This window comes from Rhizobium sp. AP16 (assembly GCF_000281735.1).
Lineage (GTDB): Bacteria > Pseudomonadota > Alphaproteobacteria > Rhizobiales > Rhizobiaceae > Rhizobium > Rhizobium rhizogenes.
This window is the reverse complement of sequence record NZ_AJVM01000006.1, coordinates 57,672-143,026: the sequence shown is the minus strand read 5'-3', so window position 1 is coordinate 143,026 and position 85,355 is coordinate 57,672. Positions and strand designations below refer to the sequence as shown.

71 protein-coding genes and 4 pseudogenes (1 of these 75 only partly in view) are annotated in these 85,355 nt (G+C 59.3%); 47 read left to right on the top strand and 28 right to left on the bottom strand.

All coding sequences use genetic code 11. The features are described from left to right. The 6 genes from galE to PMI03_RS05210 all read left to right on the top strand — a co-directional run. Positions 1-951, top strand: a 951-nt coding sequence (gene galE, locus PMI03_RS05235) for a UDP-glucose 4-epimerase GalE (RefSeq protein WP_007690594.1), incomplete at its 5' end; no start/stop codon positions are given. Then, positions 948-2,783, top strand: a complete 1,836-nt coding sequence (locus PMI03_RS05230; RefSeq protein WP_007690592.1) for a glycosyltransferase family 2 protein — start codon at positions 948-950, stop codon at positions 2,781-2,783. The genes galE and PMI03_RS05230, both read left to right, overlap by 4 nt. A gap of 33 nt (positions 2,784-2,816) precedes the next feature. Beyond that, positions 2,817-4,238, top strand: a complete 1,422-nt coding sequence (locus PMI03_RS05225) for a UDP-glucose/GDP-mannose dehydrogenase family protein (protein WP_034522312.1) — start codon at positions 2,817-2,819, stop codon at positions 4,236-4,238. Next, positions 4,235-4,798 (top strand): DUF995 domain-containing protein, encoded by a 564-nt coding sequence (locus PMI03_RS05220; protein ID WP_007690589.1) that lies wholly within the window; start codon positions 4,235-4,237, stop codon positions 4,796-4,798. The genes PMI03_RS05225 and PMI03_RS05220 overlap by 4 nt, the downstream gene beginning before the upstream one ends. After that, on the top strand, positions 4,795-5,742 hold the full coding sequence (locus tag PMI03_RS05215) for a glycoside hydrolase family 26 protein (RefSeq protein ID WP_007690588.1): 948 nt from the start codon (positions 4,795-4,797) through the stop codon (positions 5,740-5,742). The genes PMI03_RS05220 and PMI03_RS05215 overlap by 4 nt, the downstream gene beginning before the upstream one ends. A gap of 33 nt (positions 5,743-5,775) precedes the next feature. Continuing rightward, positions 5,776-6,276, top strand: a complete 501-nt coding sequence (locus PMI03_RS05210; protein WP_007690587.1) for a DUF995 domain-containing protein — start codon at positions 5,776-5,778, stop codon at positions 6,274-6,276. Positions 6,277-6,409: 133 nt separating this feature from the next. Here PMI03_RS05210 and PMI03_RS31480 read toward each other — a convergent pair whose 3' ends face one another. Further along, entirely contained in the window at positions 6,410-6,730 is a 321-nt protein-coding gene (locus PMI03_RS31480) for a hypothetical protein (protein WP_007690586.1), read from the bottom strand. Between the two features lie 511 nt (positions 6,731-7,241). Between PMI03_RS31480 and PMI03_RS05200 the strand changes: the two genes are divergently transcribed. Together PMI03_RS05200 and PMI03_RS30885 are read left to right on the top strand one after the other, a co-directional pair. Then, positions 7,242-8,372: a helix-turn-helix domain-containing protein gene (locus tag PMI03_RS05200; RefSeq protein ID WP_039973629.1), complete on the top strand. Its 1,131-nt coding sequence runs from the start codon at positions 7,242-7,244 to the stop codon at positions 8,370-8,372. A gap of 249 nt (positions 8,373-8,621) precedes the next feature. Continuing rightward, positions 8,622-8,800 (top strand): annotated as a pseudogene (locus tag PMI03_RS30885) (transposase); the annotation flags it as partial. Between the two features lie 114 nt (positions 8,801-8,914). Here the strand turns inward: PMI03_RS30885 and PMI03_RS05195 are convergent. The 6 genes from PMI03_RS05195 to PMI03_RS05170 all read right to left on the bottom strand — a co-directional run bounded on the left by PMI03_RS05195 (position 8,915) and on the right by PMI03_RS05170 (position 16,934). Then, a complete protein-coding gene (locus PMI03_RS05195; protein WP_007690584.1) occupies positions 8,915-10,138 on the bottom strand; it encodes a polysaccharide biosynthesis/export family protein in 1,224 nt (407 codons plus the stop codon). Then, a complete protein-coding gene (locus PMI03_RS30695; protein WP_007690583.1) occupies positions 10,135-12,360 on the bottom strand; it encodes a family 16 glycosylhydrolase in 2,226 nt (741 codons plus the stop codon). The genes PMI03_RS05195 and PMI03_RS30695 overlap by 4 nt, the downstream gene beginning before the upstream one ends. Before the next feature lie 79 nt (positions 12,361-12,439). Continuing rightward, entirely contained in the window at positions 12,440-13,768 is a 1,329-nt protein-coding gene (locus PMI03_RS05185) for an O-antigen ligase family protein (RefSeq protein WP_309574323.1), read from the bottom strand. 101 nt (positions 13,769-13,869) lie between these two features. Continuing rightward, positions 13,870-15,333, bottom strand: a complete 1,464-nt coding sequence (locus PMI03_RS05180; protein ID WP_007690580.1) for a hypothetical protein — start codon at positions 15,331-15,333, stop codon at positions 13,870-13,872. Positions 15,334-15,360: 27 nt separating this feature from the next. Beyond that, positions 15,361-16,239 carry a glycosyltransferase gene (locus PMI03_RS05175; protein ID WP_007690578.1) on the bottom strand — a complete coding sequence of 293 codons (879 nt, stop codon included), beginning with the start codon at positions 16,237-16,239 and terminating at the stop codon, positions 15,361-15,363. A gap of 2 nt (positions 16,240-16,241) precedes the next feature. Further along, positions 16,242-16,934 (bottom strand): sugar transferase, encoded by a 693-nt coding sequence (locus tag PMI03_RS05170; protein WP_007690573.1) that lies wholly within the window; start codon positions 16,932-16,934, stop codon positions 16,242-16,244. 477 nt (positions 16,935-17,411) lie between these two features. Between PMI03_RS05170 and PMI03_RS05165 the strand changes: the two genes are divergently transcribed. Continuing rightward, positions 17,412-18,146, top strand: coding sequence for a response regulator transcription factor (locus tag PMI03_RS05165; protein ID WP_007690571.1), 735 nt, complete (start codon positions 17,412-17,414; stop codon positions 18,144-18,146). Between the two features lie 55 nt (positions 18,147-18,201). Here the strand turns inward: PMI03_RS05165 and PMI03_RS05160 are convergent, their stop codons facing one another. Further along, the gene (locus PMI03_RS05160; protein ID WP_007690569.1) at positions 18,202-18,945 is read right to left on the bottom strand and encodes a HemK/PrmC family methyltransferase; all 744 of its coding nucleotides are present in this window, start codon (positions 18,943-18,945) and stop codon (positions 18,202-18,204) included. A 278-nt stretch (positions 18,946-19,223) separates the two neighbouring features. Here PMI03_RS05160 and asnB point away from each other — a divergent pair, with 278 nt between their 5' ends. From asnB to PMI03_RS05135, 5 genes are read left to right on the top strand one after another with little or no spacing between them, the layout of a single operon-like run. Beyond that, positions 19,224-21,185, top strand: coding sequence for an asparagine synthase (glutamine-hydrolyzing) (asnB, locus tag PMI03_RS05155; protein ID WP_007690559.1), 1,962 nt, complete (start codon positions 19,224-19,226; stop codon positions 21,183-21,185). A gap of 14 nt (positions 21,186-21,199) precedes the next feature. Next, the gene (locus PMI03_RS05150) at positions 21,200-21,475 is read left to right on the top strand and encodes an acyl carrier protein (protein ID WP_007690557.1); all 276 of its coding nucleotides are present in this window, start codon (positions 21,200-21,202) and stop codon (positions 21,473-21,475) included. Between the two features lie 21 nt (positions 21,476-21,496). Next, positions 21,497-23,050 (top strand): class I adenylate-forming enzyme family protein, encoded by a 1,554-nt coding sequence (locus PMI03_RS05145; protein ID WP_007690556.1) that lies wholly within the window; start codon positions 21,497-21,499, stop codon positions 23,048-23,050. Next, positions 23,047-24,045, top strand: coding sequence for an NAD(+) synthase (gene nadE, locus PMI03_RS05140; protein ID WP_007690554.1), 999 nt, complete (start codon positions 23,047-23,049; stop codon positions 24,043-24,045). Before PMI03_RS05145 ends, nadE begins: the two co-directional genes overlap by 4 nt. A gap of 21 nt (positions 24,046-24,066) precedes the next feature. Continuing rightward, positions 24,067-25,071 carry a thioesterase domain-containing protein gene (locus PMI03_RS05135; protein WP_007690553.1) on the top strand — a complete coding sequence of 335 codons (1,005 nt, stop codon included), beginning with the start codon at positions 24,067-24,069 and terminating at the stop codon, positions 25,069-25,071. A 77-nt stretch (positions 25,072-25,148) separates the two neighbouring features. Here the strand turns inward: PMI03_RS05135 and PMI03_RS05130 are convergent, their stop codons facing one another. Then, positions 25,149-26,255, bottom strand: coding sequence for a glycosyltransferase (locus PMI03_RS05130; RefSeq protein WP_234907225.1), 1,107 nt, complete (start codon positions 26,253-26,255; stop codon positions 25,149-25,151). Positions 26,256-26,889: 634 nt separating this feature from the next. Between PMI03_RS05130 and PMI03_RS05125 the strand changes: the two genes are divergently transcribed. From PMI03_RS05125 to PMI03_RS05115, 3 genes are all read left to right on the top strand, one after another. Continuing rightward, positions 26,890-29,034, top strand: a complete 2,145-nt coding sequence (locus tag PMI03_RS05125) for an EAL domain-containing protein (RefSeq protein WP_007690551.1) — start codon at positions 26,890-26,892, stop codon at positions 29,032-29,034. Positions 29,035-29,238: 204 nt separating this feature from the next. Beyond that, positions 29,239-29,700: a DUF1801 domain-containing protein gene (locus PMI03_RS05120; RefSeq protein ID WP_007690550.1), complete on the top strand. Its 462-nt coding sequence runs from the start codon at positions 29,239-29,241 to the stop codon at positions 29,698-29,700. 254 nt (positions 29,701-29,954) lie between these two features. Continuing rightward, positions 29,955-31,490 (top strand): glycosyltransferase family 39 protein, encoded by a 1,536-nt coding sequence (locus tag PMI03_RS05115; protein ID WP_007690549.1) that lies wholly within the window; start codon positions 29,955-29,957, stop codon positions 31,488-31,490. A 67-nt stretch (positions 31,491-31,557) separates the two neighbouring features. Here the strand turns inward: PMI03_RS05115 and PMI03_RS05110 are convergent, their stop codons facing one another. The 4 genes from PMI03_RS05110 to PMI03_RS05095 form a co-directional block, all read right to left on the bottom strand. After that, positions 31,558-32,160, bottom strand: a complete 603-nt coding sequence (locus PMI03_RS05110) for a 2-hydroxychromene-2-carboxylate isomerase (RefSeq protein WP_007690548.1) — start codon at positions 32,158-32,160, stop codon at positions 31,558-31,560. Continuing rightward, positions 32,157-32,741 carry a TetR/AcrR family transcriptional regulator gene (locus tag PMI03_RS05105; RefSeq protein WP_007690547.1) on the bottom strand — a complete coding sequence of 195 codons (585 nt, stop codon included), beginning with the start codon at positions 32,739-32,741 and terminating at the stop codon, positions 32,157-32,159. Before PMI03_RS05105 ends, PMI03_RS05110 begins: the two co-directional genes overlap by 4 nt. Before the next feature lie 14 nt (positions 32,742-32,755). Continuing rightward, positions 32,756-33,943 carry an acyl-CoA dehydrogenase family protein gene (locus PMI03_RS05100; RefSeq protein ID WP_007690546.1) on the bottom strand — a complete coding sequence of 396 codons (1,188 nt, stop codon included), beginning with the start codon at positions 33,941-33,943 and terminating at the stop codon, positions 32,756-32,758. Between the two features lie 147 nt (positions 33,944-34,090). Beyond that, entirely contained in the window at positions 34,091-35,191 is a 1,101-nt protein-coding gene (locus PMI03_RS05095; RefSeq protein WP_007690545.1) for an LLM class flavin-dependent oxidoreductase, read from the bottom strand. 446 nt (positions 35,192-35,637) lie between these two features. Between PMI03_RS05095 and PMI03_RS05090 the strand changes: the two genes are divergently transcribed. The 5 genes from PMI03_RS05090 (at position 35,638) to PMI03_RS05070 (ending at position 41,621) form a co-directional block, all read left to right on the top strand. Continuing rightward, positions 35,638-36,594: an ABC transporter substrate-binding protein gene (locus PMI03_RS05090; protein WP_007690544.1), complete on the top strand. Its 957-nt coding sequence runs from the start codon at positions 35,638-35,640 to the stop codon at positions 36,592-36,594. After that, positions 36,591-37,397, top strand: a complete 807-nt coding sequence (locus PMI03_RS05085) for an ABC transporter permease (RefSeq protein ID WP_007690543.1) — start codon at positions 36,591-36,593, stop codon at positions 37,395-37,397. Before PMI03_RS05090 ends, PMI03_RS05085 begins: the two co-directional genes overlap by 4 nt. A 113-nt stretch (positions 37,398-37,510) precedes the next feature. Next, a complete protein-coding gene (locus PMI03_RS05080) occupies positions 37,511-38,350 on the top strand; it encodes an ABC transporter ATP-binding protein (protein WP_007690542.1) in 840 nt (279 codons plus the stop codon). 134 nt (positions 38,351-38,484) lie between these two features. Continuing rightward, on the top strand, positions 38,485-40,272 hold the full coding sequence (locus PMI03_RS05075; protein WP_309574322.1) for an ATP-binding protein: 1,788 nt from the start codon (positions 38,485-38,487) through the stop codon (positions 40,270-40,272). Then, complete coding sequence (locus tag PMI03_RS05070; protein WP_007690540.1) at positions 40,269-41,621, top strand: sigma-54 dependent transcriptional regulator; 1,353 nt, start codon at positions 40,269-40,271, stop codon at positions 41,619-41,621. The genes PMI03_RS05075 and PMI03_RS05070 overlap by 4 nt, the downstream gene beginning before the upstream one ends. A gap of 26 nt (positions 41,622-41,647) precedes the next feature. On the opposite strand, the gene PMI03_RS05065 is transcribed toward PMI03_RS05070, so the two are convergent. Next, complete coding sequence (locus PMI03_RS05065) at positions 41,648-42,718, bottom strand: LacI family DNA-binding transcriptional regulator (RefSeq protein WP_007690539.1); 1,071 nt, start codon at positions 42,716-42,718, stop codon at positions 41,648-41,650. Between the two features lie 172 nt (positions 42,719-42,890). Between PMI03_RS05065 and PMI03_RS05060 the strand changes: the two genes are divergently transcribed. Genes PMI03_RS05060 through PMI03_RS05050 form a run of 3 tightly spaced genes read left to right on the top strand, consistent with a single transcriptional unit; the run spans position 42,891 to position 46,212 of the window. Then, positions 42,891-44,249 (top strand): MFS transporter, encoded by a 1,359-nt coding sequence (locus PMI03_RS05060; protein WP_007690536.1) that lies wholly within the window; start codon positions 42,891-42,893, stop codon positions 44,247-44,249. A 36-nt stretch (positions 44,250-44,285) separates the two neighbouring features. Further along, positions 44,286-45,278: a phosphoglycerate dehydrogenase gene (locus PMI03_RS05055; RefSeq protein WP_007690533.1), complete on the top strand. Its 993-nt coding sequence runs from the start codon at positions 44,286-44,288 to the stop codon at positions 45,276-45,278. 4 nt (positions 45,279-45,282) lie between these two features. Further along, complete coding sequence (locus PMI03_RS05050) at positions 45,283-46,212, top strand: dihydrodipicolinate synthase family protein (protein ID WP_007690532.1); 930 nt, start codon at positions 45,283-45,285, stop codon at positions 46,210-46,212. A gap of 86 nt (positions 46,213-46,298) precedes the next feature. On the opposite strand, the gene PMI03_RS05045 is transcribed toward PMI03_RS05050, so the two are convergent. After that, a complete protein-coding gene (locus PMI03_RS05045) occupies positions 46,299-47,192 on the bottom strand; it encodes an SDR family oxidoreductase (protein WP_007690531.1) in 894 nt (297 codons plus the stop codon). A 124-nt stretch (positions 47,193-47,316) separates the two neighbouring features. Between PMI03_RS05045 and PMI03_RS05040 the strand changes: the two genes are divergently transcribed. Beyond that, entirely contained in the window at positions 47,317-48,291 is a 975-nt protein-coding gene (locus PMI03_RS05040; protein ID WP_007690530.1) for an AraC family transcriptional regulator, read from the top strand. Positions 48,292-48,296: 5 nt separating this feature from the next. Here the strand turns inward: PMI03_RS05040 and PMI03_RS05035 are convergent, their stop codons facing one another. The 4 genes from PMI03_RS05035 to PMI03_RS05020 all read right to left on the bottom strand — a co-directional run bounded on the left by PMI03_RS05035 (position 48,297) and on the right by PMI03_RS05020 (position 52,590). Beyond that, positions 48,297-48,755, bottom strand: coding sequence for a GNAT family N-acetyltransferase (locus PMI03_RS05035; RefSeq protein WP_007690529.1), 459 nt, complete (start codon positions 48,753-48,755; stop codon positions 48,297-48,299). A 125-nt stretch (positions 48,756-48,880) separates the two neighbouring features. Then, positions 48,881-50,149: a glycerate kinase gene (locus tag PMI03_RS05030; RefSeq protein WP_007690528.1), complete on the bottom strand. Its 1,269-nt coding sequence runs from the start codon at positions 50,147-50,149 to the stop codon at positions 48,881-48,883. An 11-nt stretch (positions 50,150-50,160) separates the two neighbouring features. Further along, positions 50,161-51,234 (bottom strand): tartrate dehydrogenase, encoded by a 1,074-nt coding sequence (locus PMI03_RS05025; protein ID WP_007690526.1) that lies wholly within the window; start codon positions 51,232-51,234, stop codon positions 50,161-50,163. A 24-nt stretch (positions 51,235-51,258) separates the two neighbouring features. Further along, positions 51,259-52,590 (bottom strand): MFS transporter, encoded by a 1,332-nt coding sequence (locus PMI03_RS05020; RefSeq protein WP_007690523.1) that lies wholly within the window; start codon positions 52,588-52,590, stop codon positions 51,259-51,261. A gap of 102 nt (positions 52,591-52,692) precedes the next feature. On the opposite strand from PMI03_RS05020, the gene PMI03_RS05015 reads away from it, so the two are divergent. The 6 genes from PMI03_RS05015 to PMI03_RS04985 all read left to right on the top strand — a co-directional run bounded on the left by PMI03_RS05015 (position 52,693) and on the right by PMI03_RS04985 (position 60,265). Then, the gene (locus PMI03_RS05015) at positions 52,693-53,607 is read left to right on the top strand and encodes a LysR family transcriptional regulator (protein ID WP_007690514.1); all 915 of its coding nucleotides are present in this window, start codon (positions 52,693-52,695) and stop codon (positions 53,605-53,607) included. A 229-nt stretch (positions 53,608-53,836) separates the two neighbouring features. Further along, entirely contained in the window at positions 53,837-54,340 is a 504-nt protein-coding gene (locus PMI03_RS05005; protein ID WP_007690511.1) for an RNA polymerase sigma factor, read from the top strand. A gap of 94 nt (positions 54,341-54,434) precedes the next feature. Further along, positions 54,435-55,388, top strand: coding sequence for a FecR family protein (locus PMI03_RS05000; protein ID WP_007690509.1), 954 nt, complete (start codon positions 54,435-54,437; stop codon positions 55,386-55,388). A gap of 127 nt (positions 55,389-55,515) precedes the next feature. After that, complete coding sequence (locus tag PMI03_RS04995) at positions 55,516-57,909, top strand: TonB-dependent siderophore receptor (protein ID WP_007690508.1); 2,394 nt, start codon at positions 55,516-55,518, stop codon at positions 57,907-57,909. After that, complete coding sequence (locus PMI03_RS04990) at positions 57,909-59,168, top strand: MFS transporter (RefSeq protein WP_007690506.1); 1,260 nt, start codon at positions 57,909-57,911, stop codon at positions 59,166-59,168. The genes PMI03_RS04995 and PMI03_RS04990 overlap by 1 nt, the downstream gene beginning before the upstream one ends. Before the next feature lie 20 nt (positions 59,169-59,188). Further along, positions 59,189-60,265, top strand: coding sequence for a siderophore-interacting protein (locus PMI03_RS04985; RefSeq protein WP_007690505.1), 1,077 nt, complete (start codon positions 59,189-59,191; stop codon positions 60,263-60,265). 32 nt (positions 60,266-60,297) lie between these two features. Here PMI03_RS04985 and PMI03_RS04980 read toward each other — a convergent pair whose 3' ends face one another. Further along, entirely contained in the window at positions 60,298-61,596 is a 1,299-nt protein-coding gene (locus PMI03_RS04980; RefSeq protein ID WP_007690503.1) for a DUF3422 domain-containing protein, read from the bottom strand. Positions 61,597-61,932: 336 nt separating this feature from the next. Here PMI03_RS04980 and PMI03_RS04975 point away from each other — a divergent pair, with 336 nt between their 5' ends. From PMI03_RS04975 to PMI03_RS04935, 9 genes are all read left to right on the top strand, one after another. Next, complete coding sequence (locus tag PMI03_RS04975; RefSeq protein WP_007690500.1) at positions 61,933-63,135, top strand: M20 aminoacylase family protein; 1,203 nt, start codon at positions 61,933-61,935, stop codon at positions 63,133-63,135. 196 nt (positions 63,136-63,331) lie between these two features. After that, a complete protein-coding gene (locus PMI03_RS04970; protein WP_007690498.1) occupies positions 63,332-64,966 on the top strand; it encodes a TIGR04028 family ABC transporter substrate-binding protein in 1,635 nt (544 codons plus the stop codon). Between the two features lie 60 nt (positions 64,967-65,026). Further along, positions 65,027-65,971, top strand: a complete 945-nt coding sequence (locus tag PMI03_RS04965) for an ABC transporter permease (RefSeq protein ID WP_007690496.1) — start codon at positions 65,027-65,029, stop codon at positions 65,969-65,971. Then, a complete protein-coding gene (locus tag PMI03_RS04960) occupies positions 65,968-66,882 on the top strand; it encodes an ABC transporter permease (protein WP_007690487.1) in 915 nt (304 codons plus the stop codon). The genes PMI03_RS04965 and PMI03_RS04960 overlap by 4 nt, the downstream gene beginning before the upstream one ends. Further along, complete coding sequence (locus PMI03_RS04955; RefSeq protein WP_007690485.1) at positions 66,879-68,561, top strand: ABC transporter ATP-binding protein; 1,683 nt, start codon at positions 66,879-66,881, stop codon at positions 68,559-68,561. Before PMI03_RS04960 ends, PMI03_RS04955 begins: the two co-directional genes overlap by 4 nt. 4 nt (positions 68,562-68,565) lie before the next feature. Continuing rightward, positions 68,566-69,615 carry a putative FMN-dependent luciferase-like monooxygenase gene (locus PMI03_RS04950; protein WP_007690483.1) on the top strand — a complete coding sequence of 350 codons (1,050 nt, stop codon included), beginning with the start codon at positions 68,566-68,568 and terminating at the stop codon, positions 69,613-69,615. 30 nt (positions 69,616-69,645) lie between these two features. Next, complete coding sequence (locus PMI03_RS04945) at positions 69,646-70,254, top strand: CMD domain protein (RefSeq protein ID WP_007690481.1); 609 nt, start codon at positions 69,646-69,648, stop codon at positions 70,252-70,254. A 22-nt stretch (positions 70,255-70,276) separates the two neighbouring features. After that, positions 70,277-70,879 carry an alkylhydroperoxidase domain protein gene (locus PMI03_RS04940; RefSeq protein WP_007690479.1) on the top strand — a complete coding sequence of 201 codons (603 nt, stop codon included), beginning with the start codon at positions 70,277-70,279 and terminating at the stop codon, positions 70,877-70,879. Between the two features lie 200 nt (positions 70,880-71,079). Continuing rightward, positions 71,080-72,684, top strand: a complete 1,605-nt coding sequence (locus tag PMI03_RS04935; protein WP_007690477.1) for an ABC transporter substrate-binding protein — start codon at positions 71,080-71,082, stop codon at positions 72,682-72,684. A 57-nt stretch (positions 72,685-72,741) separates the two neighbouring features. On the opposite strand, the gene PMI03_RS04930 is transcribed toward PMI03_RS04935, so the two are convergent. The 4 genes and pseudogenes from PMI03_RS04930 to PMI03_RS31475 all read right to left on the bottom strand — a co-directional run bounded on the left by PMI03_RS04930 (position 72,742) and on the right by PMI03_RS31475 (position 75,715). Further along, positions 72,742-73,965, bottom strand: a complete 1,224-nt coding sequence (locus PMI03_RS04930) for a monooxygenase (protein ID WP_007690475.1) — start codon at positions 73,963-73,965, stop codon at positions 72,742-72,744. Positions 73,966-74,010: 45 nt separating this feature from the next. Beyond that, positions 74,011-74,341, bottom strand: a pseudogene (locus tag PMI03_RS04925) (ABC transporter substrate-binding protein); the annotation flags it as partial. Between the two features lie 11 nt (positions 74,342-74,352). After that, positions 74,353-75,531 carry an LLM class flavin-dependent oxidoreductase gene (locus PMI03_RS04920; RefSeq protein ID WP_007690473.1) on the bottom strand — a complete coding sequence of 393 codons (1,179 nt, stop codon included), beginning with the start codon at positions 75,529-75,531 and terminating at the stop codon, positions 74,353-74,355. Between the two features lie 34 nt (positions 75,532-75,565). Continuing rightward, positions 75,566-75,715 (bottom strand): hypothetical protein, encoded by a 150-nt coding sequence (locus tag PMI03_RS31475; RefSeq protein ID WP_007690472.1) that lies wholly within the window; start codon positions 75,713-75,715, stop codon positions 75,566-75,568. A 289-nt stretch (positions 75,716-76,004) separates the two neighbouring features. Between PMI03_RS31475 and PMI03_RS04915 the strand changes: the two genes are divergently transcribed. The 6 genes from PMI03_RS04915 to PMI03_RS04890 all read left to right on the top strand — a co-directional run bounded on the left by PMI03_RS04915 (position 76,005) and on the right by PMI03_RS04890 (position 82,285). Beyond that, complete coding sequence (locus PMI03_RS04915; RefSeq protein ID WP_007690471.1) at positions 76,005-76,994, top strand: ABC transporter permease; 990 nt, start codon at positions 76,005-76,007, stop codon at positions 76,992-76,994. After that, on the top strand, positions 76,991-77,992 hold the full coding sequence (locus tag PMI03_RS04910; RefSeq protein ID WP_007690470.1) for an ABC transporter permease: 1,002 nt from the start codon (positions 76,991-76,993) through the stop codon (positions 77,990-77,992). The genes PMI03_RS04915 and PMI03_RS04910 overlap by 4 nt, the downstream gene beginning before the upstream one ends. Position 77,993: 1 nt before the next feature. After that, positions 77,994-78,989 (top strand): ABC transporter ATP-binding protein, encoded by a 996-nt coding sequence (locus tag PMI03_RS04905; RefSeq protein ID WP_007690469.1) that lies wholly within the window; start codon positions 77,994-77,996, stop codon positions 78,987-78,989. Continuing rightward, the gene (locus PMI03_RS04900; protein WP_007690468.1) at positions 78,967-79,902 is read left to right on the top strand and encodes an ABC transporter ATP-binding protein; all 936 of its coding nucleotides are present in this window, start codon (positions 78,967-78,969) and stop codon (positions 79,900-79,902) included. Before PMI03_RS04905 ends, PMI03_RS04900 begins: the two co-directional genes overlap by 23 nt. Positions 79,903-79,915: 13 nt before the next feature. Further along, positions 79,916-80,974 (top strand): aldo/keto reductase, encoded by a 1,059-nt coding sequence (locus tag PMI03_RS04895; protein ID WP_007690467.1) that lies wholly within the window; start codon positions 79,916-79,918, stop codon positions 80,972-80,974. 69 nt (positions 80,975-81,043) lie between these two features. Further along, positions 81,044-82,285, top strand: a complete 1,242-nt coding sequence (locus tag PMI03_RS04890) for an acyl-CoA dehydrogenase family protein (protein WP_007690466.1) — start codon at positions 81,044-81,046, stop codon at positions 82,283-82,285. Positions 82,286-82,362: 77 nt separating this feature from the next. Here the strand turns inward: PMI03_RS04890 and PMI03_RS32005 are convergent. The 4 genes and pseudogenes from PMI03_RS32005 to PMI03_RS04875 form a co-directional block, all read right to left on the bottom strand. Next, a pseudogene (locus PMI03_RS32005) lies at positions 82,363-82,491 on the bottom strand (IS5/IS1182 family transposase); the annotation flags it as partial. A gap of 35 nt (positions 82,492-82,526) precedes the next feature. Further along, a complete protein-coding gene (locus PMI03_RS31470; protein WP_007690465.1) occupies positions 82,527-82,718 on the bottom strand; it encodes a hypothetical protein in 192 nt (63 codons plus the stop codon). 252 nt (positions 82,719-82,970) lie between these two features. Further along, positions 82,971-83,350, bottom strand: a pseudogene (locus PMI03_RS04885) (DUF1515 family protein). A 768-nt stretch (positions 83,351-84,118) separates the two neighbouring features. Next, positions 84,119-85,355: the 3' portion of an ABC transporter substrate-binding protein gene (locus PMI03_RS04875; RefSeq protein ID WP_007690463.1), read on the bottom strand. Its footprint extends 374 nt past the window's final position; 1,237 of the gene's 1,611 nt are visible here — the last part of the coding sequence; the start codon falls outside the window, past its right edge; the stop codon is at positions 84,119-84,121.

The window sequence follows — 85,355 nt, the reverse complement described above, 5'->3', positions numbered from 1 at the left end:
GGCTTCATCGGCAGCCACACCGCCAAGCTTTTGCGCAAGCAAGGCTATGAGCCGATTGTTTATGACAATCTCTCGACAGGCCATGAAGAGTCGGTACGCTGGGGTCCCCTTGAAAAGGGGGATATTCTCGACACGCAACGCCTCGTCGAGGTTCTCACAAAATACAGCCCTGATGCGGTGATACATTTCGCGGCCTCGGCCTATGTGGGTGAGTCCGTTGAAGATCCAGCGAAATACTACGCCAACAATGTGAACGGCACTCATTCGTTGCTGGAAGCATGCCGCCGCACGGGTACGGACAAGCTGATCTTCTCATCGAGCTGCGCGATCTACGGCATTCCGGATCATCTACCGATCCGCGAGCACCAGATCCCGCAGCCGATAAATCCTTACGGCAGAACAAAGCTGATTGCGGAACATATGCTCGCCGATTATTCGGCGGCCTATGGGCTGCATTATGCGGCACTCCGCTATTTCAACGCGTCAGGCGCCGATCCGGAGCAAGAACTCGGCGAGTGGCATGATCCTGAGACACATCTGATCCCTCGTGCACTGCTTGCCGCAAGCGGCTCTATCGACTTTCTTCAAGTCTACGGCGACGACTACGACACGCCGGACGGCACATGCATCCGCGACTACATCCATGTCATGGATCTTGCGCGTGCTCACATACTAGCCGTTGAATATCTGATGAGAGGTGGCGCCAATCTCGCCGTCAACCTGGGTACTGGCCACGGAACATCCATTAAGGAGATTCTGACCGCGATCAGGCGAATCTCCCGATGCCCGGTGCCGGTCGAAATGCGTGCCCGTCGGGCAGGCGACCCGCCTGCGCTCTACGCAGCTTCGGGTCTTGCAGCCGAGAAACTCGGCTTTCAGCCTCTTTATTCAAACATTGAAACGATCATCCGAACTGCCGCTCCTTTCTTCGGATTGGAGGTGCACGAATGAGTATGCGCGAGATACAAGCTCAAGCAATACGAGACGAACCGCTAATGGTGCCAGTCCTGGCCGGTTATCGGCGCGCTGAATATCTTGCCGGCACCGCTTTATGGCTTGCCGCGGTTGTCTACTTCTGGCGCTGGTGGTTTGTCCCCGCGCACCATGTTTATCTTGTCGGATCCATTTTGGTGACCTCGGTGCTGGCGTGGGTCACAATCATTCCGGTCTACTTTATTGTCGTCTTCTACCGCGCGCGGAAACCAAGCGGACGGCTGCGTTTGCCTGCCGGCAGCCGCGTGGCAATGGTGGTGACGAAGGCACCATCGGAGCCTTTCGAAATCGTGGCTAAGACATTGTCCGCCATGTTGGCGCAAAAAGTGCCGCACGACACCTGGCTTGCCGATGAAGATCCTTCGCCCGCGACACTGGACTGGTGCCACAAACAAGGCGTTCATGTTTCCACTCGTAAGGGTCGTGAGGATTATCACCGCCAGACATGGCCGCGCCGTACCCGTTGCAAGGAAGGCAATCTCGCCTTCTTTTATGATCACTATGGCTATGCGCGCTATGATTTCGTTGCCCAGCTTGATGCCGATCATGTGCCGGAACCTGACTATCTTTATCAGATGCTGCGTCCCTTCGCCGATCCGGCCGTTGGCTATGTCTCCGCGCCCAGCATATGTGACCATAACGCCCATGAAAGTTGGTCAGCGCGTGGTCGTCTCTATGCCGAAGCCAGCATGCATGGATCGCTGCAGGCAGGCTTCAATGGCGGGCTGGCACCGCTTTGCATCGGCTCGCACTACGCCGTTCGAACCGCAGCCCTCAAGGATATAGGTGGGCTTGGGCCTGAACTTGCCGAGGATCACTCGACCACGTTGATGATGAACGCGCACGGTTGGCGCGGTGTTCATGCACTCGACGCCATCGCTCATGGCGATGGTCCGCGTACCTTCACAGATCTCATTACGCAAGAGTTCCAATGGTCGCGCAGCCTGATGATGATCCTGCTGCAATATTCGCCGAAGCTGGTCAGACATCTGCCATTGCGGCTGAAGATGCAGTTCCTGTTCTCACAGCTTTGGTACTGTCTCTTTTCGCTCTTCATGGCGTTGATGTTTTTCCTGCCCGTGGCCGCGCTTATAAGCGGAAGGATTTTCGTTGATGTGTCCTATCCTGACTTTCTGCTTCATTTCGTGCCACAGTCGGTGCTGCTGATCCTGCTTGCCTATCGGTGGCGCAAAACCGGCACCTTCCGGCCGGTGGATGCCAAGATTCTCAGTTGGGAAATGACATTGTTTCTGTTCGCCCGCTGGCCGTGGGCACTTGCGGGAACTCTGGCGGCGGTGCGCGACTGGGCAACGGGATCTTTCGTGGATTTTCGGGTCACGCCGAAGGGCACGTCTGATGTCGATCCGCTCCCTTCTAGAGTTCTCGCGCCTTATATCTTGCTGTCGCTGATCTCAGTTCTGCCGGTACTGTTCGTCGCCAATGCCAGAGACACCGGCGGCTTCTACATTTTCGCCACGGTGAACGCAGCCATCTATACGCTGCTCGTCTTGGTTATCGTTCTGCAGCATGCTCGCGAAAACATCGTGTGCATGGCCAGCCGCTTTTATCGTCCGGCGCTCGCCGGAAGCCTGCTCACCCTGATCGTTTTGCCATGTGTTGCCACCATCGAGCGCGGCCGTAGCGGCGTCGAGTCGCTGACCTGGGACACGAGCGGCTACACGCTGTTCGAATACCGTTTTTCGGTCGCGGGCGCCGGAATAGGCGGACATGACCTGCACAGGATCGTGTTCAATCCCCGTTGGCGCACGAGTGGCGCTGACACGAATTGATAACAGGAAAGGGCGCCATTGGCGCGAACGCAAATGAAAATAGCTGTTATCGGAACCGGATATGTAGGCTTGGTTAGCGGCACATGCTTTGCCGAATGGGGCAACACTGTTGTCTGTGTGGATAAAAATGCGCGGAAGATTGCAGACCTCCAGCAGGGCAGAATGCCGATCTACGAGCCCGAACTCGACGAATTGGTCGAGCGCAACTACGCCTCGGGACGGCTTGACTTCACCTGCAACCTGGCCGAGGCGGTAGACGGAGCCGCGGTCGTCTTCATAGCTGTCGGCACGCCGCCACGCGCCGATCATGGAGATGCGGACCTTTCCTTCGTCTATATGGCAGCGCGCGAACTTGCGCCGTTGATCGCGGACAACACGGTTGTGGTGGTCAAATCGACCGTGCCTGTCGGCACGGGGGACGTGGTGCAGAAGATCATCGGTTCTGTCCGCAAAGCCGGCACGTTCTCTGTTGCCTCCAATCCGGAATTCCTACGCGAAGGCGTTGCGGTCAGCGACTTTCTTGCGCCGGACCGCGTTGTGATCGGTGTCGAGGACGAGCGCGCGTCCAAGCGTCTTATCGAACTCTATGACGGTCCGATCGCGTCGCAGAACACGCCGGTTCTCATCACCATGCGACGCACCTCGGAACTGATCAAATATGCCGCGAACGCATTTCTGGCGACCAAGATCACCTTCATCAATGAACTGGCCGATCTTTGCGAACAGGTGGGCAGCGACGTAAACGAGCTGGCGCTCGGCATCGGGCTCGACAAGCGTATTGGGACAAGTTTTCTCACCGCCGGGCCTGGCTATGGCGGCTCCTGTTTTCCAAAGGATACGCTGGCGCTTCTGCGGACAGCGCAGGATCATGGGGTAGCTCTTCGCATTGTGGAGGAGACCGTCAGCGCCAATGAGGCACGTAAGCGACGCATGGCGCTGAAAGTGATGGAAGCACTTGGCAACGACATAGACGGCCTGACCATTGCCATCTTCGGCCTCACGTTCAAACCCGATACCGACGACATGCGCGATGCGCCCTCTGTGCCACTCATAGAAGCGTTGCAACGTTTCGGCGGCCGCATCCGCGCCTATGACCCTGTCGGCATGGAGAATGCTGCGAAAATCCTCAACGACGTCGAATTCTGTGACGACCCCTATGAGTGCGCGAGAGGCGCCGACGCCGTTGTCGTCATCACGGAATGGGAAACCATCAAGAAGATCGATCTGGCTCAACTCAAGCAGAACATGCGTCAGCCAATTCTCATAGATCTTAGAAACGCCTTGAATGCCGATGCGGCCGAACAGCTTGGGTTTCGCGTTTCATCCATCGGCCGGTCGGCCAGGACAGAGAGCGATATTCAAAACACCGCGAGGCGGAGGAACAGTACCCTACGGGCGGTCAACATAACAACGGCAAAAGCTGCCTCGGTTGCTGTGCGGGAGGAACAAAAATGACGTCATCGAACAACAAAGCCACCCACCTTGCTTGTGCGACAGCGCTGGCCTTCGCCACTGCGTTCGGGCTTACCGCGTCGAGCAATGCCGCCGCCGCCAAGGTCGATGTCAAGCTGCCGACAAGCGCCCGGCCCATGAGGGCGGGTGAACTCTATGTGCTTTATCGTGACAAGACTTGGCAGTGGTCCGATGGCGCGGGACGAATGCAGGATGCAGATCGCCGGTTTTTCGCCTGGATCGATGGAGCAGGAGGTCAGTCCTGGGCCGAGGGCCGTTGGACAGTAACCGATACGGGTCGCCTATGTTTGGTGGCGGCTTGGCATGCGACAAACGGCAAGTTCCCGGCAAAAACCTGCTTTGTCCATCAAATTAGCAATGGAACCATCTACCAAAGGCATGAGCCGGATGGGTCCTGGTTCGTATTTCGTCATGCCGTCGCCCAAAAAGCCGATGAGGCGGAGAAGCTGGTCGCTGATGACCTGGTTTCGCAGCGACTAGATGTCGTGAAAGCCACCTTGAGCGCGGGCAAAACCGAGCAGAAGAAGGAGACACTCCAATGAAAACCATATCCAAACTGACGGCAGCTATGCTTTGCACTGCCGCTATTTGCGGAGCAGCTTACACTGCCAGTGATGTTCTGGAGGCAAAGGCCGAGAACCAAAGCCTGTTCCATGACAAGAGGCCGATCATCACCCCGCAATCGCTTGCTTCGGGTGCCTATGATCCGAATGGGGATTTTGCCAACGACCATAATCCCAAGATCGAGCATCTCTTCCTAGCCTGGGAAGATGTCGATCTCGCAACTCTCAGCACGGCGGATGCTTATGCGCGTACGCGCGGGCGCGCATTGCTGATTACGATTGAGCCCTGGTCCTGGGCGCGCGACTGGCGCGTTGCGCCCGAGGATCTTTTGAGCGGGATTCTCGCCGGTCGCTACGATGCCAACATGGCAGCGGTGTGTTCGGCGGCAGCTAAGCTCCAGAGCCCCGTTACCATCCGCTGGGCCCAGGAAATGGATGAAAAGAACGGGCAATTCACTTGGGCCTACTGGAAACCAGAAGGCTATGTGAAGGCCTATCGGCATGCCATCACGGTATGCCGCCAAAGTCTACCATCCGCGAAATATATGTGGTCCCCAATGGGGAAGGAGGGACTTGAAGCCTACTACCCCGGCGATCGTTACGTTGATGTCGTCGGTCTTTCGGTCTTCGGCTACCAGCCATTCGATCAGAAAAAAATCGGACGGGACTCAACTTTTGTGGAAGCGACCAAGCCGGGCTACGACCGCGTTAAGGCCTTTGGAAAGCCGATCGTCATCGCCGAACTGGGCTATCAGGGGAATGACGCTTACAATCGCGCTTGGGCTGAAGAAGCCGCCAAGCCGCATGCCGAATTCCCAGACATGACAGCAGTCGTATATTTCAACGACCGTGAAGTCTATCCGTGGCCGGATGGCTTGGGTCGGCCGGATTGGCGTGTTGTTGCCAGCCCCCTCGTGAACTGATCACCGCAGTAAACAGCTGAAGTGGAAACAAAAATGTCTTCGTTCCGTTTCGTCATCTTGAATGCTGCGCTTGCGACGTTGCTGTTATTCGGGACAGCCAGTGCAGCAACACAACAACAGGCTGATCGGGTGATCACCCGCGCGGCCAGTAAGGCAATGCCAATGAGCGCCGCCGAAGTACGTAGGCTCTATGTTGGACGCTCGTGGGTATGGAAAAATGGTGCGGGTTTTTTCTCGAAAAACCGGCATCATTTCATCGCATGGTCGCATACAGGTGCCCAAAAGTCTTACGCAAAGGGCAGCTGGTATACGTCCAACAGGGGCAAGCTCTGCATGAATGCCCTTTGGCATAGCAGGAAATTTGCCACACAGAATGTCTCCTGCTTTATGCATCGTGAGAAAGCAGGGGTCATCTATCAGAAACGGGCATCGGGCGGAAAATGGTATGTGTTCCGGCACAATCCGCTCAAGCATGATGATGAGGTCCGCAAACTGCGGCGGGGTGACTATGTCAGCAAACACCTGCCGGGTTGAAAATCGGACGCTGGAATAGGGGCTATAGCGAAGTGCGGAAGCGAATTGTCTATCATCAATTCGTGCAACCGCTGTCTAAGATAGCAGCCCCTATTTCCGTCTCTTGAATGATCCGCAAGAACCTATATCTGCATCAAAATGTATTGCGCGCACGACAGTGCGATGTTCTTCCAAATCCGCTTGGTGTGCAAATATAGGGCGCACCCTTGAAATACTCCTCTGCGGAAACATTGACTTTCGCTGCACGGGGGTTCCCGTTGTAGAAGAACGTGTGATTTCTCTCATATTTTTTCATATATAATTCTATGGTTTTCTTTTCCGGCCGCTTCAAATCAGCTGCATTTACGCTGCTAAGTAGAGTTGTGGAAATTGCCAGCGCGCCGAAAGAAGCTAGTGCCAATTTTAATAGGCGATGATTAGGGCGCTCACTATATATGTGTCGATTCAACTTCATCAGTTACTTCCTGTGATTGTTGCTCTGTGTCATTTATGGCGAAAATTGTTTAATTTTTCGTCATAAGTTGCTTGATAATATTAAGGATTTCTGCTTAATTATTTGTTGCAATTTCAGGCCAAGGTCTGCAACAATGCCATCCTTAAGGGCGTTCATTTTGCGTAACTTGCGATCGCTGCCCAGAACCTTCGGTCGGGCGCCTTTTGCTTTCGCGAACTTGTCTGCCGTTGCGTTGCCTTTAGGCAGAACGCACTTCCCAAAATACAACACGGTAGCTTTCCACGTGTTTCTCTGCCCCTTTCTAAGGGGGCCATGCAATCAGATTCAGGCCATTTTTGGGTGTTCCTATACCGATTTAGGTATCCGGGAAAGGAACTGTTCTCTACGCCAAGATTATTTTCCGCCCTAACTGTTTGGTCTCGCTCATGTATTGGATGCTTATTCAGTACTTGGAGAACATACGGTAATTAAGACTGGACAACTTTCAGCGTACTATTGAAAGGCCGTCACAATGATGTGGAGCAAAGCTGATGTTTCTTCAGAACAGCCAACGTTTGTAGAAAGACGTCGGTGGCCGCGTATATCCCAGGTGCCGCTCTGTAGCGGAACCCAAGGCGTGCCGCAGCTCGTGTCCCTGCCGTTTTCGACTCGAGATCTGGGCTTGGATCAACAGTTTCCTGCGTGGCAGGATCGCATGGCGCCGCTCATAGATATGCGCTTGCCGGAGAATGCAAAAGTTGATGACTGTTTTCCGGTCAATCAAACCGTCTGGAATCTTGAAGGGGTGCTGCTTATCCAGCAAGCCACACCGGCTTTCAGCTACGAGCGCTCCGCCGAGAAGGTACGCTTTAGCTCCGTAGATCACTGGCAGATTACGTTCCTGCGCACCGGAAGAACATGGACCGGCGTCAATGGGCGGGTTGCGGAAAACGAGCCTGGCATGATGGAAATCCGCACACTCGGTTATCCTTTTTACGGACGTACCCTGAGCGCGGAATCGGTCACCCTGATCCTGCCTTATGATCTGTTTGCCGATCGAGGCGGACTGCCGGGCGCTAGCAACAATGTTGTTTTCAGCGGTGCGCGCGTGAAGCTTCTCTCCGATTACGTCGCCTTCCTCGAGGCGAATCTTGATCGTCTAACAAGGGATGATCTGCAGGGTGTAAGGAGCCAACTTCGGGAGATGGTGTTCCATTGCGTCGCGCCGCTTATGGATTGCCATATGGTCAACGACCAAACTTCGCAGATCGGGCTGATGACTCGAGCCCGGCGCTTTATCCAAAACAATCTGGGTTCGGAGGATCTGACACCTGAAACTTTGAGCCGTGAACTGGCGATTTCGCGCACCCGACTCTATGAGCTATTCCAAACATCGGGTGGCGTTTTGAACTATATCCGCAAAAGACGGCTTTTGGCCGCCCGCGCGGCGATTGCCGATCCTGCCGATAACCGAAAAATTATCGATATCGCCAGCAAATTTGGTTTCGATTCTGCAGCTAATTTCAGCCGCGCATTCACCCATGAATTCGGCTATAGCCCCAGCGAAGTGCGCAAGCATATGGGAGAGCTCAGGATCGAACACCCGCCACATACGGAGGAGCTGCCGACCTTCGATAGCTGGCTGAGCACACTTGGCCTTTGACGACCCACGGAGGCGATCGCCTTCTGGTTCGGGCAGTTCGCTTCGAACTCACGAATGGGTTGGGGTTGAGGGTTCGAATCCCTTCGCGTGCGTTATGTCGTTTGGCGTTCCATCAAGAGCCGGCGCGGCGTCGGGGCTAGCACCAATCGCGCGAAGATGCCGCAGCATGGTCGCCAACCACAATCCCGTTCAGCTCCGTTCGAAGTGAGGCTACGTTGGCTGCATGGCGGCTACCGCCCGTTTGCTGCCAAGAACACTGTCTCGCTGGCTTTCTGCTGGTCGCATGTTTGTCGGCGTTTTTACGAACTGGCCGCTGCCAGACCCGCCCCATTGCCACCGAGCCGCTGCGGCGCATTGCCGAGCTCTACAGAAACGAAGACAAGATACGCGGCCGGACACAAGATGATCGTCGTGCCATCAGACAGGACCATCAGTATCGCGTGCAGACGTCAGAGATAATGATCGACATCGCAACCATTCGCCTCATGCTCAATCGGCTCGTAGCAGGTTAATTCCCAAACACGCTCTAACTTCACGATGCCCTACTGGCTGTTCGGGGACATCACCATCTGTTCGGGCCGGATCGTGACTTCGAGAACATCGTCGGGCCGGAGCGGGGTGTCTTCCTGAGCGGCAATCTGCATCGTTTGCTCACCGTTCTTACGGTAGATGACAAGCGATGGGCCGCCCTCACCGCCGCGCATCTGCGCCTTGACCGCACCTGTATAGAGCAGCTTCTCACTTGAGGCGCGAATCCTGCCCGCAAGTTTCGCGATCTCGATCGAGGTATCACGCAAGGCGTCGTTCAGCTGCGTGTTGTGTTGTTCGTCCTGAATTTCGATGTTGCGGGCGAGCTCGTCCCTGTCGTGCTCGGCCTGCACAAGCCTTGCCTCGGTGTCGCCCTGCTGGCTGCGAATTTCGGCGAGCGACCGGCGTTCATCATCGACGCGGTTGGCCATGACGAGGCCCTTGGATGCGGATATATTCATCCGGTCGACGGCACCCTGTTGAAGTGTGATGCTTTCCTCGTTCCGCTCCTGCCTATCCTGAAGCGCCTTTATGGTGCCTTCAGCATTTTTCACGGAAATCTGCAGGAATGTGCGCTGTTTTGCATAATTGGCGAGACGCATCTTCAGGTCGCTTTCTTCGAAGGAAGCGATTTCGTCCAGCGTCTTGCGCTGCAGCGGCGCGGAATAAATACTGGTAAGGTCGATGTCAGGCGTCCTGTTCAGTTCTGCCCTCAAGCTGATGGCACGCGCCTTCTGCCGGGCGAGGTCGATCCAGAGGCTCTCGTTTTCACTCTTGAGATCCGGAGCGGTCATCAGGGGATTTTCGGTTCGGAAGCGCAAGGCGTCGTAGCCGCCGGCAAGCGCGATAGCATGCCTGACGGTCAATCCCGGCCGATAGGGCACGGCGCCCGGACGCGACACATCGCCTGAAATATAGAAAGGCCGGAGCTCGACTATTTCCACGGAAACGTCGGCGGACTGGATCCGCCCGTCTTTCGTCAGGCCATCGGTCAGCGCCACGCGCAGATCGTGGATCGTTAGACCTTCACCGTGTAGTTCGCCCAGAAACGGGACGGAGATGTTGCCATCGATATTGACGGTCACGCGACGCGCGAAGTCGGCGACACCGAATACGCTGAGCTGCAGAATGTCGCCGGGACCGAGCTTGTAGACATCTCGCTCGTCAGAAAAGCCTTTTTGAGGCAACAGCGAAAGCGCGGCGACAATGCTGAGCGCCGAAAGACTGATGATCTTCATTGTGTGATCCCCTTTTCTTGAACTGCGTTATCAACCTCGGGCTGTTTCACCTGTATCCAGTCGACGAGAAGATTTGCTGGCAGGTGCGTCGATGCGTCCGGCGATCCGGGCCACGAACCGCCGACAGCCAGATTGACGAGAAGGTACATCGGCTTGTGCATGTCCGGCGGTGTCGGGGTCGAGAAGATGATTTGGTCGTCCAGAGACCAGACGAGGCTATCCTTCGTCCAGGTGACACCATAGACATGGAAATTGTCGGACAGATCGGTGGTGACAAGCTCCGTGCCTTTTTGTGCCGATCGTGCACCGGCTGGAATGTGAAGGCTGCTGTGGGCGGTTACGTGCAGCCTGCGTGTATCCTGACCGAGTACCTCGAAAACGTCGATTTCCGGTGGCCATGTCTTGTCCGCGGGAAGCAGCCAGAATGCTGGCCACAAGCCTTTTCCACTTGGCATCCGGGCACGAATCTCCACTCGGCCATAGGTGAACGAAAAGCGGCCAGCCGTCGTCAGCATGCCCGAGGCATATTCAAATCCTGCCGTGTGAATACGAAGGCCTTCGGGAATTTTCGACGCGCGTATAGCCAGAATGCCGTTGTCGATCGTAAATGGCGCCAGCGCCTGCACGGCGGCATTGTCGCCATTCGGTCGCGGATCGACATAATATTGCATTTCCCTGTTGCTGGCATTGTTGCGCGCGCCCCATGGGTAGAGAGGTTTCCATGTTCCCTTGCCGCCAGCTCGAAAGTCCAGCGTTGAAAAGTCGTCCTTGAAGATCGTCTTCCAGCCGGCGACGGAGGTCTGCGCAGGCTCCTGCTTGACGGCGGCCGCCTGTGCCGAGCTGAAGAAGGCAAGAAACGCCAGCGTGGCTGCTGCTATTCCCTGTAAGCTGACGATCCGCCATGACGCAGTCACCGTCAGCATGCCCAGCCGGCACATCAACGCGACCATTGCGGCCAGCATCAGCAGACTGGCTGCGACATTGCCCCAGGCCTGTCCATCAATGCCCGCCAGACTGTTGCCGATTGTCATCGCGACCAACAGTGTGCCGAAACCGACGGCGAACAGTTTCATGGAATCCAGGCCCGGTGATTGAGACCGCACGATGATCATAGGTACGATCCAGACCATGGCGCCCAACGATACGCAGGAAACCGCGAGAGCGATCGTTGCAGGCACGGCTTCCGTATAGGCGGGGAAGATCGCGGCAATCACACGATCGCTGACGAAGACCGCGCAAAGGGCGACAAGGCTGAGCGCGAGCGTGACGACGAAGACCTCTCTCTCGACGACAGCTGAATCTTTTTGGAGCGATTGGCCACTCATGCGCGCCAGCATCTTCGGATAGCGGACCTGTGCGATGGCCGCCATGATGCCGAGCCCGATCATGGCTAGGCTCGCTCCAAAGGACAGCAGCCCGAGATCGTGCGGTGAAGACAGAACCGACGATATCCATCTGTTGGCGCTGAGATAGAAGGTCCATGACGCGTTGAAGGCGAAAAGCGGCAAGGCGGCTTGTGCCATCGAGGCAAGGGGTGGGCGTTTCTTCAGCCGCGGCAGCGGACGGGCCAGCAGCACCGCACAAAGCGTGTAATAGATCGCGACCGCGGCAAACGAACCGTCGACCCCACCCAGGACTAGACCCGCCAGACGTGGCACGGTCATGGCGATCTGCAGAATGAGCGCCAAGACGGTGAATTCCCAGACCCTCGACGCGGCGCGAAATAGAGTTGCCGGCCCATTGGCAATCATGCCCATGATGCCGCCAGTGATGGCGAAAGTTGCTCCGAGAATTGGCAGATCCACCCCAAACCCGTCGACGAGCAGCACAATGGAAATGCTGGCCGCCAGGGCGATCGCCCCAACGATCCAGAGCGTGACGAGGATCTCGAGACCGGCGTGTTCGGCAATTGCGTTCGACTTCCCCGGAATTCGCTTGTCAGCCAGTTGCGACATCCCGAGATCGGCGCGGCTGGCATAGGTAAACAGGCTGGTGAGAAGGGCGAAAGTCCCGAACTGGACAGGATCGAGCAAGCGGGCTGCCATCAGGGTTGTGCCGCTGCCGAGCATGGTCAGCAGCAGAGTACCGACAGCGTATGTAATCGGCCAACCGAACCAGGCGAGATGAGGCGACATTCGTAACCGGTGAAACACGGCCGGCACATGGCTGGTGGCGAAGCCGGAGATATCCGGCGTGGTGTCTGTGTCGAAGGCGGTCGTCATGATGCCACCGGGTTGCGTAAGGAGCCGGTTTCCACTCTGACAGCGCAAAGCAATCCACAAATACGCGCGAATACAAAAATCATGAGCTGCTGTTCTCCTGCGGAGCGGGAATATCACTGTGGACCGTGGCGGGCTGCGACGAAGAATGGAGCTCACCGGCGAGCACGATGAAAAAGGCAAGCGTCAGAAGGCCGGGAGTGGCAAACAGGCTGACTTCAGCAATGCCGATGATCATCACGAGCAGGACGACCTGATCGCGGACGGCGTCGGGCCTCGTCACCATTCGTTTGATCGCGATGCCGAGGAAGACGAATGCCGGCAGTGATCCGAGGAAGCCCATGCAGAGGAGCGTCTGAACATACATGTTGTGGGCATTGACAGGGTCGCCGGCAAAGTTGCGCCCTACGCTGCCCATCATGAGTGCTTCTGTGCCGTTGAAACCCCAACCCAACAGCGGCTTGCGCGCGATGAGATCGGATGCCACGGCCCACAGTTCCGTGCGTCCGGTGAGCGTCACAATCTCTGTCGCGGAGCCGGAGCGTGCCAGGGAGCCCAGGAATGGCGACATGCTCGGGAGCCCGCCAATCGCAATAAGCGGCAGCGCGATGGCTCCGACCACGAGAGCGATGCCGGCCATTGGCCTGAGATAGTGCCTTTCACGCAGTTCAATGATGATGCAAGCTGCCATGGCGGCGGCGGCACTTGTACGGCTTTCGGCCGCGATCAATGCCCCAAAGCCCGCGATCAGCGCCGCGATAAAAACCCAGCGGTTGAGAATTCCACGGCGATAGCAGATGATTGCGAAGGTCACCAGCACCGCTGCCTGTTCACCCAAAACGTTGGGATGTCCGGAAAGACCACGAAGACGGAAATCTGCCTCGAAAGCCGATGGCGGCAGCCAAGCCGCATCGGGAAAGACGATTGCGGCCACCAGTCCCGACACGACGAAAGCCAAAAGGGTGAACGTGGCCAAACGCAAGGTCGCCTGAAGCCCGAGGACCGAGACGCTAAGGCACGCCAGCATCAGATAGGCGACAAACCCCAACGCATTGGCCACGGTATAGGCAGGTGTCAGCGACCAGGCGCCCGAAGCGATCGCCAGCAGGCCGTAGAGGGCGCCAAGAGCGATGGTCGGCTCGCGGACATAGGGAAGCAGACGCTGAAAGTTCGCAAGGCAAACGAGCGGTATCAGCATCCAGGTGGCAAGCTTCAGCCCGTTCTGCCAATCCAGTCCCGTCTCACCCGATGCGCGCTGGCGTAGGCTGAGGCTCAGGCCGAAAATGACGAAGACGAGCAATGAGGCCACGGCCCACCGTCTGCCAAGGGCGGCGGCGATGAGAACCAGAGCGAATCCGGCGGCGCCGATGATGCCGAACGGCGCCAGAGCTGCGGCCGGATTTTGAGGCATTGTGAAGCATAAGCCGAGCCAGGTTAAGCCAATCGCAAGGGGGATGGCAAAAACCAGGCCCGGCTCAGCCCAACGGACTGCTGAACTGTGGGCGGGTACAGTCATATTTTCAACAGCCGTTTTGCATCGCGACGGATCGCGGACGCATTCATGCCGGCGCCTGCAAGAAACGCCATACCAAGAGAGCCTGCCGCATAGAGGGGCAAGATCGGGAAGACCGGCCTGACAGGAACCGTTGCCGGCGAGAGGACCTCCGCATCGGGCTTCAGAGCCTCCAGCGTCGGCGCTCGGGTCTTCAGCCGGGTTTGTGCGTCTGCCAGAACTTGGGCATCGTTGTCGGCTTCGCGACGCAATTGATCGAGGCGCAGGCCTGCCTTACGTCGCTCGACCATGTTCAGCCGGATCTTGTCGATCTCTGCGGAGAGAAGTTGTTCACGCTCAGCCCAATTGTCGGCTTCCACGCGAACGCTGGCGACGATCCGGTCGCGCTCAACCTGAGCCTGCTCCAGAATGTTGCGCGATTCCGTCGACATCACCGCAAGCCGAGACATGCTTTCAGTGAGGCTTTGGTTCAGGCGCTGTATGGTTGGCGATGCCAGAACTTCCGGTGCACTGTCCAAGGTGCCCTTGGATTTCATGACTTCGAGACTATCCGCACGGGTCCGTGAGTCGATACTGCGCGCCCGTGCAGTTGCAAGCTCCGTGCTGAGGGCGCTCAATTGAGCCTCGAGCGAGATTTCGGCGCCCTGGTCGATAAGGCCCGATTTCTCAAGGAAAGCCTCCATCTCGGAAGCCGATGTATTCGCCCGGTCGCGTGCCTGGCGCACATGGTCCTCGAGAAGCTTGTTCATGCCGTCGACGTTTTCGATCTTGCGTTTGACCTGGGCGTCAAGATAGGCGGATACGAGCGACTTGGTCAGCATGGCCGCCTTCAACGGGTCATTTGAGCGAAAGCCGACATTGACCGTGTAGGACAAACGGTTGCGATTGACGACCAGCTTGGCCCATAGATTACTTCTCAGCTTGGAGGCCTCCGGCGTATCCGCGGAGGACACGTTGCCTGCCATCACGTCCTTCGCAGAGGGTGAGGGCGTATTGCGTGCCAAGGTTTCCGGCAGAATACTGTCCAGCATGCTGATGACGGTACTATGAATCTTGCTGGCCAATCCCTGCTTCACCTTGAACTCGTCGTCCATGGCGAGTTGGTTGGCGTCGATCACGTTTTGGGCAAGGGCTACTGAATTGAAGGCGTCGAGAGCGGAGATGATGGAATTCTCGTCCAGAGGCTGCCGCATGGCCTGGGCATAGTCCGTCTGGCCTTCGTTATCGGTCGGACGCAGCACCAGGGTTGCCGTCGATTCATAGACGCGCGGCAGCATCGGCCAGGCAAACAGCGCGATTGCAATGACGGCCGTTCCTCCGAGGAGAAACCGACGAAGCGAATAACGGGGGGCCGGGTTTCCCGGCGCGTCGTGGGTCGTATCGGGGCTGAGCGCATGGTTCTCCGTCGCGGGAGCGACAAGCGTGATCGGCGAAACAGGATCGGCTGCATTTTGTTTTGTCATTGCGTTTCATTGCCTCCTTCAATTGTCTCAGTTGCGAACAAAGGCATACATTCTGCCGCGCAGGGATCCGGAGATCATGCGGAAGCCGGTGTAGAGTGTTGTGACCACTAGAAACTGGTTGAAGGACAGAAAGCCCGCCTTCAGGAAATGTAGCCTGAAGCGCACTTCGTTGGTGACATAGCGCCAACCACCACGGCGTTCGTTCAATCCCATTCCCGTTCGCGACTTGATCAGGACCTTTGGAATGACGTGAAAACGTACCCCGGCCAGCACCAATCGTATCCAGAGGTCATAATCTTCCAGAAGGCCGAATTTCGAATTGTAGCCTTCGGCGGAGCGCAGGAAGTGCGCTCTGATTGCCACAGATGGATGAACGATGATGTTGCGCCAGCGCAAAGCCTGCACGACAGCATCATGAACCGTCGGTGCCACGCGCAAGCGGGTCGATGAGGGGTTCTCGTGATAGAATTCCTCGGCCCAGCTTGCGACGAGGCCGATCTCGGGGTGGGTTTCAAGAAATTCGACCTCAACCTGGATCCGGTCGGGAAGACAGATATCGTCGCTGTCCATACGCATGATCACCGACCGGGTGCAGACGCCAAGCCCGGCATTAAGTGCACGGGCGAGCCCCCCATTTTGTTGCAGCCGCAACACCGTGAACTCCCACGGCGCATCCAACGTGGCAAAAGTCGCGATTACCTTTTCCTGAGCCTCGTCGATCGCACCGTCAATAACGAGTACGATCTGATCCGCCGGGCGCGTCTGGATGCGCAGGCTTTCAAGGCTCGCATAGAGATTGCTGGCCACTTCCCGCGCATAGGTTGCCATGAGAATCGATACGCCGGCTATTTCTGAACGGTTGCCACCATCGAAGGCAGCAGCATCGGACATAACGACGTTCTTCATGGCTATCGCGCTCCCTTGCGGGACAGAAGAACACCTACCGTCCGCATGAGAATTTTGAAGTCCATGAACAGCGTATGCTGCAGTACATACTCGCAATCGAGTTCGACCCGTCGCTCATAGCTGAGATCATTGCGCCCGCTGACCTGCCATAGGCCGGTAATGCCAGGCAGCACGCTGGCGTATTCGCTGACATGCCGGTTGTAGTGGCTGAGCTCCGCACTGGTAACCGGGCGTGGTCCGACAAGGCTCATGTCTCCCCGTAGGACATTGATCAGTTGTGGAAGTTCATCAAGGCTGGTCGCGCGCAGGAATTTCCCCGTCGGCGTGATGCGCGGATCGAATAAAAGTTTTTGATCGCGAACCCATTCAGCCTTGGCCTGCGGGTGGTACGACAAATATTCCTGCAGGCAGCCGTCTGCATCAAGCATCATCGTGCGGAACTTCAGACAATCGAACGGCGTGATGTCCTTGCCGACACGCACATGCCTATAGATGATCGGACCACCATCAAGTGCGACCAGCAGGCCGATAACGGCGAATAGCGGAGCGGTGACTAAGAGCAGGACAAGCGAGGCGCAGATATCAAATGCCCGCTTAACATATGCGTTGAACGCTCCTTGTTGCGGCAGATATCTCACTGCCGGCATTGGCCGAAGCGATCTAATGTCTTGGCTGAGTTTCGGCGGCTGGTTCACGGGATGCTCCTCTATGGGTCTGGTTACGGCAGAGATTGTCGGCCGATCCGTGTTTCCTCAGGCAGAGCACATCATTTGTGGCGCAAGGTTTGCAAGGAAACAGAGGAGGTAATCCTAATGAATATCGCTCATACGAACTAATGCGAGTTATAACGTGAATATTGTTTATCGAAAAAAGAAGTATAATTACAATATAATGACACTTTATTCGATGTCACGATGGCCATTATGAGTAGCAACGAATATTTATGTGTTACGAAAGTATTTGACAACATAAATAAAGTATTTATTAATTTATATGCGCGCCATCGTTGTAAGACGAACGCAAATAAGAACGAAAATTGGGGTTTTGCATCTTTCTCGTCGGGAAAGGGGGGTATTTCTATGCTCAGCCCGGCTTATATATTTGATTCTAGTCGGTTATTCCGAGAAGGCACTCGGCTTATTCTCGGGTCGTCGTCTTTTGAGGTAGTCGGAATGGGGGAAACCCTGGAGGATCTCCATGAATTGCCGAGGATGGAGTCTCTCGCAGTATGCGTGATTGGCACGGTTGCCAACGTGGCGATTCTGGATTTTGTGACGGCCGTGCTGTCGATCAATCCAAAAGTGCGCGTCGTCGTGCTTGCCGATACTTATAACCACGCTGAGGCGACAGCCATCCTTGACCGGGGTGCGAAAGGCTATCTCCATAAAGGCCTCTCGTCGGAGAGTTTTATAAAAGCTTTGCAGCTGATCTCTGAGGAATGTTCGGTGATCTCGGGCTGGTCCGTTTCGAGCGCGGGCGGCCGGGACGATCCGCGAACGCCCGCGTTACCGGCTGACAAGCCCGACTTGCGACTTCTGGCGCTCGACGATGCGAAATCATTTGCGCTTAAACAACTTGCGCTGGGTGACGCGATCATCTGCCCGGATGCCGGCTCGGATGTTTTCGACGTTCACGAACATGACGCGCACATGGCCGCGGCGCCAGTTCAGACAACAAGGATCGTCAACGGCGTCCGCAATCTCTCCCCAAGGGAAAAATCGATCCTAAAACTGGTCATGGGTGGAGAGTCGAACAAGCAGATCGCGCGCAGGCTGGAAATCACCGAAAGCACCGTCAAGGTCCATATCAAGACCATACTGCGCAAGATTGACGTCAGGAACCGCACTCAGGCGGCAATATGGGCAATGGCGGATCCAGATTTTCTTGAGTCCCGCCAGCACACGTAAACGGCATGCATGCCGCAATCTCTCGGCCATCCATCCGGCAGCTCTGCTGATCGCTTTAAAGTTTCATAGCAAGCGCGACGCGCGGAATATCCGATGCATCGAGAATGAACTGGACAGGCGCGTAGGCGCGTGTCCGCGCGAGCAGCGCGGCGGCCTGTCGCTCCTGTCCTTCGCCGAATTCGAAAGCCAGCCAGCCACCAGGCTTCAGAAATTCGAATGCCTCCCGGATGAGGCGTTGCTGGATCGAAATCCCGTATGGGCCGCCGTCGAAGGCTTCGCGAGGTTCATTTTCCAGGAGATGCGCGCGATCCGCCTCGAGGCGGCCGGTCGAAATATAGGGCGGGTTGCAGACGATGAGGTCGACGCGACCTTCCAGCCCGATGCTTCTGATATTTTCGAACATGTCACCCTGAACGACACTCATCCTGTCCTGTAGGCCAAACCGTATGACATTGCGCCAAGCCACATCGACCGTCTCTGGCGTCAGGTCGCACGACCAGACCTGGGCGTCAGCAATATTCATTGCGATTGCAATTCCCAGATTGCCGCAGCCGCAACACATGTCGACGACGATTGGGGTGACTGTGCCCTGACTGAGACGGTCGATGCACACCGTTCCCAGCAATTCCGTCTCCTTGCGTGGCACAAGAACGTTCGGCCCGAGCTCGAAGTCGAGGTTCATGAAGGTTACTATGGTCTCTTTCTCTGTGGGCATCGTGGGAAAGTCCTCGGTCTGTCGGGTGAAGTAAGGTTTGACGTTCGTCGTCTGCGTATCGTTCGCTCTCGCATTGTCTGTCACGATCTTGATCCCTCTTGTCCTGGCAGGCGGCTCAACGCGCCCCTTTGCCTCGCCCACATTTAGCTGAGCGGATGTTCCCATTGGAGGCTGGGTGCGTAAAGGCAATGGAGCTGGGGCATGCGGGTTACCTACCTTCGGCTGAGGGTGGGTGTGTCTACCCCTTCCAGTCGGGGTAGTCCGATTGCTCCATTGCTTCCCCCGGTCCGCACCGACAAGCTTATGGACGACGGGAACGTTGCAGAGGCGTTTCCAATGCCTTCGTCCCGCGGGGAGTTTGTATGTGCGGCATTCTGGGATATTTCGGAAATGGCATGGTACCGGCTGATGCCGTAAGCCTGCTAGAGCGGATGGCGGGATCTCTCCAGCACCGTGGTCCCGACGAAGATGGCGTATTCACCAGCGTCGGCGTTGGATTAGGACATCGTCGTCTTTCCATTGTGGGTTTGGTGGATGGCCAGCAGCCGATGTCGAATGTCGACGGCTCTATTTCAATCAGTTTCAACGGCGAGATTTTCAACCACGTCGAACTACGCCAATCCCTGGAAGCCAAGGGATACGTCTTCCGGACTACGTCCGACACCGAAGTCATCATTCATCTCTATCAGGATATAGGCCCCGATTGCGTTTATTTGCTGAACGGCGATTTCGCTTTTGCGATTTGGGACGCCACCAGGCAGCGCATGCTGATCGCGCGCGATCGTATGGGTGTACGTCCGGTTTTCTACGTCGAACATTCGCGGATGTTGTTTTTCGCCTCCGAGGTCAAGGCCCTACTGAAGGTGCCGGGGATTGATGCAGAGATTGATCCTTTCGCGTTGGATCAAGTGTTCACCATGTGGGCGCCGGTGCCTCCGCGCACCATGTTCAAAGGTGTCTCGGAATTGCCGGCGGGTCATCTCATGATCGTCGACACCAACGGCGTTTCGATACGCCAGTACTGGGATGTTTCGTTTCCGGATGCCGGCGACATGGCGGATGAGCGCGATGAAGCCGATATCGCTGAAGAACTGCTTGCCTTGCTTGACGATGCGACTGCGATTCGCATGAGAGCGGATGTTCCGGTGGGCGCCTATCTGTCTGGAGGGCTCGATTCATCGATCATTTGCGCCTTGGCCAAGCCCTATGCGACAGCGGGTCTGAGGACGTTTTCCGTAACTTTCGACACCGCTGAGCATGACGAGAGCCATTTTCAGAACGAGATGGTCCAGGCGCTTGGCACGCGGCATTCGGCCGTTGCCTGCGGGCCAGATCAGATAGCCGGCATCTTTCCTTCGGTAATCGCCCAAACGGAAAAACCTGTCATTCGCACGGCACCAGCGCCTCTCCATCTCCTGTCACGTCATGTCCGCGAGGAAGGGATGAAGGTCGTGTTGACAGGTGAAGGTGCGGATGAGGTTTTCGCAGGTTACGATATTTTCAAGGAAGCCCGCGTTCGCAGCTTCTGCGCCAGGCAACCGGCCTCGTCCCGCCGCCCGCTTCTGTTCCGGCGGCTTTATCCTTATTTACCCGGCTTGAGCCAGCAGACACCGGAAGCACTTGCCGCCTTTTTCGGCGCTGGCAATGCCAATTTAGACGATCCATTGTTCTCGCATCGTCCACGGTATCGCAGCACGGCGGCAGCGAAAATCTTCTTTTCCTGCGACCTCAAGGCAAGGCTTACCGGCTATGATGCGACCGACGAGGTTCTTTCCCGGCTACCTAGGGATTTTGCGCGTTGGCATCCGCAGCACCGGGCGCAGTACCTGGAAACGAAGTTTCTGCTCCCCGACTATATTCTGTCCAGCCAGGGTGACCGCATGTCGATGGCCCATGGCGTCGAAGGGCGGTTTCCGTTCCTGGATCATCGCCTGGTGGAGTTTGCGTCGCGGATTTCTCCGGGAATGAAGCTCAAGGGTTTCGTCGAAAAGCATATCCTGCGCAGAGCAACAGCCGGCCTTTTACCGCCATCGATCGGAAACCGGACCAAGCAGCCTTACCGCGCGCCCGACAGCCGTTCGTTCTTTGCCGGGCAGGAACCGGCCTATGTCGAACGCCTGTTTTCGCCGAGGGCGCTGCAGGAAACGGGTTTGTTCAATCCGGCGGCCGCCGAAAAGCTGCTTGCGAAATGCAGGCGGCAAACCGACGGCTTTCGGGACAATACGGCCTTCGTCGGCATCCTGTCGACGCAGCTATGGAATGAAACATTCGTAACGCGATCGGCCGGGGATAGGGGTGATCGCGAAATGACAGCCGTGATCTGAAGGGAGAAAACACTATGATTCCGCTGAAAGAGCAAATTCGGGCCTTTGTCGTCGAGAGCTTTCTGTTTGGAGACACGACAAGGACGATCGCCGACGACGCGTCGTTGATCGAGAACGACATCATCGATTCCACCGGCATTCTCGAGCTGGTCACTTTCGTCGAAGATAGCTTCGGCATCACCGTCGGCGATGCGGAAATCCTACCAGCCAACTTCGACTCGATTTCCAAGGTCGCAGCTTTCATCGCCAGCAAGAGATCGGCAACCGGTCCAATTGCAGCGGTAGCCTGAAAACACGGATGGGAGGAGACAATGCGCGTTGAGAATTTCCTGCGATACAGCGCCAGACGATGGGGAGACAAGTTGGCTCTTGTGACAAGGGACATGAGCCTGAGTTTCACCGATCTTGACGCGCTTTCGGATCATCTGGCGGCGGACCTGCAAATCAGGGGCCTGCGGCCGGGTGATCGCACGATGATCTTCATGGATAACTGCTGGGAGGCGGTTGTTTCGATCTTTGCCGTTCTGAAAGCTGGGGGTGTCTTCAGTCCGGTCAATCCTTCGACCAAGGCGGACAAGCTGGCATTTATGCTCCGCAATTGCCGCGCGCGCGCGGTGATTACGCAGGCAAGACTGGCCGGCGTTCTCGAACAGGCTCTAGCGGAAGAAACCAATGTGGAGGTGGCGATCATATCAGGAGATCCTGGATCGCTTCTGCCCGGCGCCTCGCGCTTCTCTGACAGTATTGCCGGATTGGCACGACCGGTTGGGCATGTCGGGATCGACATGGATCTGGCGATGCTGATCTACACCTCTGGTTCAACGGGACGGCCAAAGGGCGTGATGATGACGCATCGAAATATCGAGGCGGCAGCGACATCGATCACCGCCTATCTGAGAAATACCGCCGACGATGTGATCCTGAATGTTCTGCCGATCGCCTTCGACTATGGGCTTTATCAGATCCTGATGGCGATCAAGGTCGGCGCAACTATCGTTCTGGAGAAATCCTTCGCCTTCCCTCAAGCCATTTTCGATATCATGCGTCGGGAGAAGGTCACGGGATTCCCACTGGTTCCAACCATGGCCGCGTTGATTCTCAACATGCGGGATATGGTTCCCGGTTCTCTGCCGGCTCTTCGCTATATCACCAACACTGCTGCTGCGCTTCCGCCCGAGCACATCGAGCGTCTGCGGGCGCTGTTTCCGGATGTGATGATATTTTCGATGTACGGTTTGACCGAATGCAAGCGCTGCACCTGGCTGCCGCCGTCGCAACTTGATGTCCGTCCTGGTTCGGTCGGCATCGCCATACCGAATACACAGGCCTATGTGGTGGACAATCAGGGCCGAAAGGTTGCGCACGGTGTCGTAGGAGAACTCGTCATTCGTGGTCCGCACGTCATGCAGGGCTATTGGGAGAATGAGGAGGCAACCGCGAAGGTGTTGCGACGGGGGCCAAATCCGTGGGAGCGCGTCCTCTACACTGGCGACCTGTTTCGAGCCGATGCCGATGGTTTCCTCTATTTCGTCGGCCGCAAGGACGACATCATCAAGACACGCGGCGAGAAAGTAGCGCCAAAGGAAGTCGAGGCTGCCATTCACGCCTGTCCGGGTGTGGCGGAAGTCGTCGTCTTCGGCAGGCGGGATCCGATTCTGGGGCAGGCGATTCATGCCGTCGTCGTTGCCTACGATCCCTCTCTCAACGAGCAGATGGTCATTCGTCACTGCCAGAGAAATCTTGAGGATTTCATGGTGCCGCGTTCCGTCTCTTTCCGCACGGAGTTGCCCAAGACCGACACTGGAAAGGTGAGCCGCAGGCTCGCCGCAGAAGAATTCGAGCATTCAATGGAGCTGGCAGAATGAACCCAAGTCCTCTCTCCATCCATAGCGCGCTGTCCTCGGACGCTTTGCGCATAGACGCCGCGGCCGAGGTCGATCGTATCGCGCAGGCGATGCGCGATCAGGTACGCAACAAGATGCGTCGCCGAGGGCTTGTCATAGGTCTGTCCGGAGGCGTGGATTCCAGCGTCTGCGCAGCTCTTGCCGCCTATGCGCTCGGCGCACAAAACGTCTTTGCTATTTTCATGCCGGAAAACGATTCCGACCCGGAAAGTCTTTCGCTTGGGCAAGAGGTCGCCAGGGCCTTTTCACTGGAAGGAGCGATCGAGGATATCGGTTCTGCTCTTGCGGCGATGGGCTGTTACGAGCGACGCGACGACTTTATCCGGCAAGTCGAACCAGCTTATGGTTCGGGTTGGTCTTGCAAGGTGGTGATCTCCAGTCCGCTAGCCGGCGAAGGATATGCCCTCTCGACGCTCGTGCTTCAGGCACCGGATGGGTCGCAGACGCGGCACCGCATGCCGGCTTCCGTCTATCTCGGTATTGTTGCCGCCACCAATATGAAGCAGCGAACCCGCAAGCAGATGGAATACTACCACGCGGATCGCCTGAACTATGCAGTCTTGGGAACGCCGAACCGGCTCGAATACGATCAGGGCTTCTTCGTGAAGAATGGTGACGGAGCAGCCGACCTGAAGCCGATCGCGCATCTGTATAAGTCGCAGGTCTATCAGATCGCCGAATATCTTGGCGTGCCGGAAGAAGTCCGCCGCAGACCCCCGACAACCGATACATGGTCGCTCACTCAAACCCAGGAGGAGTTTTACTTCGCATTGCCCTACGATCGCATGGATCTATGCCTCCATGCTCTGAACGAGGGGCTCGGGGTGGAGGAGACAGCTAAAGCTACGCAGTTGACGACCGATCAAGTAGAGCGAGTGTGGCTGGATATTCATTCCAAGAGAAAGGCTACGCGGCCGTTGCATCTGGCGCCGCTGCTGGTGCAGCCCGTATTTTAAGGTGGGTGACGGGGGGAAGTCATGAATGACGAAAACAGGACAAGAGACGACATCAGGGGCCGTCGTCTTGAAAAGCTGAGATTCTGGCGCAGAGCGTGTGCGGAGGAAAGCGAAACGCTCAAACTCTACAATGCCGAGATGGAGGGCAATCCGCTTATCTTCCTGCATGGTGATTTCGAGATGGGCGGATTTTATGTTCGCCGTCTAGCTGCCGAGTGCGGCTATCCCATTGCGGCCCTTGCGTCGCATGGACTTGCGGATCCGGGATTGCGCCCAAGCATCGAATGGATGGCAAAGGAGCGTCTGAAAGACATTCTCGCCTTCCGTCCCGCCGGGCCCTACAGGCTTGGCGGCTATTGCAACGGCGCACTGGTCGCCTACGAATGCGCCAGATTGCTCAAGGAGCAAGGCCGCGAGGTCGAGCTCATCTTGATGATCGAGCCGCCATCGTTGAATACGTGGCCTTTCTACAGGCGTTTGCACGGGGCCACCGCCGCGACCCTTGCCACGGTGGAAAGGCGCTCGCTGGCGGTGCAGAAATCGTTCGGCCACCTGATGAACGCGTTCTGGAATATCGGCCGAACCGTCCGTCTGCCGCCCGGCGATATCGTGCGGCTCGCGCGCAATCTCGCGACACACCACTTGAAGCATGCTGCCAAGACCGAAAATTTGGTGGGAGCCGAGGAGCGTCGTATCCGAGAGACGAACGCGGCGCTGCGCAGTGTTTATCTGGCTGCAACCGCATCTTATCTGCCACTACCGACGACAACTCCGATCGTGGTTCTTTCGACGGGACTCGATCACGGTGGGCGGCGCTGCGGGCTCTATGACGGAACCCAGTGGTCGCGCCTGGCCAGCAGTTTTCTCCATATCCAGCTGTCGGGCCATCATTTGACATGTCTGTCGGAGCATGCCAGCGAATTGGCTGCAAATCTGGCTAGGGTTCTGCAGGGTCCATTGTGTGTTTCGTCACGGATACCGGCGTACAATGATAGGCTGAAGCTCGCAGTCGCTCACCGGACGTAACGGTGATCAGGGATATTGCGGCAATATTGGCACCGCGTCAGCGCCGCCATCTCCTGCTTGACGACGAATTGGCGTTCTCATTCTCTGGTAAGAGCACGGCAGACACTTTCGGCAAATTCCACCGCCGATTCGGCAATCATCAGCAAGCGATGTGAGGGAATGCCCTCGGCGCCAACGGGTGTCGTAACTGTTGGAATGCCGGCTGCGATCGTCTCGATCACCTTGATCTTGACACCGGATCCAAGCCGCAAGGGAACGACGGCAATCTCCGCCTGGGCAAACAGTTCCATGGGAGATTCGATAAACCCTGTCACATGGATCGATGGCCCTGACAGGGCCAGTACCTCCTCCGACGGATGCGCCCCAATGATCCAAAGATGGGCTTCCGGATTGCGCTGGTGAATTTGCGGCAGGATATCGCGCGCCATCCAGACGACGGCATCGATGTTTTCCTGCCGTGACATGTTTCCGAAGAAGATCATGCGTCCGGGCACGATCGTGGCCGCGGTACGCATTTGAGGGTCCAGCGCCACCGTGGTCGTTGGCGGTACACATTTTACCGGCGTCGATGGATGTGCATCGCGGATAAGTGCTGCATCGTCCTCGGAGAGAGTTTCAATCCCTGCGGCGCTGGACCACACACCACGCTCCCATGCCCGGGTCTTCGCTGCTTCCATCCAGTAGAAGAATTTCTTCAGTCCGCCGGCATTGTCGGCCTGTCGTCCATAAAGTTTTGACACCACATCATGCTGCCGAACGATGAATCGCGCCAACTGGCGGCGCGACAGCACGGCCGAGCCCTGAGAGAAATCGCTGTAAAAGTCCGTATAGGCTGGATCGGAAAGGCGCCGGGCGACTTCACGTCTTGCTGCAAGCCGACGAACCGACACGAACATCGGCAGATGCGGCATCAGCAGACCGGCTGCGATCCGCATACCCCTGGTGATGTGCATCGGGATCTTGTCGCCAACGTTGGCGGGCCAAGGGGGCAATGCGCGGCCGGCGTCAAGTTCTTCCAGCTCATTGATAAAATATAAAACATCGATCCTGGCGAAGGACTTGGAAAATTCCTCGATTTTCGCAAAGGCAATCTTTTGTCCCGAGGAGCTCGAATTAGGATGTGGCGCAAAGCCGCAAATATAAAGGAGTCGTCGCTCTTTCATAATAATACTTTCGCCCTGCAACCGTTTCTATAAATAACGATTTCGGTCGTTGCGCAATGCTCTGGTGAAAATCTTGCGAATACGAGCGGAAAAACCCTCTATGTCTCCGAAGATTTCCCGATATCACTCATATCTATTCGTAAAATCGATATTTTACACTGTTGGTAAAGAACCATAGAGGGATTTTCCCCTCACCGATCAAACTATCAAGTTGGTCCCACCGTTGTTCGCAACAAGATTGACTATCTGGAGCCCTGAGATATGAGCGGATCGCGCTCGTCGGCGGGCGTTCACATCTGAGTATTGATTGATTTATGAGAGAACTGCTTGCGGGGGCACAGCCACACCCGATTCCTGCGATTGGCCGAGCGCCAGATACCGAAGTCGGCAGCATAAGTAGTCTTTAGCGCTCTTGGCGGGATTTGAACCACCGACTGATCGTGATCCGTGAGGCGATTGAAGGAATTGCGAGGGGAGAGTACCCGGGCTCCAAACATTTGCGGACCAGATTTTCAAGATGACCTTGTTAACCACGCACCTTAATTGCGCCTACACGATCGGCGGGTAGATTGAGGATGCAGCGCATTGCGGACATGATGTCTCCTGCAGTCACGCCGACATGATCCCTCCAATTTATATCTCGCTCGGACTTTTCATGTCGCTCAACCGCGCAACTGGGCAGGCGCGTGCCCAGACGTTTTCCGTGTTCGTCGTGACCACCTGTTTCCTTTTGATCGCGCTCGTGCTGACAGGCCTTGTAGCACACGTCGTTACGACGATGACGCACTCGGCAAATGAAATGGACGATGCCCGGGCCGGCCGTGCTGCACAAGCCGGGGTCACTGCATTGATCTCGCGTCTCAGTGGAACCACAACGGACAACGCCGTATGGGACGATGCCTACAATGCGATCGGTTCCGCGGCTGCCGCAGACTGGGCCTATACGAACTGGGGCAAGACCAGCGCGAATTATCCTCTTTATGATGGCGCGATCGTGATCGGTCCGGACGGAGCCACTATCTCCGCCTATGCGAAGGGCAAACCCTTCCAGCCTCGTGATCTTTTCGGAGAAGCGTTCGATCGTCAAATCGAGGCCGCCGCCGATCCAAGGCAAGAACCCATCATAAATTTTATGAAGACGGAAAGCGGCATAGCCCTTGTGGCGTCTCAGGCGATTCAGCCTTTCACGGCAGGAGCAGCCCTCTCGAAGCTCAGTGTATTGAGCTACTATAAAGAACTGACGTCTGACGTTCTCGATACATTGTCAGATGAGCACGAACTTGAGGGATTGCATCTTGCACCTGCGCCTACGCAAGGTCTCCTCAGTACGCCCGTCAAAGATATGAACGGCGCCACGATTGCATATCTCGTCTGGCCCAGCGTCGCACCCGGCACCGCAGTGCTGCACAACGTCTATCCCTATATAGTGGCAGCCGTCGTCATCCTTCTTCTTTTCTTGGGGGGCGTCCTTTTTGCCGGCGCGTCCGAGGCACGACGCCTGCGCGCGCTTGCGGAGGCTGCCCGTTTCGAAGCCAGCCACGATAGTCTGAGTGGCTTGCTCAACCGGCATGGGCTTCTGGACGCTCTCGATCACCCGGGCAATTCCGACAATAGGTCGATGTCGCTCTACCTGATCGATCTCGACGGCTTCAAAGCAGTCAACGATGCGTGGGGACATGCTGTCGGCGATGACCTGATCCGCATCATCGCCAAAGCGTTGCCGACCTGCCATCACGAAATCATTGCTGCGGCAAGGCTCGGCGGCGACGAGTTCGCGCTGGTGCAGATTGGGTCCGCCACACGCGAAGAAGTGGAAAAAGCAATTCTCGGGCTATTTATAGAACCCTTCAAACTCGACGGGCGGACAATCGAGGCCGGAGCCAGCATCGGATCCGCAGTCGGTGCCTCAAGCATCGCACCGCTGGAGCTTCTGCGCAGGGCCGACATGGCCTTGTATCGCGCCAAGGAGGACGGAAAGGGCCATGCCGTCGAATATGACGCTGAGCTTGACCGGGATCGCCAGCGGATTGCCGAACTGGAGAGCGAATTGAGAAGTGCCATCAACAACGGCACGATCGAACCGGCGTTTCAGCCCCTGGTTTCTGCGTCGACAGGTGTGATCACCGGCCTTGAAGCCTTGGCGCGCTGGCCTAGCCCGGCAGGCAATATCAGCCCCGAGGTTTTCATACCGCTTGCCGAAAAGTCTGGCCTGATCGACGCTCTCGGGATCCACATGCTGCGGCGATCGATTGCTCACGCAAAGAACTGGAACGGCTTGACACTGTCGGTCAACGTGTCGCCAATTCAATTGTGCAATCCGGACTTTGGCGCGCAGGTGATCGCTGTTCTGAAGGATTTCGCTTTCGATCCCGCTCGCCTTACTTTGGAGATAACCGAAGGCGTCCTCATCACCAATCCCGATCAGGCTCGCCGCTCGATCGATCAACTCAAGAGTATTGGTATAAAGTTCGCGCTCGATGACTTCGGATGCGGTTATGCAAGCATCGGCGCGCTGCGGCAGTTCGGGTTCGACCGTATGAAGATCGATCGTTCACTTGTATCCGGGGTCAAGGAAGCAGGAAATGGAGCCGATGTTCTGCGTGCAACGATCTCCCTGGCTACGGCCTTGGGGATCCCCGTAACCGCCGAGGGTATTGAAACCGCTGAACAAGCAGAGGTATTGCGCAATGCCGGGTGCGATCAGCTGCAAGGATACATGGTCGGCAGACCGGTATCGGCGGATGAAATTTCGCGAAAATTGTTCCAGGTGGATTCACGATCGGAACGTGCGCGAGCGTAGGAATCCGCGGATAATTTCAACCTGCGGCAATGTTCATGTCGCCTTGTGAAAGGCATTGACAGAAGGCGACGCTACCAAACCAAGATCTTCGGGAAAGACCCGCCGCCGAATCTCTCGTCGGCACAGGGGTTGATCTGCTCGGGAGTTGATCGGCTGACTCTGCTGTGGTTCAGTCGCATGCGTCTTGGCCAGGAGAACGTAGCGATGAGGAAAGCGACAGCAGTCACGGAGAACAGTGATCCGAAGGAAGGCGAGGGCGGCACTCCCTCTCAGCTGATCGATGCGAGGATAGAGGAGCTGGGCGATTGGCAGGGCGATACGCTCGCGCGGGTCCGCGCTCTCATCAAGCAGGCCGACCCCGAAGTGGTCGAGGAGTGGAAGTGGAGAGGTGTTCCGGTGTGGTCGCACGACGGAATCATCTGCACCGGTGAAACCTACAAGAACGTGGTGAAGATGACTTTTGCCAAGGGCGCTTCGTTGGAGGATCCTTCAGGTCTCTTCAACGCCAGCCTCGAAGGCAATACCCGGCGTGCCATCGATTTCCAGGAGGGCGCCAAGATTGATGAACGGGCGTTGAAGGCGCTCATTCGCGCCGCCGTGGCGCTGAATACGTCGGTGCTAGCTGCTGCTCGCGTCCGTTCCCGAAAGACTCCGAAGAGTGCCTGACGAGCGTCGTGAGATGACGGCAATCCGTCACTCTCTATGCCCGGTGGCGATATAGCGGGCAGCTTCAGACCATGGGGATGTGCGGTCGAAAGCCGAGGGCAGACGCGGATGCTCTACGACCGCCCCGTCAGCTTTATCCCCTGCTATAGCCTTTGCCTTCGTCACGGTGACACACTATACCGCTTACCTAAATAAGGCGCGGGTGCATGCCGTCGTCATTCGCGAACGAGATTTTTCCACCAGAAGGAAAAGCGATGGATAGCGTTGAGGGCGGCGAGCGTTCCGCTAAGTCGGGTCTATTTTCCGATCTGCGATGGGTGCCGTGGGTTCTTGCCGCCTATTTCCTCGTGCAGGCCATCGTTCGCATCGCATTGCCGAACTCGTTGCGTGTCGACGAGGCGCAGCAATTCGTCGTCGCGCAATGGCTCGACTGGGGCTATGACGCGCAGCCGCCTCTCTACAACTGGATTCAGCAAGGCGTGTTCGCTGTTTTCGGCACCACATTGGCGTCGCTGGTGGTTTTGAAGAACGTACTGCTCTTCCTTGTGTACTACACCTACCATCGGGTGGCCCGATTGCTGCTTTCCGACAAGGGGCTGGCGGCGATCGCCACCCTGTCGCTGCTGACGATGCCGCAGATGTTCTGGCAGGCACAGCGGGACCTGACCCATACGGTGGGAACACTGCTGGCAATCTGCCTGTTTCTCCACAGTGTCGTCTCGACGCTGCGAAAGCCCAGCTTCATATCCTATGCCTCGATGGGGGTGTGGGTCGGCGTGGGGATGCTGACGAAATACAATTTTATCCTGATCGTCCTTGCGACCTTTGTCGCCGTCCTCAGGCATCCCGATGGGCTGAAGAGAGTTCTCGACAAACGGCTGCTGCTGACGATCCTGCTGGCGATCCTCGTCTTCCTGCCCCACGGCCTCTGGATGACCTCGCACATGAGCGCGGTCATCGATCAGACCACGCGGACCATGTCCGAACAGGGAGAGGGCGGCAAGCTTTCCGACATTGGAAACGGGCTCAAGGAGCTGTTCGGGACCGGTATCGTCATTATCTTGCCGACCGCCGTCATCTTCCTCATTTTTTTCCGCAAGGCGTTCCTGCGGAGTTTTCGTGCAAGAGGTGAATGGTCGGATTTCGTGGGCACGATACTCGTCGCGACGCTCTCCATATTACTGTTGATGATCCTCGTGGTTACGCTGACGGAATTCCGGGATCGCTGGCTGCTGCCGTTCCTTTTCCTGACGCCGCTTTATTTCTGCCTGAAGCTCGAGGCATCAGGGGTCGGATCCGCCGAGGTATTCCGGAAATTTCTTTATGTGCCGCTCACGATGATGGTGGTGCTGCCGCTCGTCATCGCGGGAAGCGTGCTCCTCCCGAAATTCTTCGGCTCTTATGAGCATCTGAACACGCCCTACACCCCGTTTCTCGAGCAGGTCGTGGCGGCCGAGGGACGAAAGCCGGCGGCGGTGGTGACAACGACGTGGCAGAAAGCCGGCAATGTCCGCATCAACATGCCGGATACGCCCGTCATCTCGATCGCCTATCCGCTGTTCGACATCGATCATGCCAGCATAGGCCATCAGCCTCTGCTGCTGGTCTGGAACGAGCGGGATGGCAAGCCGTCGACCATGCCCGTCTCGTTGACGGCGTGGCTGAAAGAGAAATACGGAGAGGCACTGTCCAATCCGGAACAGCACGACATGGCCGTGCCTTACTATTATGGCCGCGAACCTGACCGCTATCATTTCGGCTATGCCTGGGTCTATCCAAACGGGAAATAGCGGCCGGCGGTGACATTCCGGCCACTCCGTCGAGACGAAAGTGGCCGGGAACGCGGAGTTCTCCGCGTCAGGCGATCAGCTTCTCGCCGTTCAGGTGGCGCTCCAGGAAGGGCAGGCTGTCCTGTCCCCAATAGAGTTCGCCGTCATAGCGGAAGGTCGGAAAGCCGAAGACGCCGGCGGCTTTTGCTATGTTATAGTTCGAGCGCCAGAGTTCCTGCACGTCGCCTTGCTGCGCCCGTGCCTCAAGTGCCGCTCCGTCGAAGCCTGCGGTGTCGGCAATCGCCTTGCGCACGTCAGCATTGCCGATGTCCTCGGCGCGTGACCAGAAGGCTTCCTGCAGGGCCTTCGTCAGCCCGATCCAGTCCTTGCCGTCAAGCTGTGCGGCAATCACCGTCAGGCCCGCGGGCGTCGGATCGGAAAGGCCGGTCCTATTGTCCAGATCGAGGCTCTTGCCGCGCAGTGCTGCCCAACGCTTCAGGTCCTTGAACCAATAGGCACGCCGTGGCTCCGGCCGGTTGCGCGAAAAGATAGCGCCGTTTTCTTCGACCAGAGGGATGATATAGGGCCGGATGTCGGCGCCGAAGCGCGCGGCAAGCGCGGTGAAGGGTTCAAGCCCGATAAAGGCCCAGGGGGACCCGATGCCGAAGAAATAGTCGATCGTCTTTGTCATTTTCCATTCCTGCTTTGAAGTCCACGGGACACGACTGCCCCGTCAAAAACCGTCAACGCGCAATCCCTGGCAACCAGCACCGCATTCGGATCGCGATCGACGGCAACCGTGGCAAGCGCTCCTTCATAAAGAAGCGCAAGATGCGCAGCCGGTTGTTCCGATATCGCACCGGCGCGCAGCATGATCGATTTGAAAATCGCGCGCACGGCGCTCTTGTGTTCGCGGGCGACGAAAACCACGCGCTCGGAATCGCCGTGTTCGGCGACCGCCAGCGCAAAGGCGCACCCCCGGAATTCCGGGCTGTCGGCCTTTTCGAACAGCCTGTCGAAGATGGTGGCCAGCTGGTCCCTGGGCTCTCCGATTGTTCTTGTCACCTCGTCGAGCGAGCTCATCACGCGGTCGTGGCGCTGGCTCAGATAGGCGGCAACCAGATGATCCTTGGAGGGAAAGTGACGATAGAGGGTCGCCTTGGCGATGCTGGCCTCTTCGACGATCCTGTCGATGCCGACAGCGCGGATTCCCTCCTTGTAGAAGAGGGCCCCGGCAACATTCACGATCTGCTCGGATATGGACGTTGTCATGATGCTATGGTCGTTCAGCCGGTTTTGAGAATGGATCGGGAGACAAGCGTAGGAGAAAGCTCCGGCGGGCGTTGCGTCTTTGCGCCTTGTTCAAGTGCGGCGCGTCCGAGGATCGAAATGGCCGTATCCTCCTGCGGGGCGTGCACGAGGACGGACTGGATATCGCGGAAGTGTCGCTCAATGCCCACATCCGCGCTGAGGCCGGGATTGCCGAGTGCGCCGACGGCAAGCTGCACGGCCTGGCGAATTTGCCGGCCGGCCAGAAGACGGGCACGGATCAGCCTTTCCGGGCTGTCGAGGCCGTAATCCAGGGCGTCGAAGATGATCTGTCTTGCACCGGAGACCAGAAGGTCGATCTCTCCGGCAAGCGTGACGAAGCGTTCCGTGCGGGCAATCGGATAGCCGAGATTGGACGGCACGCGCTCATGGGCGAAGCGGACGAAGGCTTCCTGGGCCGCCTCTGCCGCGCCGAGGTAAATGGCGGTGAGCGCCAGGGTCATGCTGGCATGGGCGCGATTGTCCTGCGTGCCTGCGGCAATATCCGTCAGATCAAGCACATCCTCGCGTGGGATCTCGACATTGGTGAACTCCACATCATGCGAACCGCTGGCGCGCATGCCGAGGCTCCGCCAGTTCTCGATGACGTTAATTCCCGGCAAGCCGGAGGGGACCACGAAGGTGCCCACGCGCTGCGGCTCCTCGTCGGTGCGAGCCCAGACGAGAAAATGCGTCAGTCCGAGAGCGCCGGTGACGAAGCGTTTCTTGCCGGTGATGGACCAGCCATGCGGCGTGCGCCGCGCCAGCGTATCCGGCAGGCCGCCGCGCGCTGGCGATCCGAGATCGGGCTCCACACGTGCCGCATTGAGCAGGATCGGGCGCTCCTTCGCCTCATTAAGCAGACGGCGATAGAGGCCTTCCGGCCATCGGTTGCGGCTGGCCTCGCCGAGATGCGTGAAGATCGTCATCGCGCTGATCAACGCCACCGAAGGATCTCCGCGCCCCAGTGCTGCGAGAATCCGGCCGGTCTCGGCAAGAGAGGCGCCGGTGCCCCCGAAGCGCGTCCCGACTGTGCTTTCGAGGAGGCCGCTCTTGTGCACTGCCTGGATACCCACCCAGGGAAAGGCGCCCGTCGTGTCCGCGGCAGGTGCCGCGTCGGCCAGGGTGCGGGTAAGATCCGTCAAATCGATCGTGCTATGGGACACTCTGATGAGCCCTTTCCGATTGAAGAAATGCGCGATGCTTCATGCGTGCTTGCTTACCGCACGTTGAATTTGGTCTTGATGCTGGTGGTGACGAACGAAGCTGCCGCCATTCAGGGCGACAGGCTTAATCCTCTGATGTCGCCGTCCTCAGGCAACATTTCGCTGCTGCGCGGCTCGCCCGTCTATTCCGGACCTGACCAGTGGGAGGATATAGCGGCCATAGTCGATGGCATCGTTGAGGTTATCGTAGCCGCGGATCGAGATCAGATCGGCGCCAAGGTCGATATAGTCAAGGATCGAGTCGGCGATGGTCTGCGGGGATCCCACGAGCGCCGTTGAGGCACCCCGCGCATTCGTTGCCGTCACGGTCGGGTACCAGAGCGCCCGGTCATGTACCTCGCCGCGTGCCGCGATATCGAGCAGGCGCTGCGAGCCGACATTTTGCGGCGGCGGTGCCGATGCCGGGGCCTTGCCGAGACCCTTGGCGCGGTTTTCTTGTAGAGATTCCAGCACGCGATGCGCCTTGGCCCAGGCCAGTTCATCGGTTTCGGCGACGATCGGCCGGAACGTCACCCAGATGCGCGGGCGATCGGTGCGCCCTGCGCGCTTGGCCTCGGCGTTGATGCGGTCGATCTGCTCCTTGGTCTCGGCCAGAGGCTCGCCCCAAAGGCCGAAAATGTCCGCGAGAGCGCCGCCGATCCGGTAGGCTTCATCGGACGAGCCGCCGACCGAAACCGGGATCTTGCCGTTTACCGGGCGGACCTGGTTGCTGAACTGCTTGAACTGGTAGTAGCGCCCGTCGAAGTCGAAGGGCTCCGGCGATTCCCAGGCGCGCCTGAGGATGCGGATATATTCCTCGAGTCGCTCGTAGCGCTGCTCCTTGGTCAGGAAATCGCCTTCGCGCGCCTGCTCGACATCGCTGCCGCCGGCGATGAAGTGGACGACGACCCGGCCTTCGCTCAGCTGATCGAGCGTGGCCAGCGCCTTTGCCGCCACCGTCGGATAGAGTGTGTTCGGGCGCAGCGCGATGATGATCTTGATGTTCTTCGTATGGGCCGCGATGGTCGCGCCGATCGTGAACGGATCGAATGAGGAGGAGTCGTAAGGGACCAAGGTATAATTGAAGCCGTAGTCGTCAAGTGAGCGCGCATATCGCACCAGAAAGCGCGGATCTATTGCAGGCTGCGGCAGCGGATTTATTTCGGTGGAGGGGTTGGTGAACGTAACGCTTATGAATTCAGCAGACATACTTCTTCCTCGCCTGTCTCATCAATCGATCATGCTCGAAGCTTAGTCCGCGGTGATGCCGACTAGAAAGACCAGTCTTTCTGTTGTCTAGTAATTTTATAGAAATTATTTTCACATGATGCGGCGCCTGGAAATGACCTCATTGCGCATGGAATATCGGAAGGAGATGCTCGCCTTGGGCGAGCAATATCTTGCTCGACATAGATCGAAGCTGGCAATTTTTTGCCGGAAGCGCCGGTCGCCAGGATAAGAGGCAATGTCGGATCGATTTGATGCCATCTTCCCGTCTAAGGCGAAAACAAACCTGATTTCAGGATGTTAATATCCATGTAAGGTGCAAGGAGGCCATTTCTTGTTGTCGTGCAACCATCGCGGGGACAACTGGCACGCCCCTTGCTCCCAATTTACTAATCCGACTGTCGGATTGGTGTTTTTGGGAGGAAAACATGAGACATTTGAAGCGCCGGCTGCTGCTGGCCGCCGTTGCCCTTATGGTAGCAACATCCGCGATCGCCGCCGACAAGGTGCGGCTCGGCAATCTTAAATTCGCCCATTACGGCGCGATCTCCTACATGAAGGAGCTGGCTCCGAAATACGATCTGGAAATCGAGGAGCGGTTCTTCGCCAAGGGTATCGACATCCTGCCCGCCATCGTGGCCGGTGAGGTGGATGTTGCCGCAAGTGCTGTCGACGCCGCGATTGCCGGCCGCGCCAAGGGTGTGCCGATCTATGCCGTCGCCGGCTTTGCCAAGGGCGGTGCGCGCATCGTGGCGGGAACAAAATCCGGGATCACCTCGATCGCCGAGTTCAAGGGCAAGAAGGTTGGTGTTGCCCGCGGCGGCGCCCAGGAACTGGTGCTGCTTGCCGAACTCGACAAGGTCGGCCTTACCTGGTCGGAAAAGCCCGGCAAGGATGTCCAGATCCTCTATATGGCCTATGCCGACCTCAATCAGGCGCTGATGGCCGGTGATATCGACGCGATGAGCCAGTCGGAGCCGCAGGCAAGCCAAGCCATCAACAAGGCCTTCGGCATCGAGATCCTCAAGCCCTACGACACGCCGATGGGAATGCCCGTTCGCTCACTGGTCTTCTCGGAAGAGTTCTACAAGAAGAGTGACGTTGCCGAGCGCACCATGAAGCTCTTTGTTGAAGCAACCAAGACCTTCATCGACAAGCCGGACCTGGCGGAGAAATATGTCATCAACGACATGTTCAAGGGCCAGATCACGCCTGAGGACTTCAAGGACGCCATCGGGAACTCGCCCTACAGCTACGAGATCACGCCCGAACACGTCCAGATCACCACCGACCTGATGGTGAAGTACGGCGTCGGCAAGCTCGTCAATCCGCCGAGGGCGACCGATTGGGTGAAGACGGACCTTCTGGAGGACGCCCTGAAATGATCAAGCGGCTGTTGCAAAACCTCGCCGTTCCGGTCGTCTTGCTGACCATATGGCAACTGATGTCGATCTTCGGCCTGGTCAGGCCGGAGATACTGCCGTCTCCTGTAGCGATCATGGAGCGGCTGTGGCTCTATCTCATGCCCGAGGAAACCTTCCAGGAGGCCGGCAGCCTCGGTGCCTGGATCATGTCGAGCGAGCTTCTGGGCGATCTGCTGGCGAGCCTGCAGCGCGTCGTTCTGGGCTTTGCCGTCGGGGCGGGGCTTGCGCTTCCCCTCGGATTGCTGATGGGCACGGATAAGACGATCGAGCGATATCTGAACCCGGTCATCCAGTTCCTGCGGCCGATCCCGCCGATCGCCTATATTCCGCTGGCGATCCTCTGGTTCGGTCTCGGCAATCCGCCAGCGATCTTCCTGATTGCCATCGGAGCCTTCTTCCCGGTGCTGATCAACACGATCAGTGGCGTTCGCAACGTCGACAGCATCTATGTCCGCGCCGCCACCAATCTTGGCGCCGACAGGCTTACCCTGTTCCGGCGCGTCATCCTGCCGGCCGCCACGCCCTATATCCTCACCGGTATGCGGATCGGTATCGGCACGGCCTTCATCGTCGTCATCGTCGCTGAAATGATCGCGGTGAACAGCGGCCTTGGATACCGGATTCTCGAGGCCCGGGAGTATATGTGGTCGGACAAGGTGATTGCCGGGATGATCGCGATCGGGCTGCTCGGCCTTGCCATCGATATTGGCGTCAACCGGCTGAACAGCCACCTGTTGCGCTGGCATCGCGGGATCGAGTCCTAGCCGGAGCTATGAGCCTGACAGTCTTTAATCTGCCGGTCCGCCTGCCCCGATGGATGGGACGCGGACCGGCCCGATGGCATTGATCCGTCAATGTCCGCAATGGGAGGAATTTTATGTCGATCATTCCTGTAAACCTTGCTCCGCAGGCAGTGGCTGCCTCTGCGCCTCAGATTTTTGCGCGCGGCGTGAACAAGATATTCGGCAAGGAGCCAGCCGCCGTCACCGCGCTGAAGGACATTGATCTTGAGATCAATGCCGGCGAATTCGTCTGCCTTCTCGGCCCTTCCGGTTGTGGCAAGTCCACCCTGCTCAACGCCATCGCTGGCTTCTCCCTGCCGACTGCCGGGACGTTGGAAGTCTCCGGCAAAGCCGTCACGGCCCCCGGTCCCGATCGTGGCATGGTGTTTCAGGAATATGCGCTGTTTCCCTGGATGACGGTCGAGCGCAATATCGCCTTCGGACTGGAAATACGCGGGCTGGCGAAGCAACAGATCGCCGAGACCGTTACGCAGCTTCTGGACCTCTTGGGGCTGAAGGAATTCCGCCAGCGCTTCCCCAAGGATCTCTCCGGCGGCATGCGCCAGCGCGTGGCGATTGCCCGCGTTCTGGCGCTCGATCCGCCGATCATGCTGATGGATGAGCCGTTCGGCGCCCTCGATGCGCTGACACGGCGCTCGCTGCAGGATGAACTTCTGCGCATCTGGCAGGCGGTCGGCAAGACCATCGTTTTTGTCACACATTCCATTGAGGAAGCCATCTATCTCGGTTCGCGCGTCGTCATCCTCACCTATCGGCCGGGCACGATCAAAAGGGATATCCGTATCGAATTGCCCTATCCGAGGGACACCAATTCCGTCGAATTCAACGAGATCAAGCGGGAACTGGCGCAGATAGTCCACGCAGAGCAGGACCGTTTTGCATCGGACGAGCGCCAGGGTCTTACCCTGGACTGACGGATCGAAATGTCGCGCGATCAAGGGCGTACACGGATACTACTTTGCCGCGCGGCCGATCCTGCTATGATCAGGAGATCGGGGTACAGTTTGGGGGAGCATCATTGCGATGGAAATACCTGATACTCGCATTTGTGTTCGCGCTACTCGGTGTCGGCATACCGGGGCTTGTTCAGGACGCGACGCGGAAATATGGGCTGCGTGAGGCGGCGGCGCAGTCGCATGAGCGGCTCAGACTTATCTCGGCCACGCTTTCGGCCCGCATTGAGCGGTTTCGCTACCTGCCTGATGTCGTGGCACGCTCCAGCGAAATCGAGGATCTGTTCCGCGCCGGAATGGCCGAGGCCAAGCGGCCGGACATCAATCGCTTCCTGGCCCGCCTGTCGAACGCATCCGGCGCAGTGGCGCTCTACGTCACCGATACGAAGGGATTGACGATCGCCGCCAGCAACTATGATACGCCCGACAGTTTCGTTGGCCATGATTACAGCTACCGGCCGTATTTTCGCGATGCGATGGCCAATGGCAACGGTAGTTACTACGCTATCGGCACGACCACAGGGCAACCTGGCTATTTCCTCTCCGTCCCGATCAAGGTCGACGACAAGGTCGTCGGCGTCTCCATCGTCAAGATCGATCTCCTGCCCGTCGAGAAGCAGTGGCGGGATGCATCCGAGCATGTTGCCATGGCGGACAGCGAAGGCATCATCTTCCTGTCGTCGCAGCCTGATTGGCGATACACGGCCACATCACCGATTTCGCCCACGGCCCTGGCGCAGCTAAAGCAGGAACGCCGCTATGGCGACGCGGCACTCACGCCAAAGATCAGGGTTCAGCAATCATCGGGTTTCGATCTGGCGACGGTTGAAAACGACGACACATCGGAACAGCGCCTGCAGGTTACCGCACCATTCGGCGAAAAGGGCTGGACGCTGATCTATTTCGCGGATCTCACCGACATCAGGCGCCAGGAGGATATCGTCGCCATTGCCACGGCGCTTGCGGGCCTGCTGGTTCTGGCCGGCATTACCATCGCCGTGCAAAGGCGACGCGGCCGGCAGGCGGCAAGGCGCGCCTTCGAGCAACTTGAACACCGCGTTGCCGAGCGCACCCAGCAATTGAAGCTGAGCCATGACCGGCTGGAGCTGGAGATTGCTGAGCGCAAAGAGGCCGAGCGGCAGCTGAGCGTCACGCGCAGCAATCTTTCCCAAGCCGAAAAGCTTGCATTGATGGGTCAGGCCTTTGCCGGACTTGCACATGAAATCAATCAGCCGCTGGCGGCGCTGTCGACCTACATCGCCTCGACCCGTTTGCTGCTTAAACGCCGGCAATATGCGCCCATCGGGGAAAACATCGATACGATGAACGAGGTCATCGGCCGCATCTCCGATCTTACCGGTCAATTGAAACGCCTGGCGCGCCGAAGCGACGACGACTTCGCGGATGTCGACCTCGGAGCCATCATACGGCGAAATTTGAAACTGCTGAAGTTCCGCTTTTCCGATCTCGGCATCGAGGTTTCGCAGGAGATCGGCTCCGGGCTCAAGGTCCAGGGGAGCGCCGCGCAGCTTGAGCAGGTCATCCTCAACCTGCTCAGCAATGCGATCGATGCTGTCAGAGGCCGGAAAGAGCCCTGCATCCATGTCAGCGGTGCTGCGGAAGGAGCGTGCTGCGTAATTGCCGTCGACGATAATGGTCCAGGGATTGCAGCCGATACGGGTACGCAATTGTTCGAGCCGTTCTATACGACCAAATTACCCGGCGAGGGCCTCGGTCTTGGCCTGGCGACGGCCCATCGCATCGCGAGCGATCACGGCGGCACATTGTCTTTCGATCAGTCGCCGCTTGGCGGGGCCAGATTCATCTTGCGCCTCAGGCAGAACGGCAAGAGCGCATCGCGCCGGGAAGGGGAGGTAGCATGACGGATGCATTGCCGGGCGTATTGCTGATCGAGGATGATGCCGCGCTGCGGCGCTCGCTCGCCCAATGGCTGTCACTCAACGAACTCTCGGTGATAGAGGCCGCTGACGGCAATGAAGCGCTCAAGGTTCTTCGCTCCGATACGATCGATGTTGTGATTTCGGACGTGCGAATGCCTGGTATCTCCGGCCTTGAACTGCTTGCCGTCATCAGAAAAGCCTGGCCGGAGCTGCCGGTGATCATCCTGAGCGGTCATGGCGACGTTCCCATGGCGGTTGCCGCCATTCAGGCAGGGGCGTTCAATTTTCTGACGAAGCCCTACGTGCCGGAGCAGTTGATCGGCACGCTTCAGAATGCGCTCGAACAGACCCGGTTGCGCCAGCGCGTCGTCTCCCTGGAACAAAACAACGCAACCCAGGCTAGGCTCGATCGACAATTGCTGGGTACCGATCAGGCGACCACCCGCCTGAAATCCACCATCGAGCAGCTTGCTCCCTATCACGTCGACGTGCTGATCAAGGGAGAAACCGGTTCGGGCAAGGAGGTCGTGGCCCGGCTGCTGCATGAGTGCAGCCCGCGCCAGGCCAGCCCCTTTGTCGCGATCAATTGCGCCGCCCTGCCGCTCGACATTGTCGAAAGCGAGTTGTTTGGTCACGAGACCGGGGCATTTACCGGCGCTTCGGGCATCCGCATCGGCAAGTTCGAATTCGCGAAAGGCGGTACGATCTTCCTGGATGAGATCGAAAGCATGCCGCTTTCCATACAGGCGAAACTCCTGCGCGCCCTCCAGGAGCGCACGGTCACCCGCCTGGGCTCGAACCGGGACATACCAATCGACATACGGATCCTGTCCGCGACCAAGGAGGATCTTCGCGATCTCGCCTCGCGGGGCCTTTTTCGCGAGGATCTCTATTATCGGCTGGCGGCGGCGGATATCGCAATTCCTCCCTTACGGGATCGCGGTCACGATGCGCTGCTGCTGTTTGAGCACTTCATGTTGTCTATGGCGGAACGCCTCGAGCGGAAGGCGTTGCCTTTGACGGATGAGGAGACGCGCTTCCTTCTTGCCTATGCGTGGCCCGGCAATGTGCGGGAGCTCAAGCACCTGGCCGAGCGCCGCGCGCTGGGGCTGGATTGGCGCCCTGACACGGATCAGAAGGATGGTCTGACGGTTGAGAATTCCTCCCTGGCCGATCTTGTCGATCAGTTCGAGCTCAACCTCATCGAACAGGCTTTGAGGAATGCCGACGGCAGGACCAGCCTCGCCGCGGAACGGCTGCAGCTTCCCCACAGAACGCTGAATGAGAAGTTGAAAAGACTGAGCACGAAGAACAGAAGCGACCGAGCGTGATGGTCATGGCGTCCGTCGCCGTGCGTTCAGGCTGGCCCGGTACTCTCTCGGATCTTCATTTGCGGGTGCACCTCGATCGAGTGTGGTGCATCGCTCGTTCCGTCGATGACAGCCAGCAATTGGCGGGCTGCGAGTATGCCGATCTCCTGATTGTCGACCTTCATCGTCGTCAGCCGCGGGGACAGGCGTGACGAGATCGTCAGGTCGTCGAAACCGGTGATCGAGAAATCCGTGGGCGCGTTCAGTCCCATTTCGGCGGCTGCGGTCAGCGCGCCAAGCGCGATGTTGTCGTTTCCGCATATGATGGCCGTCGGTCGCGATCGTGCCGATTGCTTCATGAGGCGGGCGAAGCTCGACGCACCGAAATCCATCGTCGATGGTCCGATCATGAGATTATCGTCGTCCATCGTGACACCGGCTGCCGTAAGCGCGCTGCGCACGCCGTCCAATCTTGCCTTCACACGGTCGTTCTCCGTTTCCGGCTGGAATATCCCGGCAAACCGTTGGTGTCCGAGCGACAGGAGATGGTCGACAATTTGTTGGAACGCCGCTCCATTGTCGAAACCGATGCATGGATGCGGCGATGAGGGTCGGTAGGAATAGGTCAGGATATAGGGAACTTTTCGCTGCTGGAGCGCCGCGAACAATTCAGGGGGATGGTTCTCGCCGACAATTGCCAGCGCCTCGACGCCGCGCGCAAGCATGGCCTGGACTTGTTTTAGTCCCTCGTCCGGATCGTAGTTGGAGCAGCCAAGGAAAAGCGTAAAACCGCGTTCGGCGAAAACGCTCTGCATGCCGCTGATCTGGTGGGCGAAAATCTCATTGTCCAGGGTCGGGATGATGGCGCCGGCGATGTGCGTCCGGCTGGATGCCAGCGCCCGTCCGGCGGCATTCGGGATCCAGTTCAGTGCCCGGGCAGCCTCCAGCACGCGTTCCCGCACGCTCTGAGATACTTTTTCCGGCTCGTTGAAGGCGCGTGAAACCGTTGCCGTCGAAACGCCCGCCCTTTGGGCCACTTCCTCAAGCTTCACACGGCCGCTGCTGCCGCGCGCGCGGCGCGCACCCAATTTCTGCGAGCTTTCAATTGGTTCGTTCATCTGTGCCCCTTCGCCATCTCTCTTATGGCTGCGGAAATTCTCGATGAAAAGTCATTTCGCATGCTTGACATGCAAACATGCTTTCTGCATGTAAGCGCTTACATTTGTGGGCGTGGAAGAGCCCGCGATAAAACAGCAGGCCTTGAACCGGGCCGGTGGGATGGAGAATCGATTGAGAAAAACTGACAAAACGACCGGCCCAACCCGAGGGCAAAAGACCGATCCGGCAGTCCTCGCCCGTGCGGTGTCGCGCGCAAAATGGCGTATCCTGCCGTTCCTGATCCTAATGTACATGCTGGCCTATCTCGACCGCGTGAACATCGGTTTCGCCAAGCAGTCCTATCAGGCGACGACCGGGGTGACGGAAGCCGCTTTTGCCTTCGGCGCCGGCGTGTTCTTCCTGACCTATGCCCTGTTCGAGCTGCCCAGCAACCTGATGCTGCACCGGGTCGGCGCCCGCAAATGGCTGGCCCGCATCATGGTCACCTGGGGCCTGATCTCCGCCTTGATGATGTTTGCGTATGACGACACGACCTTCTCGCTGATCCGGGTGGTGCTCGGCGCTGCGGAAGCCGGCCTTTTCCCCGGTGCGATCATGTATCTGACGCTGTGGTTCCCGCGCGAGGCGCGCGGCAAGATCCTGGCGATCTTCTACTTCGGCTCGCCATTGGCGTTGATCTTCGGCGGCCCGATCTCCGGAATGTTTCTCGATCTCGATGGATTGTTCGGCCTGCACGGTTGGCAATTGATGTTCCTGATTGAAGGCGGCATTACCGTTCTGGTCGGAATCTGGGCTTATTTCTATCTGAGCGACAACCCGCAGGAAGCCAAGTGGATGCCGGCGGACGAGCGGCAGGCGCTGGCCGCGACGCTTGCCGCCGAACAGGCCGAGAAGGCGCGAACAGGCGAAGTGAAGTTCGGCAAGGCGATCCGCAATCCGAGGCTCTTCTATTTTGCCGCGATCTATTTCCTTATCCAGATCACCGGTCTGGGCGTGGCCTTCTACCTGCCGACGCAGGTCGCAGCCTTGCTTGGCGTCAAGGTCGGCCTGCTCGTCGGCTTCGTCTCCGCCATTCCGTGGATCTGCGCGCTGATCGCAGGCTTCTTCTATCCGGACTGGGCCGTCCGCACTGGTCGCCGCCACATATGCTTCCTGTTTTCGCTGGCCGCCATCGGCCTCGGCCTCATCGCCTCGGCTCACGCAAGCCCGGCGCTGGCGATTGTTGCCCTGTGCTTTGTCACCATGGGCATCATGACGGCGCAGCCGATCTTCTGGACCTTCCCGACGCAATATCTCGGCGGCGCGGCGGCGGCCGGCGGCTTTGCGGTGATCAACTCGCTTGGCGCTCTCGGTGGTTTCGTCGCTCCCAACGTCCGGGCCATGGCCGTCAGTTGGTCCGGCTTCGAACAGTATGGGATATACGCCATCGCTCTGGCGGCATTCCTTGCCTTCATCCTCGTCCTCTTCATCACCAAGGTCGGGGGAAAACAATTGGAAAATACGGTTTCAACCACCGCCGTCCGGACCTGATCCGGCGGCATCCCTCTGATATCGGTAAGATACGACATGACAAAAGCACGAAAGATCCTGGTCAACACCGAGCAGTTCAAGAACGGCGATGCGTTGTTCGAGCCGCTGATTGCCGCCGGCTACAGCGTCGAGGTCAACGAGACCTTCCGCTTGCCGAGCGAAGCCGAACTGATCGAAAAGCTGAAGGACGGCGTCGTCGCCACTATCGCCGGCGGCGAACCCTACACGGCGCGGGTGCTGGAAACCGCGCCGGATCTGAAGATCGTCGCTCGCTGGGGTGTCGGCTATGACAAGGTCGACGTCGCCGCCGCCACCAAGGCTGGCATTCCCGTGGCGATGGCCTTCGGCGCCAATCATGAGAGCGTCGCCGAATATGCTTATGCGCTGGCGCTGGCGCTCGCCTGCCGCATCGGTCCGCGCGACGCGATGGTCAAGAGCGGCAAATGGTTCTTCGACGGCTTCCACCCGGGTCTCTGGGGCCGCACGGCGGGCATCGTCGGTCTCGGCCGCATCGGTGGTGCCATGGCGCGCCGTTGCGTCGCGGGCGGCATGACGGTTCTCGTCTACGATCCCTTCGCCTCCGACGAGCAGCTTTCGACTCTGGGTGCTCAGCGCGCCGAACTGAATGAGGTTTTCTCGAGAGCCGACCTGATTTCGGTTCATGCGCCCTCGACGCCCGAAACGCGCCATCTCGTCAATGCGGAGCGCCTGGCCTTGATCAAGCCGACCGCGATCCTCGTCAATACGTCACGCGGGCCATTGATCGACGAAACCGCCCTGGTTGCGGCCCTCGATGCCGGCCGCATCGGCGGCGTTGGTCTCGACGTCTTCGAAATCGAGCCGCTGCCGGAAGCATCCAGGCTGCGGAGTTTCGACAACGTACTGCTCTCTCCGCATGTTTCCGGCATGGATCGCATGGCCGAACGTCTTGTCACGGAGCGCTGCGTCAGCAATATCCTCGAATATCTCGGCGGCCGCCCGCAGGCGATCGTCCCCTATGTCGTTAATCCGCAAGTACTGGCAGGCTGACACTATGCTCAAGAAGATCGAAGGTATCGTTCCCGTCATGATCACGCCGTTCACCGAGAGCGGCAAGATCGATTATCCCGGTGTTGCACGGCTGGTGGAATGGTACATCGCCAACGGCTCCGATGCGCTCTTTGCCGTCTGCCAGTCCAGCGAGATGCAGTTTCTCAGCCTCGAAGAGCGCGTCGAGCTTGCCGCTTTCGTCAAGACGGCGGCGGCCGGCCGTGTGCCGGTCATCGCCTCCGGCCATGTCAGCGAGAGCCTGGAAGACCAGCTTGCCGAGCTGAGCGCGATCGCCGCCACCGGCGTAGACGGCATGGTGCTCGTCACCAACCGTCTTGATGCCAAGAAGGAGGGCGGCACGAAATTCATCGACGATCTCAATTGGCTCCTCGAGCGCCTGCCGAAGGATTTGACGCTCGGCCTTTACGAGTGCCCGGCGCCCTATCGTCGCCTGTTGACGGACGATGAGCTGTTGTTCTGCGCCCGCAGCGGCCGGTTTGCCATCCTGAAGGACGTGTCCTGCGATCTCGAAACGGTTAAGCGCCGCGTGGCGCTGACCAAGGATACGCCGCTTGCCATCGTCAACGCCAATGCGGCAATCGCCTATGACGCCATGAAGGCGGGATCGCGCGGCTTCACCGGTGTGTTCACCAATTTCCACCCGGATCTCTACAAGTGGATGCTGACGAAAAGCGCCTCCAATCCGGCGCTGGCGGACGAGCTCTCTGTCTATCTCGCTCTCTCCGCCATGGCCGAGCCGATGGGATATCCGAAGCTCGCGAAGCTCTATCATCAGCGTCTCGGCACATTCTCTTGCGCCGATAGCCGCGTGATCAACTTCGATATCCGGGAGCGGTTCTGGGCGCTCGACGCGCTGATGGACAAGATCGTCGAGGGCACAGAGCATTTCCGTCGCCGGATCACAGCCGGCTAAAGGCCTGACCGATCTGATCGACTTGCCTCCCGGTAGCTTGTAACCTGCCGGGAGCTGTTGTGCCTTTAGTTGCCGCGCTTGGCCGTTCAGGCTTCGAAATAGGCCGGATGATCGATATCGGCGATAAGTCCAGGCTGTGTCGGCTCCCAGCCAAGCAGTTGGCGTGTTCGCGCGCTCGACGCCGGAGCGTCCCTCCCCACAAAATGCCCGATCCAGCCGAAATGATCTAGCGCTTCCTCGGCGGTCTTGCTGACAACGGGTACGTTCAGGCGCCGGCCGATCACCTCGGCGATGTCCTTGAACGGCACGTCTTCTTCGGCGGTTGCGTGATAGGGGCCGTCTGCCGCGCCGCGTTCAAGCGCAAGCCGATAGATACGGGCGGCATCCAGCCGGTGTACGCCCGGCCAACGGTTCAGCCCTTCGCCAATATAGGCCGAAACGCCTTTCTCCCTGGCCGCACGGATCAGGATCGGCACAAAACCATGATCGCCGTGACCATGAACCGATGGCGGAAGACGCACGACTGCGGTGCGAATTCCGCGCAGCGCCAGAGCGATAGCGGTCGCTTCGGAAGCGCGGGGGAAATTGTCGGATGGCTGAACAGCCGGATCGCTCTCGACCGAGGTGCGGCCCGGCGCCACCAATGCCGTTCCCGAGGTGACGATCAATGGACGGTCCGTTCCCTCCAGCGCGGCGCCAAGCGTTTCGATGGCGCGGCGATCCAGCTCGCAATTTGCCGCGAATTTTGAAAAGTCGTGATTGAAGGCGGTATGGATGACGCTGTCGGCGGCGGTGGCGCCACTGCGCAGGCTCTCCAGATCCTCGAGCGAACCATGATGGACCTCGGCGCCTGCCGTGGCGAGGGCTGTAGCTCCCGCATCCGAGCGGGTAAGACCGAGCACCTCATGCCCGGCGGCAAGCAGCTCCTTGACGACAGCAAAGCCGACCCATCCGGTGGCGCCGGTGACAAAGACACGCATGATGATTTCTCCTGATTTTGGTCGATGACCGCGTTCGCAGCCAGCACGAGCCAAGCTAGGAGATTGAAGAAGAACGATCTATGCTATAAAGTCCGTATTATCTTCGCAATCGTTCGGAAAAACCATGGATCCGCTTTCAGATGTTCTGTCGCTCCTGAAACCGCGCAGCTATATGTTCGGTGGCTTCGATGCGGGTGGCGGCTGGTCTATCCGGTTCGGCCAGCATGAAGGCATCAAATGTTATGCTGTTGTTTCCGGTCAGGGCTGGCTCGTGGTCGAAGGCGTTTCCGACCCGGTGCGGCTGACAACGGGAGACTGTTTTGTTCTGCCGCGCGGATGGCCCTTCGTTCTGACAAGCAATCCGTCTTTGTCGCCTATCGACTATCGCCAACTCTTTCCGACGCGACCGAACGGCAGCATGCGCGTCCTCAACAATGGCGGCGATTTCTCGATCGTTGGCGGGCACTTTACGCTGACCGGCGGGCATGTTGGTGTCCTCCTGGCGATGCTGCCGCCGATCGTCCATATCCGGACGGAGGCGGACAGAGAGTCTTTGCGCTGGTGCATGGAGCGCATGCGGCAGGAATTGCGTGAACCACAGCCGGGCGGATTCCTGATCGCACAACAGCTTGCCTACACGATGCTGGTGCAGGCGCTGCGGCTGCACCTGGCGGAGGGAGTGACGGGTGGCGTCGGTTGGCTCTTCGCGCTGGCGGACCGGCAGATGGCGGTGGCGATCACCGCGATGCACGAAGATCCGGCGCATCGCTGGACACTGGCGTCCCTGGCCGAGCGCGCCGGCATGTCACGAACGACTTTCACCCTGAAATTCAAGGAGACGGTCGGGACGTCGCCGATGGACTATCTGACGCGCTGGCGCATGATGGTGGCCGGCGAAAGGCTGACGCATTCCAGCGATTCCATTTCCGTAATCGCGCTCTCGCTCGGCTATGAATCCGAGAGCGCTTTCAGCACCGCTTTCAAGCGGATGATGGGCTGTTCGCCACGCCAATATGGCCGTGGTGCAGATTCTGCTGCCTCATTGCATGATCGGAGTGAGACTGTCGGTGCCGATCGCCGTGAAGCCATGGCGAGTTAAATGAACTACAGCGCAAGCTTGTAGCCGACATGGCTGCCGACAAATCCTAATTTCTCATAAAAGCGATGGGCATCCGGCCGTTCCCTGTCCGACGTCAACTGGACAAGAGTGCAGCCTCTGGCTCTGCATTGACCGATGGCCCATTCGAACATCTGCTGCCCCACGCCGGATCCCCGGTGCGCGACCGAGACCCTTACTCCCTCGATCTGTCCGCGCCAGGCGCCTTTGCGCGCCAATCCGGGGATGAAGGTGAGCTGGAGAGTGCCGACCACTTCCTTATGTAAGGTTGCAACCGCCTGAAGCTGGTTGGGGTCGGCAAGGATGGCCTGGAAGGCGTCGACATAGCGCGGGTTCGGCGGTGAGTTGGGATCCTCCCGTTGCTGCCCCAGGACGTCATCGGAAAGGAGAGCAATGATCGCCGGAAGATCGGCAGCTTGCGCAGGGCGAAAAGTAACGTCTGTCATCGAGATCATCTCCACATGGGGATGGTCGCAGATATCATATCTTGAGCGCATCGCGCCAATGGTGGACGCCGGATAACTCGATTCGCGTCCGCCGACGAGATCGGGCAGGCTGCCATCTGGCACCTTTAGACGATCATGATCGCCCTGACATCGTTGACATTGGTGAGCGTCGGGCCGGTTTTGACGAGATCGCCGAGTTCCGCGAAATAGCGGTAGCTGTCATGAGCGGCAAGGTAAGCGCGCGCATCCAGACCAAGCAGTCGGGCGCGGGCGAGCGTATCGGGCGTGACGATCGCGCCGGCGGCATCCTCGGTGCCGTCGATGCCATCGCTGTCGCCGGCGATTGCGTAGATGCCCTCCATGCCGGCAAGCCCGACCACAAGACCAAGCAGGAATTCCGTATTGCGCCCACCGGCGCCGGCCGGCCCCTTGCCGATCGATACTGTAGTCTCTCCGCCCGAAAGCAGCACCGCCGGAGTGCGGATCGGGAGTCCCTTTGTTTTCGCTGAGCGAGCGATGCCGGCCATGACAATGCCGGCCTCCCTTGCTTCGCCTTCTATGGCATCGCCAAGGATGAGCGGCGCAAGGCCGTTTCGCCTGGCCTCTTCAGCGGCGGCAGTAAGAGCGAGGGAAGGGGCTGCAATGATCGTGATCTCGTTTGGCAGGGCCTCGCGTTTCGGCGCTTCATCGCCGGCCTCGATCACCGCGCGCGCCGCCGGGGGTAGATCGAGACCGTAGCGGCGGATGATATCGCGCACATCGGCCATGGTGCTGGCATCGCTGACCGTCGGGCCTGAGGCGATGGCGGCGGGATCGTCGCCCGGTACATCGGAGATCACCAGCGTCACGACGCGGGCAGGCTGCGCGGCTTGCGCCAATCGTCCGCCCTTGATGGCGGATAGATGCTTTCGCACGGCGTTCATTTCGCCGATGGTCGCCCCACTCGCCAGCAGGGCGCGATTGACGGTCTGCTTGTCGACAAGCGTCATGTTGCCGGCCGGCGCGACCATGAGCGCCGAGCCACCGCCGGAGATGAGCGCGACCACGAGGTCATCCGGCGTCAGGCCTTTGACCGCCGCGAGAATGTCGCGGGCGGCCGTCTCGCTCATCGTGTCCGGCACCGGATGTGATGCTTCCAGGATGCGGATGCGTCCGGCCGGAACGGCATGGCCGTAACGGGTGACGACGACGCCCGAGACATCGACCTCAGGCCATGCCGCATCAAGTGCCGCCGCCATGGCGGCCGACGCTTTTCCCGCTCCCAGCACCACGCAGCGCCCCCTGGGCTTCTCCGGCAGGTGCCGCAGCACCGCGGCGGCGGGATCGGCACTTGCCACGGCGGCATCGAAGAGGCGGCGCAGGACCGCGCGGCTCTCTGCATCTGTCCAGCGCATGTTCCTGCCCGCTAGACGTTCGAGGAGTAGATTGCGTCCACCACCGCGTCGGTGACGTCCTTGGTGGTCGCGGTTCCGCCGACATCCGGGGTCAGGATGCCCGCGCCCGTGACACGCTCGACAGCGCGCATCAGGCGGGCGGAAGCGTCCTGTTCGCCGAGATGATCGAGCATCTGCGCTGCGGTCCAGAAGGTTGCGACCGGATTGGCAATGCCCTTGCCGGTGATGTCGAAGGCAGAGCCGTGGATCGGTTCGAACATGGAGGGAAAGCGGCGCTCCGGATCGATATTGGCCGTCGGCGCTACGCCGAGCGATCCGGCCAGCGCGCCGGCGAGATCCGACAGGATGTCGGCATGCAGGTTGGTGGCGACGATGGTGTCGAGGCTCTGCGGCTTCAGCGTCATGCGAACGGTCATGGCGTCGACCAGCATCTTGTCCCAGGTAACATCGGGGAATTCCTCGGCCACCTCGGCGGCGATCTCGTCCCACATGACCATGCCGTGTCGTTGCGCATTGGATTTGGTCACGACCGTCAGGAACTTGCGCGGGCGCGATTGGGCGAGCTTGAAGGCATAGCGCATGATGCGCGTGACGCCGACGCGGGTGAAGATGGCGACCTCGGTGCCGACCTCTTCGGGCAGGCCGCGATGCGCGCGGCCGCCATGGCCGGAATATTCGCCTTCCGAATTTTCGCGCACGATGACCCAATCGAGATCGCCGGGGCCGCAATTGCGCAGCGGCGGCGTGATGCCGGGCAGGATCTTCGTCGGACGGACATTGGCATACTGATCGAAGCCCTGGCAGATCGGCAGGCGCAGCCCCCAGAGGGTGATGTGATCGGGGACATCGGGCGCCCCGACCGCACCGAAATAGATGGCGTCGAACTTCTTCAGCTGGGAAAGACCGTCCGCGGGCATCATCACGCCATGCTTCTTGTAGTAGTCGGAGCCCCAGTCGAAGTTTTCGACGTTGAACCTGATGCCACCGTCACGCTTTTCGAGCGCGGCAAGAACGGTGGTGCCGGCGGCGATGACTTCCGGGCCGATACCGTCGGCGGGGATGGTTGCAATTGCATATTCGCGCATTTTTCTCTCCGTGAGATATGAAGTTTAGGACTGCTGGCCCGCAGCCTGGATTGCTGATGCTTTGGCCGCGGCGCGAGACAGGATGAGTGTGAGTGCCGCCGAGAGAACCAGGAGACCTGCGACGAAGCAGAGCCCGCCGGCAAAGCCGCCCGTCAGATCCTTGATCCAGCCGATCATCGAGGGGCCGACGAAGCCGCCGAGATTGCCGATGGAGTTGATGGTGGCGATGCCCGCCGCCGCAGCCGGCCCGGACAGGAACAGGGTCGGCATGCTCCACAGCGGCGGCTTCGAGCAGCTGATGCCGATATTGACGAGGGTAAGCGCGACGAGGACCGCAAGCACGCCGGTTGCCCCGGCGGCAAAGGCAAGCCCTGCTGCCGCCAGCAGGCAGGCGAGCACCACATGCCATGTGCGCTCGCCGGTCCTGTCGGAATGCCGCGCCCAGAGGACCATGGCGACGACCGCAAAGGTCGCGGGGATGGCGTTCAGGAAACCAACCTCGAGCGAGGAAAGGCCGAATTCCTTGATGATCTGCGGCGCCCAGATGCCGAGCGTATAGAGACCCGCCGACGTGCCGAAATAGACCAGGGCGAGCGCAAGGACGCGTATGTCGACGAGGCCCGCCCAAATGCTGTGGCTTGCCTTGACGCCTCTGCTCTTCTGCTCGTCTTCCATGGTCTTTACCAGCCAGTTGCGGTCTTCGTCGGACAGCCATTTTGCCTTGGCCGGGCGGTCGGTCAGGTAGAACAGTACGACGACGCCGAAGATGAGGGCCGGAGCCGCCTCGATCAGGAACATCCACTGCCAGCCGGCCAGACCCATCAACCCGTGCATCTGCATCAGCGCGCCGGAGATCGGCGAGCCCAGCACCGTCGAAAGCGGCGCCGCGGCCATGAATAGCGCGGTGACCGCAGCGCGGCGGCGCGCCGGGAACCAGAAGCTCAGATAGAGGATGATGCCCGGAAAGAAACCGGCTTCGGCAACGCCGAGCAGAAAACGCAGGACATAGAAGCTGGTTGCTCCCTGGACGAAGGCCATCAGGCCCGAAACGATGCCCCAGGTGATCATCACCCGGGCGATCCAGATGCGGGCGCCGACCTTGTTGAGGATGAGATTGGAGGGTACTTCGAACAGGAAATAGCCTAGAAAGAAGATGCCGGCGCCGAAGCCGAAGACGGTCGACGAGAAGCCGAGATCCTTGTTCATCTCCAGCGCCGCAAAGCCGATGTTCACGCGGTCGAGGAACGCGATGAGATAGAGCAGCATGATGAAGGGAACGATGCGAATTGTTATCTTGCGCAGAACGCGCGTTTCCAGCTCATTGGCCACGGCCATTTCCTCCCAGAATGATGACATTGGCGCACCTCCTGCGCCGTCACCCAACGATGGGAGAGAAACCGCTCGTGGACAATGAAACCAAAATTATATAAATTATCAATATAATAAGAGGGTAAATCTTTGGAATTGCAGCAGTTACGCTGTTTCGTTGCGGTAGCGCAGGAACTGCATTTCGGTCGGGCAGCGCGCATGCTGGGCATCCTGCCGGCCTCGCTCGGGCGGCAGATCCGGCTGCTCGAGGATTTTCTTGGCACGCGCCTCATGGAGCGGACGACCCGCAACGTCATGCTCACGCGGGACGGAACGGAGCTTTTGAAGGAGGCGAAGCAGGTTCTTGCGCAGGCCGATGCGATGACCGAGCGTTTTCGTCATCGCCGGCATCTTCCGCGCACGGGGATCAGGATCGGCGCGATCGACAGTGCGGCGGCTGGGCTCATCCCACAGCTCCTTCATGATCTGAAGCTGGAACATCCCGAAATCTCCGTGCAGATTTCGGAGGAAAAGACCGTTCGCCTGCTCCCGAAATTGATATCTGGCCGGCTCGACCTCGTATTCATCAGGCCTCCCGAAATCGTGGACCGGAAGATAAAGCTGCTGCGGCTTTTCAACGAAACGGCCGTTGTCGCGATCTCCGACCGTCATCGGCTTGCCGATCGCAAGAACATTGCTGTCGAGGAACTGGAGGATGAACCGCTCATCGTCCCCGATCGCCGCTCGAGGCCACATAGCCATGACATGACGATCAAGCTCTTCACCGAGGCTGGATTGACGGTCAGGATTGCGCAGATGGCCGACGAGAAGCAGACGATCGTCAATCTGGTGGCGGCCGAGATCGGCCTGGCGATCGTCCCCCAATGGACATCGCGGCTTGCGGTCTCCGGTGTCCGCTACATTCCGCTTCGCCCCGGTCGGGAACGGACGACGGGGCAGCTTCCCCTCTATGCGGCCTGGCTGAAGGGGGTGCGTGATCCCCTGCGCGATAGCCTGGTCGGTATTCTCATGAAGCATCTGGCGGTCTATTCGGAAAACGCCTGATGAGCGCATGCATCGTCTCGTGCCGCTCGCGATGCCCGCGCATTTGTTCTGCTCCTTTCCCCGATTGAAGACGTTGCAAGCCGGCTCGACATGGGGTAGTCAAAACATGATAATTAAACTCAAGAAATTTGAGGGGTGCAGCGCGCGTGCCGCAAGCTTCAGGCGGATGCGGCGGATGCAGGACCCGATATGAGCTGTTGGATCGCCAGGATCAGGACTTGGACATGTGATGACCGATATGTTGCATTCCCTTCACGCGGGCGAGGAGAAACGGCTTCATCGCTTTTTCCATCGACGGCTGAAGAACAGAGATGATGTTGCGGATGCGACGCAGGAGACATTCCTGCGGATGCTGGAAGCCTCGCATGCGACGCTCATCGAGAATCCGCAGGCCTATCTTTTCCAGGTGGCACGGTCGGTGGCGCGCGTCATCCTGACCCGGCAGACTAGGGAGCAGGCGATGTTTGCCCCCGACGATGCGGGCATGGAAGAACCCGACGATTTCCCCCTGCAGGACCGGATCGTCAATGCCCGGCAATGCCTGCTGATCATGGCAAAAGCAATCGAGGCGCTGCCGACGCGCTGCCAGCAGGTCTTCATTCTCAGCCGTCTGCGCGGACTTTCCAATGGCGAAATCGCCGCCGAGCTCGGCATATCCCGCAACATGGTCGAGAAGCATATCATCAAGGCGCTGCTGCATTGCAGGAAGGTCCGCGCCGCAATATTTTTCTGAACAGACGTCAGGAGACGGGCATCGTTTTGGCTCTTAGGAAGAGAGCCCGAACTGATGCACGCTTTTGTTGAGCCGAAGACAGGCCGATGGAACCATGAGCCGCAGTTGCGACGAAGAAATCGACGACCGGTTGGCGGAAGCCGCAGCCGGCTGGGTCGCGCGGCTGCAATCCGCCGACGCGACGGATCGGGACAGGGCCGATTTCCAGTGTTGGCTGCATGCCGATCCCTCCCATGCGGCTGCCTATGATGAAATGAACGCGCTGTGGGGCAGCCTCAGGGATGCGCCGGTCTCTCTCGACAGCTTGAAGGCGCCGCGCTCGTCCGGGGCGAGGGCGGTCGGGTTGGCAGTGATGCTGGGCGTGATCGCGGCTTCGTCCTATACGATCCAACAGCTGGGCCTGATCGATCGCTGGCACGCCGATTATTATACCGATGTCGGAGAGGTGCGATCAGTCGTGCTGGAGGATGGCACGCAGGTGGACCTCGATACCGACACGGCGATTGCCGTTCGCTATACGGCGGGGGAACGGCGTGTCGAACTGTTGCGCGGTCAGGCTTTCTTTGACGTCACCAAGAATCCGGCGCGACCGTTCGTCGTCGACGAAGGCCAGCTGAGCGCGACCGCACTCGGCACGCATTATTCCGTCCAGGCCCCGACCGGTTCGCTGCCTCAAATGGTCCAGGTCGAGGAGGGCATCGTCGAGGTCAAGACAGGCGGTAACGATACGGTCCTCAGGGCTGGCGATGCCATGACGGTCGATGCTTCCGGCAAGGCGACGCTCGCAAAGGCGGATGTGGCGAATGAAACGGCCTGGCGACAGGGCAAGCTGGTGTTTTCAGCGACGCCGCTGAGCAAGGTGGCGGAAACGCTCGCCCGATATCGTCGCGGACGCGTCCTCGTCGTCGACGCACAGGCGGCGGACCGAAAGGTCTCCGGGGTCTTTGACCTGTCCAATACCGATGAGGCCCTTGCCATCATAGAAAGCAATCTGCCGGTATCCGTGACCCGGGTCACGGACGTGCTGGTGTTCATTCGTTCGAAATAATCGAGATTTTTTCAAACGCGACGTCAGGAGGTCCCGGCCGTTTTCACTCTTTGTAAAGGAATGGCGCGTCCGGGCGGCGCGGCGTTGTTTAAGCGTAGGGATGATCAAGGGGGCCCGTGTGGCATCGATGAATTGGAAAGTGAGACGCGGCGCGTTCGCGGCGACGGTTTTTGTGGGCATTTCGGCATTTGCGGGCGCCGGCCTGGCGCAGACAGCCAATAAACCTGAGGCGGATGCCGGACAGACGACTGTCAACGTCTCCATACCGGCAGGATCGCTGGAAAGTGCCATTCTGGCCTTTGGACGCCAGGCGAATATCCGGCTGCTCTATCCGACGGCGATCACCGCTGGAAAGACCACGCGCGGGGTGAGCGGAAATCTCCCTGCCAAGGCTGCAGTCGCGCAATTGCTTGCCGGTTCGGGACTTGTCTACAGCTTCACCGGCCCGAATACCGTCCGCATCTATGACCGTGCCGATCAATCGGCTCGGGCCGGTGGTGTTGCGGCGGATGGATCGACCGTGCTTGAGCCGCTGGTCATCCAGGGCCAGGATCAGGGCATTAAAGGTGTTCTCGAGACGGACGGCTACGTCGGAAAATCCGGCCGATCGGCGACGAAGACCGAGACGCCGATCGCCGAGACGCCCCAGTCCATCTCCACGGTCTCGCAGAAGCAGCTGCAGGATCTGCGGCCGCAAAACCTCTCCGAGGCGCTGAACTATACGCCCGGCGCGCGCCTGGGCCAGTATGGCGCCGAGCCGCGATATGACGCGTTCAAGGTCCGCGGCATCGACCTCACCTATACCGGTATCTTCCGCGATGGGCTGCGTCAGATCGCCAGCCCCAACGGCCTGTTCCGATTGGAGCCTTACGGTGTCGAAGCGATTGCCACGCTGCGCGGTCCTTCGGCGTCCGTCTACGGCGCCAGCAGCTCCGGCGGCATCGTCGACATCATTTCCAAGCGGCCGACGGAAGAAAAGCTGCGCGAAATCGAGGTCCAGTACGGCTCCTATGGCCGGCTTCAATCTGCCTTCGATTTCTCCGGTCCGGTCACGGACGACAATACGCTGCTCTATCGCGTGACGGGCCTGGTGCGCGACGGGCGCAACCAGATCGCGGCGATCAAGGACGATCGGCAGTACATCGCGCCGGCTCTTACATGGCAGCCTGACGAAGACACCAAGCTGACGCTGCTCGGCGAATACATGAACTCCACGACTGGCGGGACCTGGGGTTACATCAACAAATACGGGCTTGCCGGCACCTCGATCGGTGCGACGTCTGAATATGGCGGCGATGCCCGCTTTAACGATTTCAAGCAGAAGCAATGGCGGATCGGCTACGAGCTGGAGCAGGCGCTGAGTGATTCCGTCACGCTCTATCACAAGCTGCGCTATTCCGACATTTCCGCCAGGCAGGAGTGGGTCTTCGCTGATTACCCCGGCATCGTCCGCGAGGACAATAGCGGGCTTGCGACCGACACCTACCTGAAGACCGATTTCGACACCGGGCCGCTTCAGCATCAGCTGATCACCGGCATCGATTACAGCTACATGAAATACACCTCGCGCCAGGGCAGCGGTCCGGACCTGTTTACCGACAGCTACTCCTACATGCCGAATATCAACTACAGCGAAACCCAGAAGCAGAATTCGCTCGGCATCTATGTGCAGGATCAGATCGAATATGATGCCTGGCGCTTTACCGCCGGCCTTCGTCACGACTGGCACAAGAGCGATTACACGCCCGGCGGCACGAGTTATTCCCGCGACGATAGCGAAACGACGTTCCGTGTCGGCCTCGGCTACGTCACGCCATGGAACGTCATGCCCTATGTCAGCTATGGCACGTCCTACGTTGCCAATCCTGGCGTGATCCAGACCTTCAACAGCGTTGCGCAGCAGGCAGATCCCACGCTCGGCAAGCAGATCGAAGTCGGCGTCAAATACCAGATCCCCGACCGGAACGTCTCCATCACCGCGGCATTGTTCAATATCGATCAGGAGAACGCCACCGTTTACGAGACCTCTTCCGGCCTTAACCTGCTGCGGCAGCTCGATCTGAAATCCCGCGGCTTCGAACTTGAGGCAACGACATCGCTGGATAACGGCCTGAACCTGATTGCCGCCTATTCCTATAACGACGTCGAAATCACCAAGCTTACCTCGGAAACCAAGGGCAATACGCTCAATTCCTCGCCCTACCACATGTTCTCGCTGTGGGCCGATTACGAGGTGCAGAGCGGTGCGCTGGAGGGATTGGGTATCGGCGCCGGGCTTCGCTATGTCGGTTCGAGCTTCGGCGACAACGTTCACACGCCGGTCCTCGACAACAAGGCGCGCACCTTCGTCGATGCCTCGCTTCGCTATGATCTCGGCAAGATCAATCCTTCGTTCGAGGGCGTGCGGCTGCAGGTCAATGCGACGAACCTGCTGAACGAAGTCAAGCAGGTTTGCACCACGGGCTTTTGCTACTGGGATGAAGGCCGCAAGGTTGTCGCCAGCGTGCGGTATCGCTTCTGATGACGACGGTTCCGTCCGTTGCAAGCTCTCCGTCTCCGGCCGCGGTCTTCATCGCGGTCGGGGGCCTCTATATCGCCCAAAGTGTCATCGGCGGCGTGACCATGCTCGGCCTGCCGGCGGTCTTGCGCGCGCAAGGACTGCCCCTGGACCAGATCGGCCTGCTCTATCTCACCGTCATTCCATGGACGCTGAAATTTCTCTGGTCGCCCTATGTCGAGCGCTTCCGCCTGCCGGCGCAGGGGCACAACCGGTCCCGGTTGATCGTATTTGCCGGCGGATTGCTGTGTGCCGCCGGTCTCGCCGCCATCGGCCTCACTGGTCCTTATCCGCTGGCGCCGGTGCTGTGCGTGCTCTTGCTGGTCGCGCTGGTGACGTCGACGGTGGATATCGCCTGCGATGGTTATGCGGTCGAGACGCTTGCCAAGGAGCATCACGGTTGGGGAAACACCGCGCAGGTCGGCGGCTCCTATCTCGGCTCGGCAATCGGTGCTGGCCTGTTTCTCGTGCTGGTGGATAGCATAGGCTGGAGCTACGCGGCCTTTGCCATGGCATTCCTCGTCATCATCCTGGGACTGCCGTTCGTGTTCGGGCCAGCAACCCGCAGCACAATCGAGACACGGCCGCATGCGCCCTCGCTATTTCTGGCTCTCAAGCGTCCGCAAGTACAGAAAGGCCTGATGATCGCTGCGATCTACGTGGCGGGCCAGAAATGGGGGCTCTCTATGCTCGGCCCTTTCCTGATCGATCGCGGTTTCGATCTGTCCACCATCGGCGCCTTGAACGGCATCGGCAGTATGGTTGTCGGCTTTAGCGGCGCGCTCTTGGGCGGCCTGCTGGTGCGGCTCTGGGGCGCTATCACGGTGCTGATCCTTGCCATCCTGTTGCAGGCAGCACTCCTCGCGGGCCTGGCACTCTTCAGTCTCGACGACAGTTTGCCGGGGGTCTTCATCATGCCGATAGCCATTGCCAGCTCGTCGGGAGTGATGTCCGTCGGCTTCGTTGCGCTCTATTCCCAGTTCATGGGCTGGTCGGATCCGAAGCAGGCCGGGGTCGATTTTACGCTTTTCCAGTGCGCAGACGGCTTGATCAGCATGGCCGGCGGTCTTGGCGCTGGCTGGATTGCCGAACATCTCGGCTACGCCGTCTTCTTCACCACAGCTGCGGTCATCGCGGTCCTCGCCGTGCCGGCCATTGGCCTGCTGATGCGAGGCGCCAACGGCAACGCGGTTGCGATAGTGCGACCTGCGGATGGCCTTTAGGAACAGAACCGGAGAACGAATTGCAAGCCAGCACCATCATCAGGAGCGACCGGGCAGGGGCACTTGTCACGGATTTCGCCGAGCGCTTTCGCGATGTCGCCAATGTCGAGGCTGAGGGCGGAAAAGCAACACTCATTTCCCGCTATGGCCGCGCCGATCTCACAGCGCAAGGCGATGCAATCTCGATTGCCGTGGCCGCAAAGGACCAAATCGATCTTTGCTATATCAAGATGGTCGTGGCGGAATATTTCTCTTCGGCCGCGGCTCCTGATGCGGTGCGCTGGTCCGGCGATGGCGAAGCCGAGAGCAGCCTGCCGCCGTTTTTCCGCGAGATGAGGGTGGTTTCGGCGGAGAACGTGACGCCGCAAATGCGACGGCTGCGTTTGAGCGGGGCGGAGCTGAACAGCTTCGCCGCCGATGGGCTGCATGTTCGTCTGCTGTTTCCCCCGAGAGGATCCAAGCCGGTATGGCCGGCCTTGGGCGCGGACGGCAGGATCGTCTGGCCGGGCGGAGACGACAGGCTTGTGTCGCGTGTCTATACCATCCGCTCGCGGGACAGCGAGCGTGGCGAAATCGAGATCGATTTTGCCCTGCACGATCATGAAGACGGTGGAAGCCCCGGCGCCTCCTTTGCGGTGCATGCTCAGCCGGGCGATCTTGTCGGATTGTTCGCGCCGGCCGGTGGCGAGATCCCGAGGGCGCAGTCGCTCGTTCTCTGCGGCGACGATACCGCCCTGCCGGCGATCGCGCGGATATTGGAGGAAATTCCGTCGTCGGTCAGCGCCAGATTGTTCATCGAGATCGACAATCCGGATTGCCGATATGAATTGCGCAGCGGCGAGAATATCGAGCTCAACTATCTCTACCGGCAAGGTCGGCCGGCGGGAACGACCGGTCTGCTGCCCGAGGCGCTGAGCCACCTCGATGCCGATAGTCTGGGAGAGGATATCTATTTCTGGGCCGGCTGCGAGTTCGGCGACTTCGTCGAGCTGCGCAAGCTCGCGCGGCGGACCTGGAAGCTGCCACGCGAGCGGCATCTGGTCGTCGCCTTCTGGCGACGGGGTTTTGCGGAAGGGGAATCGGCAAAGCAGGCCTGACGGAGGAGCGTCGCTATTATCAAAGCTCTATCTCAGGAGTCCTGATGACGGCGCCTGACGCTACGCACGAAAAACCAGACGCTGACGACGATGATCGGCACGGAGATGCCCAGCGCGATCGAAAGCATCGGCTCCACGATATCGTGGCCTAATCCTTTTGCGGCGTAGTTGACGAGCCCAACGATATAATAGGAGATCGCAGCCACCGAGAGGCTTTCGACTGTTTGCTGCAACCGGAGCTGAAGTTTCACTCTTCGATCCATCGATGTGAGCAGTGCCGTGTTCTGCCGTGCAAGTCCCACATCCACCCAGGTCCTTAAGAGCTCCGTAGTTCTCGAAAGCTTGATCGACAAGCTTTCCTGACGCTCCTCGACAGATTTGCAAGTCCGCATCGCTGGTGCGAGCCGACGCTCCAGGAAGGAGCCCAGGGTCTCGCCCGCAATCGGTTCTTCCCCTAAAGTGGCGATCCGTTCGCTCACGATGAAATCATATGCCGTGCTCGCTCCGAAACGATAGAGCGATTGAGCGGCATTGGCCTGCAGTTCGGATGCGAGACGAGTGATTTCGGCGAGCATCTCATCCGCATTCTCCCATACCTGGCCCTTCATTCGTTGGGTGACCGCCCCGAGAGCTTCCTCGATCGCGCGTATTTCGGGCGACAATGATTGAGCAAGCGGCAATGCCAGCATTGCCAGGGTGCGGTAGGTTTCGATGTCGAGAAGACACTGGACCGTTGCGCCGCGACCGAGATCGGTTAGGCCTCGATCTATGAGCAGCATGCGGGTGAGGCCATCGCCGTCCTGGCGAAAGTCGGTGGCGACTTCTGCCAACCCGTCGCGAATCCGGCTGCGGCAAAGGCTGGCACCGTCGAACGAGGTGAGTGCCGCTTCCGCCTGCGCGCCCTCCGGCCATATCTCCAGCCGGATACCGGAAATGAAGCTTCCCGGAGCGTGGAAGCTGCCGCCAAAGGGGTGCAACGCAATCGCGGTCCAGGGGGCCGCCATGGCTGGTCCATCCCAAAACCAAGTCGAAAATTCGGTATGGCGTTCCCAGCGCAAGGTCCCTTGGCCCCATTGCACGGTGCAATGCCTCGATGTTCGATCCGGCACGGACACACCTTGAGAGCGCGCCATAGTCTCGATGGCCTCATGGTGACTTGTCTGGCCGGTCTCCATCAGGAACGCCAATTGGAGGATCACGCGCGGAGACGTTACGGCGACAAAAGGACGTGCATGTATTTCACCGAGCGCCTGGGCGCGATTTTCTGCCGGCGGGAATGATAGGGAGGCGGTGGACGGCTTCTTGCTCGCGGCCTTTTGCTCTTTCACCATCTATCTGCGACCTCCGACCTCATCGATACACCAAGTCAGCAGGAGCTTCGCAATCCTTGACGGCACCCGTGTCCCCTCCAGCTCAAAGAGGGATACGTGTTCGATGAGCATATATTCACCTTCCTTTTCGAGGTTCGAGACTGATCGAGAGCGGCACTGTTTTAACAAGGGAACTTTACATAAGAGGAGCAGGGCGGGCCACAGGCATTCGGCAATGTTTTTCGGCGTAAGTCATTTAATCTACTATTTTTATAGACTACCTGCGCATTCGATGTTTATGTAACGGTCGCTGATCGTTCCGATCCGGCGTCCGTTTCTCCATCCCGAGATGCTCCCATGACCCAATCGAACACCATCGCCAACGATGCTCCCGCTCCGAAGGTCATCGAGCGTATCGCGAGCTATGTCCCTGAACTCGTTGCGATCCGTCAAGACATTCATACGCATCCGGAGATCGGCTTCGAGGAGATCAGGACCTCCGGCATCGTCGCCGACAAGCTGGCGTCCTGGGGCATCGAAGTTCATCGCGGTATCGGCAAGACCGGTGTCGTCGGGCGTCTGGTTGGGCGGCATCCGGGTAATCGGTCGGTGGGGCTCAGAGCCGACATGGACGCGCTGCCGATGCCGGAAGAAACCGGCTTGCCCTATGCTTCCATCTATCCGAACCGCTTTCACGGCTGCGGTCACGATGCCCATACCGCCATTCTCCTCGGCACCGCGCGTTATCTTGCCGAGACCCGAGATTTCGCCGGCACCGTCATCTTCATCTTTCAGCCAGCGGAGGAAGGTTTGGGCGGTGCCCGTGCGATGATCGCCGACGGACTGTTCGATCGTTTTCCCGTTGACGAGATCTATGGACTCCACAATGCAACTTTTCTGGCGCCGGATCATCTGCATGTGACCGCCGGAACGGTGCTTGCCGGCGCAGACTTCTTCGACGTGACGTTCAAGGGCAAGGGCGCGCATGGTGCTCATCCGGATGCCGGACGTGATCCGATCCCGGCGATCACCGAGCTTGTCCAGGCGCTTCAGACCATCGTCAGCCGCAACGTCCCGCCAACCGAGCCCGCGGTTTTGTCGGTCACCAAGATCGGGGCCGGCTCGGCCTATAACGTGATCCCAGAGACGGCGAGCGTCGGCGGGACGATCCGCGCCTTTTCCGATGGGGTCAGAGAGCTGATCCGCTCCCGGCTCACGACCATCGCCCGGAACGTCGCGGCCGCCCATGATCTCACGGCCGAAATCGATATCCGCGATATTTTCTCAGTCCTGACCAACCATGCCGAACATGTCGATATCGTCGCCGACATCGGGCGCGAGGTTCTGGGGCCGACACGGGTTTCGACAGCGCCGAAGCGGGCGATGGGCAGCGAGGATTTCGCGGACTTTTTGTTGCACGCGCCCGGAGCCTTCTTCACGCTCGGCCATTCCGGCACTGTTCCGGCCCACAATCCCGGTTTCATCGTCGACGACGCCATCCTGCCGGTCGGCGCGACATTGTTCGCCCGCCTCGCGGAGAGCAGGCTCAAGGCTGCGTGAAAGCTCCGAGCGGACCAACGATGCGTGCTGCGTAATGCAGCCTCCAATTGCCCTGAACGGGAATTGCCCGAGGCCGGGACAGGCTGAAGGTTCATTCTCCGCAGCAACTCAAATATAGCATAGTAATTCCATAAACAATATTGATTGATCCGGTCGGTGCGATACCCTCTCGATACATTCCAGTTCGAGGCATCAGATGACAATCGCACGTAATTTGAAGACATTGACGCTCTTGGGGTTCGTCTCCTTGGCGCTTCCCCAAGTGGCCTTCTCGGCCGAGGACAGCAAGCCGGTGCAGGGTGGGACGCTGATCTATCTGGAGCAGCAAGCCCACACGAATCTTTATCCGCCGGCTGGAGGCTTCTATCCGAACGGTGGTATCCTGAATCAGATCACCGACAAGCTGACCTATCAAAACCCCAAGACGCTGCAGGTCGAGCCGTGGATCGCCGAGTCCTGGGCCGTCAATGACAGCGCGACGGAATATACCTTCAAGATCCGCAAGGGCGTCACCTTTTCCGATGGCACGCCGCTTGACGCCAGCGCTGTCGCCAAGAATTACGATACCTTCGGCCTTGGCAACAAGGAGCTGAAGCAACCGGCTTCCGAAGTCATCAACAACTACGATCACAGCGAAGTCGTCGATCCCTACACCGTGAAGTTCTATTTCAAGAAGTCGTCACCCGGCTTCCTGCAGGGCACGTCCGTGATCGGCTCCGGCCTTGTTTCGTTGAAGACGCTGGCGCTGCCCTTCGATCAGCTCGGCGACGCGACGAAGATCATTGGCTCCGGCCCCTTCGTCGTCGAGAGCGAGACGCTCGGCAAGCAGCTCGCGCTGAAGGCTCGTGCGGATTACAATTGGGGTCCGGCCAAGCTCGAACATCAGGGCAGGGCCTATCTCGACGGCATCAAGTACATCATCACCGGCGAGGATAGCGTTCGCATCGGCGCGCTGCTCTCCGGCCAGGCCGATTTCATCCGTCAGCTCCAGGCCTATGACGAGAAGCAGGTAAGCGACCAGAGTTTCGCGATCTATGCCGCGCCGACGCGCGGCGTCAACGACAGCGTCGCCTTCCGGCCGGACAATCCGCTCGTCGCCGATATCAAGGTCCGCCAAGCGCTCCTGCATGCCACGGATAACAAGGAGATCGTCGACACGCTGTTTTCGGCGAATTATCCGCGGGCAAAGTCGATCATTTCGTCGGCCGCCGCCGGCTATGCGGATCTATCCTCGAAGCTTGCCTACGATCCGGCGCTTGCCGAAAAGCTCCTTGACGAAGCTGGCTGGACCAAGGGTTCAGGTGGCGTGCGGCAGAAGGATGGCAAACCGCTGGCACTCGCCGTTTATGAGTCCTTGCCGCAGCCGCAGAACAAGGCCGTGCTCCAGCTCGTCGCGCAGCAATGGGCCAAGATCGGCGTCAAGCTGCAGGTGCTTGCCGGCACGTCCGGCAATCTGGTGACGGACAATGTCGACCCGGCAAAGACGCCGCTCGTCGTCGCCGAAGTCGGTCGCGCCGATCCTGACGTCATCAAGAGCCAGTTCTATCCGAAAAACCGCGACGCGCTGTTGCAGAAGGGCGGGCTCAATCCGAAGGCTACCTTCTTTGACGAAAAGCTGAACGGCATCCTCGAGACCGTCGCCTCTGAGACGGACAGCAGCAAGCGGCTGGCAGCCGCCAAGGCAGCACAGGAATATCTGCTGGATCAGGCCTATGTCATTCCGTTCTTCGAGGAACCGCAGGTGTTTGCCGGCGCCCCTTATGTGAAGGGGATCGCTTTTGAGGCCGTCGGCCGGCCGGCATTCTACAGCACCTGGCTCGCCGAGCATTGATGATGGCGTTTGGCCCGGCATTTCGCCGGGCCGACGTCTGTTGAAGGCATGGTAATCGGCATGACAAGATACATACTATCGAGGATCGGACAGTCCCTGCTCGTTCTCTGGGCGGCGTTCACGGTATCCTTCGTGCTGCTCCAGTCGATGCCGGGCGATGCGGTGCTCATCAAATTCCAGAGCCCGGACTATGGGCTCAGCCCAGAACAGCTTGCCGATATCAGGGCTGCCTATGGCGCCGATGGATCGATCCTGCAGCAATATGTCCATACGATCTGGAATTTCCTCACCGGTCATTTCGGCTATTCATTACAAGCAGGCGTTGCCGTCAGCACTCTGATCGCCACCAATCTGCCGTCGACGCTGTTGCTTGCAGGCTTCGGCTTCCTGGTCGCCGCCATTCTGGCCGTCCTCATCGCCGTATTGTCCAATCTCCCAGGGCTTGCCTGGCTACGCGGTGCCATCCAGTCGCTGCCTTCGCTTTTCATTTCCGTGCCGACCTTCTGGCTCGGCATTATGTTCATTCAGATATTCTCGTTTCGGTTCCGGCTGGTCCCGGTGATCAATCCGGGACCCTGGGAAGGACTGGTCCTGCCGATCCTCACGGTGGCCGTGCCGATTTCCGCGCCGCTTGCGCAGATCCTGTTGAAGAATATCGACGAGGTCCTGACGCGCCCCTTCGTGTCGGTGGCGCGCGCCAAGGGTCTTTCGCATATGCAGGTTCTCTGGCGGCATGTCGCCAAAAACACGCTCCTGCCGGTTCTGACGGTTGCGGGATTGTTGTTAGGACAGTTGATCGCAAGCGCGGTCGTCACCGAAACCGTCTTCGGCCTGAACGGTATCGGCGGGCTGACGAAACAGGCGGTGGATAGCCAGGACGTTGCCGTGCTGCAAGCGATTGTCGTCATCGCGGCGACAGCCTTCGTCACCATCAATCTCGTCGTCGATCTGCTCTATCCGATCCTCGACCCACGCCTCAAGGCGAAGCTGGGAACGACGCGATGACGATCTTCGAAACCGCTGAACGTCATCATAATACCGACGCTGCCGATCCGATTGACAGCGCGCAGGTCACGCCGCTGGACGGCGGTGAAGGGCAGGCCGAGGCGCGCCGCTTCTCGCTGCGCATTCAACCCGGCCTCGTTCTCGCTTGCCTGGTGCTTGCGCTGGTCGTGCTATGGGCGATCTTGCCTGGCGTTTTCACGGTCTATGATCCGGTGCAGGGACTGCCCGGGCAGCATCTGCGGCCGCCGAGCGCCGCGCATCTCCTCGGCACGGATTCACTGGGCCGCGACCTTTATGCCCGTATCGTCTATGGATCGGTGCATTCGCTGTCAGGGGCACTTGCCGCCGTCGGCATTGCGCTTGTCGTCGGAACGACGCTGGGTGTTCTCGCCGGCTCGCTTGGCGGAAGGCTGGAGACGGCCATCATGCGGCTAGTGGATGTCATGTTGTCGATTCCGGACCTGCTACTGTCGCTCAGCATCGTCGTCCTGCTCGGCTTCGGCACGGTCAATGCGGCAATCGCAGTCGGCATCACCCTGATTGCGAAGTTCGCGCGGCTGGTGCGCTCGGAAGTCGTCACCGTGCGGCGAAGCGACTATGTCGAAGCCGCGTTCGGCAGCGGCGGCACTTTCTTCAAGGTGCTGTGGCGCCATATCCTGCCGAACTCGCTGACCTCGGTCATCGCTTTTGCCGCACTTCAGGCCGGCTGGGCTATTCTTCAGCTCTCGACACTCGGCTTTCTCGGCTATGGCGCGCCGCCGCCGACGCCGGAATGGGGTCTGCTGATTGCGGAGGGACGCAATTACATCGCGACCGCCTGGTGGCTGACAGCTGCCCCCGGCATCGTCGTCGTGCTGGTCGTCATCTCCATCAACCGCATCAGCCGGGCAATCGGGAGTGTCAATCGATGATGATTTCCGCAGGGAGCACATCAGGTGAAACGGGCGTACCCGTTCTGGACGTCTCCGGCCTGACGATCGCCTATCGTGACCGGAGCGGGTCACGTCCAGCCGTTCATGGCATCGATTTCAAGGTGAATGCCGGGGAGGTCGTGGCGCTGGTGGGCGAATCCGGCTCCGGCAAGAGTTCGACGGCTCAAGCGCTGATCGGCCTGCTGCCCGAAGGTGGGCTTCTGCAGCAGGGTAGCATCCGGTTGAATGGCCAGAATATTGCCGGCTGGCCGCAAAAGCGGCTGGACGGCATTCGAGGGTCGGTCATCAGCCTCGTTCCGCAGGATCCGGGTAATTCCCTCAATCCGGTGCGGACGATTGGCGATCAGGTTGCCGAGATCCTTATCATTCATGGCAGGGCATCCGGGGCCGCCGCCTATCTTCAAGCGATCGAGTTGCTGGAGCGCGTTGGCCTCAACCAGCCGCGACTTCGCGCGAAACAATATCCGCACGAGTTGTCTGGCGGGATGCGGCAGCGGGTGCTGATCGCTATCGCTATCGCGCTGAAGCCTTCGCTGATCATCGCCGACGAGCCGACGAGCGCGCTCGATGTCACCGTGCAGAAGCACATTCTCGATCTGATCGATGATCTGCGCCGGGAATATGGCACGGCCATCCTGTTGGTGACGCACGACCTTGGCGTTGCCGCCGACCGATCAGACCGGCTCATCGTCTTGCAGCATGGCCGCATTCAGGAGCAAGGGCGCACTGCCGACATCGTCCGAAACCCGCAGAGCGCCTATACGCGCCGGCTGCTTGCCGATGCGCCTTCCCTGAACGCGCGCGTGCCCCGCGCCGCGCGGCCGAACGTCGAGGTATCCAAGCCGGCTGACGACATCATTGTCGTCGACGGGCTGGTTCAGGATTTCGGTCCCGGCGGCAAAGGGGGCAGTTTTAGGGCCGTCGACGGTCTGTCCTTCCGCGTCAGACGCGGCACCACGCATGCGATCGTCGGCGAATCCGGCTCCGGCAAGACGACCGCCATACGCATCGTCTCCGCCTTTCAGCGGCCGACAGCCGGCAAGGTCTTCATCAACGGGCTCGACCTGTCGTTGCTGCGCGGCGAGACACTGCGGCTTTTCCGCAAGAAGATCCAGCTGGTCTACCAGAACCCCTTCAGCTCGCTTGATCCGCGCCAGACGATTGCGAGGATCGTCGAGGAGCCATTGCTGAATTTCGAGCGGCTGCCGCAGGCTGATCGACTGGCAAGGGTGACTGCGACGATCGAAAAGGTCGGCCTTCCCGCCGATGTCCTGCAACGGCGGCCGCATGCGCTTTCGGGCGGACAGCGCCAACGTGTCGCGATTGCCCGCGCGCTGGTGCTCGACCCGGAAATTCTCGTTCTGGACGAGGCGGTTTCCGCGCTCGATGTGACCGTTCAGGCACAGATCCTGTCGCTTCTCGACGAGCTTCAGCGCGAGCTCGGCCTGACCTACCTGTTCGTCTCGCATGATCTTGCCGTGGTCCGGCAGATCTCCGACACGGTCTCCGTCCTCAACGATGGCAAGCTGGTCGAGGGCGGCCCGATTGACGACGTCTTCGGCAATCCACAGAGCGCCTATACGCGCGAGCTGATAGATGCCGTTCCGGGCAAGAAATTTCCGCGGCTTCTCGAGCCCACCCACAGCAATGCAGGATGATCCCATGAGCACGCCAGCGTCACCGAAAAGATTGGGTTTCTTCAGCCGTGTCCTCGACCAGGTGGATGTGGCGACCCGCTATAGGCTTGTCAGCGAGCAGATCATTCATGCCGAAGCGCAGGGCTTCGACAGCGCCTGGGTGGCGCAGCACCATTTCAATGGCGAGGAGGGCGGTTTGCCGTCTCCTCTGGTTTTTCTGGCGGGACTGGCCTCGCGAACGTCGCGCATCCGTCTTGGAACGGGCGTCATCACCTTGCCGATGGAAGACGCGGTGCGTGTCGCCGAGGATACCGCCGTGCTCGATATTCTACTCGATGGACGGCTGGAGGTCGGTGTCGGCACCGGCGGTACGCCGCAAGCCTTCCTGCCATTCGGTCTTGAGAGCGCCGATCGCGGGCTGGTCTACGGCAAGCATCTGGCATTGCTTCGCGAAGCATGGGCCGGTCACGAACTTGCCGGTGGCAATCGCCTTTATCCCACGGCACCACATCTGCGCGACCGGGTCTGGCAGGCGACATTCTCCGTCGGTGGGGGCGAGCGCGCCGGCCTTGCGGGTGACGGGCTGATGCTGTCGCGCACGCAACCGCGACCACCGGAGGCGCCGGGTGCCGAACTCTGGGATCTGCAAAACCCGATCATCGACGCCTACCTCGCCGTCCTGCCGGACGGGCGTGCCCCGCGCATTCTCGGCTCCCGCAGCCTCTTCGTGGCCGACAGCCTGAAAGAGGCCCTGCATTTCGCCGAGATCGGCTTGAGGCGCAGCGTCGAGCGCTTTACCGCGAGCGGCTTCACGATCCGGGGCGAGACCACGGTTGACCTGCTCAAGGTCTTCGATGTCCATGTCGGCACGCCGGAGGATGTCATCGCGTCGCTTCAGGCCGATACTGCGCTTGCGCGGGTAACCGACCTCGTCTTCCAGGTGCATTCGGTCGATCCGCCGCACGGGCATATTCTCCGGTCCCTGGAGCTCATCGCCGCCCATGTGGCCCCCGCTCTTGGCTGGACGCCGCAGACGCGGGCCTTAAGCGAACGCCGTTTCGCGACCAAAGCCTGAAAACCGACATTTGAAGAGAAGGCTACGACCATGACTTCGCCGACCACTGACGTCATCGATCTTCTGGTGGGAATTACCGCCGGATCCCCGCTGGATCGCCTCCGTGCCGAAAGGCCGGAAACCCGCCTCAACGCGCAGAAGAGCTATCAGGCACTGTTTGAACCGGCCCATCAAGGCGATGTTACGCAAGACGAGCGGCTTGCTATTGCCGTCTTCGTTACGGGCCTGCACGCGGCGGCCGATATCAGCGGCTTCTATGCCTCCGGCCTGACGGATAAGGCGCTAGCCACAGCCGTTGGAGCCGAGGTGGAAAAAGGCCGCACCCACGGGCCATATGGTCGCTATCCGGCCGGCCCGCTTTCCAGCGAGGATCGCGCCGGTCTTGTCTATGAGGTGTCCGGCGATAGTCGCAATGCTCTTGGACCGAAACTCGCCGCGGCGCTGGAACACAGCCATCTTCTCGTTTTCCGCCCGCGTGAGTCCAATGCCGGAGCCTTGCAGAAACTGCTGGATGCGGGCTGGACGACGACGGGTGTCGTCACGCTATCGCAGATCGTCGCCTTTCTGGCGTTCCAAATCAGGGTTGTCACCGGACTAAAGGCTTTGGCGACCGCCACCGCGCAGTCCCTGTCAGCTTAGCCGAACAGAAGGTAAATCCGTTATGACAGACACCGTCATTCATCCCGAGATCGAAAACCGTCCGAATGTCTTTACCCAGGCCGAAATCGGCTGGACGCCCTGGCTGGAGCCGCTTGTCGAAGGCGATCTGACCGAGCGCCATTGGGCGGGGCTTGTCGATGCATCTCGTTCAAAATCGCCCTATTTCATGCTGCTCGCGCGGGATCCCGAGATCCTGCAGGCGCGCACGAAAACGGACAAGGATATTTTCTACAATGTCGCGGCAGGCCTGCCGCGCGCCGACCGCGAGCTCGCCGCGACGGCGGCCTCGCGCACCAATGGCTGCATCTTCTGCGCCTCCGTGCATTCCCGCTTTGCTTCCCATCATTCGAAGCGAACGGAGGACGTCCAGCGCCTGCTGGATGAGGGAACGGAAACCGATCTCGGCAGCCGGTGGAATGCGCTTGTCTCGGCCTCGTCGACCTTGAGCGAAACGCCTGCGGAGTTCGGCACGGCGGACATTGGCAAGCTGCGTGACGAAGGCTTGAGCGATCTCGAAATCGCCGATCTCATCCACGCGTCGGCCTTCTTCAATTGGGCAAACCGGCTAATGTTGTCGCTTGGAGAGCCGACGCCCGCAAAGTAACGGCTCGCCAGGTTTGCCTATCTCAAACGTCGGGTGTGATAGGTACCTGCCAAAGGGCTGTGGCTCTTCGAAGAAGCATGGCTTTCCATCGTCAGTAGAAATTCTGCCTTTCAATTATGACGCGCGAACGGGATCATCTCCATGCGGGGTGGGGCCCCGTTCGCGGCTTTGGCCGCTCTGACTTTTTCGGAGCAGAAGGCATGACCATCAATCGTCGTCAGTTCAATCAACTCTTGCTGCTCAGTGGCGCAAGTCTGGCATTTACCGGCATTCCGGATATCGGCGAGGCGGCTGGGGAGCCGCCTGTCAGGGGCGGTACGCTCAATTGGGCATACTATCCCGACCCGACATCGCTGATCGCCATCAACACGTCGTCCGGCACCGGCCAGGCGATCGGGCCGAAGATCAACGAGGGTCTGTTCGATTTCGACTATGATCTCAATCCAATACCTCTATTGGCGACCGCATGGTCGGTGAGCGAGGATGGCCTGCGTTACACCTTCAAGCTTCGCCAGGGGGTGAAGTGGCATGACGGGCAGGATTTCACCTCCGAGGACGTCAACTTCACGGTTTTCCGCTTGCGGGAGGCACATCCGCGCGGGCGTATCACCTATCAGAACGTGACGGCCGTCGAGACGCCCGATCCTCATACGGCGATCATCGTTCTCTCGAAACCGGCGCCTTACCTGATTTCCGCACTGAGCAGCTCGGAATCGCCTATCGTTCCAAAGCATGTCTATGAAAAATTCAAGCCCGAACAGCAGCCGAACCTCGCGCAGACGATCGGCACGGGGCCGTTCATCCTGAAGGAATGGGTGCCCGGCAGCTATTTGATCTTCGACCGCAATCCCGATTATTGGGATGCGCCGAAGCCCTATCTCGACCGTGTCGTGCTGCGCGTCATCCTCGATCCTGCGGCCCGTGCTGCGGCACTCGAAACCGGCGAGATCGACATCGGCGCCAATCCGGTGCCGCTCTCGGATATCGAGCGGTTGAAGACGAATCCGAACCTCGTGGTGGACACGACCACCTATGCCTATTCCGGTCCGCAACAGCAGTTGTTCTTCAACTATGAGAACGAAATCCTGAACAAGCGCGAGGTAAGGCTGGCGATCGCGCATGCCATCGATCTGCAGAAGCTCGTCGATATCGCCCTTTACGGATATGGGCAGGTGTCGCCGAGCCCGATCAGCACGGCGCTGCCCAAATGGTATGATCCAAGCATCAAGGCCCGCGAGCCGGATCCAAAGCTTGCGGAAAAGCTGCTGGACGAGGCGGGCTATCCGCGTGGCGCTGCGGGCAAACGCTTCAAGCTGCGCCTCGCCTATAATTCCTTCCTGACGCCGGCCTATGCCGATTTCATCAAGCAATCGCTGGCCGTGATCGGCATCGACGCCGAAATCCTGAAGCTCGACCTCGCGACGTTCCTGAAGACGGTCTATACCGACCGTGCCTGGGATATCGTCATCGAATCCCTCTCCAACACCTTCGATCCGTCATTGGGCGTCCAGCGCGCCTATTGGTCGAAGAACTTCAAGATCGGCCTCGTCTTTTCCAATGCGAGCCACTATTCCAATCCAGAGGTGGATCGCCTGCTCGAAGCGGCGGCAACCGAACCGGACGAAGGCAAGCGCCGGGCACTCTGGTATCAGTTTCAGCATATCGTTCACGAGGATGTCGTCTCCGTCGATCTGGTTGCGGCCGGCGCGCAGATCGTCGCCAACAAGAAAGTGCGAAACTTTGCGCCGGGCGCCCAGGGCATCAACAACAGCTTCGGGCAGATATGGCTCAGTCCAACTGCATGAAGCATCACTGATCCAGATGTTCGGGCCGCGGGGATTCCAATCCCGCGGCCCGAAGCGTCAGATCTGGCCGATCTTGTACTGAGCCGGTGGGGGCGTGCCGTTGACCGCGAAGTCTCCGACGATGCGGTCGCGATAAATGCGTGGGTTGTGGGAGGAGATTGTTCTTGCATTGCGCCAATAGCGGTCGAGGCCAAGACCACGCTTGGTTGCCGAAGCGCCGAGAGCATCGAAGAGAAGCGTGGTGGCCTCGAGGATCAGGCTGGTGACGGCGTGGACCGATTGGTTGACCTCGATCTCGGCAATGGCGTTGGAGCGCTCGCTGATCGCTGGATCTACATCGGCGCGCAGTTCGTATGCCCGCTGGAGCGCTTCGGCCGCCTTCAGGACGATCGTGCCCGCCGAATAGGCCGCGCCTCGCACCCGGCCGACGACTTGCAGGATCTGCGGGTCTTCGCTGACGCTTGCGGCATTGCCGTGGCTATAGATGCGCTTGCGCTCGCTGACCAGCCGGGCAACATCGGTGGCGGCGGCGCGGCCGATGCCGGCGAGCGTGGCAAGATGCACAAGCTGGAAGAAGGCGGAGGAATATTTGAACCGGCCGCCGGGAGGCGTCACCAGTTCAGCCTTGATGACCACATCGGAAAACAGCGCGGTGCCGCTTGCGGTCAGCGATTGCCCGAAGCCATCCCAATCATCGACGACGTCGACACCTTGCGCTTGGCGCGGCACCAGCGCGCCGATCGGCTCGCCGTTCTCGTCGTTGCCGCCGAGATTGATCCAGTCGGCGAATAGTGAGCCGGTGGTGTAGTATTTCGCGCCGTTTAACAGCCAGTGATCGCCGTTGCGGGTCAGCCTGGTCGAAAATGAACCGACTTTCGCCTCTCCGACTTCGGAGAAGCCGCTGCCGATCAGTTCCCGAGCGGCTATCCGCCTGAGCCATTCGGAACGCCAGGCGACGACAGACGAATTCATAACATCTTCGGTGAAACCGAAATGCGAGCGAAGGGCATTCGTCACATTCGAGTCGGCCGCCGACAGTTCGATCAGGAGGTTGAAAAGCTCCGGCAGCGTCGCAGCAGAGCCGCCATCTTCTGTGGAGAGCCGCAGCGTGGTGAAACCGCTCTCCTTCAGCCAGCTGATCTGCTCATGCGGAAGTTCGCGCACGAGGTCGCGTTCTATGGCCGAGGAGCGAATGCGAGCAAAGACGGGTCGGAACCGCTCCGCCAGTTCATCGTAGCGTAGCGTTGGGCCTGCACCCCACGCCAAATCGATCTGCGTCATCGGTATTCACCCACCTGTTGATATGGTCGTTGTATCAAAATGCCCGATCTCGATGATGTCGACATCGGTATGGGCGAGCTCATTCAGCGAAAGCGCTGAAACCAGCCCTTTCAACGCGGTTGCGCATGAAATCGACAATGCCTTCGGATCGTGCGCGGATCGGCGGCAGGTTGGCGCCGTGGCGAAAAGACCAGTCGAGCGTGTGATCGAAATAACTCTGGCAGACGTCTCGATCCGGTGAATCGATGATGGATTTCAGCATCACGCCGTCCTTGCGGAAGGTTTCTTCGAGATAGCCGAGTTGGGCTGCGAGGCCGACGGGTGTCGGGACGGGGCAGCGTGTGTACCAGATTTCGGAAATGGCATTGCTTGTCATGGTCGTCCCTTTCAGTTGCGCAGGCCCGCTTGCTTCATCAGCGGCAGGACATCGCTGCCAAAGAAGTCGAGGTCGTCGCGGAAATCGAAGAAGCTGAGTTGAAGGCCGTCGACACCGGCCGCCTTCAACTTGAGGAATTGATCGACCACCTGCTCCGGCGAGCCGATGACGCGGATATTGCCGCCGACGGAGCGGTAGGGATCCTGTGCGTCACGGCCTTTCCAGGCGTGGGCGTCGGAATTCAGCGATTGGAAACCCTGTGGTGAACGTTGGTCGGCATGTGCAACGATCTTGTCGGCCAGCGCCCAGGCTTCCTTCTCGGTCGGCCTACAGATGACCATAGGGTTGAGGAGGGTGCGGATGCTGCGCCCAACGCTGATTGCCGTATCCTTGACCCGCTTGGTATGAGCGGGCAGGGATTGCAATGCGCTGTCGATGTCGGCGCCGGTCGGGCTGGTGATGAAGACGATGTCCGAATAGCGGCCTGCAAAGGCGATCCCGGCATCGGAGCCGGTCGCGTTCACCAGGATCGGCCGGCCGTAATTCGGCTTCGGCGTCACGAAGCCGCCGCCGAGCTTCCAGCTGCTTTCTCCCTCGTAGGAGAAATTCTCGGTATCGCTCCAGAGCCGCTGCAGGACTTCGAGAAATTCAGCCGCGAGGTCATAGCGCTTGTCGTGCTCGATCCGCGGCCATCCGAACATCTCATGCTCGACGGCGCGATGACCGGTGACGACGTTGATACCCCAGCGCCCGCCGGTGATGTGGTCGAGCGTCGCACCGAACTTGGCGAGATGCAGAGGATGCCAGGGGCCGTAGAGCACATGCATGGTGGAGATCAGCATGATCTTCTTCGTGAGGCCTGCGAGCGCCGCGATCGAAACGAAGCTGTCGAGCGCTTGCCCATCGAACACACCGCCATACCCGCCCTTCGGCAGCCATTGCGATAGGGCAAAGACAAGATCAAAGCCCAGCTCTTCCGCCCGCAGCGTCAGCGCCTTGTTGTAGTCGAAGCGCCAATCGGTCGAGCGTTCCAGCGTCGATTGCGTCCAGCCACCTGCCTGGATCGGTAGGAAGAGCCCGAGCAATACGGGCTGCTTGAGTGCCTGCGACAGCGGGCTTTCGGGAAAATCGGTCGGCGCGGCAAATTTCGGTAGCCCGACGAAGGAGCCCGGTTGATGTTGGATGGACATGGCGTCTTCCTGTTTTCTCGCGTTTCAGTGTCGGTCAGGCCGTCGCGACATAGGCATAGGCCAGGCTGCCGGCGATGCCTTCGCCATCGGCAGTGGAAGCGGGCAGCCGTGCTGCCATAGTCGCGCCAAGGGTTGCCGTAGCCAGGAGGACGCTGCGGCGGGTGGGGGGAGGGAGTGGGGTCATAAGCGTCAAGCCTTCACATTGCGGGCTTGTGACCCTCGGGCCAGCCCCTGCTGATTTCACTTTCTGCGGAAGTTTCTTGCGATAGAGCTTTTTACCTCGACAGATATGCGCGTTGATATTTCATGCTAGTAAATACGTATATTTTGGATTTATGATGCGATGAGATCGCGGTTTCAGGATAATCGAAAGAATTATTTGCTAAAGTAAATTTGACAAAATCCACAGATTTAGTCAACTATTATTGCAATGCCGCGAAGTGGTGGCGATAGCAGTTGCGAGGTGAAGCGCGGTGTCAGCCTATAGACGTATCGCACGAACAATCCGGCGGACGGTGATCCAGGCCGTGCCCACGATGCTCGGGATTGTCATTCTCAATTTCTTCCTGCTGAAGCTTGCGCCGGGCGACGCCGCCGATGTCATGGCAGCGGAAGCAGGCTCGGCGACGGTCGAATCCATGGCGGCTCTGCGGTCGCGCTTCGGCCTCGACAATCCTATCCTCGTGCAACTCGTGGACTACCTCAACAACCTCGCCCATTTCAGCCTCGGCTTCTCGCCGCGCTATGGCATGCCGGTCGCTGACCTGATCGGGCAGCGCCTGCCCGGCACGTTGATGCTGATGCTGGCGGCGCTGGCGATTGCGATCACCGTCGGCTTGATCCTGGGATCGCTGATGGCGACCTTCGCGGGGCGGATTCCGGACCGGCTGATATCGATCGTGTCGCTGCTGTTCTATTCCATTCCCGGATTTTGGATCGGCCTGATGCTGATCCTGTTTTTCTCCGTCAAGCTCGGCTGGCTGCCAAGCGGCGGCGACAGCACCATCGGCTCGCGGCTGACTGGCCTGCCGGCGCTGCTTGATCGTGCCCGCTACATGATCCTGCCGGCGACATCGCTCTCGCTGTTCTATCTGGCGATCTACGCGCGGCTGACGCGTGCCTCCATGCTTGAAGTCAAGTCGCAGGATTTCGTCCGCACGGCTCGTGCCAAGGGCGTTTCGCCATTTTTCGTGACGACGCGGCATGTGCTGCGCAATGCGCTGATCCCGATCACGACCATGGCCGGCATGCATTTCGGCGGCATGCTCGGCGGCGCCGTCGTGGTGGAGACGGTCTATAGCTGGCCGGGCCTTGGGCGCCTTGCCTTCGAGGCCGTCATGGCGCGCGACTTCAGCGTGCTGCTCGGGATCCTGCTTCTCTCCTCGTTCCTCGTGATCGTCGCAAATGCGGCCGTCGATCTTCTGCAAGCCTGGCTCGACCCCAGGATAGGAGCAAGCCGATGAATACGCACAAGCTCAGACCCTATACCGGAGAGCCGATCGATCTCGTCGCAGCGAGGACTGAGCCCGAACCTGTCGTCGAGCCGCGTCCAGTGGCGCGCTGGGCTCATATCCATGCGCCCGATGCGCGTATAGCCTCGGTTGGCAAGCAGCGATGGCGTGGGGCACGGCGAGAGGTGAAGGTCTTCCTCGCCAATCCCAATGCGTTGTTCGGCCTGGCTTTCCTGGCAGCCGTGGCGCTTGCAGCGCTATTCGCCCCGGTCTTCTATCCCGGCGACCCGATGGAGATGGTCTCACGCCCCTTCCTTTGGCCGGGCCAGAATGGCGCCTATCCACTCGGCACCGATTCCATGGGCCGCGATGTGCTTGCCGGCATTCTGCACGGCGCGCGCGTATCGCTGCTGGTTGGCATAGCGGCGACCTTGCTCGGACTTAGCGCCGGCATCACGATCGGCGCGCTTGCCGGCTATTTCGGCGGGCTGGTCGACGATCTGCTCGTCAAACTCATTGAGATCTTCCAGACGATACCAAGCTTCGTTCTCCTCGTGGTACTCGTGGCGATCGCGCAGCCGACGACGACGACCGTGACGGTCGCGATCGCTCTCGTCAGTTGGCCGACGGTTGCGCGCCTGACACGGGCCGAATTCCGTGCCATCCGCGAAAAGGACTATGTGCTTGCCGCTCGCAGTCTCGGTTTCGGGCATGGGCGCATCATCTTCCGCGAAATCCTGCCGAACGCGCTGCCGCCGCTGATCGTTACCTCCTCGGTGATGGTCGCAAGCGCGATCCTGATGGAATCGGCGCTGTCCTTCATGGGGCTCGGCGATCCGAACCAGGTCTCCTGGGGCTCGATGATCGGTTCGGGCCGCGATGTCATCCGCACCGCCTGGTATCTGACCGCATTGCCCGGCCTTGCTATCGTCTTCACGGTTCTTGCGCTCAACCTGATCGGCGATGGATTGAACGACGCTCTCAATCCTCGTTTTGCGGAGGAACGCTAAGATGCCGGCGCTTCTCGATGTTCGCGATTTCTCCGTCCGCTTTGCCGCCGCAGAGCCGGTAAAAGGCGTCAGCTTTTCCGTGACGCCTGGCGAGATGTTGGCGATCGTCGGTGAATCCGGCTCGGGCAAGTCTTTGACGGCGCTCGGGCTGATGGGGCTGCTGCCGCGCCAGGCGAAAGCCGGTGGCCAGATCCTTTTTGATGGTCAGGACCTCCTGACGCTGCCGGAAAAGGAACTGCGCCGTATTCGCGGCCGGGACATCGCCATGATCTTCCAGGAACCGATGACATCGCTCAATCCGGTGCTGACGATCGGCGACCAGATTGTCGAAATCCTGCGCATCCATGAAAATCTGAGCCGCAAGCAGGCGCGGGCGCGCGCCATCGAGCTGCTCGATCTCGTCAGCATTCCCGATGCAGCCCGTCGCGTCAACGACTATCCGCATCAGCTTTCCGGCGGCATGCGCCAGCGCGTGATGATCGCTATCGCCGTTGCCTGCGATCCGAAGCTGCTGATTGCCGACGAGGCGACGACGGCGCTCGACGTGACCATTCAGGCGCAGGTGCTGCAATTGCTCGACGATCTGCGCAGCAAATTGAATATGGCGGTCATCCTCATTACGCATGACCTCGGTATCGTCGCCCAGTGGGCTGACCGCGTCGTCGTCATGTATGCGGGCCGCAAGGTCGAGGAAGGCTTGTCGGATGTGGTCTTCGAGACGCCCTACCATCCCTATACGCAGGGCTTGCTTGCCGCCTCGCCGAGGCTGAATGCCAATTACCATTATCGCGACGGGCGGCTGTCCGAAATTCCGGGTTCGGTCGTCTCCGCGGCGGGCGAAACGGGCTGTTCGTTCCGGCCGCGCTGTCCGGTGGCGCGAGCTTCATGCTCTTCCTCCGTCCCGCCGCTGCTCCATCTTCCGGCCGGTCGGCAGGTTGCCTGTCCCTTTGGTTCCTCGTCGACGGAGGCCGCACATGCCGTTGCTATCGGTCGATAGGCTTTCGACCCATTATTCAGCCAACGCCGGCACGGTTCGGGCAGTCGACGACGTCTCGCTGGAGATCGGCGAGGGCGAAACGGTGGCGCTCGTCGGTGAATCCGGCTGCGGCAAGTCGACGCTCGGCAAGTCGCTGATGCGGCTCGTCAATCCGTCGGCCGGCCGCGTCACCTTCAAGGGACGTGATGTCTCGGCCATGTCCGCGAAAGAGTTGCGATCCATCCGCCGTAACATCCAGATGATCTTCCAGGATCCGTTCGCTTCGCTCAACCCGCGCCAGACGATCCGCGCGATCCTGACGGCGCCGCTTGCCGTCCACGGGATCGGCGATCGCAAGCGCCGCGATCAGATCGCTGCGTCCATGGTCGAGCATGTCGGCCTGCCACCGGATGCGCTGGATCGCTATCCGCATGAATTTTCCGGCGGCCAGCGCCAGCGTATCGGTATCGCCCGAGCCTTGATCCTGCAGCCGGAGCTGGTGATCTGCGACGAGCCGGTATCGGCGCTTGATCTTTCGATCCAGGCGCAGATCCTCAATCTCCTCGTCGAGATGAAGACAGAGCTGTCGCTTTCCTACCTCTTCATCTCGCACGACCTTTCCGTCGTCCGGTATTTCGCCGACAGGGTTCTCGTCATGTATCTCGGCCGCATCGTCGAGAGCGCATCGACCAGCGCGCTTTGGACCGGCGCCAAGCATCCCTACACGCAGGCGCTGCTTGCTGCCGTGCCCGATCCTTCCCGGCGCAGGCAGGCGGCTCCGATCACCGGCGACCTGCCGAGCCCGCACAATCCGCCGTCGGGCTGTCGCTTCCATACGCGCTGTCCGCTGGCGACCGACCTCTGTCGGGCCGAGGACCCCGCCTTACGTCAATTCCACGGCGACCATGCCGTCGCCTGTCATCACGCTCAATAGAATGGAGAATGAAATGGTTGACTATCGCTATCTGGGGCGCAGCGCCCTCAAGGTATCGCCGCTGAGCCTCGGCACGATGATGTTTGGCGGCCCGACACCGGACGATGTCGCGTTCCGGATCATCGACAAAGCGCGCGAGCAGGGGATCAACTTCATCGACACGGCCGACGTCTATCATGACGGCAAGTCCGAGGAAGTGGTTGGCCGCGGTATCAAGAACCACCGCGATCATTGGGTTCTCGCTACCAAGTTTGTCAATTCGCACAAGAAGGGTCCGAACCTCGGCGGCCATTCCCGCAAATGGGTGATCGAGACGGTCGAGAATTCGCTTCGCCGGCTCAAGACCGATTATATCGATATCCTCTATTTCCACCGAGCGGTCTTCGATGCGCCGCTCGAGGAGCCGGTGCGCGCCATTGCCGATCTCATCCGCGCCGGCAAGCTGCGCTATTTCGGGGTTTCGAACTTCCGTGCCTGGCGTATCGCAGAGGTCGCGCAACTGGCGGAGCAACTTGGTATCGACCGCCCGGTCGCCAGCCAGCCGCTCTACAATATCGTCAACCGCACAGCCGAAGCCGAGCAACTGCCGGCCGCCCATCACTACGGTCTCGGGGTCGTCTCCTATTCGCCGCTCGCGCGTGGCGTGTTGACCGGCAAATACGAGCCGGGTCAGGCGCCTGGGAGCGATACGCGCGCCGGCCGTGGTGACAAGCGCATCCTGGAAACCGAATGGCGTCCGGAATCGATCGCCATCGCCAAGGAGATCGCGGCGCACGCGACCCGCAAGGGCATCGCCCCGACTGAATTCGCGCTCGCCTGGGTGCTGAACAACAAGCTCATCTCCGCTGCCATCACCGGTCCGCGCACGGAAGAGCATTGGGATAGCTACATTCGTGCCCTCGACGTGAAGCTTGATGCCGAGGATGAGGCGCTGGTTGATCGTCTGGTGACCACGGGCCATCCGTCGACGCCCGGCTTCAACGATCCGAGCCACCCCCTCGAAGGCCGGGTGCCGCGCAGCAATCTATCGGCGTCCGAGAATGTCGTGCCGCTCGCACGCGCCGTCGCCTGACGATCTCCCTCAGGGCTCGCCGGTCGCGAGCCCTGATATTCATCATTCCGGTGCCGAGAAAGTTCCTCCATGCCGACCATCGCCCCAGCCATCCAGCCCGTTCAGGCTGCGTCTCGTTCCAGCGATCTGACGGCGCTGCTTGCCAAGGTGCCCGAGCTTGCCACGGAAATTGCCAAGGAGGCAGCACGGCGGGACTTGGAGCGTGAGCTGCCATTCGAGGCGTTCCGGCTCTTCAGGGAGGCCGGGCTGGGCACATTGCGCATTCCCGTTGATCTCGGTGGTCCGGGCGGCTCGGTCGTCGATTATATCGAAATGATCATGACGATCGGTGCTGCGGACTCCAATGTCGCCCATGCGCTCAGAAGCCATTTCAATTTCACGGAAGGGCTGCTGCTCAATCCCAATACGGCCCTCGACCGGACCCAGCTTAGCCGCGTCCTCTCCGGCAAGCTTTTTGGCGGGGCTCATACGGAGCAGGGCACCAAACGCCCCGGTGACGTGACGACCCGGCTGACGAAGTCCGGCGACAACTATCGGTTGAATGGCCGCAAATGGTATGCGACGGGAACGGCCTTTTCCGACTTTGCCTCCTTCAGCGCCAGGAACGACGACGACCAGCTTGTTGGCGTTCTCCTGCCCGTTGATCGCAAGGGCATCACGATTCTCGACGACTGGGATGGCATGGGCCAGCGGCTGACGGCAAGCGGCGGCGTGCTGCTGGAGGACGTTGAGGTCCTGCCGCATGAGATTTCCACCCGAGGGCTGAACACGCTCGTCGGCCGCCATGTCTCGACGCTGCGGCAATTGCATCTTGCCGCCTCGATGGCGGGCGCCGTGCGCGGCGTTCTTGCCGAGGGCATGGACTATGTGCGCAGGCAGGCGCGATCGACCGCCCATAGCGCCGCCGAAACTGCAAATGCCGATCCCTTCGTGCAGAAGATCCTGGGCGAGATCGCAGCCGGCTCCTTTGCCGTCGACACCCTGATCCGCGAGAGTGCGCGGGCACTCGACCGGACCGTGGCCGCATTCGCCGCTGGCGACCCGCAAAAACTGGAAGCGGCCCTGGTCGAGAGCGCGTTGACGACGGCGCGAACGCAGATTGTCACCTCACAGCTCGCGCTTGCCGCGGCAACCAATGTCTTCGAGCTGGGTGGCGGGTCGGCAACCTCCCGTCATCTCAATCTCGATCGCCACTGGCGTAACATCCGCACGCTCCTCAATCACAACCCGCTGCTGCACAAGGCAAGGGTGGTCGGCGACTATTACATCAACGGAACGACCACACATCTCGAGGAAGGCAAGGTCTTCTAGGGGCGGGGCGCATTGTTTAGAGCCAAAAGATACGCGTAGCAGCGATACAGATGGCGGAGAAGAATGTGTGTCCGCATCTTCAGGTACGTGGCGCCGATCATAATGCGGTCCGGTTTTATACCCGAGCCTGCCAAGGCCGCGAAGATGCGATCGAAGACGCCGAGACGGTTCCAGCGGATGAAGCGATTATAGAGCGTCTTGTACGGCCTGTGATCCTTTGGAACATCCTTGAAGCCGGACGCTATGCATCTTCCGGACCGGATTCGTCTTCGGTGGCACGAAGATGCAAATCATTGACATGATCCTCGCCCATGTCCGGCTGGTCGTCTTCAATAAGGGTTTTCGGCTTGATATTCTTGATCATAAGACCGCCGGCTCCAAAGAAAGCGCAGGTAATTATAGCAATAAAAATGTACCAGACAGCTCTATCCATTGTCTAATCCGCAGTCTCCATGATCTGTTAAGCGTACCCCTTAGATATAAGGAAAATAAATTAGTTTAATACTTACTACATGCGTTAGAAACAAACCAATAAAATCGATCTTGCAGCGCACGCGTGCTTTTAGTTCTGCCTTCAAGGAAATTCCCTATTAAAATCCTGTAGAATCCGCTTTGGTATTGGAAATACGCCAAAACGGGATAATGCCGTCGCTTGTTGGCCAAATAATAGCACTTTCGTGGTGGATTATTTCCCCAAGACCAACAGTGCTAACCGCCTGAACGCATCAGCAAATGTGACGCCCAGCGCCATGCCGCCAAATCCGATGACGCTGAGAGCATCCAAGCTATGAGCTTCCAGCTCTTCACGTCATCCGTGACGAGCCGCATCTTCGACACGTCCTCTTGAACCGCGGCGCTATTGCCCTCGACCCTGCTGACACGCTCAACAAGCATGATCCATATATGTTGGTGCATTGAGGCCCGGCTACTGTCCGATTTGATCTCTGATCGTCGGAGTGCATCCCCCAGATTGCGGACTTCGGCTAAACCTTCCCCGTCTTCTGGTGAAGGCGTGGATCGTTCTCGGCTGGCGACATTATCGCTCTTTCGATGGGGAATAGACACTAGAGCGCTTCAGTGCTTCACGGAATCCCTGAAGCGCTCTAGCTTATTGTTTCTACGCAATTCCGGACGGAAAACCGCTACGCACTTTTCCTGGAATTGTTCTAGCCGGCGCTGACGACCCCTTGCTCGCGGCTGCTGCGGAAGCCAGTTCGATCCATTGCGACGGTTCACAAAACACTGCGAGCGGTCGACTTGCCGAAGATATCTTCGTGAGGCACTCTGCAAGCTCGGCTGTCGCGGGACCGCGTGCTTTTGTTACGTCGCAAAATTCCGCCTTAAACGGGGAGTTTTGCGGTGGAGGGTGTGAAAGAAGATGATCAGATTTGTCCTGGTCTTTTGGAGCATAGTCTGGCGTTCTCTCGTCATTATCATGCTAAGCGCTGGCATCACCTGGGGGCTGTCCGAACTGCTGCATTCGCTATTCGTCCAGTCTGAGTTTTCCATCAAGTTTCGGCTTTCGCTGACGTTTCTCCCGGCCGCCTTCATGTTCGCAATATTGGCCATGCGAACCAATGGCTTTCGTAATCTCCTGTTCGAACAACGATCGGTGATATCGAGCGCAAAATGGCGACAGACATATGTTGGATTAGCGGCATGCGCGTTTAGCATTGTCGCAATCAGCTGCATTGCCGCTTTGACCACGAGTACCGACACATGGTTTGCCCTCCGGGCCTTGCTTCCCCTACCGCTGTTCGTGCTTTTTGGAGTTGGCCTCGCGATATGGCAGACGCTTGATGATCCTGCGGATCGTCTTCCCAAGTCAGGCCCTTAGGCGTTCTTGAGGAGGTAGGCGCTGGAGAGGTTGCCGGAGAGACCGTCGGCGACGACAGTGTGGTCCTGGACTTTCTTGTTCAAGATCGTCAGCTGCCGGAACGACACCAGGGTGATGTCGGGCAAGTCGGTGGCGATGATGACCTGCATCCGGTTGAAGAGTTCGACGCGCTTGGCATGGTCGTTTTCGACCGCAGCCTGTTCGAAGATGCTGTCGATCTCGGGGTTGTTGTAGCCGGAGCCGTTCGAGAAGGGCACACCCTTCTTGAAGTTCTTCGACCAGTAGAGACGCTGGACGCCGATGGTCGGATCGAAGGTATTGCCCATGCCGCCTGTCACGAAGGCAAAATCGCGGTCGGTATAGACGCGCTTCAGCCAGGTAGGCACATCTTGACCGCGAAGATCGACCTTGATGCCGATTTTTGAAAGTGCGTCGCGGAGGTAGTCACCGATCCGGGTATAGGTGTCGCCATAGGGCATGACGTCATGCGGCACCTCGAAGCGGACGCCGTCGGCGCCGCGCGGGAACCCGGCCTCATCCAGCAGCTTTTCCGCCTTGGCCTGATCGAAGGCATAGACCGGAGTATCGGGATTATAGAAAGTCTTCAGGTAAGGGCTGATCGGGCTCGGGGCCGGGATGGCGTAGCCGTAGAAGGCGATATCGGCGATCTTCTGCCGGTCGATCGCATGGGCGACGGCCTGGCGGACCTTGTCGTGCTGGAAATACTTGTTCGCGAGGTTGAACTCGATGCGATAGACGGTCGGCGAATAGTCGTTGCCGCGATCTTCGACTGAAAGCGTCGGCAGCGTCTTGATGCGATCGATCTCGCTCAGCGACACCGGCGTATCCGGGGCGATGTCAACCTCGCCGGTCTCCAATGCCGCGAGACGTGCGCTGGCATCGGGAATGAACTTGATGACGATCCGGTCGAGATAGGGCAGCTCCTTGTCCCAGTAATCGGGATTGCGGTCGAGGATGACATGGCTTCCAACCACCCATTCGCGAAAGATGAAGGGGCCGGTGCCAACTGGCGCGCGACCATTGGCATTGCCCGGAAGATCCGTGCTGCCCTCGTAGACATGTTTTGGCACGATGGGCGACTCGCTCGCCTGCAGCGCGCCGAGCAGATAGGGCGCGGGCTTGGAGAGCTTGATGATGGCGGTATGATCATCCGGCGTCGCCACCTCGGTCACGCTGGAGAAAGTGGCGCGGCCGCGCGGATGGACTTCTTTC

Coding starts and splice junctions, on each gene's coding strand:
- PMI03_RS05230 (WP_007690592.1), top strand. CDS start 948: ATGAGTATGCGCGAGATACAAGCTCAAGCAATACGAGACGAACCGCTA.
- PMI03_RS05225 (WP_034522312.1), top strand. CDS start 2,817: ATGAAAATAGCTGTTATCGGAACCGGATATGTAGGCTTGGTTAGCGGC.
- PMI03_RS05220 (WP_007690589.1), top strand. CDS start 4,235: ATGACGTCATCGAACAACAAAGCCACCCACCTTGCTTGTGCGACAGCG.
- PMI03_RS05215 (WP_007690588.1), top strand. CDS start 4,795: ATGAAAACCATATCCAAACTGACGGCAGCTATGCTTTGCACTGCCGCT.
- PMI03_RS05210 (WP_007690587.1), top strand. CDS start 5,776: ATGTCTTCGTTCCGTTTCGTCATCTTGAATGCTGCGCTTGCGACGTTG.
- PMI03_RS31480 (WP_007690586.1), bottom strand. CDS start 6,730: ATGAAGTTGAATCGACACATATATAGTGAGCGCCCTAATCATCGCCTA.
- PMI03_RS05200 (WP_039973629.1), top strand. CDS start 7,242: ATGATGTGGAGCAAAGCTGATGTTTCTTCAGAACAGCCAACGTTTGTA.
- PMI03_RS05195 (WP_007690584.1), bottom strand. CDS start 10,138: ATGAAGATCATCAGTCTTTCGGCGCTCAGCATTGTCGCCGCGCTTTCG.
- PMI03_RS30695 (WP_007690583.1), bottom strand. CDS start 12,360: ATGACGACCGCCTTCGACACAGACACCACGCCGGATATCTCCGGCTTC.
- PMI03_RS05185 (WP_309574323.1), bottom strand. CDS start 13,768: ATGCCTCAAAATCCGGCCGCAGCTCTGGCGCCGTTCGGCATCATCGGC.
- PMI03_RS05180 (WP_007690580.1), bottom strand. CDS start 15,333: ATGACAAAACAAAATGCAGCCGATCCTGTTTCGCCGATCACGCTTGTC.
- PMI03_RS05175 (WP_007690578.1), bottom strand. CDS start 16,239: ATGAAGAACGTCGTTATGTCCGATGCTGCTGCCTTCGATGGTGGCAAC.
- PMI03_RS05165 (WP_007690571.1), top strand. CDS start 17,412: ATGGGGGAAACCCTGGAGGATCTCCATGAATTGCCGAGGATGGAGTCT.
- asnB (WP_007690559.1), top strand. CDS start 19,224: ATGTGCGGCATTCTGGGATATTTCGGAAATGGCATGGTACCGGCTGAT.
- PMI03_RS05150 (WP_007690557.1), top strand. CDS start 21,200: ATGATTCCGCTGAAAGAGCAAATTCGGGCCTTTGTCGTCGAGAGCTTT.
- PMI03_RS05145 (WP_007690556.1), top strand. CDS start 21,497: ATGCGCGTTGAGAATTTCCTGCGATACAGCGCCAGACGATGGGGAGAC.
- nadE (WP_007690554.1), top strand. CDS start 23,047: ATGAACCCAAGTCCTCTCTCCATCCATAGCGCGCTGTCCTCGGACGCT.
- PMI03_RS05135 (WP_007690553.1), top strand. CDS start 24,067: ATGAATGACGAAAACAGGACAAGAGACGACATCAGGGGCCGTCGTCTT.
- PMI03_RS05125 (WP_007690551.1), top strand. CDS start 26,890: ATGTCGCTCAACCGCGCAACTGGGCAGGCGCGTGCCCAGACGTTTTCC.
- PMI03_RS05120 (WP_007690550.1), top strand. CDS start 29,239: ATGAGGAAAGCGACAGCAGTCACGGAGAACAGTGATCCGAAGGAAGGC.
- PMI03_RS05115 (WP_007690549.1), top strand. CDS start 29,955: ATGGATAGCGTTGAGGGCGGCGAGCGTTCCGCTAAGTCGGGTCTATTT.
- PMI03_RS05110 (WP_007690548.1), bottom strand. CDS start 32,160: ATGACAAAGACGATCGACTATTTCTTCGGCATCGGGTCCCCCTGGGCC.
- PMI03_RS05105 (WP_007690547.1), bottom strand. CDS start 32,741: ATGACAACGTCCATATCCGAGCAGATCGTGAATGTTGCCGGGGCCCTC.
- PMI03_RS05095 (WP_007690545.1), bottom strand. CDS start 35,191: ATGTCTGCTGAATTCATAAGCGTTACGTTCACCAACCCCTCCACCGAA.
- PMI03_RS05090 (WP_007690544.1), top strand. CDS start 35,638: ATGAGACATTTGAAGCGCCGGCTGCTGCTGGCCGCCGTTGCCCTTATG.
- PMI03_RS05085 (WP_007690543.1), top strand. CDS start 36,591: ATGATCAAGCGGCTGTTGCAAAACCTCGCCGTTCCGGTCGTCTTGCTG.
- PMI03_RS05080 (WP_007690542.1), top strand. CDS start 37,511: ATGTCGATCATTCCTGTAAACCTTGCTCCGCAGGCAGTGGCTGCCTCT.
- PMI03_RS05070 (WP_007690540.1), top strand. CDS start 40,269: ATGACGGATGCATTGCCGGGCGTATTGCTGATCGAGGATGATGCCGCG.
- PMI03_RS05065 (WP_007690539.1), bottom strand. CDS start 42,718: ATGAACGAACCAATTGAAAGCTCGCAGAAATTGGGTGCGCGCCGCGCG.
- PMI03_RS05055 (WP_007690533.1), top strand. CDS start 44,286: ATGACAAAAGCACGAAAGATCCTGGTCAACACCGAGCAGTTCAAGAAC.
- PMI03_RS05050 (WP_007690532.1), top strand. CDS start 45,283: ATGCTCAAGAAGATCGAAGGTATCGTTCCCGTCATGATCACGCCGTTC.
- PMI03_RS05045 (WP_007690531.1), bottom strand. CDS start 47,192: ATGCGTGTCTTTGTCACCGGCGCCACCGGATGGGTCGGCTTTGCTGTC.
- PMI03_RS05040 (WP_007690530.1), top strand. CDS start 47,317: ATGGATCCGCTTTCAGATGTTCTGTCGCTCCTGAAACCGCGCAGCTAT.
- PMI03_RS05035 (WP_007690529.1), bottom strand. CDS start 48,755: ATGACAGACGTTACTTTTCGCCCTGCGCAAGCTGCCGATCTTCCGGCG.
- PMI03_RS05030 (WP_007690528.1), bottom strand. CDS start 50,149: ATGCGCTGGACAGATGCAGAGAGCCGCGCGGTCCTGCGCCGCCTCTTC.
- PMI03_RS05025 (WP_007690526.1), bottom strand. CDS start 51,234: ATGCGCGAATATGCAATTGCAACCATCCCCGCCGACGGTATCGGCCCG.
- PMI03_RS05020 (WP_007690523.1), bottom strand. CDS start 52,590: ATGTCATCATTCTGGGAGGAAATGGCCGTGGCCAATGAGCTGGAAACG.
- PMI03_RS05005 (WP_007690511.1), top strand. CDS start 53,837: ATGACCGATATGTTGCATTCCCTTCACGCGGGCGAGGAGAAACGGCTT.
- PMI03_RS05000 (WP_007690509.1), top strand. CDS start 54,435: ATGAGCCGCAGTTGCGACGAAGAAATCGACGACCGGTTGGCGGAAGCC.
- PMI03_RS04995 (WP_007690508.1), top strand. CDS start 55,516: ATGAATTGGAAAGTGAGACGCGGCGCGTTCGCGGCGACGGTTTTTGTG.
- PMI03_RS04990 (WP_007690506.1), top strand. CDS start 57,909: ATGACGACGGTTCCGTCCGTTGCAAGCTCTCCGTCTCCGGCCGCGGTC.
- PMI03_RS04980 (WP_007690503.1), bottom strand. CDS start 61,596: ATGGTGAAAGAGCAAAAGGCCGCGAGCAAGAAGCCGTCCACCGCCTCC.
- PMI03_RS04975 (WP_007690500.1), top strand. CDS start 61,933: ATGACCCAATCGAACACCATCGCCAACGATGCTCCCGCTCCGAAGGTC.
- PMI03_RS04970 (WP_007690498.1), top strand. CDS start 63,332: ATGACAATCGCACGTAATTTGAAGACATTGACGCTCTTGGGGTTCGTC.
- PMI03_RS04965 (WP_007690496.1), top strand. CDS start 65,027: ATGACAAGATACATACTATCGAGGATCGGACAGTCCCTGCTCGTTCTC.
- PMI03_RS04960 (WP_007690487.1), top strand. CDS start 65,968: ATGACGATCTTCGAAACCGCTGAACGTCATCATAATACCGACGCTGCC.
- PMI03_RS04955 (WP_007690485.1), top strand. CDS start 66,879: ATGATGATTTCCGCAGGGAGCACATCAGGTGAAACGGGCGTACCCGTT.
- PMI03_RS04950 (WP_007690483.1), top strand. CDS start 68,566: ATGAGCACGCCAGCGTCACCGAAAAGATTGGGTTTCTTCAGCCGTGTC.
- PMI03_RS04945 (WP_007690481.1), top strand. CDS start 69,646: ATGACTTCGCCGACCACTGACGTCATCGATCTTCTGGTGGGAATTACC.
- PMI03_RS04940 (WP_007690479.1), top strand. CDS start 70,277: ATGACAGACACCGTCATTCATCCCGAGATCGAAAACCGTCCGAATGTC.
- PMI03_RS04935 (WP_007690477.1), top strand. CDS start 71,080: ATGACCATCAATCGTCGTCAGTTCAATCAACTCTTGCTGCTCAGTGGC.
- PMI03_RS04930 (WP_007690475.1), bottom strand. CDS start 73,965: ATGACGCAGATCGATTTGGCGTGGGGTGCAGGCCCAACGCTACGCTAC.
- PMI03_RS04920 (WP_007690473.1), bottom strand. CDS start 75,531: ATGTCCATCCAACATCAACCGGGCTCCTTCGTCGGGCTACCGAAATTT.
- PMI03_RS31475 (WP_007690472.1), bottom strand. CDS start 75,715: ATGACCCCACTCCCTCCCCCCACCCGCCGCAGCGTCCTCCTGGCTACG.
- PMI03_RS04910 (WP_007690470.1), top strand. CDS start 76,991: ATGAATACGCACAAGCTCAGACCCTATACCGGAGAGCCGATCGATCTC.
- PMI03_RS04905 (WP_007690469.1), top strand. CDS start 77,994: ATGCCGGCGCTTCTCGATGTTCGCGATTTCTCCGTCCGCTTTGCCGCC.
- PMI03_RS04900 (WP_007690468.1), top strand. CDS start 78,967: ATGCCGTTGCTATCGGTCGATAGGCTTTCGACCCATTATTCAGCCAAC.
- PMI03_RS04895 (WP_007690467.1), top strand. CDS start 79,916: ATGGTTGACTATCGCTATCTGGGGCGCAGCGCCCTCAAGGTATCGCCG.
- PMI03_RS04890 (WP_007690466.1), top strand. CDS start 81,044: ATGCCGACCATCGCCCCAGCCATCCAGCCCGTTCAGGCTGCGTCTCGT.
- PMI03_RS31470 (WP_007690465.1), bottom strand. CDS start 82,718: ATGGATAGAGCTGTCTGGTACATTTTTATTGCTATAATTACCTGCGCT.